Origin of the sequence: Aliidiomarina celeris (genome assembly GCF_003316875.1) — a bacterium.
Classification (GTDB): Bacteria; Pseudomonadota; Gammaproteobacteria; order Enterobacterales; family Alteromonadaceae; genus Aliidiomarina; species Aliidiomarina celeris.
This window is the reverse complement of the sequence record NZ_QMIL01000003.1, coordinates 1-115343: the sequence shown is the minus strand read 5'-3', so window position 1 is coordinate 115343 and position 115343 is coordinate 1. Positions and strand designations below refer to the sequence as shown.

General features: G+C 48.3%; 102 protein-coding genes, 5 tRNA genes and 1 rRNA gene (1 of these 108 running past the window's edge). 32 read left to right on the top strand and 76 right to left on the bottom strand.

Features of this window, described 5'->3' with window-relative positions; genetic code table 11:
- From recN to DQW12_RS08045, 4 genes are all read left to right on the top strand, one after another.
- On the top strand, positions 1–47 hold the end of the coding sequence (gene recN / locus DQW12_RS08060; protein ID WP_113907355.1) for a DNA repair protein RecN. The gene continues 1615 nt to the left of window position 1, outside the view; the window shows 47 of its 1662 coding nt (coding positions 1616–1662); its start codon lies beyond the left edge, outside the window; it ends in the stop codon at positions 45–47.
- Positions 48–163: 116 nt separating this feature from the next.
- Positions 164–511 carry an outer membrane protein assembly factor BamE gene (locus tag DQW12_RS08055; protein WP_113907354.1) on the top strand — a complete coding sequence of 116 codons (348 nt, stop codon included), beginning with the start codon at positions 164–166 and terminating at the stop codon, positions 509–511.
- A 64-nt stretch (positions 512–575) separates the two neighbouring features.
- Positions 576–3341 carry an insulinase family protein gene (locus tag DQW12_RS08050; RefSeq protein WP_198683931.1) on the top strand — a complete coding sequence of 922 codons (2766 nt, stop codon included), beginning with the start codon at positions 576–578 and terminating at the stop codon, positions 3339–3341.
- Positions 3342–3504: 163 nt separating this feature from the next.
- Positions 3505–5685 (top strand): putative bifunctional diguanylate cyclase/phosphodiesterase, encoded by a 2181-nt coding sequence (locus DQW12_RS08045; RefSeq protein ID WP_198683930.1) that lies wholly within the window; start codon positions 3505–3507, stop codon positions 5683–5685.
- Positions 5686–5724: 39 nt separating this feature from the next.
- Here DQW12_RS08045 and DQW12_RS08040 read toward each other — a convergent pair whose 3' ends face one another.
- From DQW12_RS08040 to fadI, 3 genes are all read right to left on the bottom strand, one after another.
- A complete protein-coding gene (locus DQW12_RS08040) occupies positions 5725–5922 on the bottom strand; it encodes a hypothetical protein (RefSeq protein ID WP_113907351.1) in 198 nt (65 codons plus the stop codon).
- A 151-nt stretch (positions 5923–6073) separates the two neighbouring features.
- A complete protein-coding gene (fadJ, locus tag DQW12_RS08035; RefSeq protein ID WP_113907350.1) occupies positions 6074–8215 on the bottom strand; it encodes a fatty acid oxidation complex subunit alpha FadJ in 2142 nt (713 codons plus the stop codon).
- Positions 8215–9528, bottom strand: coding sequence for an acetyl-CoA C-acyltransferase FadI (fadI, locus tag DQW12_RS08030; RefSeq protein WP_113907349.1), 1314 nt, complete (start codon positions 9526–9528; stop codon positions 8215–8217). Before fadI ends, fadJ begins: the two co-directional genes overlap by 1 nt.
- A 282-nt stretch (positions 9529–9810) precedes the next feature.
- On the opposite strand from fadI, the gene DQW12_RS08025 reads away from it, so the two are divergent.
- Genes DQW12_RS08025 through DQW12_RS08000 form a run of 6 tightly spaced genes read left to right on the top strand, consistent with a single transcriptional unit; the run spans position 9811 to position 16756 of the window.
- Entirely contained in the window at positions 9811–10770 is a 960-nt protein-coding gene (locus DQW12_RS08025) for an AAA family ATPase (RefSeq protein ID WP_113907348.1), read from the top strand.
- On the top strand, positions 10771–11727 hold the full coding sequence (locus DQW12_RS08020; protein ID WP_113907347.1) for a DUF58 domain-containing protein: 957 nt from the start codon (positions 10771–10773) through the stop codon (positions 11725–11727). It abuts the gene before it with no gap.
- Complete coding sequence (locus tag DQW12_RS08015; RefSeq protein ID WP_157957880.1) at positions 11724–12182, top strand: DUF4381 domain-containing protein; 459 nt, start codon at positions 11724–11726, stop codon at positions 12180–12182. The genes DQW12_RS08020 and DQW12_RS08015 overlap by 4 nt, the downstream gene beginning before the upstream one ends.
- Positions 12175–13191, top strand: coding sequence for a vWA domain-containing protein (locus DQW12_RS08010; protein ID WP_113907345.1), 1017 nt, complete (start codon positions 12175–12177; stop codon positions 13189–13191). The genes DQW12_RS08015 and DQW12_RS08010 overlap by 8 nt, the downstream gene beginning before the upstream one ends.
- Entirely contained in the window at positions 13188–14996 is a 1809-nt protein-coding gene (locus DQW12_RS08005) for a tetratricopeptide repeat protein (protein ID WP_113907344.1), read from the top strand. The genes DQW12_RS08010 and DQW12_RS08005 overlap by 4 nt, the downstream gene beginning before the upstream one ends.
- 17 nt (positions 14997–15013) lie before the next feature.
- Complete coding sequence (locus DQW12_RS08000; RefSeq protein ID WP_157957879.1) at positions 15014–16756, top strand: BatD family protein; 1743 nt, start codon at positions 15014–15016, stop codon at positions 16754–16756.
- A gap of 150 nt (positions 16757–16906) precedes the next feature.
- Here the strand turns inward: DQW12_RS08000 and DQW12_RS07995 are convergent, their stop codons facing one another.
- The 6 genes from DQW12_RS07995 to tig all read right to left on the bottom strand — a co-directional run bounded on the left by DQW12_RS07995 (position 16907) and on the right by tig (position 25227).
- A complete protein-coding gene (locus tag DQW12_RS07995) occupies positions 16907–18751 on the bottom strand; it encodes a SurA N-terminal domain-containing protein (protein ID WP_113907342.1) in 1845 nt (614 codons plus the stop codon).
- Between the two features lie 137 nt (positions 18752–18888).
- Entirely contained in the window at positions 18889–19161 is a 273-nt protein-coding gene (gene hupB / locus DQW12_RS07990) for a nucleoid-associated protein HU-beta (RefSeq protein ID WP_113907341.1), read from the bottom strand.
- 255 nt (positions 19162–19416) lie between these two features.
- Positions 19417–21777 carry an endopeptidase La gene (gene lon, locus DQW12_RS07985; protein WP_113907340.1) on the bottom strand — a complete coding sequence of 787 codons (2361 nt, stop codon included), beginning with the start codon at positions 21775–21777 and terminating at the stop codon, positions 19417–19419.
- 120 nt (positions 21778–21897) lie between these two features.
- Positions 21898–23175, bottom strand: coding sequence for an ATP-dependent protease ATP-binding subunit ClpX (clpX, locus tag DQW12_RS07980; RefSeq protein ID WP_113907339.1), 1278 nt, complete (start codon positions 23173–23175; stop codon positions 21898–21900).
- A gap of 39 nt (positions 23176–23214) precedes the next feature.
- Positions 23215–23841 (bottom strand): ATP-dependent Clp endopeptidase proteolytic subunit ClpP, encoded by a 627-nt coding sequence (gene clpP, locus DQW12_RS07975; RefSeq protein WP_113907338.1) that lies wholly within the window; start codon positions 23839–23841, stop codon positions 23215–23217.
- Between the two features lie 81 nt (positions 23842–23922).
- On the bottom strand, positions 23923–25227 hold the full coding sequence (tig, locus tag DQW12_RS07970; RefSeq protein ID WP_113907337.1) for a trigger factor: 1305 nt from the start codon (positions 25225–25227) through the stop codon (positions 23923–23925).
- Positions 25228–25577: 350 nt separating this feature from the next.
- Here tig and DQW12_RS07965 point away from each other — a divergent pair, with 350 nt between their 5' ends.
- Both DQW12_RS07965 and DQW12_RS07960 read left to right on the top strand, forming a co-directional pair.
- Positions 25578–27173, top strand: a complete 1596-nt coding sequence (locus DQW12_RS07965) for a GGDEF domain-containing protein (protein ID WP_113907336.1) — start codon at positions 25578–25580, stop codon at positions 27171–27173.
- Positions 27174–27176: 3 nt separating this feature from the next.
- Positions 27177–27905: a hypothetical protein gene (locus tag DQW12_RS07960; protein ID WP_113907335.1), complete on the top strand. Its 729-nt coding sequence runs from the start codon at positions 27177–27179 to the stop codon at positions 27903–27905.
- A 7-nt stretch (positions 27906–27912) separates the two neighbouring features.
- On the opposite strand, the gene DQW12_RS07955 is transcribed toward DQW12_RS07960, so the two are convergent.
- The 3 genes from DQW12_RS07955 to DQW12_RS07945 are packed head-to-tail and all read right to left on the bottom strand — an operon-like array spanning position 27913 to position 31010.
- Positions 27913–28545 (bottom strand): YigZ family protein, encoded by a 633-nt coding sequence (locus DQW12_RS07955; RefSeq protein WP_113907334.1) that lies wholly within the window; start codon positions 28543–28545, stop codon positions 27913–27915.
- A complete protein-coding gene (locus DQW12_RS07950) occupies positions 28508–29704 on the bottom strand; it encodes a trans-sulfuration enzyme family protein (RefSeq protein ID WP_113907333.1) in 1197 nt (398 codons plus the stop codon). Before DQW12_RS07950 ends, DQW12_RS07955 begins: the two co-directional genes overlap by 38 nt.
- Before the next feature lie 25 nt (positions 29705–29729).
- On the bottom strand, positions 29730–31010 hold the full coding sequence (locus DQW12_RS07945) for a flavohemoglobin expression-modulating QEGLA motif protein (RefSeq protein WP_113907500.1): 1281 nt from the start codon (positions 31008–31010) through the stop codon (positions 29730–29732).
- Positions 31011–31070: 60 nt separating this feature from the next.
- Between DQW12_RS07945 and DQW12_RS07940 the strand changes: the two genes are divergently transcribed.
- Positions 31071–31613 (top strand): DUF1415 domain-containing protein, encoded by a 543-nt coding sequence (locus DQW12_RS07940; RefSeq protein ID WP_113907332.1) that lies wholly within the window; start codon positions 31071–31073, stop codon positions 31611–31613.
- A gap of 62 nt (positions 31614–31675) precedes the next feature.
- Here the strand turns inward: DQW12_RS07940 and DQW12_RS07935 are convergent.
- The 4 genes from DQW12_RS07935 to DQW12_RS07920 form a co-directional block, all read right to left on the bottom strand.
- Positions 31676–31752, bottom strand: a tRNA-Pro gene (locus DQW12_RS07935).
- 40 nt (positions 31753–31792) lie between these two features.
- Positions 31793–31868, bottom strand: a tRNA-His gene (locus DQW12_RS07930).
- A gap of 108 nt (positions 31869–31976) precedes the next feature.
- Positions 31977–32053, bottom strand: a tRNA-Arg gene (locus DQW12_RS07925).
- A gap of 61 nt (positions 32054–32114) precedes the next feature.
- Positions 32115–32191 (bottom strand) — tRNA-Pro (locus DQW12_RS07920).
- A gap of 242 nt (positions 32192–32433) precedes the next feature.
- On the opposite strand from DQW12_RS07920, the gene folD reads away from it, so the two are divergent.
- Positions 32434–33300 (top strand): bifunctional methylenetetrahydrofolate dehydrogenase/methenyltetrahydrofolate cyclohydrolase FolD, encoded by an 867-nt coding sequence (folD, locus tag DQW12_RS07915; protein ID WP_113907331.1) that lies wholly within the window; start codon positions 32434–32436, stop codon positions 33298–33300.
- Here folD and DQW12_RS07910 read toward each other — a convergent pair.
- From DQW12_RS07910 to topA, 11 genes are all read right to left on the bottom strand, one after another.
- The gene (locus DQW12_RS07910; protein WP_113907330.1) at positions 33291–33887 is read right to left on the bottom strand and encodes a TadE/TadG family type IV pilus assembly protein; all 597 of its coding nucleotides are present in this window, start codon (positions 33885–33887) and stop codon (positions 33291–33293) included. The two genes, folD and DQW12_RS07910, sit on opposite strands and share 10 nt — an antisense overlap.
- Positions 33887–34816: a shufflon system plasmid conjugative transfer pilus tip adhesin PilV gene (gene pilV, locus DQW12_RS07905; RefSeq protein ID WP_113907499.1), complete on the bottom strand. Its 930-nt coding sequence runs from the start codon at positions 34814–34816 to the stop codon at positions 33887–33889. The genes DQW12_RS07910 and pilV overlap by 1 nt, the downstream gene beginning before the upstream one ends.
- Positions 34803–35027 carry a hypothetical protein gene (locus tag DQW12_RS07900; protein ID WP_113907329.1) on the bottom strand — a complete coding sequence of 75 codons (225 nt, stop codon included), beginning with the start codon at positions 35025–35027 and terminating at the stop codon, positions 34803–34805. The genes pilV and DQW12_RS07900 overlap by 14 nt, the downstream gene beginning before the upstream one ends.
- Before the next feature lie 3 nt (positions 35028–35030).
- Positions 35031–35474 carry a type II secretion system protein gene (locus tag DQW12_RS07895; RefSeq protein WP_113907328.1) on the bottom strand — a complete coding sequence of 148 codons (444 nt, stop codon included), beginning with the start codon at positions 35472–35474 and terminating at the stop codon, positions 35031–35033.
- 72 nt (positions 35475–35546) lie between these two features.
- Positions 35547–36635 (bottom strand): type II secretion system F family protein, encoded by a 1089-nt coding sequence (locus DQW12_RS07890; RefSeq protein WP_157957878.1) that lies wholly within the window; start codon positions 36633–36635, stop codon positions 35547–35549.
- Positions 36628–38094 (bottom strand): GspE/PulE family protein, encoded by a 1467-nt coding sequence (locus DQW12_RS07885; protein ID WP_198683929.1) that lies wholly within the window; start codon positions 38092–38094, stop codon positions 36628–36630. Before DQW12_RS07885 ends, DQW12_RS07890 begins: the two co-directional genes overlap by 8 nt.
- Positions 38095–38141: 47 nt before the next feature.
- Positions 38142–38654: a hypothetical protein gene (locus tag DQW12_RS07880; RefSeq protein WP_113907325.1), complete on the bottom strand. Its 513-nt coding sequence runs from the start codon at positions 38652–38654 to the stop codon at positions 38142–38144.
- Positions 38651–39799 (bottom strand): hypothetical protein, encoded by a 1149-nt coding sequence (locus DQW12_RS07875; protein WP_113907324.1) that lies wholly within the window; start codon positions 39797–39799, stop codon positions 38651–38653. Before DQW12_RS07875 ends, DQW12_RS07880 begins: the two co-directional genes overlap by 4 nt.
- Entirely contained in the window at positions 39796–41301 is a 1506-nt protein-coding gene (locus tag DQW12_RS07870) for a secretin GspD/PilQ domain-containing protein (protein WP_113907323.1), read from the bottom strand. Before DQW12_RS07870 ends, DQW12_RS07875 begins: the two co-directional genes overlap by 4 nt.
- On the bottom strand, positions 41298–41681 hold the full coding sequence (locus DQW12_RS07865) for a hypothetical protein (RefSeq protein WP_113907322.1): 384 nt from the start codon (positions 41679–41681) through the stop codon (positions 41298–41300). Before DQW12_RS07865 ends, DQW12_RS07870 begins: the two co-directional genes overlap by 4 nt.
- Before the next feature lie 15 nt (positions 41682–41696).
- Positions 41697–44372 (bottom strand): type I DNA topoisomerase, encoded by a 2676-nt coding sequence (gene topA, locus DQW12_RS07860; protein WP_113907321.1) that lies wholly within the window; start codon positions 44370–44372, stop codon positions 41697–41699.
- A 329-nt stretch (positions 44373–44701) separates the two neighbouring features.
- On the opposite strand from topA, the gene astB reads away from it, so the two are divergent.
- Entirely contained in the window at positions 44702–46039 is a 1338-nt protein-coding gene (gene astB / locus DQW12_RS07855) for an N-succinylarginine dihydrolase (RefSeq protein WP_113907320.1), read from the top strand.
- Here the strand turns inward: astB and DQW12_RS07850 are convergent.
- The 11 genes from DQW12_RS07850 to fabB all read right to left on the bottom strand — a co-directional run bounded on the left by DQW12_RS07850 (position 46013) and on the right by fabB (position 59016).
- On the bottom strand, positions 46013–46939 hold the full coding sequence (locus DQW12_RS07850; protein ID WP_157957877.1) for a TraB/GumN family protein: 927 nt from the start codon (positions 46937–46939) through the stop codon (positions 46013–46015). The two genes, astB and DQW12_RS07850, sit on opposite strands and share 27 nt — an antisense overlap.
- A gap of 24 nt (positions 46940–46963) precedes the next feature.
- The gene (purF, locus tag DQW12_RS07845; RefSeq protein WP_113907318.1) at positions 46964–48475 is read right to left on the bottom strand and encodes an amidophosphoribosyltransferase; all 1512 of its coding nucleotides are present in this window, start codon (positions 48473–48475) and stop codon (positions 46964–46966) included.
- A 4-nt stretch (positions 48476–48479) separates the two neighbouring features.
- Complete coding sequence (locus tag DQW12_RS07840; protein ID WP_113907317.1) at positions 48480–48980, bottom strand: CvpA family protein; 501 nt, start codon at positions 48978–48980, stop codon at positions 48480–48482.
- A 71-nt stretch (positions 48981–49051) separates the two neighbouring features.
- Positions 49052–49648 (bottom strand): SPOR domain-containing protein, encoded by a 597-nt coding sequence (locus tag DQW12_RS07835; RefSeq protein WP_113907316.1) that lies wholly within the window; start codon positions 49646–49648, stop codon positions 49052–49054.
- Positions 49638–50906: a bifunctional tetrahydrofolate synthase/dihydrofolate synthase gene (gene folC, locus DQW12_RS07830; protein WP_113907315.1), complete on the bottom strand. Its 1269-nt coding sequence runs from the start codon at positions 50904–50906 to the stop codon at positions 49638–49640. Before folC ends, DQW12_RS07835 begins: the two co-directional genes overlap by 11 nt.
- A 26-nt stretch (positions 50907–50932) precedes the next feature.
- Positions 50933–51811, bottom strand: a complete 879-nt coding sequence (accD, locus tag DQW12_RS07825) for an acetyl-CoA carboxylase, carboxyltransferase subunit beta (protein ID WP_113907314.1) — start codon at positions 51809–51811, stop codon at positions 50933–50935.
- A gap of 171 nt (positions 51812–51982) precedes the next feature.
- The gene (gene truA / locus DQW12_RS07820; protein WP_113907313.1) at positions 51983–52765 is read right to left on the bottom strand and encodes a tRNA pseudouridine(38-40) synthase TruA; all 783 of its coding nucleotides are present in this window, start codon (positions 52763–52765) and stop codon (positions 51983–51985) included.
- A 9-nt stretch (positions 52766–52774) separates the two neighbouring features.
- Positions 52775–55336, bottom strand: coding sequence for a FimV/HubP family polar landmark protein (locus DQW12_RS07815; protein WP_113907312.1), 2562 nt, complete (start codon positions 55334–55336; stop codon positions 52775–52777).
- 128 nt (positions 55337–55464) lie between these two features.
- Complete coding sequence (locus DQW12_RS07810; protein WP_113907311.1) at positions 55465–56481, bottom strand: aspartate-semialdehyde dehydrogenase; 1017 nt, start codon at positions 56479–56481, stop codon at positions 55465–55467.
- A 51-nt stretch (positions 56482–56532) separates the two neighbouring features.
- Entirely contained in the window at positions 56533–57738 is a 1206-nt protein-coding gene (locus tag DQW12_RS07805) for a 4-phosphoerythronate dehydrogenase (RefSeq protein ID WP_113907310.1), read from the bottom strand.
- 63 nt (positions 57739–57801) lie between these two features.
- Positions 57802–59016 (bottom strand): beta-ketoacyl-ACP synthase I, encoded by a 1215-nt coding sequence (gene fabB / locus DQW12_RS07800; protein WP_113907309.1) that lies wholly within the window; start codon positions 59014–59016, stop codon positions 57802–57804.
- Between the two features lie 97 nt (positions 59017–59113).
- On the opposite strand from fabB, the gene mnmC1 reads away from it, so the two are divergent.
- Positions 59114–61045, top strand: coding sequence for an FAD-dependent 5-carboxymethylaminomethyl-2-thiouridine(34) oxidoreductase MnmC1 (gene mnmC1 / locus DQW12_RS07795; RefSeq protein ID WP_113907308.1), 1932 nt, complete (start codon positions 59114–59116; stop codon positions 61043–61045).
- Here mnmC1 and DQW12_RS07790 read toward each other — a convergent pair.
- Entirely contained in the window at positions 61042–61329 is a 288-nt protein-coding gene (locus DQW12_RS07790; RefSeq protein ID WP_113907307.1) for a YfcL family protein, read from the bottom strand. The genes mnmC1 and DQW12_RS07790 overlap by 4 nt on opposite strands.
- A 144-nt stretch (positions 61330–61473) precedes the next feature.
- On the opposite strand from DQW12_RS07790, the gene fldB reads away from it, so the two are divergent.
- A complete protein-coding gene (fldB, locus tag DQW12_RS07785; protein WP_113907306.1) occupies positions 61474–61995 on the top strand; it encodes a flavodoxin FldB in 522 nt (173 codons plus the stop codon).
- Here fldB and DQW12_RS07780 read toward each other — a convergent pair.
- Both DQW12_RS07780 and DQW12_RS07775 read right to left on the bottom strand, forming a co-directional pair.
- Positions 61968–62399, bottom strand: coding sequence for an HIT domain-containing protein (locus tag DQW12_RS07780; protein ID WP_113907305.1), 432 nt, complete (start codon positions 62397–62399; stop codon positions 61968–61970). The two genes, fldB and DQW12_RS07780, sit on opposite strands and share 28 nt — an antisense overlap.
- Positions 62399–64078, bottom strand: coding sequence for a M28 family metallopeptidase (locus DQW12_RS07775; RefSeq protein WP_113907304.1), 1680 nt, complete (start codon positions 64076–64078; stop codon positions 62399–62401). Before DQW12_RS07775 ends, DQW12_RS07780 begins: the two co-directional genes overlap by 1 nt.
- A gap of 198 nt (positions 64079–64276) precedes the next feature.
- On the opposite strand from DQW12_RS07775, the gene DQW12_RS07770 reads away from it, so the two are divergent.
- On the top strand, positions 64277–66487 hold the full coding sequence (locus DQW12_RS07770) for a TonB-dependent receptor (RefSeq protein WP_113907303.1): 2211 nt from the start codon (positions 64277–64279) through the stop codon (positions 66485–66487).
- Between the two features lie 43 nt (positions 66488–66530).
- Complete coding sequence (locus DQW12_RS07765) at positions 66531–66929, top strand: acyl-CoA thioesterase (RefSeq protein ID WP_113907302.1); 399 nt, start codon at positions 66531–66533, stop codon at positions 66927–66929.
- Between the two features lie 25 nt (positions 66930–66954).
- On the opposite strand, the gene DQW12_RS07760 is transcribed toward DQW12_RS07765, so the two are convergent.
- Positions 66955–68496, bottom strand: a complete 1542-nt coding sequence (locus DQW12_RS07760) for a M17 family metallopeptidase (RefSeq protein WP_113907301.1) — start codon at positions 68494–68496, stop codon at positions 66955–66957.
- A gap of 80 nt (positions 68497–68576) precedes the next feature.
- A complete protein-coding gene (gene cysS / locus DQW12_RS07755; RefSeq protein ID WP_113907300.1) occupies positions 68577–69959 on the bottom strand; it encodes a cysteine--tRNA ligase in 1383 nt (460 codons plus the stop codon).
- 113 nt (positions 69960–70072) lie between these two features.
- Between cysS and DQW12_RS07750 the strand changes: the two genes are divergently transcribed.
- The 3 genes from DQW12_RS07750 to lpxH are packed head-to-tail and all read left to right on the top strand — an operon-like array spanning position 70073 to position 72119.
- Positions 70073–70834, top strand: coding sequence for an LOG family protein (locus DQW12_RS07750; protein WP_113907299.1), 762 nt, complete (start codon positions 70073–70075; stop codon positions 70832–70834).
- Positions 70835–70872: 38 nt separating this feature from the next.
- Positions 70873–71373 (top strand): peptidylprolyl isomerase, encoded by a 501-nt coding sequence (locus DQW12_RS07745; protein WP_113907298.1) that lies wholly within the window; start codon positions 70873–70875, stop codon positions 71371–71373.
- On the top strand, positions 71370–72119 hold the full coding sequence (gene lpxH / locus DQW12_RS07740; protein ID WP_113907297.1) for a UDP-2,3-diacylglucosamine diphosphatase: 750 nt from the start codon (positions 71370–71372) through the stop codon (positions 72117–72119). The genes DQW12_RS07745 and lpxH overlap by 4 nt, the downstream gene beginning before the upstream one ends.
- Before the next feature lie 19 nt (positions 72120–72138).
- Here the strand turns inward: lpxH and miaE are convergent, their stop codons facing one another.
- Positions 72139–72957, bottom strand: coding sequence for a tRNA isopentenyl-2-thiomethyl-A-37 hydroxylase MiaE (gene miaE / locus DQW12_RS07735; RefSeq protein ID WP_113907296.1), 819 nt, complete (start codon positions 72955–72957; stop codon positions 72139–72141).
- A 170-nt stretch (positions 72958–73127) separates the two neighbouring features.
- Here miaE and DQW12_RS07730 point away from each other — a divergent pair, with 170 nt between their 5' ends.
- Both DQW12_RS07730 and DQW12_RS07725 read left to right on the top strand, forming a co-directional pair.
- Entirely contained in the window at positions 73128–73727 is a 600-nt protein-coding gene (locus DQW12_RS07730; protein ID WP_113907295.1) for a Yip1 family protein, read from the top strand.
- Between the two features lie 117 nt (positions 73728–73844).
- Positions 73845–74501: a cupin domain-containing protein gene (locus DQW12_RS07725; protein ID WP_113907294.1), complete on the top strand. Its 657-nt coding sequence runs from the start codon at positions 73845–73847 to the stop codon at positions 74499–74501.
- A 34-nt stretch (positions 74502–74535) separates the two neighbouring features.
- Here the strand turns inward: DQW12_RS07725 and DQW12_RS07720 are convergent, their stop codons facing one another.
- The 3 genes from DQW12_RS07720 to DQW12_RS07710 form a co-directional block, all read right to left on the bottom strand.
- Positions 74536–76551 (bottom strand): S9 family peptidase, encoded by a 2016-nt coding sequence (locus DQW12_RS07720; RefSeq protein ID WP_113907498.1) that lies wholly within the window; start codon positions 76549–76551, stop codon positions 74536–74538.
- A gap of 148 nt (positions 76552–76699) precedes the next feature.
- Complete coding sequence (locus tag DQW12_RS07715; protein ID WP_113907293.1) at positions 76700–77473, bottom strand: TatD family hydrolase; 774 nt, start codon at positions 77471–77473, stop codon at positions 76700–76702.
- Between the two features lie 4 nt (positions 77474–77477).
- A complete protein-coding gene (locus DQW12_RS07710; protein ID WP_113907292.1) occupies positions 77478–78119 on the bottom strand; it encodes an AhpA/YtjB family protein in 642 nt (213 codons plus the stop codon).
- Between the two features lie 139 nt (positions 78120–78258).
- Here DQW12_RS07710 and serB point away from each other — a divergent pair, with 139 nt between their 5' ends.
- From serB to rimI, 3 genes are read left to right on the top strand one after another with little or no spacing between them, the layout of a single operon-like run.
- A complete protein-coding gene (serB, locus tag DQW12_RS07705) occupies positions 78259–78930 on the top strand; it encodes a phosphoserine phosphatase SerB (protein ID WP_113907291.1) in 672 nt (223 codons plus the stop codon).
- Positions 78930–79286 (top strand): hypothetical protein, encoded by a 357-nt coding sequence (locus DQW12_RS07700; RefSeq protein WP_113907290.1) that lies wholly within the window; start codon positions 78930–78932, stop codon positions 79284–79286. The genes serB and DQW12_RS07700 overlap by 1 nt, the downstream gene beginning before the upstream one ends.
- A 22-nt stretch (positions 79287–79308) precedes the next feature.
- On the top strand, positions 79309–79788 hold the full coding sequence (rimI, locus tag DQW12_RS07695; protein WP_113907289.1) for a ribosomal protein S18-alanine N-acetyltransferase: 480 nt from the start codon (positions 79309–79311) through the stop codon (positions 79786–79788).
- A 26-nt stretch (positions 79789–79814) separates the two neighbouring features.
- Here rimI and DQW12_RS07690 read toward each other — a convergent pair.
- Together DQW12_RS07690 and DQW12_RS07685 are read right to left on the bottom strand one after the other, a co-directional pair.
- Positions 79815–79891: transfer RNA gene (locus tag DQW12_RS07690), tRNA-Trp, on the bottom strand.
- Positions 79892–79987: 96 nt separating this feature from the next.
- Entirely contained in the window at positions 79988–80839 is an 852-nt protein-coding gene (locus tag DQW12_RS07685) for an HDOD domain-containing protein (protein WP_113907288.1), read from the bottom strand.
- 224 nt (positions 80840–81063) lie between these two features.
- On the opposite strand from DQW12_RS07685, the gene DQW12_RS07680 reads away from it, so the two are divergent.
- Positions 81064–81594 (top strand): adenylyl-sulfate kinase, encoded by a 531-nt coding sequence (locus DQW12_RS07680; protein ID WP_113907287.1) that lies wholly within the window; start codon positions 81064–81066, stop codon positions 81592–81594.
- Positions 81595–81702: 108 nt separating this feature from the next.
- The gene (locus tag DQW12_RS07675; RefSeq protein ID WP_113907286.1) at positions 81703–82689 is read left to right on the top strand and encodes a TylF/MycF/NovP-related O-methyltransferase; all 987 of its coding nucleotides are present in this window, start codon (positions 81703–81705) and stop codon (positions 82687–82689) included.
- 55 nt (positions 82690–82744) lie between these two features.
- Here the strand turns inward: DQW12_RS07675 and DQW12_RS07670 are convergent, their stop codons facing one another.
- From DQW12_RS07670 to DQW12_RS07610, 13 genes are all read right to left on the bottom strand, one after another.
- Complete coding sequence (locus tag DQW12_RS07670) at positions 82745–83527, bottom strand: cephalosporin hydroxylase family protein (protein WP_113907497.1); 783 nt, start codon at positions 83525–83527, stop codon at positions 82745–82747.
- 10 nt (positions 83528–83537) lie between these two features.
- Positions 83538–84302, bottom strand: a complete 765-nt coding sequence (locus DQW12_RS07665; protein ID WP_113907285.1) for a TylF/MycF/NovP-related O-methyltransferase — start codon at positions 84300–84302, stop codon at positions 83538–83540.
- Positions 84299–84892 carry a phytanoyl-CoA dioxygenase family protein gene (locus DQW12_RS07660; RefSeq protein ID WP_113907284.1) on the bottom strand — a complete coding sequence of 198 codons (594 nt, stop codon included), beginning with the start codon at positions 84890–84892 and terminating at the stop codon, positions 84299–84301. The genes DQW12_RS07665 and DQW12_RS07660 overlap by 4 nt, the downstream gene beginning before the upstream one ends.
- Positions 84893–84978: 86 nt before the next feature.
- Positions 84979–86109, bottom strand: coding sequence for a biotin/lipoyl-containing protein (locus DQW12_RS07655; protein WP_113907283.1), 1131 nt, complete (start codon positions 86107–86109; stop codon positions 84979–84981).
- On the bottom strand, positions 86106–87098 hold the full coding sequence (locus DQW12_RS07650; protein WP_113907282.1) for an alpha-ketoacid dehydrogenase subunit beta: 993 nt from the start codon (positions 87096–87098) through the stop codon (positions 86106–86108). The genes DQW12_RS07655 and DQW12_RS07650 overlap by 4 nt, the downstream gene beginning before the upstream one ends.
- Positions 87095–87967 carry a thiamine pyrophosphate-dependent dehydrogenase E1 component subunit alpha gene (locus DQW12_RS07645; RefSeq protein ID WP_113907281.1) on the bottom strand — a complete coding sequence of 291 codons (873 nt, stop codon included), beginning with the start codon at positions 87965–87967 and terminating at the stop codon, positions 87095–87097. The genes DQW12_RS07650 and DQW12_RS07645 overlap by 4 nt, the downstream gene beginning before the upstream one ends.
- Positions 87960–89099, bottom strand: a complete 1140-nt coding sequence (locus DQW12_RS07640; RefSeq protein WP_113907280.1) for a DegT/DnrJ/EryC1/StrS family aminotransferase — start codon at positions 89097–89099, stop codon at positions 87960–87962. The genes DQW12_RS07645 and DQW12_RS07640 overlap by 8 nt, the downstream gene beginning before the upstream one ends.
- Entirely contained in the window at positions 89096–90319 is a 1224-nt protein-coding gene (locus DQW12_RS07635; RefSeq protein ID WP_113907279.1) for a class I SAM-dependent methyltransferase, read from the bottom strand. The genes DQW12_RS07640 and DQW12_RS07635 overlap by 4 nt, the downstream gene beginning before the upstream one ends.
- Positions 90316–90876 (bottom strand): dTDP-4-dehydrorhamnose 3,5-epimerase, encoded by a 561-nt coding sequence (gene rfbC / locus DQW12_RS07630; protein WP_113907278.1) that lies wholly within the window; start codon positions 90874–90876, stop codon positions 90316–90318. The genes DQW12_RS07635 and rfbC overlap by 4 nt, the downstream gene beginning before the upstream one ends.
- Positions 90864–91955 (bottom strand): CDP-glucose 4,6-dehydratase, encoded by a 1092-nt coding sequence (rfbG, locus tag DQW12_RS07625; RefSeq protein ID WP_113907277.1) that lies wholly within the window; start codon positions 91953–91955, stop codon positions 90864–90866. Before rfbG ends, rfbC begins: the two co-directional genes overlap by 13 nt.
- On the bottom strand, positions 91940–92710 hold the full coding sequence (rfbF, locus tag DQW12_RS07620; protein WP_113907276.1) for a glucose-1-phosphate cytidylyltransferase: 771 nt from the start codon (positions 92708–92710) through the stop codon (positions 91940–91942). The genes rfbG and rfbF overlap by 16 nt, the downstream gene beginning before the upstream one ends.
- A 103-nt stretch (positions 92711–92813) precedes the next feature.
- The gene (locus DQW12_RS07615) at positions 92814–94613 is read right to left on the bottom strand and encodes a hypothetical protein (protein WP_113907275.1); all 1800 of its coding nucleotides are present in this window, start codon (positions 94611–94613) and stop codon (positions 92814–92816) included.
- On the bottom strand, positions 94606–95922 hold the full coding sequence (locus DQW12_RS07610; RefSeq protein WP_113907274.1) for a glycosyltransferase family 2 protein: 1317 nt from the start codon (positions 95920–95922) through the stop codon (positions 94606–94608). Before DQW12_RS07610 ends, DQW12_RS07615 begins: the two co-directional genes overlap by 8 nt.
- A gap of 156 nt (positions 95923–96078) precedes the next feature.
- Here DQW12_RS07610 and DQW12_RS07605 point away from each other — a divergent pair, with 156 nt between their 5' ends.
- From DQW12_RS07605 to DQW12_RS07595, 3 genes are read left to right on the top strand one after another with little or no spacing between them, the layout of a single operon-like run.
- Positions 96079–96501: an FAD synthase family protein gene (locus tag DQW12_RS07605; protein ID WP_113907273.1), complete on the top strand. Its 423-nt coding sequence runs from the start codon at positions 96079–96081 to the stop codon at positions 96499–96501.
- Positions 96502–96513: 12 nt separating this feature from the next.
- Positions 96514–98466: an asparagine synthase (glutamine-hydrolyzing) gene (gene asnB / locus DQW12_RS07600; protein ID WP_113907272.1), complete on the top strand. Its 1953-nt coding sequence runs from the start codon at positions 96514–96516 to the stop codon at positions 98464–98466.
- Complete coding sequence (locus tag DQW12_RS07595) at positions 98453–99799, top strand: glycosyltransferase family 2 protein (RefSeq protein ID WP_113907271.1); 1347 nt, start codon at positions 98453–98455, stop codon at positions 99797–99799. The genes asnB and DQW12_RS07595 overlap by 14 nt, the downstream gene beginning before the upstream one ends.
- 1 nt (position 99800) lies before the next feature.
- Here the strand turns inward: DQW12_RS07595 and DQW12_RS07590 are convergent, their stop codons facing one another.
- The 14 genes from DQW12_RS07590 to rrf all read right to left on the bottom strand — a co-directional run.
- The gene (locus tag DQW12_RS07590; protein ID WP_113907270.1) at positions 99801–101252 is read right to left on the bottom strand and encodes a CDP-glycerol glycerophosphotransferase family protein; all 1452 of its coding nucleotides are present in this window, start codon (positions 101250–101252) and stop codon (positions 99801–99803) included.
- Positions 101253–101341: 89 nt separating this feature from the next.
- On the bottom strand, positions 101342–102448 hold the full coding sequence (locus tag DQW12_RS07585) for a phosphonoacetaldehyde reductase (RefSeq protein ID WP_113907269.1): 1107 nt from the start codon (positions 102446–102448) through the stop codon (positions 101342–101344).
- Positions 102449–102467: 19 nt separating this feature from the next.
- A complete protein-coding gene (gene aepY / locus DQW12_RS07580; RefSeq protein ID WP_113907268.1) occupies positions 102468–103592 on the bottom strand; it encodes a phosphonopyruvate decarboxylase in 1125 nt (374 codons plus the stop codon).
- Positions 103592–104893 carry a phosphoenolpyruvate mutase gene (gene aepX / locus DQW12_RS07575; RefSeq protein WP_113907267.1) on the bottom strand — a complete coding sequence of 434 codons (1302 nt, stop codon included), beginning with the start codon at positions 104891–104893 and terminating at the stop codon, positions 103592–103594. Before aepX ends, aepY begins: the two co-directional genes overlap by 1 nt.
- Before the next feature lie 10 nt (positions 104894–104903).
- Positions 104904–106070 (bottom strand): acyl-CoA reductase, encoded by a 1167-nt coding sequence (locus tag DQW12_RS07570; protein WP_113907266.1) that lies wholly within the window; start codon positions 106068–106070, stop codon positions 104904–104906.
- Positions 106067–107140, bottom strand: coding sequence for a LuxE/PaaK family acyltransferase (locus DQW12_RS07565; RefSeq protein ID WP_113907265.1), 1074 nt, complete (start codon positions 107138–107140; stop codon positions 106067–106069). Before DQW12_RS07565 ends, DQW12_RS07570 begins: the two co-directional genes overlap by 4 nt.
- Before the next feature lies 1 nt (position 107141).
- Positions 107142–108614, bottom strand: coding sequence for an AMP-binding protein (locus DQW12_RS07560; protein WP_113907264.1), 1473 nt, complete (start codon positions 108612–108614; stop codon positions 107142–107144).
- Positions 108598–108834, bottom strand: a complete 237-nt coding sequence (locus tag DQW12_RS07555; RefSeq protein ID WP_113907263.1) for an acyl carrier protein — start codon at positions 108832–108834, stop codon at positions 108598–108600. The genes DQW12_RS07560 and DQW12_RS07555 overlap by 17 nt, the downstream gene beginning before the upstream one ends.
- A gap of 41 nt (positions 108835–108875) precedes the next feature.
- Positions 108876–109643 carry an SDR family NAD(P)-dependent oxidoreductase gene (locus DQW12_RS07550; protein WP_113907262.1) on the bottom strand — a complete coding sequence of 256 codons (768 nt, stop codon included), beginning with the start codon at positions 109641–109643 and terminating at the stop codon, positions 108876–108878.
- A 36-nt stretch (positions 109644–109679) separates the two neighbouring features.
- Complete coding sequence (gene pseH, locus DQW12_RS07545; RefSeq protein ID WP_113907261.1) at positions 109680–110249, bottom strand: UDP-4-amino-4,6-dideoxy-N-acetyl-beta-L-altrosamine N-acetyltransferase; 570 nt, start codon at positions 110247–110249, stop codon at positions 109680–109682.
- Positions 110246–111286: a pseudaminic acid synthase gene (gene pseI / locus DQW12_RS07540; protein WP_113907260.1), complete on the bottom strand. Its 1041-nt coding sequence runs from the start codon at positions 111284–111286 to the stop codon at positions 110246–110248. The genes pseH and pseI overlap by 4 nt, the downstream gene beginning before the upstream one ends.
- Before the next feature lie 8 nt (positions 111287–111294).
- Positions 111295–112383, bottom strand: coding sequence for a UDP-2,4-diacetamido-2,4,6-trideoxy-beta-L-altropyranose hydrolase (pseG, locus tag DQW12_RS07535; protein WP_113907259.1), 1089 nt, complete (start codon positions 112381–112383; stop codon positions 111295–111297).
- Positions 112380–113078 (bottom strand): pseudaminic acid cytidylyltransferase, encoded by a 699-nt coding sequence (gene pseF, locus DQW12_RS07530; RefSeq protein WP_113907258.1) that lies wholly within the window; start codon positions 113076–113078, stop codon positions 112380–112382. The genes pseG and pseF overlap by 4 nt, the downstream gene beginning before the upstream one ends.
- Before the next feature lie 2161 nt (positions 113079–115239).
- Positions 115240–115343 (bottom strand): 5S ribosomal RNA (gene rrf, locus DQW12_RS07525); the annotation flags it as partial.

Below are 115343 nucleotides of genomic sequence, written 5' to 3'. Positions count from 1 at the left end.
TTACAGCGAATACACTGGCGAATGCGCAAGAGTTGTTAGCGGGTTAACGGAACTTTGTTGGTTTTTGCTGGACAAATTAGGGCAGCTCGCTAGCAGGTGAGCTGCTTTTTACGTTATGATTCTTCTATATTCTACAAATAAGGCGCTAGAACTCGGTTCAACTATGAAAAAAATTGCTATTGCACTGTTTGCTCTTTCACTGTCGGCCTGCTCTGTTGTCGATCCCTTGGTATACAAAATTGACATACCGCAAGGGAACTACATCGAACAAAAAGACGTTGATCAATTACGTGTCGGTATGACCCGAGAACAAGTTGCTTACGTATTAGGTAAGCCAGTGGTTGAAAATGCCTTTCGCGCCGACACATGGCATTATATTTATCGATTAAAGCCGGGCCGAGGTGAAGTGTTTACACGCGAAGCTGTTATTCATTTTGAAAATGAGAAGGTAGTGCGTTTAAGCGGAGATTTTGAAGTTCCAGAAAACTTCAACACCCCCCTCGATCCTTAATTCCATGTAGTACCCGATGGCCGTAAAAGGCGGCCTTCTTACAGTAAACCGGGGAATAAATTGCATGGCAACAGAGCATTCAAACGAGCCATTTTTGTATCGCAAAGCCCCTGAGGCGAGCAGCGATGATACACGTAAGTATGAACTTGCTCAGCTTAGCAATGGCTTGCCGGTGCTTGCTGTGCATATTCCGAATACCCACCAGGCGGCCGCTGCGTTAGCCATTCGCGCGGGGCACTTTCAAGACCCAGAAAACACGCCTGGGCTCGCCCATTTTTTAGAGCACATGGTTTTTTTGGGCAGTGAAGCCTTTCCTGAGGCCGAGTCTTACTCAGACTTTATGAGTTTCGCTGGCGGCCACCATAATGCATGGACAGGTACCGAACATAGCAATTTCTACTTTGAACTCCCAGTTGAGCACTTTGCCGCGGGGTTAAACCGTTTTGCTGCCCTGTTTAGTTCACCAAAGTTTAATCAAGACTGGATAGACAAAGAGCGCCAAGCCGTTGAAGCAGAATATCGTTTAAAAGTAAAAGACGAACTGCGGCGACTCTACGACGTGCATAAAGAAACCTCGAATCCCGCGCACCCCTTTTCCCGATTTTCAGTGGGCAATGCGTCTACTCTTATTGATCAACCCGGCGCAAGCTTACGCCAGCAGTTGTTCGACTTTTTTCATAGTTACTACCATGCCGGTAATATGGCGCTTGTGATGACCGGTCCCCAGTCGACCGAAGCTTTATTAACACTCGCGGCTCAACACTTCACTAATATTCAAGCCGCTGCAGAGGCGACGCCTTCACCTACAGTTCCACTTTACACACCGCAACAACTTGCAGTTAGAATTAACGTAAAGCCTCTCAAAGAAGCGAATCGACTCATTTTAACCTTTGCATTACCGGGTATTAATCACGACTATTTGCATAAAACAACGAGTTTTATCGCCCATTTACTGGGGTACGAAGGGCAACATTCCTTATGTGCTGTGCTGCGCGCAAAAGGTTGGATTACAAATTTATCTGCTGGCGGTGGCGCCAGCGGCAGTAATTTCAAAGACTTCAATATCAACCTGCAACTCACTAAGTTAGGCGGACAGCACGAACAAGAAGTTATTTCTCTCTGCTTCGCTTATATAGAACTTATTCGGCAGCAAGGGCTACAACCAACGCTATACAATGAACGTAAACAAATGGTCGCCCTTGCCTATCAGTTTCCAGAAACTGTTCGTCCGGTTGATCTTGCATCGCAATTGTCGGTCAATTTATTACACTACGAACCTCAACACGTGGTTTCCGGGGATTATCGCATGGACTGCCTTAATACCGATTTCGCACACACATTATTGGCACATTTACAGCCGAAATATGTTCGCATTACCCGTATTCATCGTAGTTTGCCGACCAATAAGAAGTCGAAATGGTACCAAGCCGGCTATCAAGTGGCCCCACTCACTGCAGAAACCTTAGCTGAGTTTAACTCCGAATCGGTAAGGCCCCTTATTGCTAGCGCAAACTTAAGGCTGCCGCCAGTTAATCCTTATATTCCTGAGCGGCGTTCACCGCTCCCACTTGCCTCTGCTTCGGAAGAATACTCTGCTGTTCCTCGCTATTCGCGTATTACGCCAGCTCTCGAGCTTTGGCATTTGCAGGACCAGCAATTTCGAGTGCCTAAAGGCCACCTGTATCTTCAGCTACGCTTGCCCTACGCCAACGCCAGTGCACGTAACTATGCCTGCAGCCGTATTTGGTGCGAATTAGGCTTAGAGCTGTTAAATGAAACGTTTTACGACGCAGAAGTAGCCGGCATTCATTTTAATCTTTATCCACAACATGGCGGTATTACGCTTCATTTGGCAGGGTTTTCATGCAAGCAAGCGCAGTTGTTTAACGACTTGGTGCAAACTTTAGGCAAGTTCAAACCTACTTTAGAGTCGTTCCAGCAAATTCGCGATCAGCTCCGTGACAACTGGCACGCAGTGCATAAGAACAATCCGATCAACCATCTATTTGCCATGCTACACCACCACCTGCAGCAAGGTGCGTACACATCGAAGCAGCTCGCCGAAAGTGTTAACGACTTGGATTACGACCATTTTATCAACTTACTTTCTGGCTTATTTCGCGATGCTCAAGCGCTTATGCTCGTACATGGCGACTGGAACGCAGAACAAGCCGAAGACATGGCAAAACATGCGGCACAGCATCTCCCTCTTGTACTCGAACCCTCAACCAAAATAAGCCGTTATGTTCGTCGTTTACCCTCGGGAACAGAGCAGCACAGTTTCCCAAGCAGTCATCCCGACCATGCTACTGCGTTTTTCATTCAAGGTGAAAGTACACAATTAAAAGATAGAGCCTGTTTCTTACTACTTAACCATTTAGCAAACCCGCATTTTTTCAGTGAATTGAGAACTCGCCAACAATTGGGCTATTTGGTCGGTACGAGCTACACCCCCATGCACGGGCTGCCTGGGTTGCTGTTTTACGTGCAATCGCCAACAACCGAACCCAAAACATTAACCAAAGCAATCGCCGATTTCATTCAGAATTTAGCGGAAGAGCTGCAAAGTATTGATCAAGAGAGTTTTAGCGCTGCGCAACAAGCCGTCGCAAATCATTTTTTCGATCCCGACCCAAGCCTGCGTATTAGTGCCCAGCGGAACTGGCAAACGATTACGCACAACCAAGGCCAATTCGGGCTCGCCAAAGAACTAGGCCAGGCGATCTTGAATCTAGAATTGAACACTTTCCTACACTGCGTAAAGCAACATTTGAGTGAGCATAAAGCCGCTATGGCATTGCACACTTCGGCTTTGACAGTTCCCCAGTAATCCGTTAACTTAACGCTAACAATAAGAGCTGCAGCGGAACGCAGCCTACACTGAGGTTTAAGTGCGCGCTAATTACTTTTTTTTGCGAGGCTTTTATTTTTCTAGCCTCCTTCATTTTGTTTTGCTCTTTTTCGTAACCGCATTGCTTCCTGCAAAGGGAGCTGTGTTTGCCACTGAACTCACCGTTCCTGCTGAATTAATAACACCTCCTTGGTGGCAGTCCGGCTGGACTATCGCTACCCTCGTTTTCATTTTGGTTACTGTGGTTGGCTTTGCCTACGACTCCATTCAAAAACGCCGACTCACCATTGGTAAGTTACGCGCTAGCGAAGAGCGTTTAAAACTTTCGCTGTGGGGGAGTGGCGACCAACTCTGGGACTGGGAAATCGATACCGAAACCCTACACTGTCAGAATGATTGGCAAGTATTTGCCGCTTTTCCTTTCGACGGCCTCAGGCAACTAAAGGGAGGCGCACCCATCCACCCCGACGATTTATTACCGGTGAAAGACGCTTTAATCCAGCATTTGGGTGGTCATAGTGAGCATTTTGAACTTACTTATCGGGTGCAAGCGAAAGACGGCAACTGGCGCTGGGTACTCGACCGCGGGAAAGTCGTGGAACGCAGTTTAGAAGGGACCGCCTTAAGAATGACCGGAACACTAAAAGATGTGAACGAGCTCTTTACAGCACAAGAGCGGGTTCGTTTATTTGCCGCGTCTTTTACCAACATCTCCGATGGTGTGTGTATTTATGACCACGAGCTTAATGCGGTGGAAGTAAACGATGCGTTTGAGCGTATTACCGGTATTGCCCGGGAAGACGCCATAGGTAAGCCGTTTCGTTTGTCGCTGTACTCGGAACAATTTACCGAACACATTAAAGACCAACTACAAACGCACTTAAGTTGGCGTGGTGAAGTAGACGACATTCGCGCCAACGGCGAGCGTTACACCATCGACATTAGCATTGACGCTATTCGGCGTGAAGACGGAGCTGTGACCCATTTTGTTCTGAGTTTCGCCGATATTACGTTGCGCAAGTCTACCGAAACAGAACTTCGTCGGCTCGCGAATACCGATACCCTAACGGGGCTGCCTAACCGCTCTTACTTTCAGGTAAGCCACTCTACTTTAGTGCGAAAACGCATTCATCATGCATTGCTGGTTTTTGATCTCGATAACTTCAAGAAAATCAATGACTCTTTGAGTCACGATATAGGCGACATTCTACTTTGCCAAGTTGCTGAGCGATTAAGCTCTTTATTAACGGCGCAAGACACCCTGTATCGACTTGGCGGTGATGAATTTGCAATTGTGATTGAAGACGTTAACGACTTGAGCGGTGTTGCGAGTATTGCCGAAGAGATTGTAAATATTCTTCATGAGCCCTTTACCATCGACGAACAGGAACTGGTAGTGAACGGTTCCTTGGGCGTGGTGATGTATCCCGTCGACGGCGATTCCTCTCTCGAACTACTGCAAAACGCCGACACTGCCATGTATCACGCAAAATATCGCGGTGGTAACAGCTACCAGTTCTTTAGTGAGTCTATGAACCAAAAAGCCGTTCAACGCCTCAAGCTAGAGAACCAACTCCGCCAAAGTTTAAAAGAAGACGGCTTGCATGTGCATTATCAACCCAAAATGAACCTGCAAAACGGAAGTATAGAAGGAATTGAAGCACTCGCACGAATTCAAGTTCCGCACAGCGGCTCCCTCAGCCCTGCCGACTTTATTCCGCTCGCTGAGGAAACCGGCATGATCGTAGAGCTTGGCGAGCGTGTACTCGAACAAGCCTGTATTGACGCCAAACGCTGGCTGGCAAAAGGATTATTTAAAGGTCGTGTGGCGGTGAATTTGTCTGCTCGGCAGTTTAATCAGCCGGATCTCGCAGAGCGCATTGAAGGTATTCTGCAACGCACCGGTTTGCCACCTCAATCACTCGAATTAGAAATTACCGAAGGCATGGTGATGACGGATCCTGAACGGGCCATTCGAACGATGAGTGCACTGCAGCGGTTAGGAATTAACTTGGCGCTCGACGACTTTGGCACAGGCTATTCCTCTTTGGCTTATTTAAAACGCTTCCCCATTCATTGCCTGAAAATAGACAAAGTGTTTATAGACGACATTCAAAAGAGTGCGCGCGAACGAAACATGGTCGCGTCGATCATTGCAATGGCACATAATTTAGGACTCACAGTGGTTGCTGAAGGCGTTGAAGCTGCCGAACAAGTCACCATTTTAAGTACCTTAAAGTGCGAAACCATTCAAGGTTTCTATTTCTCAAAGCCCTTGAGCGCCGAGCGTTTCGAAACCTTCGCAGAACCTATCCAAGCGTGAGCGGAACACCAAAACAGCACTCACCCCAAACACGACAAACTAGGCGTTAAAGCGAACCCCTTGAGGGCCGAGCGCCTTTAATAAACGAAACTGCTTGTGGGTACGGAACATGGGCAAAATAAAAGGGCCAAAACAAAGTGCGAGCAGCCCCCAGCGACGCGGCCCCATGGCATATTTATGCGCCTGAATGTAGCAGTAAACAGAAGACACAATTGCAATAGGAATAAAAAGTAGCATTTCTAACCCCCAACATGAGCGGTACAACAGGGCTTATTATACAAAAGACCTCAAGCCATCGCATTCTCACTGATGTTATGGCAAAAAAAAGCCACCGAGTAACATCTTCGTTACCTCGGTGGCCTTAACACGAGCTGCCTATTGTTCGCTATTAGTCGTTATAGAAAGACTCGTTTTGCGCCGCCATCTTCACCAGTAGCTCACAAGGCTTGAAGCGCTCACCTTCTTGTTCTGCAAGTGCATTAAGGCGAGCAACAACCTGCTGTACCCCCAATGTGTCCATGTAACGGAACGGGCCACCGCGAAACGGCGGAAAGCCAATACCGAAAATGGCACCAATATCACCGTCACGCGGCGAGCGAATAATCGACTCTTGTAAGCACCATGCGGCTTCATTCAACATAGGCAATACACAACGCTCGGCTATATCGCTAGCCTTGCGTTTTGCACTCGGTTGAATGCCCAGCACTTGGTAAACACTGGTGTCTACCTGCTTACCCTTCACCTTAGCGCCATATTGGTAAAAACCTTTCTCGGTTTTACGCCCTTTGCGGCCGTCGTCGAGTAGCTTGCTAAATGCATCAGGAGCTTCAAAGCGATCGCCAAGCTCATTACGAAGAATTGGGGCCACTTTACTTGCTACATCGATCCCTACTTCGTCAAGCAATGCAACCGGCCCAACTGGGAAACCAAACTTCACCAGCGCTTTATCGAGCGCCTCAATAGGTTCTCCGGCGAGCAATAAGCGTGCGGCCTCGTTCATATATGGCGCAAGAATGCGGTTCACATAAAAACCGGCACCGTCGGCGACTACAATTGGGGTTTTACCTTGCTTCTTGGCAAATTCAACCGTAGTGGCAATGGTTTCCGGCGAGGTTCCGGCATGCGTAATAATTTCTGCCAACGGCATTTTTTCAACCGGAGAGAAATAATGTAAGCCAATAACCTGCTCGGGGCGTTCGGCCTTCGCTGCAATCTGCGTAATCGGCAACGAAGATGTATTGGTCGCAAAAATGGTATGCTCAGCAGCATGCTCTTCAATGTCTGCCACCATTTTCTGCTTCAGTTCCAAGTCTTCAAAAACCGCTTCCACTACAATATCGGCATTTCGAAAGCCAGAGTAGTCGAGGCTACCGGTCAGCATAAGAATTTGCTTCTCAAACTCGGCCTTACTGATATGCCGGCGCTTCAAGCGCGGCGACAACAGCTTATGGTGATACCCCAAAGCATTGCGGATACCGTCTTGATTAATGTCTTTCAAACGCACCGGAATTTTAGCTTTGGTAATAGTAACGTGAGCAATACCACCGCCCATCAAGCCACCACCGAGCACCGCTGCTTTCTTTACTTTTGCAGGCTGCGTACCCTCGGCACCCGTCTCTTTTTTCATTTCTGTAGTGGCAAAGAAAATACCGCGAAGTTGCTTCGACTCTGGGGTCATCGCGAGCTCGCCAAACTGCTTGGCTTCGTATGCTAACCCCGCCTTCATGCCCTTGGTCACGCCCACGCGCACCGTGTCTATAATGCGGTCAATCGCCGGGTAATTATTCAACGCTTTCTTTTGTGCCTGTTCGCGAGCTTTGTTGAATAAAACACTTTTGAGCGGCCCTTCAAGGAGCTTGCCCATTGTATTTAACTTAGGTTTTGGTTGCGCAGGCTTGCCTTTCAGTGCCAATTCCATAGCCGCTTGTAGCAGAATACTTTGCGGAACTACTTCGTTGGCTAAGCCGAGCTTGCGAGCCTGAGAAGGGCGCAACTGCTTCCCTGTTAGCATCATGGTGAGCCCTTGCTGAATTCCGACAGCACGCGGTAAGCGTTGCGTTCCGCCCGAGCCGGGGAGCAGCCCAAGCTGCACCTCGGGCAAACCGATCACGGTTTTCGGTGAATCGCTCAATACGCGGCCATGACATGCGAGTGCAAGCTCTAAGCCACCACCCAACGCTGGACCATGTACTGCGGCAATGACAGGTATGTCGAGATTTTCTATTTGATCAAAAAGCGCTTGCCCTTGTCGTGCAAGGCTCTCGGCGTCTTCGGCAGAGCGGCAATCATTGATCATGCGAATATCAGCACCTGCCACAAAAGAGGACGCCTTACCGCTAATAAACACCAACCCTTTTAAATTGGAATTGCTTTTAATTTCAGCCATCAACTCTGTAACTTCGTCGACAAACGTGGCCTTTAAGGTGTTCATCGACTCACCGGGTACATCAATGGTTACCACCCCGATCCCGTTCGAATGCACCTCTAAAGTAAAGGCGGATTGCTGTTCCGCGCGTTGCTGTTCAGTCATTATTCTGTCTCCAAGATTACGGCAGCGCCAAGGCCACCCGCCGCACACGCTGTTGTTAACGCGGTTCCACCACCACGGCGCTGCAACTCACGTAAAGCTTGCGTCATCATGCGTGCGCCGGTAGCCGCAAACGGATGCCCGTATGCAATTGAGCTCCCCATGACGTTGAATTTTGTCTCGTCAATTTCACCAATTGCATGACTACGACCGAGTTTTTCTTCTGCAAACTTCTTACTGGCAAACATTTTTACGTTCGCTAAGGTTTGTGCGGCAAAGGCTTCATGCATGTCAATTAAATCGAGGTCTTGCAACGTCATACCCGCGCGCTCCAAGGCTATCGGCGTTGCGTAAGACGGCCCCATAAGCATGTCCTCATGCACGTCTATGGCACTGAACGCATAGCTACGAATATAACCCAATGGGGTGTACCCCAAAGCCTTCGCCCGGCTTTCGGTCATCATCAGCACGGCTGAGGCACCGTCGGTTAACGGCGTTGCATTCGCTGCGGTAACAGTACCGTGTTTGCGATCAAACACGGGCCGCAGCTTGGCATAACTCGACAACTCCGAATTGCCCCGAATATTGTTGTCGCGCTCCAAATAAGTCTTGTAAGGCGCATTATGTGCGGTCATCACTTCGTCGGTTAACCAACCGTTTTCCCAGGCTTGGTGGGCTAAAGTGTGCGAGCGGTGCGCCAGTTTGTCTTGATCTTCGCGGCTAATACCATGGCTTTTTGCCATTTGTTCCGCGGTTTGCCCCATGCTCAAACCTGTTGAGTACTCAGCAACCGCTGGCGGTACCGGCAACAAATCTTTCAAGCTTAGGCGTTTGAATATTGCTAAGCGCTGCCCTAAAGTTCGTGCCTTGTTTAGGTCGACCAGTGCCCGGCCAAGTTTCTTCGACACGCCAATAGGAAGCACGGAGGAAGAATCGGCACCACCGGCAATGGCGATATTAATGGTGCCGGCCATCATGGCTTCAGCAACACTAATCGCCGACTGAAAACTGGTGGCACACGCGCGCGTCACACTAAAGGCGTCTGTTTTTACTGGCAACGAGGTGCCCAACACAATTTCACGCGCAATATTAGGCGCTTCAGGCATTTGCACAACTTGACCAAAAACCAGTTGTTCAACCAATTCTGGATCAATGTCGTTCCGCTGAATCAATTCTTGCACAACCATTTTGCCCATATCGAGCGCCGACACACCGTGAAAATACGTCGCCTGCTTGGCGAACGGTGTACGTAATCCCGCGACTATGGCAATACGGTCGCCGCTTGCTGTTTTAACAGGCCGTTGTGGTGATGACATGTTTATCCCCTATCCATTACTGGTCTGACCACGAATGAGTTCTCGATTCTAACGATTTCTTACACAGAAAGAAACCTTGGTTTTATAAACTCTATCCTTATATTAATCAAAGCAGAGAGTTATTTAAAAAGCTGCTAAAGTGGTGTTTTGCTTTGGGAACCTCTGCCTTCCTCTAGGGTCAGAGCAGCCTATGCGGAGTTATAGACTTCTTACAATACCGTTTAGCAGCTTTCTTCACCATACACAGTAGGCGTGCGGCCTGCCATAAAAGGAGCCATTCGAATGAGCGCTGTAGCTCAATTTAGCCAGTTAAAAAATTATTTGGAACAGCAAATTCTAGGGCAACCAGACCTTGTCGAGCACTTACTGATTGCTATTTTAGCCGACGGCCACTTACTCGTTGAAGGCCCACCAGGCCTTGCTAAAACCCGTGCCATTCAAGCTTTAGCGAACGGTATTGAGGGCGATTTTCATCGTATTCAATTTACCCCAGACTTATTGCCCGCGGATTTAACCGGAACTGACATTTATCGCCCCGAAACCGGCGAGTTTAAATTTCAGCGTGGCCCGTTGTTTCACAACTTGGTGCTCGCCGACGAAATTAACCGCGCCCCAGCGAAGGTGCAATCGGCACTGTTAGAAGCCATGGCGGAGCGGCAAATTACTGTGGGCAAGCGTACCTACCCCTTACCGCCTTTGTTTACCGTAATGGCGACGCAAAACCCGTTGGAGCAAGAAGGTACCTACCCACTTCCCGAAGCGCAACTCGACCGGTTTTTAATGCATTTAGTGGTTGATTATCCAAATGCGACAACAGAATTAGAGATTCTCCGTTTGAATCGCGCCGAGTCAGCAAGTCGGCCGACGGCTCCAGTAACGCCTGTGTCACAAAGCGATATCTTCGCTGCCCGTAAGGCCGTGTTGAATATTCATATGGAAGCCTCCGTAGAGCAGTACTTGGTGGCACTCATTATGGCCACACGCCAACCTGGCGAGTACGACAACGAGCTCGCACAGTGGCTACAAGTAGGTGCCAGCCCTCGCGCGACCATTGCACTTGACCGCTGCGCCCGCGCCCGAGCTTGGTTGGCTGGCCGCGACTTTGTTACGCCAGAAGACGTGCAAGGTATGCTGCATCAGGTGTTACGCCATCGGATTATTCTAAGCTACGACGCTGAAGCGGAAGGCATCAGTAAAGATCAAGTAATTGACCGAATTTTAATGAAGGTACCGGTGCTGTAAATGACCGCTCATGTGCAAAATGCAGGCGACTGGTTAGCCCGTTGGCAAAGTAATGGCATTACCGCCAGCATTAAAGAAATGCTCTATTACCAACGTTTCCCCATTATGCCGCCCTACTCTGCAGATCGAGGCCGTAGCGCACAACAAGGCGCAAAGCGCAGCGCATGGCGCGGCCGCGGCATGGAATTCGACGAAGTAAGGCATTATCAAGCTGGCGACGATATTCGCGCTATCGATTGGCGTGTGACCGCTCGGACAGGGAAAACACACACCAAGCTTTTTCGAGAAGAAAAGGAGCGGCCCGTTTTTGTTTGTGTCGACCTGAGTGCCAGTATGCAGTTTGGCAGCCAATTGCTATTTAAATCGGTGTGTGCGGCGCACACGGCGGCCGCCATTGCTTGGGGAACAGTGCAACGTGGTGACCGTATTGGCGGGCTCTTCTTTAGTCAAACACAAGCCCATGACATTAAACTTCAGGCGCGCACTAAAGGCGTTATGCAATTTATTCAATTGCTCCATCGTAGTCATGCCGAAGCGGCGGCTATCGACTCAGTGAAAACTGAGCACTTAAACATGCAACTCCAACGTTTGCTTAAAATTGTGCATCCGGGCTCCGACGTTCTCCTAATCAGTGACTTCACCGACTTAAACGACGACTCAGTTGCCTTATTGAAAGGACTTAAACGCCACAATACCGTTACTGCAGTGCGGATCAGCGATCCACTTGAGCATCAATTGCCACTTCATGCCAACACAAGTCTCGCAGTCCAAGATGGTGATTATCACGGGATCTTGCATGCCCAAGCAGCCCATTTTCGAGAAGCCTATCAAGCCAAAGCGGGCCGTCTACAACAGCAACAGAACAACATTTTTCAAGCCAGTGGCATTCAGGTTATCGATATCTCTGCAGCGCTACCGTTAGAACATCAATGGCCGAGAGGAAAACGCCGATTATGAATGCAAATCCGCTCGAACAGTTGCACGACATTAGCGAATTGCAATCCGTTCACTGGTGGCCGCTTGGCATTGGCTGGTGGCTGCTACTTAGCGTGTTGGTTATTGCAGTAGCGATCGTGTTCGTGCATTTGCGGCGCCGTAAACATAAATTGAAGCTTTTAAAATCCTGCATTGGCACGGTACAAAGCGCAAACGATATCGCCCACATTAGTATTGGCCTGCGCGTTGCCATTAGAGCCTACTCAACGAACCATGAAATAATTTTACTGAGTTCGGGGGTTCAATTTATTACACAACTCAACCAGCAATTGCCGGCAGCACAGCAGCTCTCTGAGCAAAGCTGCAGTGAACTTGGCCAAGCGCTTTATCAGCGCAGTGCGCCTGAACATATTGAGCAGTACCGCAACTTTGCATTGCGTTGGCTACAGGCAACAGGAGCACTGAAGCATGTTTGAGTTTGGCCTGCCGTGGCTTCTTTTGGTCATTCCCGCGCCTCTTGCTTTGCTGTTTTTTAAGCGCAAAGAGCGTGGTACTCAGCGCATTTACTTTCCCGGCATTCAAAAGCGATTACCTGAATTGAAGGTACAACAACCCACCCTATGGTGGCGCTACGTATTGCCATTGTTTATTTGGGCGCTAACGGTGACTGCCGCCGCGCAGCCCCGCTGGCTCGGCTCACCCATTCCCTTAGCCACTGAAGCCCGCGAAGTGATGATTGCGCTCGACATGTCGGGTAGTATGCAAATGGACGACATGACCATGAACGGGCAGCGGGTAAGCCGGCTATATGCCGCGCACCACATTCTTGCCGACTTTATTCGCCGTCGCGAGGGTGACCGTATCGGCTTGGTATTGTACGGAGACTCTGCACATCTCTATGTGCCCGTTACCTCCGACTTAGAAACCGTTGCAACGTTGGCGGAAGAAGCTCAGTTTGGCTTGGTTGGTGAGCGTACCGCGTTAGGCGACGCGGTGGGTCTGGCCATCCGTTATTTTACCGAACGCGAAGCCACTGAACGTGTGGTCATTATGCTCTCCGACGGCATGATTAACGCCGGCTCGCTGTCGGGAGAAGACGCGCTTTTTCTGGCCAAGAACAACAACGTTAAAATTCACACTATAGGTATCGGGGCCGACGAAGTTATAGTTCCAGGTATTTTTGGCGACCGGCGCATTAACCCAAGCCAAGATCTCGACGAAGTGTTCTTGTCACAACTCGCTCAAGCCACCGGCGGCGAATACTTCCGCGCGCGAAACACCAATGAAATGGAGCAAATTTACCGCATTATCGACGAACTTGAACCCATTTTAGACGACAAACAGCACTTTCGCCCACAACTGAGTTTGGCTCATTGGCCACTACTACTCGCCCTTTTACTAATTTCGTTATACAGCATTGCGCGTGTTTTACTGAACAAACGAACCGCTCAAAGGCTCGCACCTGAAACGGAGGGTAAGCCATGATTGAGTTTCACTTTATCCGCCCGCTTTGGCTGCTAAGCGTGTTACCCTTGCTTTTCCTTATTCCGCTCTGGCGTAAGGCAAAACGCGAACAATTCAGCCTGCAACAAATGGTGGCGCCGCATTTACTCACACATCTCCGTATTGAGCGCGTGAAAAGCATCAAGAACCCACTATGGCTTATGCTGGTGTGCTGGCTAATTGCCAGTATCGCCGCGGCGGGGCCAAGTTGGCAAAAACGACAGGCACCGGTTTTTTCAACCGAGCGCGCGCAAGTCATTCTCATGGACATGAACATGGCGACTCGTGCAACCGACGTAGCTCCCGATCGCCACAGCCTGCTCAAATTTAAAGCACAGGATCTTATTAAAGGTCTAACGGAAGGCCAAACCGGTTTAGTGGCCTACGCGGGCGACGCATTTACCATTGCGCCACTCACCCGAGACCCTGACAACCTCACCCATTTACTCACGGCACTGAGCCCTGAAGTGATGCCAATAGCAGGCCACGACCCTGTGGCAGGCTTTCGTGAAGCGCACCAATTACTGTCGCAAGCAGGCATGGAACAAGCCGATATATTTTGGCTGACGGGAAGTATTGATCGTACTCACATGGAAGACATTCGCCAATTTCTGCGTCAACACTCTTATCGTGTCTCTATTATTGCAGCGGGAACCAATGACGGCGCGCCGGTGCGGGCGGAAAACGGCGAACTGCTCAGAACACGGCAAGGCGCACTTATTATTCCTCGGCTCATTCCCTCTTACTTAGAACAAATTAGTAACGACACAGGCGGCATTTTTGCGCGCTTAGACCCCGAGAGTAGAGATATTGAGGCACTCTTAGCATTGCGCCCGCTCACCCTTGATTCTGCAGTTCAAGACAGCCTCCGAAACTACGACGAATGGGTCGACTTTGCTCCCTACCTCGCCTTGCTCCTACTGCCGCTGTTAATACTGCTTGCACGTCAGCTGCAGCTCTTTAGCGTGTTTCTTCCGCTATTCATAGTAGGGTTGGTTTCGGTTAATTTTTATAGCCCCGCGAGTTTTGCACAAGCCCAAGCGAACACGCAAACAGAGCCTTTTTCGGAGCCTGCACTGAGTTTTACCCAACGGCTAACAGATTTCTTTCGCAATCCACAACAACGCGCCCTATCGGCCTACCAACAAGAACGTTTTGCAGCCGCAGCCGAGGCTGCCGAACGCACTGACAATCCAATGCTGCAAGGTATGGCGGCCTATCGCGCCGGCGATTATGAGCGTGCTAGTCGCTACTTTGAGCAGCTCGACACTGCCGAGGCGCATTACAATAAGGGCAATAGTCTCGCTCAAGCCGGAGCACTCGAATCGGCTATTAAGGCGTACGAACAAGCATTGCAACAACGCCCAGACTGGTTACAAGCCGCAGAAAACAAAGCATTGGTTGAGGAGTTACTTCAACAACAGCAAGAACAAGAGCAAGAGCAAGAGCAAGAGCAAAACCAACAATCGCAACAAGAGGATTCAGAGAGCGAGCAGTCGGAGCAAGATAGCGATGCCCAATCCGAGCAATCGCAATCCGACAGTGAAGCCCAAGAAGCCCAACAGGAAGAACAAGAACAGCAAGAACAAAGCGAAAGCGACGCGCACCCAGAGCCACAAGAGCCAGTCGACACGGAAGCACTCGAGGAAGCTTGGGACAATCTATCCGACGAAGAAAAAGCACAACTTGAGCAGCTGTTACGGCGCATTCCCGACGATCCGGCATTCTTGTTAAGAAACCGGCTCAGAATAGAGGCGCAAAAGCGCCGCGGCCAACGATTTAATTGATGAGGATATTAACTGCAATGAAGCGTAGTTTATGGGGTTATTTGTGCTTATGCGGGGTTTTATTCGCCAGCCTAGCCAGTCAAGCGAATACACTTGAAGTGTCTGTTCGTGTCGACCGCAACCCAGTGATCGTTAATGAGTCTTTTAATCTCATTGTTACTGCTAACGAAGACTTACCGCGTTGGGCATTTAGCTCACAGCCACTTATGCAGGATTTTGTGGTGGGCAGTACCTCGATTAACACATCGACGCAAATTATCAATGGTCAAGCGAGCCAAACTACAAGCTGGACCGTGCGATTAACGGCGCGCCGCCCGGGCGCCTATACCATACCGCCGTTTAGTATTGAGGGTTACACAACCCAAGCGATTGACATCGAGGTTATAGAAGCCAATCAATCCGGCGATGGCGAACAACGCCCCTTCTTTTTGCAGGCCACAGTTTCAAGCCAATCTGCCTATGTGCAGCAACAGCTCATTTATAAAGTAGAGCTTTACCTGCAAGCGAATATCCCTCTTGAGGGCGGCAGCATGACTGCGCCTGAAGGTGAACATATCGACATTGAACAAATCACTCAAAACCGCGAGCGACAGGAGATTGTCAATGGCACACGATACCGCGTGATCACCCAAGAATACGCAATTACACCACAACGTAGCGGCGAGTTGAGTATTGTTGGTGCTCGATTCGATGGCGTATACAGAGGAGCGAGCACGCGAAGTCTGACTGGTTTCGCTCGGCCCGAACAAGTTACACTTTATGCCGACGATATTTCGTTGTCGATTCAACCACGGCCACAGAATTTCCCTGGGCCTTGGTTAGTCAGCGAAAACGTAACGATCGAAGAAGACTGGGACCCAGACTCCGTAGTGTTGCAGGTCGGCGAGCCCATTACCAGAACACTAGTGATTACTGCCGAAGGCGTACGGCCCGAGCAACTTCCTGAGCCCAATCCTGTTTGGCCTGAGGAGCTGCGTATATACCCAGAGCGGCCTCAGCATGAAAGTTTTGTCGCCCAAGGCACCCGTATTACTCAGTCGCGCATAAGCACGGTTATTATTCCGGCGAAAGTTGGCACCTATATCCTGCCAGCAACTGAAATTGCTTGGTTTAATGCAAAAACTCAGCAAATTGAATATGCTCGTGTTCCTGCGCGTGAGCTCAGTGTCATCAACCCACCGGGCGGCGTCGCCTCGCCACGGGCAGCGGCACTTTCAGACGTTACCGATGAAGCGCAAAGCACGGAAGAGCAAGTGCAAACCGAAGCTAACGCCCCCCCTACTTCCGATACTGTGACAGTACAAGATTCAAGGCTATTAATCATTATCAGCACGTTGTGGCTTATCACTTCAGCTATTCTCATTGGTTGGGTGCAATATTACCGCAAACGCAGCATGCCGCGAGAGAATCACCGTGCAACATCAGCAAACAACGGTAATAAAGTGCCAGAACACGCGCGAGCGAGCCTGAATGCATTAAAGCAACACTGCGCTAAGAATGATGCTAAGAACGCTGCACAAGCGCTTCTGGCTTGGCAGCAAGCGCGCACTGGACGGCCTGCAACCCTTCGTCAGCTTCGTAGCGCCTTTGCCAGTAATGCAAGCTTTATCGACGCGCTCGATCAGCTTGAGCGTTCTCTATATAGCGCTGACCAACCTATATGGACAGGCGGAAAAGCGCTCTGGCAAGCGATACAGTCATTGCACCAAGGAAAAAGCTCTAACAATTCCGAACAGCCCGTTTCATTGTATCCTGAATGATCTCAATGCAGTCATTTCAAGGCACCGTTAATGAAGGTGTAAAACAGTGCAAGTGACTGTAAGGGCAACAGAGCGTTAGGCAACTCTCAGGAAAGCAAATAAAAAAGGCCTGCAAATTCGCAGGCCTTTTAAATGAGCAAGTTCTTGTTATTAAAGACGGCGTGAAATAGTTGCCTTCGCTTTCAGCTGCTCCACGAGGCTTGCGTAGCTTTGCTCAATTAAGGTGTTCTGTAACTGCATATTCACCCGCTCAGCCTGCTCGGCATTCACTTGGCCTGCAGTGATACCCGTAAGCTCAACAACAGCAGCACTACCGTTGTTTAAAGCTACAGAACGAACATCGCCTTCCGCCATACGGAACAGTTCTTGGCGCAATGCACCAGGCAACTCAGAGCCAAAGCGCGCAGCACCTTCAATATATTCAAACGACAGCCCGCTCGCTTCACCCGCACTCAAGCTCGCGGCAATGCGCTCAGCTTCCGCAACGGCTAATTGTTGCGCTTTATCGCTAGTTAAGCGCTCAACAACTACGTCGCGCACTTCATCTAACGAGCGCGTACGCGCAGGTTCATAAGACTCCGCTCGAACCACTACTGAGCGCTCGTCGAGCTCAACTAACTCACTATTCAACTGACGGTCGGTCACGTCGGCCGAAAACGCTTGCGTTAACAACGCAGGGGCATCGAAACCGGCTGGCGGATTAGCGCGCGAAATCACTGGGCTGGTTTTTACTTCAAGACCGAGTTGCTGCGCAACGTCGTTCAAAGTATCCGGCACCTCAAAACTTAACCGCGAGAGCTCTTGCTGCAAACGGAAATATTCGTTTTCCGCTTCAACACGCAACAAATTAGTGCGTATTTCGTCCGCAACTTCGGTAAATGCTACGGTTTCTTCAGGCGTAAATTCGGTCAATTGAATAATGTGGAAACCAAACTCAGAGCGCACCACGTCTGAAACTTCCCCTTGTTCTGTTAGCGCAAAACCCGCAGCTTCAATATCTGGGTCAATCGCACCACGCTCGAGATAACCAAGGTCGCCGCCTTCACTAAAGGTGTCGTCTGACACATCGGCAACGACGTCGGTAAAGGCTTCACCGTCACGAATACGCGCCAAAGCTGCGTCTGCACGCTCTCTTGCAGCTTCTTCGTTGTCGCCAAACTCAACCAAAATGTGCGCTATGCGGCGACGCTCTGCTTGGCTATACGCTTGAGGGTTGCGGTCGTAGTATTCACGCACCTGCTCGTCAGACACCGAGGTTTGCGCAATGATACTGTCAAGAGACAACTCTACATACTGAAGTTGGACTTGCTCTTCCACTTCAAAACGCTCTACATTGTCGTAATACCAAGCTTCGATTTCTGCTTCTGAAAGTTCAACCTGTTCAACAAACTGATCGCCAGACACCATTACATAACGGCCACTGCGACGCTGATTTTGTAGCGTTTGAAAACGCTCCGCTTCTGAAGGTAAAACGAACTCCGACAGCAATGTTCCTTGCAACAGCGCCATACGGTTGTTTTGCTCACCCATAAACTGCGCGAACTGAGCCGGTGTATAGCCTAAATTCATCAATGCACGATTATAAAGGTCGACGTTAAACTGGCCGGCAATTTGAAAATCTTCCAAACTGCGAATGCTATCGCGAAGCTGCTCAGGTGACTGCTGCATACCCAGTGAAGACGCGAATTGAATCAGAAGTTTATCTTCAATCAACTCTTCTAAAACACTGTTGCGTAACTGACGCACATAGTTTTCGTCTGCCGCTAACATTTCAAACATTTCGCCAAATTGCTCTTCCATTTGGCCACGGCGGCTTTGGTAAGCACGATCGAAGTCGGCGCGAGAAATTTCAACACCGTTCACTTTCGCAACGTATACATCGGTATTGCCACCAAGATAGGCGTTCACACCGGTCAGCGCGAAAGCGAGAATAATGATACCAAGAATAAATTTAACTACAGGGCCTTGGGCACCCTCACGAATCCTCTCGAGCATATGCTGTCTCTTTTATGGCTTAGCAAAAATTAATGAAAATTTGGTTGGCGAGTATACCACAACTTTGTTGAAAACTTTGCACCCTAATAACAACAAAGGCGCCTTTCGGCGCCTTTGTGAAGTCACCCTGTGAATGCTTAGTTCACAGCGTCTTTCAGAGCTTTACCTGCTTTGAAAGCTGGAACTTTCGCGGCAGAGATTTGAATCGTTTGACCGGTTTGCGGATTACGGCCAGTGCGCGCAGAACGCTCACGTACCGCAAAAGTACCGAAACCAACAAGAGCAACTTGATCGCCTTCTTTGAGTGCTTCAGTTACCGCATTGATCATTGAGTCTAGAGCACGACCGGCAGCGGCCTTAGATAGTTCTGCGTCTGCTGCGATTTTGTCAATTAGCTGAGACTTGTTCACAGTATCATCCCCTTAGATTGTTATTATGGAGTTCTATGGTCCATTAAAAAAATGGGCTCGCAAAGTTTATAACAAGCTTATGCCTTTAGTTCAAGCGGTGATTCAGCTTATTAAAAAGTTTATCGAATCCCTTTGCCCCTTGGCCTGTATGGCTTCGAGTAACTTGCTTAAGGCTATCACAGTCGGCGGCGATGAAAAGTAATTTTGGTAAAAATTTAACATCTTTGCATTCAACCGCCGAAAAAACAGCCGGAATTACTTTGTTTTTCTCTTTGCTTTCATTGGTTTAAATGGATCTTCAGCCAATGCTAAGGTGAGCACCTCATCAATCCACTGTACTGCATGAATGTCGAGATCGGCGGTTACATTTTCAGCAATTTCTTTAAGATCGCGTTGGTTTTCCTTGGGAATAATAACCCGTCGAATACCACCACGGTGCGCCGCCAATAATTTTTCCTTCAACCCACCAATGGCTAGCACTTCGCCACGCAGAGTAATTTCGCCGGTCATGGCTACGTCTGCGCGAACCGGCTTGCCGGTTAACGAAGACACCAAAGCTGTCACCATTGCAATACCCGCACTCGGGCCATCTTTCGGTGTTGCACCTTCAGGCACGTGCACGTGAATGTCTTTCTTTTCATAAAAATCGGCGTCTATGCCTAATCTATCAGCACGACTACGCACCACAGTCATGGCCGTACTAATCGACTCTTTCATTACGTCACCAAGCGAGCCGGTAAATATCGTTTTCCCTTTACCCGACACCGTTGTGGCTTCAATGGTAAGTAAATCGCCACCCACCGAGGTCCACGCCAAACCTGTCACTTGACCCACTTGGTCCTTCTCTTCCGCTTTACCGAAGTCGAAGCGTTGTACACCCAAAAAGTCTTCGAGATCAGACGCACTAATACTCACTTTCTTCAGCTTTTTGTCGAGCAAGATTCTGCGCACTGCTTTTCGGCATAAGGTAGACAACTCACGCTCGAGGTTACGCACACCGGCTTCACGCGTGTAATACCGAATAATGCCAAGTATTGCGTCATCTGCAATTTCAACTTCACCCTTGCGTAAACCATTGCGTTCCATCTGTTTGTCTAATAAGTGACGACGCGCAATATTAAGTTTTTCGTCTTCTGTATAGCCCGACAACCGAATCACTTCCATACGGTCCAGTAATGGCGCAGGAATACGCATACTGTTGGAGGTCGCTACAAACATTACGTCAGACAAATCGTAATCAACCTCAAGATAGTGGTCGTTAAACGCGCTATTTTGCTCGGGGTCCAATACTTCTAGCAGCGCTGAAGCAGGGTCACCCCGCATATCCGAGCTCATTTTATCAATTTCGTCGAGCAAAAAGAGTGGATTGCGAACTTTCACTTTTGCCATTTTTTGCATCAGTTTACCCGGCATAGAGCCGATGTAAGTGCGCCGATGCCCGCGAATCTCTGCCTCGTCGCGCACGCCACCAAGCGCCATTCTTACGTATTGGCGGCCGGTTGCTTTGGCAATAGACTGACCAAGCGAGGTTTTACCGACACCTGGTGGCCCAACTAAACACAAAATGGGGCCCCGCACCTTTTTACTGCGTTGTTGTACAGCAAGATAGTCTAAAATGCGTTCCTTAACTTTCTCTAAACCGTAATGGTCTTCATTTAATACTTCTTCGGCTTTTGCTAAGTCTTTTTTAACACGGCTCTTCTTATGCCAAGGTACGCTGGTCATCCAGTCGATATAGCTACGCACTACCGTAGCTTCTGCCGACATTGGCGACATCATCCGCAGCTTCTGCAGTTCTGCGCGTGTTTTGTCTTCGGCTTCCTGTGGCATTTGCGCTTCGTCGATACGTTTCGACAACGCCTCAAATTCATCCACTCCGTCCTCAGTTTCACCAAGCTCCTTTTGAATCGCTTTCATTTGCTCATTCAAATAGTATTCGCGTTGGCTTTTTTCCATTTGCTGCTTAACACGATTTCGAATTTTGCGTTCTACTTGCAAAATATCGATCTCACCTTCCATCAGCGCCATTAAATATTCAATTCGTTCGCGTACTTCGGTGATTTCCAACACATGTTGCTTATCGGCTAGCTTCAATGGCATATGCGCGGCCATGGTATCAGCCAAACGGTCTGCATCGTCGATGCCCGACAAGGAGGTTAATACTTCAGGCGGAATTTTCTTATTCAGCTTCACGTAGCCTTCAAATTGATTCATCGCAGAGCGCGCCATTACCTCTTCTTCTTTTTCAGCAAGAGGCTCGCTTACGAGCGATTCAATTTCCGCACTAAAAAATTCGGTTTCTTCCTGCCATTCACAAATACGGGCTCTTTGTGTGCCTTCCACCAGCACCTTCACCGTGCCGTCCGGCAGTTTTAACATTTGCAAAATGGTTGCAATGGAGCCAATGGAATAAATATCTTTTTGTACCGGCTCGTCGACGGCAGGATCCTTTTGCGCCACCAAAAATATCTGTTTGCCGTTGTCCATTGCTGCGTCGAGACAACGAATTGATTTTTCACGCCCAACGAACAATGGAATGACCATGTGTGGGTAAACCACTACATCGCGTAAAGGTAATACGGGCATTGTAAAGCGTTCAACGCTCTGTTCTGTCATTAGATTCCCCATTTCGGAGCAGTCCGGAAATTAACTATAGATGCTATATATATGCGGCTGATACGGCAAAGTTCAATTGTAAATGCAGAAAAAGGGGCCAAAAGGCCCCTAACTGTTCATTTATTCGCCGGAAGCTTGTGCTTCTTTGTGATTTGCATAAATAACAATGGGGTCAGATTCCCCACTGATCACGGTTTCATCGATCACCACTTTACTCACATTTTCCATGGAAGGGAGTTCATACATGGTTCCGAGCAATACATCTTCCACGATAGATCGCAAACCGCGTGCGCCGGTTTTACGGGTCATCGCTTTACGCGCAATGGCCCGTAATGCATCTTCTCTGAACTCTAGTTCAACATCTTCCATATCAAACAGCGCTGCGTATTGCTTGGTAAGCGCATTCTTCGGCTCTTGTAGAATTTGAATAAGCGCGTCTTCATCAAGCTCAGTAAGGCTCGCTACCACCGGCAAACGGCCAATGAACTCAGGAATTAAGCCATAGCGTACTAAATCCTCTGGCTCGACTTTCGTGAGCACATTCACCGACGTTTTCTCTTTCTCCGACTTTACCTCGGCCGAAAAACCAATGCCAGTGCCGGTTGCTAAGCGCTGCTGAATTACTTTTTCTAAGCCCGCAAAGGCACCACCACAAATAAACAAAATCTTAGAGGTGTCTACTTGCACAAACTCTTGTTGTGGGTGCTTTCGGCCACCTTGCGGCGGTACCGACGCAACAGTGCCTTCAATCAGCTTCAATAACGCTTGCTGAACACCTTCACCCGACACATCTCGAGTAATTGAAGGATTATCCGATTTGCGCGAAATCTTATCGATCTCGTCAATGTAAACAATACCACGCTCGGCTTTCTTCGGGTCATAATCGCATTTTTGCAGCAATTTCTGAATGATGTTCTCTACATCTTCACCGACATAGCCGGCTTCCGTAAGCGTTGTCGCATCAGCCATAGTAAAGGGCACATCGAGATAACGCGCCAAGGTTTCGGCCAACAAGGTTTTGCCGCTACCGGTTGGGCCAATCAACAAAATATTACTTTTGCCCAGCTCAATTTCATCGTGTACGCCTGCATTTCGCAATCGTTTATAATGGTTATAAACAGCAACGGCAAGCACACGTTTGGCCCTATCTTGGCCAATCACATACTCGTCTAAATGCCCGCGAATTTCTTTCGGAGTTGGTACACGTGAGCCATCGCCCTGCGCGGCTAGTTCTTTAATTTCTTCTTTTAAAATATCATTACAAAGGTCGACGCACTCGTCACAAATAAATACAGAAGGACCTGCAATGAGTTTTTTCACTTCGTGCTGGCTTTTGCCACAGAACGTGCAATAAAGAGATTTGCTGCCCTGTTGGTTGCCACCTGTTTTTTCTGTCATCTACTTCTCCAGCACATTTATTTAATACGTATCACTATATTAAGATTTAGCTTTGAGGTCACGCTTACTTAATATGGAGTCGATCAAGCCATATTCAACGGCTCGCTCTGCACTCATAAAGTTGTCACGATCCGTATCGCGCGCAATCACCTCAATATCTTGCCCAGTGTGGTCCGCCAACATTTGGTTTAAACGCTCTTTAATATAGAGAATTTCTTTGGCGTGAATCTCAATGTCCGACGCTTGCCCACGGAAACCACCTAAGGGCTGATGAATCATAACCCGCGAATTAGGCAAACAGAAACGCTTACCTTTGGCACCACCAGCTAATAAAAACGCGCCCATACTGGCTGCTTGACCAATACATACCGTCGACACGTCGTTACGAATGAATTGCATGGTATCGTAAATAGCAAGCCCAGCGGTTACTGAACCGCCTGGAGAGTTGATATACAAATGAATGTCCTTTTCCGGATTTTCCGACTCCAAAAACAACATTTGCGCCACAATAAGGTTGGCCATTTGCTCTTCAACGGGCCCAACGAGGAAAATTACGCCTTCTTTCAGCAAGCGAGAATAAATATCAAAAGAACGCTCGCCCTTCGACGTTTGCTCAATCACCATCGGCACAAGAGCGGCCATTGGATCTGTAAACGAATCTTGCATTGTCCAATTACTCCTAAAAAAAATGGCTCGGATGCTACCACCCGAGCCATTAAACCAATTCCTGACTAATTCAGCAAACGCTTATTTTGCCGGAGGATTCATCACGTCGTCGAAGCTTACCGCATTTTCGCTTACTTGCGCTTTTTCAAGAATAAGCTCAATGGCTTGCTCTTCTAAAGCAACATTTCGAACTTGCTGCATAAGCTCTTGGTTTTGCTTGTAATACTCAACTACTTGCTGCGGATCTTCGTAGGCAGAAGCGGTTGTTTCAATCAAGCTTTCCACGCGAGCATCGTCTACTTTAATATCATTTGTACGAATCACTTCGCCCAACAACAAGCCAACCTTAACCCGCTCAATTGCTTGTTCTTCAAACAATTCTGCTGGTAACTCAGGCATGTTCTTAGCGTCACCACCGAAGCGTTGCAACGCTTGCTGACGCAACACGTCTACTTCTTGCTGCTTCATGGCGTTTGGCACAGGCACTTCGCCATTTGCCGCTAACAAGCCTTTAATGACCTGTTGTTTCACTTTATTTTTGATAGCTGTTGCAAGTTCGCGTTCCATATTCTTACGAACTTCAACTTTCAAGCCCTCAAGACCACCGTCTGCAATACCAAATTGGTTGGCGAACTCGTCGTCAAGCTTCGGCAAATCAGGACCTTCTACCGACTTAATGGTAAGGTCAAATTCAGCTTTTTTACCTTTCAGGTTTTCAGCGTGATAGTCTTCCGGGAACGTCACTTCAATGGTTTTTTCTTCGCCGGTTTTTGCGCCTTTAACACCGTCTTCAAAACCAGGAATCATGCGGCCTTGGCCCATTTCAAGCGCGAAATCTTCGGCTTTGCCACCTTCAAACTCTTCACCGTCTACGCGACCCACAAAGTCCATGGTAACGCGGTCGCCGTCTTTCGCACCACGTTTTACCGCTTTCCAACCGGCATTTTGCTTCCGCAAAGTTTCCAACATTTTATCGAGGTCAGCGTCGGTAACTTCAGCTACTGGTTTATCTACGGCAACTTTGTCTAAGTCTTTGAGCTCGATTTCTGGATACACTTCAGTAATCGCAACGAATTCGAAATCTTTACCTGGTTCGTCAGCCTTGGCTTCAAAACGCGGTGCGCCTGCAGGGTTAATTTTTTCCTGCATAATCGCTTCTACATAATGGCGCTGCATTTGCTCCATTACCACGTCTTGGCGAATAGCCGGACCAAAACGCTTTTCAACCAAGCTTAAAGGCACTTTACCCGGACGGAAACCGTCCATACGAACTGTACGTGCACGTTGGCCGACTTGTTTTTTTACTTCAGCATCAATTTTGTCTGCTGGGATAGCGATCGTGATGCGACGCTCTAGCCCTTGAGTTGTTTCTACAGAAACCTGCATTGCGTTGTTACCTCAGTATCACTTGAAGGTATAAAAAATAAACACGGTGCTGCCTTTCGCTTGGCGCCCTTAAAGAACGCCTTTGATTTACGATTCGCCAGCCACCCACAGCACGTTTACCTTGCACGCACTGCTGCTACGGAAAAAATGACGCAGCATTATAGCGAGGCTTTCTCACAGAGTCGACCCACTCGCCTAAACTTTCGGCGAAATTAACCGCGGTAGAGCGTTAGTGTGTACAGAAGGTACACATAAAGCATTGACAACCATCGTTACAGTGCTGCAATCTTAACCAATATTGACCATAACTATAACTACAGTCTATATGAACCAAAGGGCAACGGCAGCAAATGGTTAGCGATTCTCAAGGCAGAGCGCAATTCTTGGCATTCAGCTTTAATTTGCTGGAACAAATGCACGTGGGTGTGATTACACAGCGGCCGCCGCTACCTTTACAAAACGGCACGCCCCCAGCTCAAGCTACTTTCTATGCCAATTACGCTGCACAACGATTACTGAATCTTTCGAGTTCAGAACCTACCCGGGCAGAGCTCGAATCTATTCACTTTGGCATTGACAGCGAACTTATTGGCGCACCCGAGCAAAAATCTCCAGTGGAAAGCCCCTTGCTCAGTGCTCTAGCAGGTGAACGCATTGAAAGGCGCGACCTTGTCGTGAACGGCAAACCTATTGCACTACACAGTGAACAAGTACATCGCAATAGTGAGGACAACCTCTTGGCAGCAAACCCGTCGGCTACCCATAATGCTGTGTTACTCTTCGAACGCGATCATCGCCTATTCGTCCATCACCGTTCACTCTCCGACCTTTTGAATAGTGAAATTTCGTTAAAAGACATGATTAGTTTTGACAAACTTATGTCACAGCTTTCAACCAACTTAATTAATGCTCAAGGCGCCGCGGCAAAGCCTCATATTCAACAAGCACTGCAGGCTCTAGGCGACTTCTGTCAAGCAGACCGAACCTATATTTTTGAATTCGACGACACAATAAGCACCATGAGTAATACCTTTGAGTGGGTGCGCGAGGGCATTACCAGCCATATCGACGACTTACAGGATATTGCAGCCGCAACCTTGCCATGGTTTTTTGAATGTATTCAAACTGAAGGCTTATTTTTAGTTCACCAAGTTGAGGATATTCCCGCTAGGGGTGTCGCCGAAAAAAGTGAGTTTGAGAATGAAGACATTCGCTCGGTCCTCTGCATTGGCATGTACGCCCAGCAAAAGCTTATTGGTGTTGTGGGCTGCGACATGGTGGCGCGCACCCGCTATTGGACCGAAGCCGATATACGCCGATTAAAACTTGTTGGTGAGATTATTGCCAATGCCATTCAAAATGAACGTTTCATTCGGGATCTTCAGGTCACTCAGCAAGAGCTAATTAGCGCTAATCAACAGCTGAATGATCTCGCATATTTAGACGCCCTCACAGGTATTGCTAACCGTCGTCAGTTTGACCAGGCGCTCAGTAATGAGGTCGGCCGAGCTTTACGCAATAAAACCCAACTGAGTTTGTGTTTGATCGATATTGACGCGTTCAAACGCTACAACGACGCCTACGGGCATGTTGCCGGCGACCAAGTATTAAAGAACGTAGCACAACTCTTTCAAAATCATTTTCGCCGCAGTGGGGAGCTCGTTGCACGCTTCGGCGGAGAAGAATTTGCTATTCTTGTTCCCAACAAATCCGTTGCGGAAATTGAACAACGAATCGAACAACTTTTCTGCGCACTGGTCGAACAAGATATCGAGCACCGCGCGAGTGAAATAAGCCCCCTGCTCACTATAAGTGCAGGCTTAGCAGACCTTTCCATGCTAACAGAGCCTTCTCCTGAGCAGTTGGTAGAAAGCGCCGATATAGCGCTTTATAACGCCAAGCACGCTGGCCGAAATCAATTTGTTATTTTTGCAGTAGAGGCATAAACCATGCAGTTTTTGAAGCTCTTGAAAAGCGTTTCCGCCATTCTCATTGTCGGCAGTACGCTGGCGGGTTGCTCTAACCAGCAAGCTTTAGAAGCCGAAAGCAGCACTTACGTTGCGCTTGAACAAGATCACTTTGTCATTCGCGGACCAATCGACATGGATGCAACACGAAAGCTAACAGCGCTATTCGAGTCAAACTCAAGCATTCGTACACTCGCAATTAGCAGTGATGGCGGTGACCCTATGGCAGCCATGCAGCTCGGTTACTTGTTGCATCGCAATCAATTTACTCTGGAAGTTGAAGACTACTGCCTCAACAGCTGCGCGAATTATGTATTTACCGCTGCCTATGAGCGAAAATTAACTGCCGACGCTATTGTTGCTTGGTCGGGCGGCGCCACAGAAGAAAGTTGGGTGCAACAATGGAGTTTCTATATTTTACCGGGCATTCGCCACGTTGTTGAGCAATATCTCGACGCTTTTTTAAGACGTGAAACACGTTACTTCGACCGCATTAACGTTGACCAACAAATTACCGCCTATGGTTTCGACGCAAACGTTGGTTGTATGCAAGGCGGCAGTTACCGCGGGTTTTATTACGACTCGGCAGACTTATTAGTGATGGGCGTTGGCCGCACGTCTCGTGAAGGTTCCAGTTGGGTGAGTACGTTCGATCACTACCCCAGTGATTTTTGTAAAGTTGAACTCGATCCTGTCGAACTTTTGCGCTAAACGCGGCTCAATCATTTTTAGTCCATTGAGCCCCCAAGCGAGCGAGAAACTCAACGAAAGCCGCTGTTTTTGTGGTGGGTAACCGAACCGTTAAGGCAACTTCCTGGCCGTATTCCACAGCGGCAATTTCCCCTTGCTGTTCAAGCAGCCATTGTCGCACGAGCTGTTCGTGGGCAAAGTCACAGTAAATACAGTGTTCGCTTAAAGGTTCATAGGTGGTTAGCGGCAAAGTGGCAATGGCTTGTTCTGCGGCTGCAGAATATGCTCGCACTAAGCCACCCGCACCAAGCTTTACGCCACCGAAATAGCGCGACACCACCACCATCAGATTGCCTATCGATTTGTGCTGTATCACATTCAAGATTGGCTTGCCGGCCGTTCCCGAAGGCTCACCATCGTCGTTCATAGCCGCACTAAAAGGCGAGCTTGGCGCACCGAGCTGATAAGCCCAACAATGATGGCGTGCGTCCGGAAAACGAGCACGCATGTGCTGTAAAACAGCCAAGGCTTGTTCACGAGAGGAAGCCGCGTCTGCTCGGGCAATAAAGCGGCTTTTCTTGATCTCAAGCTCGATTTCCGCCGGTCCAGCCGGTATCTCAAAACTAGTCACCGGCGCGTTGCATTGCTTGCTCAAGGTCATTCAATAAATCCTGCGGAGCTTCAATACCCACCGACAAACGCAACAAGTCGTGTGGAACTGGCGTGCCCGGCCCCTCAATACTCGCCCTATGTTCAATCAAGCTCTCTACTGCGCCTAACGACGTGGCTCGTTTCCAAAGCTTGGTGTGCGCGGCTACCTTTATTGCGAAATCAGCTGCAAAATCAGCTGCAGAATCAGAGCTATCTTTAAAGCGCACCGAAAGCATGCCACCAAACCCGCCTTGCCATTGTGCCTTGGCAATTTCATGCCCAGCACAGCTTGGCAAGCCCGGATACAAGACTGCGGCGACTCGCGGGTGTTGTTGCAGTTGCTCTGCCAACCATAACGCCGAGGCCGCTGAATATCGGACGCGCAGTGCTAAAGTGCGCATACCACGCAATAGCTGTGAGGCGTCGAAAGGGGACAAAATAGCTCCGGCTTGCCGCCGCTGCTGACGAACGCGTAACCAAAAATCGGTTTTGTGGCGGGTAACGAGCGCACCAGCCACAACATCTGAATGTCCATTTAAATACTTTGTTGCCGAGTGCATTACAATATCCGCACCGAGCGAAAGTGGCTGGCAAAATATCGGCGTCGCTACCGTTGAATCTACGGCAACCAAGCTGCCCACGCCTTTTGCCGCTGCGGCAATTGTCGCTATATCCGTTACTTGCCACAACGGATTTGCCGGTGACTCAAGCCAAATTAAGGCAGGCTTTTGCTCGTGCAAGGCTTGCACCACTTGCCCTGTATCGGTCATATCCAGAAATTGAACCTTTAACCCCCACTCGGTCGCCGTACCCGCTAGCCAGTTGCGTAGCGCCCAATACATCACCTTTGGAGCAAATACTGTAGAACCCGGTGTTAGGGCGTAAAAAACAGCAACCGCTGCGGCCATGCCCGAGCTAAAAAGCAAGGATTCTTCACCCTGCTCTAAATTCGCCAACAACTGTTCAGCAGGCAAAAACGTTGGATTATCGTCGCGGCCATACACGCGGCCACTACGATACTCATTGTCGGCATCTCGATAATAAGTAGTCGACATATGAATAGCCGGCACTACGCCGCCAACAGCATGATCTTCAGCGGCTTTATTGTCAGCATTCAAAGCTTGCGCAATCTTCGTTTCTATTTCATAGCCATTGTGTTTAAGCGTCATAAAAAACCCTTGTTACCACACCCTATTAAGGAATCAATGGTCGGTAGTCATTCTCTAGTTGCGTAAAGGAAAAATCACCTAAGAACCGTCCAACGCTGAGCCATGTTGCAAGACCGCGTAAGTCTTTAAAGTGAGGAGGCACGTACTTCGGCGCTTCAATAACACCCGAGTCGTGTAATTCACAAATTTGCCGGAAGTCGTCGACCGCTACTTTACCCGTTAACAACAACGGCAAACGGTCAATACGCCCCAACTGAATAGCAACACGAATGAGGTTGTACACTAAAACAAAACCGCGAATATAGGCGAGATCTTTCGTGAACGGGGCGCCGTTTGGCGTGCTGCCACGGAATACGCGTTGCGTTAACGTATACGCTTCCTCTTTACTCATGCCTTTGCTTAAACAATCGCGAAACACCTCAATAAAGTCTGCGCCGTCGGCGGCTTGCTTTACCGCCTCAATACGGCCAACCAGTTTCGCCAAGCGGCGTGGGGTTGAGCGCAGTGTAATGACCTCGGTTAACACCGCAAGGCCTTCTTGTGTAATGGTCGCACTCGGCGTGCCCTTGCTCAAGCAGGTAAGATAAGGCTGCGCAAGTCCGTTCTGGGTAGTCCCCACATGAATCCAGCCTTCGTGAACCTCTAAAATATCAAGTTCCCGCTGAGAAAATTTCACGTCTTGATTCATTTTAATTCGGTCCGCGCCCGCTGCCGCGTCGCTCACGATCCCGTCCGAAAGCATTACATTCACATTCAGCCCGGGCATACTGGCATTCAACTGAGCTTGCAGTTTGTCTACCGCCACTGCCGCTTCAATATTCTTCTTTTCCTCAGGCAACGCGTCACTGTCAAGTAAACTCGCCAATGGACTTCGCAACATGGCAGCAAGCTCTGCTAAAGTCGGTTCCCCCGCATGAAATACATCGTCTGGGTGGCCATAAAGTTCGACCGATAACTCATGAAATTCTTCGCTGCCGCGAGCTTCGATCATGCGAATAACGTCACGATACTCGCGGCACGCGCGTTTCATCAGCTGAGAAATGGGGCTCAGCTGCCCCAAATTACGCACAATGTCACGCTGTAGGTCCGCAAGCGCATGGCGCAATTCCGCGGTGTCAAAGCCCGGCGGGCGGCTGGCATAAAATGATTTGTCGATATTTGGTAATTTTTCGCCTTTAGCCGCAAAGAACGATTCTCGAATATCCCGCGGCCAATTCACCGCGTCGAGAATCCGAATCGGCGTTTGTAGTTGCACTAAACGGTCTGAAAGCTCACGAGCGCGCTCCAGTAAATGCGGTTCCATAATCATTACCCTGTCTTTTCAATTGCCGTATAATAGAACGTGAATAGCCTAGAGGGATAGTAGATGAGCGCAGAAAGTTCAATGATTTCACAAACACAGCTGTGGCTCGAACGGCTCGTTATTGGCCTTAACCTCTGCCCTTTCGCACATCGTGAGTTTGCGCAACAACGTATTCGCTTTACCGTCGACAACAGTGCCGACGACAACGCCGTTTATGATCGCTTCTGTACTGAAATTGGATACCTGATGGCACATCCTGACACCAGCACAACGTTAATAATATGGCCAACTGTGGCTACTTTTGAATCGTTTTTAAATCGCGTTGGACTCGCCGAGCAAATTCTCAATACGCACGGCTGGGCTACGGAGTTTCAACTCGCTCACTTTCATCCCAACTACTGTTTTGCCGACAGTGAAGAACAGGATCCAGCAAATTACACTAACCGCTCTCCATGGCCGCTTTTGCATATATTAAGAAGTGAGCAAATGGAAAAAGTGTTGGCGCGTTACCCTAAGCCCGAGCAAATTCCGCTCAACAATATCGAGTTAATGCGAAAATTAGGGAACGCGGAATTGGCAGCACAGTTGAAGGCCTGCCGCTCATAACGCTTGAAAAAGACATTACGCTATATTGAGCGTATTACGAATGAGTTGAGATATTGGGAAAATGGTCGGCGAGACTGGATTCGAACCAGCGACCCCTTGGACCCAAACCAAGTGCGCTACCAAGCTGCGCTACTCGCCGACATTCACCTTGATTAAACAAAGCTAGAGTGCTTTAAAGATGGGGTGGATGATGGGACTCGAACCCACGACAACCGGAATCACAATCCGGGGCTCTACCAACTGAGCTACACCCACCACTGATAGGTATTTGTTGCCTTATTCGCCTTCTCAAGGCTTATAAAACCTAAACATTACACGCCAGTACTTAGGCCGTTACAAAGAAATAATTAACCTTTGCAAGACTGGCACGCCCGGCAGGATTCGAACCTGCGACCGACGGCTTAGAAGGCCGTTGCTCTATCCAGCTGAGCTACGGGCGCGCGGCTTGGAACTAATTCCTGCTGTTCTTTTGCATTAAACAATCTTCTGCAACCAAGTAAATGGTCGGCGAGACTGGATTCGAACCAGCGACCCCTTGGACCCAAACCAAGTGCGCTACCAAGCTGCGCTACTCGCCGAACTTATTACTTTTATGCTTCCGAAGCGTTTTCATGCGCCGGGTGACAACGGGGGCGAATATTACCGCCCCGCTGTCATATCGTCAAACCTTTTTTAAACGCAACAGCTCGTTCGCTCATTTTTACAACAATACTACCGTACTTCTCTGCTTTGTTGTTCGCAATACTAGGCATATATAGGCTTTTTTGCGACAATAGAGCACCATTGATGTTAACCCATTTCAACGTGGATACCTCGCTTCATGACACAGGCAAACGCAGCACAACTAATTGACGGTAAAGCACTTGCAGCTACTATTCGCACTTCGGTAAAAGCGGGTGTTCAGCAACGATTAGCGCAAGGCTTACGCGCGCCCTGCTTAGCCGTTGTATTGGTAGGGGAAGACGCAGCATCGAAAGTTTACGTGGGCAGCAAACGGAAAGCCTGTGAAGAAGTCGGCTTTGAATCTCGCGCCTATGACTTACCGGTTACTGTGTCGCAAGAAACCTTAGAGAAGTTAGTTGATCAATTAAATGCAGACCCAGCAGTTGATGGCATCTTAGTACAACTTCCCCTACCTGCTGGCATCGACACGACGCGCATTCTTGAACGTATTTCGCCAAGCAAAGACGTAGACGGTTTTCACCCCTACAACATTGGTCGCCTCGCGCAACGTATACCCCTACTGCGCCCTTGCACGCCATGGGGTGTTATGAAGCTATTAGCCTCTACTGGAACAGACATTCATGGTTTGCATGCGGTAGTGGTCGGCGCCTCTAATATTGTTGGTCGGCCCATGAGCTTAGAACTCTTACTCGGCGGCGCTACCACAACCGTGTGCCATCGTTTTACCCAAAACCTTGAACATCATGTAAGGCAAGCCGACATTGTTATTGCGGCGGTGGGTAAAGCTGCCTTTATTCCGGGCGACTGGATTAAACCCGGAGCAATTGTCATTGACGTGGGAATCAATCGAAAAGCAGACGGCTCCCTGTGCGGCGACATCGAGTTTGACGTTGCTCAGTATCGTGCCAGCTTTATAACCCCTGTACCCGGTGGGGTTGGCCCCATGACCGTGGCCTGCTTAATGGAAAACACCTTATTTGCTTGTAATCAGTTTCACAGTTGAGGCTGCCACTCACGCGTAGCTTTTAAGGGTACTTTGCTCACACTTCGCAGTGGAAAATGCGGAGTACCCATTTGCCCGTAGCCAGCACAATAAGCCTGATGAGCTTGATCGGCAAACCAGTCAACAACGTTAACCACTTCACTGACCCAGGGTACACGAAGCGGAAAACACCACTTCACTTCCACATTAACCACAGCTAACTTGAGCCACGCTTCTGCTTGTTGATCGGTTCTTTCTTGCAATTGTATATGCACATAATCCATATCGTGAAGGTATTGCCCCGCATCGGTTTCGGTTAAATCGGCGTTCTGCACGAGCGCTAGTTCAGGCTCCAAAACGCTGATAAGCGGGACCACGTACCCGCGCCCCGGCAGCGGTTTCATCCGCGACAGGAAAACAGCCTGCTGTTCTAAACTACTTCCGGGTTTTACACTCTCTTGTAAGGCGACATACCGAGTAGCGGAGTTCAATAAATGTTGAGCGAGCAAGAGCCAAACAAGCTGCACAAGCGCGGCACAAAACAACAAAAAAATGGGTAAAGCAATGAGCCCTTCTACTAAGCTTTGACCCTTTGCTCTACGTAACATTAGCGACACCCACCGCTATTTTTGCAGTCAAGCCATTGCACCTCTAACACCTGTAATCGCTGGTGCAACTCATTAAACGAAATCCCCCCAGCAATCACATCGGTGGCATAGAGCTGCCCTACCTTTAATTCTTTGGTGGTCATGGTGCGAAAATTTGCCATCTCCACAACCAGCGCTTCACTTTGAATTGACTCTGCCGTTATGGTGTCTATAACCGCTTCTGTGCCACTAAAGAGTTCACTCTCAAGAACCTCTAAACTCAATGTATCCACTTGCGCCGTGCGCGCTAACACATGATCCGCCGATAACTCGGCAATATTAGCCGATTCGGTCACCGTCAAAGTTTCACTCAGCAAGTGATCAAGCCTTAAGGTTTCACTTTGCAGGTGACTGAAACTCCCGCTGGTCGCACTAATATCGCGCACATTAAGAAGACTGTTGCCATGCATATCAAGATCAGTATGCATTTGGTTTAACTCAGGCTGGTTGGTTACCGCAAAGCGATGGAGAAATTGCTCTGAATCAACCTCTAATTCAGACCTATGCAGTTTCGGTACGCGTACCCATAAGGCATTATCTTGCACGCGTGTGTTCATGAGCCGTTGTTCAACTTGAAGCGCTTGCCATTCGGTATTGAACAACAACTTCAGCTCGATATCCTCTTCTACCTGGAGTTGAATAGAATTCACAGTCGCTATAGCTGGGACATTCTGCCCCCAAACTTCTATCAAACTCTGCGGCACTCGCTCATGTTCACGCTGAAAACGAATTAAATCAGATTGCAGGCTCTCAATGCCATAAACTACTTGATGAAGGTTCTGTTTTTTCCCCAAAAGGCTTTGAATTTGGGTAATCGACAACAGTAACCCGGCACTGAGTGCCAGCACAGCCACCAATTCGAGCAAGGTAAAACCTTTAGTGTGATGCATCACAACCCTCCATAGCGGTTTGCTGAAAAAAGGTTAGCTCCTGCTGATATTGAATGCTTTGTCGGAATCGACTTTTACATAGCACCGGCTGAGCTAACGCATTTTCAACTTCCTCTCGATAGTGCTCGTGGCTTCGCTCGCTGAACGCAAGGTAGCTCGTACCTATCACCAGCATGAACCCAATCGCTGCCGAGCACTCGAGTAAGTTCATCGCTTATCCTTGGAATTGAACTTCGAAGGTACTGCTCGTGAAGCTCACACTGGTGGCGATTTCTTCATAATCACGGAGTAGCCGCTGGCCTTCCTCCGGAACGCGAATATTGGTAAAGCGAATGACATACCGAGTTGGGTCGCTATTGTCCGCTGTTACCGTAATATCCCCACCCCATGGATTAATTTCGCGCCCGTCGCCCCATTCAACGGGAACTGCGGCAACGTCAGACAAGTTCTCCACCGAAATGCCCGTAAACACGCCGTTGCGCGGGCGCCATTGCTGAACCCCTGACTGAATAGTGGCAATTTGCGCTTTGGTATCGGCAACACGAGCATTGCTCGCAGCCCAATCGCGTAGCGCCAACACACCTATTGTTGCCAGCGCAATAATACTAAGCACCGCCAACACTTCAATAAAGGTAAATCCATTTTGTTGTTTCTTCATTTCACACTCCTTTGCTGTTAAAGCAGGTTGTTTTAGTTACGAACTACTTAAATGTAACGCGACAGTAACCCGTTACTGCCACTGCGATACAATTTTGAAAATCATTTGTCCTATCCCGAGTACAACCACCGACAAAATCAAAAAAGCGAAACTATAGGTACCCACAACAAGCCGCTGCAACCGTGACTTGATAATGCGACTCGTGCGTTTTTCGATACCTTGGGCGATCATTTCTAGTTGCTCTGCGCGACTCACGCCCCGCCCCACACTCATACGTAGGCGCAGCACCGAGGTTTGATCTAGCAATCCCGAGTTCATGATGTCACAAAGGTCAGTCTCTCCTTGCGCCATTTTGGAGCGCATAAACATAAAGTGAAACTGTGCAAGTCCAGAGCTATTTCGCTGCAAACGTTCAGCGACATGCCCCAAACTAAAGCCTCTCGACAGTAATAAACGCAAACGATTCAATACACTAACGGCGTACCAACCGCGATAAATTTGATAGATCCCAGAATTTCGCAGACCTACAGCAAAAATGCCGAAGATTCCATTACGCTGCTGGTTGGGGAGCACTTTGTTTACTGCAACAGCAAAAACCAAGAGCCCAGCAACCAGTACAATCAGAACATAGGGAAACAAGGCGGTTAAATCGAGCAGCAATGAGCTCCACCAAGGCCATTGCGCACTGGTGTTCGAGCCGCTATTGAGCAGGCTTGAAAGGCGCGGCATAACAAAGTGCCCAACCCCAAACAAGCTGAGTAGTGCAACGATACAAAGCACGAGTGGATAACTCATTTTGCTCACCAGCGTTTGCCTCAACGCTTGCTGTTGTATGAGCATTTGTTGGTAACGTTCTATAGACGACAAAATAGTGGGTATCGGGGCTCCACTCGCTAGCATTAAATAAAGCTCTTCACTCACCCAGGGTTGTAACGCGTCAGCAAGGGTTTTCCCTTCACTCAGCCTTGACTGAACATTTTCTAAGGCGCGGCTTAAATCCTTGTCGCGTAGCTCAAGCGCCATGCTATGCATCAGTTGTATGGTTTGCCGTGGCGTACACCCTTGATCAAGCCAATTCAAGAAATCTACCACTAGCGTGACTTGTGTTCGTGCAGGCAGTGCCTTGCGCCGCTCGTTGAATACTTTTATAGATTCAAACATGAGCAGGCTCCTGTTGCAGCTCAGCTCCAGCATGTTGCGCATAACCAGGAATTAATTCCGCCGCATAGCTTGGATCTAGCACCCCTCTTTGCACCCACATGAACGCCTCACACGCCATACTATCCCAGCCCTGTTGCGCTAGCGAAGCGCACCACTGGCTAAGTTTTTGCTCACGAATAAAGGTTGTCGCCTCTTCATTCGGTACTATTAATTCCGAGATAGCAATACGCCCATTTGAGCCCGTGAAATTACACTGCTCGCAGCCACTTTTAGATTGTCGATAAACAGTCCCCCAGCGGTTATCTTGCACACGCTCTTTGCATGAGGAACAAAGCTTTGGCAAGAGCCGTTGCGCCAATAGGCCAGCAAAGAGATGAGGCTGGCTCAATTGCAACGAAGAAACACCGAGATCATAAAGACGGGATAAAATTCCGACGGCATCTGTTGCATGCACCGTAGACACTACTAAATGCCCCGTAGTCGCCGCCGTTACAGCTGCTTTTGCGGTTGCAAGATCGCGTATTTCACTCACTTCGATCACGTCGGGATCTTCACGGAGTACGGACCGAATCATGTGCGCAAACGCTTCCGGATTGTTATCCGTAGACACATATTTTTGTTCTATTCGTGGCTGAATAATCTCAATGGGGTCTTCTAACGAAACAACTTTTCGGGTGGCTGGAACTTCCCGATTAAGCGCCGCTAAAGTCGTTGTTTTGCCGTGTCCTGTTGGCCCAGATATTAGTAAAAGCCCCGTTGCTTGCCCCATAATATGTTGCAATCGTTTCGCCCTTTCACTGGCAAAACCGAGTTCACTAAGCGTAAGTGCACGTGCAGTTGAGTCTGCCTGTAATCGCAGTGTTACGGAAAAGCCATCACGACAGGGCGACTTCTGCGAGCGTATTCGAATAGGTAAGCCCGAGTCCGGAAGTGTTAGCGTAATACTTGCACCCGTTACCTGAGACTCATCGAACACGTCATGAAAATCGTCCGACTGGGTGTTTAGTGCAGCAGCAATAGCTTCGGTTACCGACGTTCGGCTGCGGGCAGTTTGGTGCCGTAACTGGCCATGAATGCGATAAGCAATGCGCGCTTCAGAGCCTGTCATACGAAAGTGAATGTCGCTGGCACCTTGGCTATAGGCATCGCTCACAATATCGAGCAACGACTGTTTGGCTAAGGTTTCCGCGTCGAGCGCTAAAGCAGCTCGCCGTGCAAGTTCGCGCCGGCTCGCATCGCCGTCTGCAAGACATTGACGAACAAAAGCACTATCCGCAAGGGCCCACTGGAGCGACGGATAGACTAACTTTCCTTCATTCGCTAAGTTGCACAACATTTGTGGGTAACGTTGCCACGCAGCTTCTGTTGCCAGCAAAGTTCCATTATCGAGAATAACGACGCCTTCGGCGGCACTATTCCACTTTTCTTGAACGCGCATACAGAGTGGTAATAACCGCATACACACCTGTGCAGCACCGAGGCTTTTAAGAACAGGAAGCAACGCCATTAGTAGATACCCAAGGAAAGCGTATGCCGACTATTATGGCTAGCCAAAACCACCCGCGTCGGCTCGACAACAACCTCTACGTCACCGAGAATAATGTCTCCTGATCGCGCAGCAACAATATGATCGCCATACCCTAGCCGGGCTATCCAACGCCCTTCTCGAAAGAACAGTGCTAACAACCGGAAGCGATGCAAGTCCACTTGCACCGTCATTTCACCGGGTGCGTTATTCTCTTCTTCCGAATTTAAGTCTGTCGTTGCAACCACCACCGACATTTGCCGCATTGCATGCAAGGCCTGCGCAGCGAGCAACTGATGCTGCAACTGACGAGCGCGACTCTCAGCTTGCTGTTCTAACAATCGCTGGTTGCGCAGCGACAAAGCAAGCTGTTGATGCTGTTTTCCCTCTGCGGGAAAAACTGCGTGCTCGGCTAAAATGTCTACCTGTTCACTGGGTGTTGCCAAATAACTGTCACCCAACAACAAAAGCGCAAGTGTTAATGTAGATGTCATTCAGGTTCCCTCCCAAACGCGGTTAACCGCAATAAGCCCGTTATTTGCTCCCCTTGCCGGCGATAATCCAAGCCCTCAAGCGCTACCGGTAACTCACTTAAAATACCCGCCAATGTTAATAAATCGGAGCTGTATACATTCTGAAATTCAATCATTAGGGGTTGCGACTGCCAACCTTGTTCACTTTGTCGTGCCCCTACCTGCACACGAAAATTCGGCAACCATAGTCGTAATCGTTCATCAAGCCAGTCGCTCAACTCGGTTACACTATGCCAACTGAGTTGGTCTGGGTTATTAACACTGTCCGGCAGTTGAATAGAGCGACTTAACACAGCTCGGTTGTTCTGGAAACTGAGCAGAAATCCATGCGCATTGGCAAAATTCCGTAATTCGCCGTTCAGTCCACCGTCTTGTTGCAAGCGATATTGCACCCTATTTGGCGAAAATTCGACCTGATCAACTTCCCAGCCGTAAACCCGTTGCAGCAAACTCTGAACTTGATAGTCCAATTTAAATAACGGCGTGGGCTGTGCTCTGCTGGAAGCGATCTGCTGGTAAATTTGCGACACTTCTGGGGTAATTGCTGCAGCATTTTTTGCCGCGCTATAGCTGCTATAGCCGTACCACAGCACACCGAGTAAGCCTAAAAGAACCAATACAAGCAGCGGTCCCCGCGCATTCAAGCGACGCACGGGCATCAGCGTAGCCACTCGCTTTTTATTGGTAGAATTCGGCCAAGCAGAAATTCCGGTAGACCAAAGTTTACGAACGTCTTGCGCTAATCCTCCGCTTACGTTTTCTGTCAAATAAAGTGCGGGTTTAAAATTAGGATTCGCTGCCAACTGATGCAGTAGAAACTGGCACTCGTGCTCTTCCCCCCAGAAGTAAAGGCGCAGCTTATTGTCCTGCCATGCACACAAGTTATAGCGTGTTCCCACTAAGGTTAATGCAATACCCTGGCGCTCAGGTGAGTTTTCAAAGCAATGCGCCGCTCGCAATGAAACTTGCTCCGCAGAGTAAAGCAACCAGCGTTGCTTCGCGCGCCTCAATACCGCTGCAAATCCGTTTGGGAAACGCTTTGCAGCGGTTTGTATGCTGCGCTGCAACGATCGCCCTTGAACGGCGTCTACAAACACAAGGCTCATAGCATGTTCCCTGAGTTGAGAATGCGCGGCGTAAGTAACACTATGGTTTCTACATGTTGTCGTTGCACACTGCGCTGGCCACCGAATAACCACGGCAATATACCTTGCTGCGATTTCCACTGGTTTCGAGTATTTTGCAGCCCCGTAATGAGTAAGGTTTCTTGGTTCTGTACAATCGCCTTCATAAAGAATTTTTTGCGTGAGGTTTGCGGCGTTTGAATTGTGGTTTCGCCAGAACTAACTTCATCAATTCCCTTTAAGTCACTCAAGCTAGTGGAAAGCTGCAATAGCACCTGCTGGTTGGAAATTTTTGGAAGTAAATACAGTTCAAAGCCAGTACGAACCACACCTGGAATAAGAAGATCATTACTGCCTACATTCGCTGTTGAACTGCTTCCAGCAGACGCTAAGTAGGTTACATTTTCCTCAAGAACCACCTTCGAAATTTGGTTATTCAAGCTCACCATTCGAGGATGATTACTCACTTCAACCACGCCTTGTTCCTGCAATGCAGCAATGAGCAGTTCTGAACCGGCAAACTTCCCTGAACCACGTTGATAGAGCGCTCCTTGAGCACGCTGAAGAAACTGATTGGCGCCAGCCGGATTAAAAAGATTCAATACACCGGAGCCATTGGTGGCCTCATGCACAAGGTTCCAGTCGATACCGGTTTGTTTATTGTCCAAGAATGTGACATCGATAACCTGAATATCGACCGACACTTGCCGAGTGAGGCGCTCATTTTGCTGCAAAATATACTCGCGTACTAATTGCACATGCTGCGGGTAATCGCGAACTAAAATGGAAGTAGAGCTCTGATTAATGGCTAAGGAACCCTCCGTCGACAACAGCAAAGTAAGCGCATTTTCAAGGTCTTGCCAAACGGACAGTTGCTCACTGACAAAATTCAAATATTGACTCGAATCGTCGTTTACACCTGCACCACTAACAACCATTTGGTTATTCGTGTTCGGTGTCGAGGTTGTACTACCTGCTTCTTGTCCTAAAAAGAAATTTGTTTCGCCAGCCAAAAACGCCACGTCGAACTCCGCCACTTCAAACTGTCGCCATACCACAAGCTGATCCGTAGCTTCAAACGAGAGTCCGGTCATCATGGCAAGTTGCGTTAATGCATCGCCCAACGTTCCTTGTAGGCGCAAGGTAACACGCTGCTCCCGATCAATATCATCCAATACACGAACGCTAATCCCTTCGGGAGCGAGCAAATCTTGTAATGCGCGACCTAGTGGGTAGTCTTCGAACGCAAAATGCACCGGCAATTGCATCCAAGCCGGCCCACTTTGGCTAGGTAAGTTAAGTGGCGGAACGAAATAGCCTTGCTCACGTACAATGTGTGGACTCGTGTTTGGCGTTGACTCGAGCGCGCGATGTGCAGCAAGTCGCGCTTGAGCCTCAGCCTCCGCCTGTTCATAGACAAGTGGGGTTTGGCAACCAACAAGCAACATCATGAGGCATGCAAATAGCAGTTTTAAACCTTTCATAATTGTTTCGCCTCCGGCAGATAGTCGATAACGGCCATTGCATTCGGGTGCAACACAACACGAAGTTGATATGGAGCGAGTAAGCTCTCTAATAGAGCATCCCAATGGGGAGCATTAAGCTCAAAGTCGGTGGGCCAGATATGGTGTTGATCAGCATACCAAACCACGCGCTGTACACCCCACTGTTGGGCCAGTAAAGATTCAAGCTGAGGTTTAAGAAGTGCGGCATTCATGGAGAAGCGCACAGGTTCTTCGCTGTCGACTGCAACCGCGACACTGGGCTGCATAAAAGGTTGGCATTGCTGGTCAATAGACCCATAGCTAGCTACGCTCAGCGTAGCTGCTAGAGTACCGATGACGCTCCGTGTCATCACATGCATAACATCACTCCATGATTATTTTTTCTTGCGGGTTACTTTCCCTTTTCTCTTCGCAGGTGACGCTTTCGGTTTACCTTCTACGTCTACCCACTTGCCGTTCTGATAATATGACTGCCAACCGGTAGGTTTGCCATCCAATTCAGACATAACGTACTGAATTTTTTCCTTGCGGCTATACCGGACTATCGCTTCATTACCATTGGGATCAGCACTAGGTGCTTGAGCTAAATACTTAAATTTCTCTGGTAACCGTTCTTCAAAGCGCTTTAATTCAGCAACTTTAACCGCACGTGTTTCGCGCGAGCGTGGAAAGGTACTGGCCGACATAAATATGCCTGACGCACCGTCACGTAACACAAAATAGGCGTCTGAGTTTTCACACGGAAGTTCAGGCAAGTGCACCGGGTCTTCCTTCGGTGGCGCCGCTTCACCATTGCGTAATAATTTACGCGTGTTTTTACACTCTTCATTGGTGCAGCCGAAGTACTTACCAAAACGGCCCGCTTTTAACTGCATGTCTGAGCCACATTTATCACATTCAATTAGCGGGCCTTCGTAACCCTTAATACGATAGGTTCCCTGCTCAATTAGATTACCGTCACAAATTGGATTACGCCCACAAACATGCAACTTTCGGTTTTCATCAAGCAGGTAACTGTCCATTGCAGTGCTGCACTTTGGACAACGCTTACGAGCCATTAACGCTACCGCTTCAGCTTCGCTATCTTCGTCACCTTCGGCAATTTTTACCGCTTCGTCGCCCGGCAGTAAATTCATTGTTTTGGTGCAGCGATCTTTCGGGTCAAGGTTGTAACCACTACAGCCCAGAAATACGCCGGTAGACGCCGTGCGAATACCCATTTTTCGGCCGCAGCTCGGACAGTCTATATCGGTCATTACCGGCGCATTGGCGCGCATCCCGCCCTCTTCTTCAGCGGCTTCAGCACGTTCTAGTGTATTTTTGAAGTCGGCATAGAATTGATCTAACGCCACTTTCCAGTCTTCTTTTCCTTCAGCGATATCGTCGAGTCGCTGCTCCATTTCGGCGGTAAAGTTGTAACTCATCAAGGTAGCAAAGTTTTCAGCGAGACGATCGGTCACAATTTCGCCCATTTTCTCTGCATAAAAACGCCGCTGGTCAACACGCACATAACCACGATCTTGAATGGTCGAAATAATAGACGCGTAGGTTGAGGGGCGACCAATACCGCGTTTTTCAAGTTCTTTCACCAGCGACGCTTCACTGTAACGCGCCGGGGGCTTGGTAAAATGCTGCTGCGGGTCTAAAGCTAACAGATTCAGCGTTTCGCCTTGTTGAATATCCGGCAGCGCGGCATCATCGCCCTTACGGTTGACTTGCGGTTGAACTTTAGTCCACCCATCAAAACGCATCACCCGACCACGTGCTTTTAATTCGTAGTCACCCGCAGTAACGGTTAAACTGGTTGAATCGTATCGAGCCGGAACCATTTGGCAAGCAACAAACTGGCGCCAAATTAGCTCATAGAGCCGTTCAGCGTCACGATCGACACCATTGAGCTGATGCGAACGAATGCTCACGTTAGAAGGCCGAATTGCTTCGTGGGCTTCCTGTGCATTGGCCTTCGCACCATAAAAATTCGGTTTTTCTGGCAAATACTCTTTACCAAACTCTTTTTCAATAAATCCACGCGCGCTTTGTAATGCGTCTTGGCTCAAATGAGTCGAGTCCGTTCGCATGTACGTAATATAACCGGCCTCATAAAGCCGCTGCGCCATGGTCATGGTTTTCTTCACGCCGAAACCAAGCCGCGTGCTCGCTGCCTGCTGTAAAGTAGACGTAATAAAAGGCGCACCTGGCCGACTTTGCGTTGGCTTGTCTTCACGCGACGTAACGCTGTAGTTCGCGTTTTCTAATGCCTTAACCGCCGTGTCGGCTTGGGTTTTATTCGACGCTTTAAACCCCTTACCCTGAAACTTTGCTACTTGAAAGCGTGCTTCGCCTTGCTGGGCTTTTAAATCGGCATATAAATCCCAGTATTCTTCTGGATTAAACGCCTTAATTTCGCGCTCACGCTCCACTACTAAGCGCACTGCCACCGACTGCACTCGACCGGCAGAAAGCCCTCGCGCTATTTTTTTCCACAGCAGCGGCGACAACATAAAGCCAACCACACGATCAAGAAAACGACGGGTTTGCTGCGCATTCACTCGCGCTACATTAAGTTCTGAAGGCGCAGAAAACGCGCTTTGAATCGCTTTTTGGGTTATTTCGTTGAACACCACCCGCTGATAATTCGCATCGTCGCCGCCAATCAGCTCCTTCAAGTGCCATGCAATCGCCTCTCCTTCGCGGTCCAAATCCGTCGCAAGATAAATACGGTCTGCTTTTTTTGCCAGCGATTGGAGTTCTTTCACTACTTTTTCTTTGCCTGGTAACACTTCATAGTGCGGTTCCCAGCCGTGCTCAGGGTCAATGCCCATACGCATGACTAAGTTTTTATATTCGCGCTGTTGTTTGTAGGCTTCTTTTTCTTCTGGCGACATTTTTCGCACTTCAGCCGCCGGCTTGGCCGGTGCTTTTTTCAATGCTTTGGTGGGTAAGTCGCGCACATGCCCAACACTCGACTTCACAATAAAGTCGTTACCCAAGTATTTATTTATGGTTTTTGCTTTCGCGGGTGATTCTACAATTACGAGCGATTTAGCCATGAAATCCGTTATCTCTACTTATTCAATGCATGAGTTTCTCAACAGCACTACAATGCTTCTTGGCTGGAGAAACGCCTATTTATTAACGCCTAGTGTCTTGGCTTCTATTTACACATATATAGTTTATCTGCCGAGCTGACAACCCGAACAGGCTGATCGCATACAAATAAAGGCAAAGTGAATAGCTAGTCAGTTACCGCTTATTAACGCCAGAAGCCGCGCCACGAAAGGCTTTTCATCGCCTCTAGTGTGCGTATAATGGCTGTTCAATTTATTCTGCTTATTTTTAGAGCTTAATTCGTTTTAACCATACGGAGCGCCTTTCTCACATGAAGCACTTTGAAGTGAATTTCGACGGACTCGTTGGCCCCACCCACAACTATGCGGGATTATCATTCGGTAATGTTGCCTCATTAAGTAACGCGCGCAGTGTATCGAGCCCAAGGTCTGCTGCCAAGCAAGGATTAGAAAAAATGAAGGCTTTGCATGACATGGGGCTCGTGCAAGGTGTGCTTGCGCCACAAGAGCGCCCTGACATTTATGCACTACGCAGAATAGGCTTTCATGGTTCAGACGCTGAGGTGCTCGCCAAAGCAGCCAAACAAGCGCCCGCAATATTTCAGGCCTGCTGTTCAGCATCGAGCATGTGGACCGCTAACGCTGCCACAGTATCGCCAAGCGCAGACACGGCTGACGGTCGTGTGCACTTTACTCCGGCCAACTTAACCAACAAGTTTCATCGTTCTCTCGAGCCCACAACCACTGGCCGTATTTTAAAAGCGATGTTTAATAACAACCGCTATTTTACGCACCATCATCACCTTCCTGATAATGAGCATTTTGGCGACGAAGGTGCGGCTAACCATACTCGTTTTTGCAAAGAGTACGGCTATGCTGGGGTCGAAATGTTTGTTTATGGTCGCTATGCCTTCGATGGCAGCAAACCGGCGCCCACTCAATACCCTGCGCGGCAAACCTACGAAGCCTCCGAAGCGGTTGCGCGTTTGCATGGTTTAAGTGACGAAAGCACGGTATTTATTCAGCAGAATCCAGCGGTTATTGATCAGGGTGTGTTTCATAACGACGTAATAGCGGTCGGCAACAAAAACGTGCTGTTCTATCACCAAGAGGCATTTTTACATACCGAACAAAAGCTTGCAGAACTACAAGAAAAGTTCGACGCGCCCATGTACTTTATTGAAGTGCCGACAGCGCAAGTTCCTGTTGCTGAAGCGGTGAAAACTTATTTATTTAACACCCAGCTTATTTCTTTGCCGAACGGCGAAATGACCATTATTGCGCCCACCGAGTGTCGCGACAGCGATATCGTATCGCGTTATCTCGAAGAGCTCGTAAGCAAAAACACCCCTATTCAGAGTGTGCAGTATTTCGACGTAAAACAAAGCATGCGCAATGGCGGAGGCCCTGCATGTTTGCGCTTACGTGTTGCGTTAAACGACCAAGAGCTGGACGCGGTAAACCCTGCTTGCATTATGAACGATGCACTCTTTGCGCGCCTTAACCAGTGGGTCGACAAACATTATCGTGAAGAACTGAGCAGTGACGATCTTGCCGATCCTCAGCTCCTCATTGAGTCGCGTTCTGCGCTCGACGAGCTTACCCAAATTATGAAGCTTGGTTCAGTGTATCCCTTCCAGCAAGACTAAAGAGTCGGATTCAAGCGACTGCGGCAATAGATTGCTGCGGTCGCTCACCTCTGCGCCAGCCCGTTCAAAAAGTTTCAACAAACCCTGTTCACCCGGTAAGTGAGCCGCCCCAACTGCAATATAATGGGTTTCGCCCTCGGCTATTTCGGCTATAAGTGTGCGAAACCAAGACTGATTGCGCTCTGTCAATAATACATGCTCGGCGTAGTCACTCATTGGCTCCACAATTTGCTGGAAGATGGTTTCTAGATCGCCAGCTTGCCAGAGCCGCTCTAGCTCCAGTAAATCCTCTGCTACAGTATCAACTTCAGTAAGAATTCGCCCAACATGAGCCTTTGCCGCGGTGCGTTCTGCACTCGCCTCCAATATTTCTACTTGTTGTTCTGCATTTTCAAAGCCGAGTATTGTTTTCTTCAAAGCCTCTGCATAGCCAAATACTTGATGATCAATTCCTTGCCTCGTGTCAAAGCCCTCTGCACGTAACACCATGACCATCAATACATATTCAATAAGCCAAGGCTCCATGCGTTCTAGAATCGAAGGGGCTAAGCCAACGCGCGCGCTCAGAGCAGCGAGCTGCTGCCACAACTCCGGCTCTAGCTCCTCTTGTAAGAAAGGTTCCGCTCGCATGCCGGCCGCAAACAGTAAATCGGCACTTCGTGCGAGCTCATTGGGAGTCATTTCAGTCCACACATAATCGCTTTCTGCAATTGCAGCGATAGCGTGTTCAGACAAGGTCGACTTACTGTGAGAAACTAAGTGGATAGTCCCGACCAACCATACTTTCCGATCCGGCCAAGTTACTTCATAAAAAATATCTGCCGATACCTTTGGCACCAGCAAAAAGAACACTAACAAAAACGCACCTCGAAAGGTGCGTTGTTTAAATTTATTGTTCACAATCCTTGTTCCTATTTAGCCGCACTAATCAGCTTCATTATAGAGCGCTAAATTGGATTCGTCTTGTTCTTCGTTATCACGACTCGCGTCGTTGCGTGAGGCATGCAATTGATCTAAATAGTTTTGGTTAATGTCACCGGTTACGTAACTACCACTAAATACCGAGGCTTCGAACTGTTTAAGCGCTGGATTTTCTTCTTCTACGCATGCAGTTAAATCTGCTAAGTCTTGATAAATAAGTGCATCGGCTTTAATTAGCTGACAAATTTCGTCAACTTCGCGGCCATAGCCAATCAACTCATTTGCACTAGGCATATCAATACCATACACATTGGGGAATCTAATTTCCGGGGCCGCCGAAGCAAAATAAACTTTCTTCGCACCCGCGTCTCGCGCCATTTCAATAATTTGTTCTGAGGTAGTACCACGAACGATCGAGTCGTCGACCAAGAGCACATTTTTGCCTTTAAACTCAGCGCTAATCGCATTCAACTTGCGGCGCACCGATTTACGTCGTTGAGTTTGCCCCGGCATAATAAAGGTTCGGCCTATATAACGATTTTTCACAAACCCTTGGCGATACGGCAAATTCAATAAACGAGAAATTTCTAACGCGATATCGCAAGCAGTTTCTGGAATCGGAATAACCACGTCTATGTCCAGGTGAGCGAAGTCGTTTTTAATCTTCTCGCCTAATTTACGCCCCATATTAATACGGCTGGCATACACCGAAACACCGTCAATAAAGGAGTCGGGCCGGGCAAAATAAACATATTCGAAAATACATGGATTATGAACAGGGTTTTCAGCACACTGGCGGCTATAAAGCTCCCCTTGCTCGGTAATGTACAACGCCTCTCCGGGCTCTACATCTCGCACAAACTCAAACCCCGTACCGTCAATGGCGACACTTTCTGAGGCCACAATATATTCCGTGCCTTGTAAGGTTTCACGTTTACCTAGCGCTAGCGGACGAATGCCGTGAGGGTCGCGAAATGCCACCATTCCGTGCCCAATAATCATGGCCACAACTGCATAAGCACCTTTAACTTGCTGATGAACGCGGCCAACAGCAGCGAAAATATCGTCTTCGGTAAGATGCATTTGGTTTTTACTCAACAATTCATGAGCAAAAATGTTTAACAGAACTTCCGAGTCGGAGGAGGTATTAATGTGCCGTTTTGCAGTTTCAAAAAGAGAGTTCTGTAAAACATCAGCATTCGTTAAATTGCCATTGTGTGCCATGGCAATGCCGTAAGGAGAATTCACATAAAACGGCTGTGCTTCAGCAGAGCTAGAACTTCCTGCCGTAGGATAGCGCACATGACCAATGCCAATATTACCACTCAACCGACGCATATGGCGGGTGTGGAAAACATCACGAACCAAGCCATTACCTTTACGTAAACGAAGGCTGTGACCGTCTATGGTCATTATTCCCGCCGCGTCTTGCCCTCGATGCTGCAACATCGTCAAGCCGTCGTACAACGCTTGGTTCACTGGTTGATTACCTACAATACCTACCACACCACACATAGTATTAACCTCTAGAATCGGTTGTTTGCAAGAAACTAGAAGTTTCCTGCAAATAGCCAAAGAACCATTCGATATAAACGTCAAAATGAGGAATTAACATCGAGCGCTGCCACCAGTCTTCTTCCGAAAGTGGGCTAAATACGTCGAGTAAGAAGAGAATAGCGCTAACAATGAGAACACCGCGCAGCGCGCCAAAAATAACGCCCAATACACGGTCGGTCCCGGATAAGCCGGTTTTTTGCACCAACTGCCCCACCAGATAAGTCACCATAGCTCCAACCACTAAGGTTGCAACAAACAAAATGGTAACCGCAGTACCGTTGCGAATCAGGTCGTTTTCAATGCCGGGGAAGTAAGCCGCCAGTTCCACATAGAATAAACTTGCGATAAAGAAGGCTGCAATCCACACTGCCAACGACATGGCTTCACGTACGAACCCGCGTATAAGACTAATGACCGCAGAGAGCGCTATCACTCCAATAATTGTGTAGTCAATCCATTCCATAAGCTATCAGCCGCCAATGAGAAAAAGTCGGGCGAAATTCTATCAGAAAGAGGTGCGAAATAGTGAACAATTTACTCATTCGCGGGGCGATACGGAACAACTTTTCCGTCCAGCCCAGTAAGCGCCTTAAGTGGCTCTATTTGCGCAGTAAGTGCCTGCTCACTCAAGTCTGGTCCTACCAAAACCAGTTGTAGCTCACCGCTCTCTCTACGCAGAACCCGGGTATATGCCGTATAGCCTTCACGCCGCAACTGCCCTAGTAATCTTTCAACAGCCTCGGCATTACTGAAAGCACCTAATTGGATTACAAATGCGTCGTTGTTCAGTTCGCTATGGTTTGCTTGGTTAGGCTCGGCGGTGGGGTTATCTGTCACCGAATCTGCAGAAGCGTCGCTTAAATCAACGGTGGCGGCTACCTCTTGGCGTTCAAAGTTGTCGATAATCGGAACCACCACAACAGAGTCCACTTGCTCTTGATGAACCGAGAAGTCTTCTGGAAAGCTTGGGCTTTGCAAGTTCGTTGTCGCTACCGGCCGCAGCGGGGTTACTTGAAATTCATCATTTTGTGGGCGCCCAGCATTACTAAAAAGCTCGGGTAAAATAATAACGGCCAACCCTACAACCACAAGGCTGCCTACAATTCGATTTTGTAACGGGCTACTCGACACCGACTATTCTCCCTTCTGCTTCATACACCGCTGCTACGGTATAAAACGAACCAAAACATACTATCACATCAGCGCGATGTGCTTGTGCTGTTGCCGCCGCCAATGCCTCTTTTACGCTTTCGTAACACTTTTGTTCAGCGCCATTCGTAAGCTCCGCTAATTGCCCTGCTTGCGCACCCCGTGGGCCACTTAGGCTGGCGAAATACCAAGCCGACACTACGGGCTTCATTTCATTTAATGTTGCTCGAATGTCTTTATCGTTAAGCATACCACATACAGCCAAAACACGACCGGCGCCGCCCTTTTCCCGCAACCTTTGCGCCAAATAACGCGCCGCGTGAGGATTATGCGCCACATCTAAAATGCGTAACGGCTCGCCTGGCCAAATTTCAAAGCGGCCCGGCACAGTTGCGGTTTGCAGGCCCGTAATAACATGCTCGCGCGACACCACTAAGCCACTATGGTGCAATGCTGCTAATGCCGAAATTGCATTCGGAAACGGTAGGTGTGGGTACACCAATTCGCGCCATGGCGAATTCGCACATTCAAAGTCCCAGTGTGACGCGCTTTGGTTCGCGGCGAAATCCACATTCACGCAATAGAGCCTCGCTGCAATTTGTTGAGCGTGTTCCAAAAGTAGTTTCGGAACATCTGGGTCACCACAAATAGCAACGCAGTTCGGACGAAAAATACCAGCCTTTTCGAAACCGATACGCTCACGGTCATTACCGAGAAATTGAATGTGATCAATATCAACACTCGTAACAATACTGACATTGGGCTCAACAACATTTACGGCGTCCAATCGCCCACCAAGCCCTACCTCCAGAATAGCAACGTCGACTTCATGCTGTTGAATGAGCTGCAGAGCTGCCAAGGTGCCAAATTCAAAATAAGTAAGCGAAGTGCCTTGTCGCGCGGCTTCAACTTTAGCAAATGCGCCACAATGCGCCTCTTCGCTCAAATAGTGACCGTTTATGCGCACGCGTTCGCGGTAATCCACAATATGTGGCGAGGTGTAAGTTGCTACCGAATAACCGGCAGCGAGTAGAATATGCTCAAGCATACTTACCGTAGAGCCTTTGCCATTGGTGCCGCCAACAACAAACACAAAAGGTGCAGGCTTTTGCACCGCTAAGGCTTGGGCAACACGTTGCGTGCGCTCAAGGCCCATGTCGATGGTAGTTGAATGGAGTTGCTCTAAATAAGACAGCCACGCATTAAGTGTGCGTGGCTGTTCTAAATTCGTTTCCTTCACTTTGGTGTCCTAACTGTTAGTACTCGTTAGCTGTCTGAACTCATAATTTCCTGTTCAGGTGCCGGAAGGTGTTGAAACTTTGCCAACAGTGAAGCAATTTTGTTTCGCATTTCGCGACGATCAACAATCATGTCAATGGCACCATGCTCGAGCAGGAATTCACTGCGCTGAAACCCTTTGGGTAAAGTTTCGCGTACCGTTTGTTCAATCACACGCGGGCCAGCAAAACCAATCAATGCCTTAGGCTCACCAATATTAATGTCACCTAACATTGCCAAACTGGCACTCACACCACCCATGGTTGGATCGGTTAACACCGAAATATAGGGAATCCCCTTTTCGGTCATTTTCGCCAGTGCAGCCGAGGTTTTTGCCATTTGCATAAGCGACAATAACGCTTCTTGCATGCGGGCCCCGCCAGACGCCGAAAAACAAACCAATGGAATGTTCTCTTTCAAACACATTTCCGCAGCGCGAACAAAACGAGAACCCACTACTGTGGCCATTGAGCCACCCATAAAATTAAATTCAAAGGCAACCGCAACAATACCTTGGCCTTTGAGTTTCCCTTTCATGGCAACCAAAGCATCTTTTTCGCCCGTAGCTTTTTGTGCCGCACTAATACGGTCTTTGTATTTTTTCGAATCTTTGAATTTTAGTAAATCTTGCGGCTCCAGCTCTTCGCCCAACTCTTCCCGACCGTCACTATCAAGAAAGGCGTCTAAACGCTCTCGCGCCGTCAAACGCATGTGGTGACTGCATTTCGGACAGACATGTAGGTTACGCTCTAAGTCGGCACGATAAAGAATTGCTTCACAGCCATCACACTTACTCCAAACGCCTTCAGGAATATTGCGGCGTTTGCTCGACTGAGGTTTCGCGAGAATTTTTTCAATCCAGCTCATAAATACCCATCACTGTGAGGCACATGCCTCGGTTAACTCTTATGACCGTGCATTAAAGCACAAAACCCGTAACGATTGCAGCGCTAAGTGGTCTTAGCACTTCCCCTGCCGTTTTTTCTGAACAACGACTCGATACAACCATTCTCGCGAAAAGGTAAAGGCGAAAACGGTTTAAGGCAAAAACAGTGGACCTAATGGTACTTGCGGAAGTTCAATCGCACTCGGATAAATAACCTGAACCAAGTAGAGCCCATTCGGCTTTGCGGTGGCAGCGGCTAGCTTTCTATCTTTGGCGGCGAGAATTTGCTCCATCCATTGCGGCGACTGTTCGCCTTGCCCCACCACCAACAACGAACCCACAATATTGCGCACCATGTGGTGCACAAAAGCGTTGGCTTGAATGTCCACTACAAGGTAATCACCATAGCGCGTTACACTCACTTGGTGCACGTTGCGATAAGGTGAATTCGACTGGCACTGGGCAGCACGGAACGAAGAAAAATCATTCTCGCCCAACAAGCATTGTGCAGCTTCATGCATGAGATCGGCGTTTAAAGGGTGATAAATATGGGTAATGCCACCACTCAAAATAGCCGGCTTGCAGGGCGCGTTATAAATTAAATATCGGTAACGCCGCGCAACTGCACTAAAGCGAGCACTAAAGTCGTTCGCTACTGGAGCCACCCAACGAACAGCTATATCGTCGGGTAGGTTGGCATTTACACCCAGCGTCCATGCTCGATCCGGGCGAGTCACATCGGTATCGAAATGCACAACTTGTTGGGTGGCATGCACGCCCGCGTCTGTTCTGCCTGCACACACCACCTGAATTTCATGCTGGGCTATCTTCGACAATGCTTTCTCAAGTTCACCTTGGATACTGCGTACTTCTCGTTGCTTTTGCCAGCCGAAGTAATGCTGGCCGTTATATTCAACGCCTAAAGCTAACCTCATGAACCTTCACTATTCTTTATCAATACGAGCCAACAGCGCTTGTGCTTCGCTGCGTAAATTCTCATCGTCAGACGCCATTACTTTTTTGATTGACTCGCGAGCATTATCCAGCTCATCCATTTCAATATAAGCGCGCGCTAAGTCAAGTTCGGCAGCAAGCTGATCTTCTGCCCTATAAGTGTCATCTTCGTCGTCTTCTAACTCGGGCTCTTCATCGCCGGCTTCCGCCAAAATATCATCAATATCGCGAAAATCGTCCGCCAGCTCACTCTCTGATTCTGCACTGTCGTCGTTAAACCCGAACAAATTGTCCAGCTCATCTTCGGCCTCCGCCGCAACTTGCTGAAGCTCCTCGTCGTCTAGGTCAAACAAAGTTTCGTCCAGCTCTTCGTCTTCGGCCAGTGCCTTACGCGCGTCGGCTTCGGCTTTGCTTTCTTGATCGCGTTTCGTTTCTTCGCCTTCGTCGTGCTCGTCGTATTCTTCGTCTTCTTCGTCATCCAGCACATCAGAGATATCATCGAATCCGGCGCCTGCGTCGTCCTCGTCTAGGTCACTCCAATCGGTTTCGCTCGACGCTTCTGTTATCGCTTCTGGCTCAGGCTGCTCGTTTTCGTCATCAAAGTCATCGGCATTAAGATTCTCGTCGCCTTCTTCTTCGTCTGACTGCTCGGGCGTTTGTGTCTCATCGGAATCGTCTTCTGGATCATCTGCCTCAAAACTGAGTTCATCCTCTTCGGTGTCTTCAAGCAGTGACTCAATAGCCTCGGGTTCAAGTTCACCCGCGTCGTCTTCTACACCCAGTTCGTCAAACAACGCGTCCATGTCCACGTCGTCTAAATCGTCCTCAGGCTCTTCCTGCTGCACATCTTCGTTTCGCGAGGTTTCTTCCGGCTCAGATTCATCTTCATCTTCAGGCTGAGCGCTCCCGTCGGACTCATCCGCTTCAGGCTCGTCACCACCAAAGTCACGCAACAGATCATCAATGTCATCGTCTGCCACATCGTCAAGCGCTTCCTCATCCGCTTCGGCTTCGGCCTCGTCCGCTTCAGGCTCGTCACCGCCAAAATCACGCAACAGATCGTCAATGTCATCATCTGCCACATCGTCAAGCCCTTGCGCCTCAGCTTCAGGCACGTCATCGTCAAGCGCGTTCGCAGCGTCTTCCGTACTATTGCCCGCTAACAGTCGATCCAGTTCATCTTGCCCAAGCTGGTCGCTCGCTTCGTCATCGTCATTGGTTTCATTGTCTGCTTCATCGTCGAGCGCAAAGTCATCGCTGGGCACAAGATCCTCGGCCTGTTCACTCTCTGCATTTTCAGGCTCGTCAAGATCATCGTCGAGCTCGCCAAAGTCGAAGGCTGTGTCGGAGTCTTCCTCTAACTTACTAAACTCGTCATCATCTTTATCGTCAAGCTGAACACCGACCGATTCTTTCTCACTGGGAACCAGCATTTCGTCAGACAAGCTATCGAGATCGGCCCCCTCCTCGTCGTCATCAAGCCCGGCAAAAGGATCGTCAGCAAGTAAGTCTTCGTCATCGGCGGCGAGGTCACCCATTAGCTCGCGGTCGAGCGCCGCGCGCGCCTCTTCGTCACTCAATTCAGACTCGTCAGTGAAGGCTGCTTGTTGCTGCTCAGTAACCGCCTGCTGGCCTTCTGCTCCACCACGGCGACGCAATAAAAAGGTTGTCAGCAAGATCATGAACAGAGCCGGTACCGAGGCCAGTATCGCAAACGCTGCAGGATGCTCTAATAAGGTTTCTAAATTTGTTTTTTGTGTTGTTTGTGCACGTACGAGCTCTGTTGCACGGCGTAATTCCGCTTGTTCGTTGCGCAGGTTTTCTATCGTCGCTTCATACTCTGAGCTGTCGATTAGGCCGTCTTGAATGCCTGCAAGCAATGTTTCTAAGCGCTCTAAACGCTCCTGCAAAGCAGCATTATCTCTGAACACGGCTTCAGTATTTTGAATAGAACGCGCAAGCTGCTCACGGAGCGCAAGAAACTCTGTTTCATACTCAGCCTGCACCTGGTTAATGGCTTGCTCTGCACGAGTTTGGGTTTGCTCTACAATGCGTTGCTGTTCTTGTTGGCGCTGTTCGGTAGCGCGCTGTTGTTCTTCTAATTGCTGGGTTTGGCGTTGAATTCGGTCGTCGAGCTCAATTTGTCGGCGCGCCGCTTCCGGATTCAACATTTGAATTTCTTGCAGACTTGGAATACGCAAGTAAAAGCCGTTTAACATTTCGTTCGCATTGCCATTACGAAATGCATCGGGGTTTGCTTGCACGATCGCCGCCATCATTTGCTGCACTGTTACATCAGGATGCGGCCGAAAACGGCTCGCTATGGTCCACAAGGTGTCGGTTGGCTGAATAGGCCCATAGCGCTCAGAACCCACGCGAACGTCTTCGGCTTCAGACCCCGCGGGACCACGAACGACTAACGGACGCCGCTCTTGTGCGAAGGCTTCTGCTGCAAATAAACCCACCATAAAAAGCACAAAGAAAAGCACAACAGGCGAAACACTGCGCTTTGGAACAGCAAAAAATAGGTTTGCTTGAGTTGAGTCCGTCATTTTATAGGTCCTGATAAATACTTATTTTTATGACACTACCATAGCACTTATTTCGTTTACGGCTATCTCGTTAACGGCGTTTCCAACGGAATCTTTACACCCTTTACCGACACCTTGTTTTCTCCTATTTACCAGTAGTTTGCAAGTAAATACTCGGCTATTTGTACACTGTTGGTGGCAGCACCTTTGCGTACGTTGTCGGCAACGACCCACAAATTAATGCCTTGCGGATGCGAAATGTCTTCACGAACACGACCAACAAAAACAGAGTCGTGGCCCGCTGCATGGCTCACTTGAGTGGGATAATCTGCGCGATCATCAAGCAAGGTAACGCCCGGAGCTTGGCTCAATAAATCCTTCACCGATTGCGCGTCTACCGGTTGCCGCAGCTCCAAGTGAATGGCTTCAGCATGGCCAAAAAATACCGGTACTCGAACTGCGGTAGCATTCACCCGCACCGTGTCGTCGCCCAATATTTTTTGTGTTTCCCACACCATTTTCATTTCTTCTTTGGTGTAGTCGTTGTCTAAAAACACATCTATTTGTGGAATACAGTTAAAAGCAATTTGCCGTGCAAAGGTTTCCGGCTCTACAGGCCGACCGTTTAGTAAATTCGCCGTTTGTTTGGCTAGTTCGTCAACGCCCGAAGCGCCAGCACCGGAAACCGACTGATAGGTTGCCACGTTTATTCGGTCAATACCGTAAGCGTCGTGAATAGGCTTTAAGGCCACCAGCATTTGAATGGTAGAGCAATTCGGGTTGGCAATAATATTGCGATTGCGAAAATCTGCAAGGGCATAGCCATTTACTTCAGGTACTACCAGCGGAATGTCCGGCTCGTAACGGAACTGCGAGGTATTGTCGATGACAACACAGCCAGCTTCTGCAGCACGCGGCGCATACAAAGCTGAAATGCTGCCACCGGCAGAAAAAAAGGCGATATCAACTTGGCTCCAGTCGAAGGTTTCGGCGTCGAGCACTTCCAGCTCTTCCCCTCGAAACTGAATGTCTTTACCCGCTGAACGGCTGCTCGCCAAAGGAAACAGGGTTTTCACCGGAAACTTACGCTCTTCCAAGCATTCGATCATTTGCTTACCAACGAGCCCGGTAGCACCGAGTACCGCAACATTCACTTCTAAACTCATTATTTACCCTCACTCTCTTCACGTTTGGCCATTCTACGTTTGTTTTGTGTCTTACTCCACCGCTTCAGGGGCTGGCGAGGAAACATTGAAGCCTAATTGCTCTAATTGTAGGCGCCAAACCGAATTTCCAACGCCTGACACTGTAAGTGTTTGGCTAGAAAGTTCTCGCCGCTGGGTGTAGCGCTTGCGCATGTTTTCAAACCCTTCTGGCGACAATGCGACTTCGCGAAATTGCTGATCATCTTCTTTTACCCGATATACAGAGCGCACTAAATGGGCAATTTCCTCTTGGGTTGGACACGCGTTTATCGCTACCGTCGCGCTTTTCGGCTCGTCGGCCATTAATTCCGCCAGTTTCTGCTCCACGTGCAGTGCGGGCAAGGCCTTAGCAAAAAAGCACCGCACCGCCTCGGCAAGTAGAATACTGCCACGTAGCTTACCTTCTGCACTATGGCCTGCAATATGGGGCGTCGCAATTTGAACCTGTGGCAAAAGTTCGCTCATAATGGCCGGTTCGCCTTCCCACACATCGAGCGCAACCTGCAAAGCCGCGGGCTCTCTTAATAAACGTTGGTAGAGCGCCTGATTATCCACCACCGCACCTCGGCTGGCGTTGATCAAAATTGCACCAGGCTTAAGCTCTGCCAGTCGCTGAGCATTGAACAGATGAAAGGTCGGCCAGTTGCCATTTTTGGTCAGTGGTACATGACAGGTCACTAAGTCCGCTTGCGCTAATGCACTCCAGTCTACGAACTGTTTGCCCACACGCGTCACTACCGGTTCTGGATCCATGTATTGAACCACCATACCCAAGGCAGCCAACCGTTGCCCGGCTTCGGTTCCCGTATGCCCGGCCCCAATCACTAGCGCACGTTTTCCTGCCAGTTCGACTTTGCTTTGGGTCGCCAATTCTAAAGCGGCGGCAAGCACATACTCACCTACCGATATTGCATTCGAGCCAGGGGCGCTGGCAAAGCCGATACCCCGCTCATTTAATGCGCCCACGTCGATATGCTCAGTGCCAATAGTGCCGGTACCGACAAATTTCAACGCCGGGGCTTTCGCCAGCAGCGTTTTATCAACCCGAGTTACCGAACGAACAAGGAGTACCTCGGTATCGAGAAGTTGTTCTGGTGGGGGTATGCGGCCGCTGAAAATTTCAATAGTGGGTGTAATTGGCGAACCATGCGCAACAGAAAAAATCGACTCGATGAGTTCACCGAGTCGAGGCAGGTTTTCGTGAATAAGAAATTTCATGGCGCTATCACTTGGTTATGATCTGAGTTCCGGTTGTTCAAGCGCCAGTGTAGCCTTTTTGCGTTATTTTTCGAAGCGACGGAACACTAAAGAAGCATTCGTACCGCCAAAACCAAAGCTATTAGACATCACAGTGTTCAATGTATGGTTTTGCGGCTCACGAACAATGTGCATACCTTCGGCTTTCTCATCGAGGGTATCGATGTTAATTGAAGGAGCCACGAAGCCGTCACGCATCATCAGTAGTGAGTAAATAGCTTCGTGCACGCCTGCAGCACCTAACGAGTGCCCAGTCATGGCTTTTGTTGCGCTGAGTAACGGCGTGTTGTCACCAAACACTTCTCGAATGGCTTCTAGCTCTTTCACATCTCCCACAGGGGTGCTAGTGCCGTGCGTATTTAAATAGTCGATGTTACTGTGGGAATCGCCCATGGCCATTTTCATACAACGAACAGCGCCTTCACCTGAAGGAGCCACCATGTCGTAGCCGTCCGACGTAGCGCCATAACCTACTATTTCCGCATAAATAGTAGCACCACGCGCTAAAGCTGTTTCCAACTCTTCCACCACCACAATACCGCCACCGCCAGAAGGCACAAAGCCGTCGCGGTCTGCGTCGTACGTGCGTGAAGCACGTTCTGGTGTGTCATTGTATTTACTACTCAGCGCGCCCATAGCGTCAAATTCCATGCCTAGCGTCCAGTGTAATTCTTCACCACCGCCGGCAAATACACGGTCTTGCTTGCCCAATTGAATAAGCTCTAGCGCATGGCCAATACAATGCGCACTGGTAGCACAAGCGGAGCTAATGGAGTAATTCACACCTTTAATTTTTTTCGGGGTGGCAAGGCAAGCTGAGGTAGTAGAAGCCATGCAACGCGGAACCATGTATGGGCCGACCCGCTTTACGCCTTTCTCGCGCAGAATATCGGCGGCCGCAACTTGGTGTTCACCAGAAGCACCACCAGAGCCCACCACAATGCCTGTGCGCTCATTCGACACTTCTTCGTCGGTGAGGCCGGCGTCGGCAATAGCCTGTTCCAGCGCAATATACGCATAAGCAGCCGCATCGCCCATAAAGCGCAGCGCTTTACGATCAATATGCTCCGCTACATTAATTTTCAGGTCGCCCCAAACTTGGCAACGTAGCCCCATTTCAGCAAAACTTTCTGAACGGGTAATACCTGAGCGCCCTTCGCGTAACGCTTGAGCAACTTCTTGCTGGTTATTGCCGATACTCGACACAATGCCGATTCCGGTGATCACAGCTCGCTTCATCTTGTCTGTCCTATGTTAATATTTGTGCGTATCATAACGCGTACCAACGCAAACGAAAAACTGAATCCTAAGTGGTCTGCTCAGCGAGTGCTTTTTCATGTCTGAACCCATTTCCTATGCTCGGCTTAAATTTGACGCCTCCGGCACTCCCGAGTCTGAACTCCATGGCGATGTGTACTTTACTCGTGGCCAAGGAATAGCAGAAAGTACCTACGTATTTTTGCAACAAAATGATTTTCCAACACGTTGGCAACGAGCACAAGCACAGGGCCACTGGGTTATTGCGGAAACTGGGTTCGGTACGAGCTTAAATTTTTTGCTGACGGCCAAAGCATTTTTACAACATGCAGGCGCCAATTCCAGCCTCCAGTTTATTTCCTTTGAGAAATTCCCCCTTTCTCCTCAGGATTTTGCCGCCACAGTTGCGCAATGGCCTGAATTACAGTGCGGCGACGACGCCAGTGCTATAACGGGCATAATCACGGCTCTGATTGAAAAATACCCTATGCCATTACCGGGCTTTCATCGCTTACAATTGCACCCACGTATTACCCTCGACCTCTACTTAGGCGACGTTTTAGAGGGCCTGCCCGAATGGGCTCAAAGACAGGGTGCGAAGGTCGATGCTTGGTATCTCGACGGCTTTGCCCCCAGCAAAAACCCAGATATGTGGCAACCCGAGCTCTACCGGGCTATCGCACATACCTTGAAGGCAAATGGTACCATGGCAACCTTTACAGCAACCGGTGCCGTGCGCCGTGGGTTAACGGCGGCTGGGCTGCGGGTTAAAAAAGTTGCAGGCTTTGCAAGCAAACGTGAAATGTTGGTGGCGAGGCGCCAGCACACGGAAGCGCCAGCTAATTTATTACACCATCACGGCAGCACCCAAAGCATTCACATTATCGGCGGCGGCATAGCGGCAGCCTGCTTATTAACCGAGCTTCGCGACTTCCCGGGAACAGTTGTGCTGCACAATGCGGGTGACGATTTTGCCAACGGCGCCTCGGGGAACCCTCAAGCAGCGGTTTACCCGCCATTACAGGCGCAGTGGAATCGTTTCAGTGCCTTTTATGGGCACGCCTTTCTATACGCGAATAGCTTTTACCAGCAACACACCGAGCTCGGACTTCAAAGCTGTGGCGTTGAACTGCAAGCCGCTACAACAACTGATCGCGAGCGACTGCAAAAAGTAGCCGCTGTGCCGCACTATCCACATGAACTAGTGCAATGGCATGAAAATGGCTTGCATATTCCGCAGGCTGGTTGGGTTGCCCCTGCTACTACCGTAAAACAAATTGTTGCCAGTGCGCTTAGCTACCGCAACAAGAAAGGGTTAACAACGGAAATTCATCACCAACAAAGCATTACGGGCCTGCAAAAAAAAGGAACACAATGGCTACTCTATAGCGCTAATGGTGCTTACACAGCGAGCCAAGTAGTGTTGTGCAGCGGTTATCAAGGCGTTGCCGTTTATGAGCAGGAGCATGAGAATAACAGCACCCGCCAAGACAGCCACAACCTCGCGCGCGTGCGGCCAGTGCGCGGGCAAATAACCGTAGTACGGGCAAAACCCGATCACAACATCACCCATGTACGTTGCCAGAAAGGTTATGTACTACCTCCATTGCAGGGGCGTTTGTGCACCGGAGCCACGTTCGACAAAACAAGCTGCAGTGAAGCTACAACCGAAGCCGACAATCGCGCGAACCTAGAGCAACTTGAGGCCTTATTGCATATTCATTATCAACAAGATGACATTGTAACGGCTCGGGCGTCGGTGCGGGCGACAACACCCGACCACCTGCCCCTGGTAGGCCCAGCACTGAGAACAGCCACGGGCGCTCACTGGCAAGGTTTGTGGTTATTGTCTGGACTTGGCTCGCGCGGTTTTACGAGCGCCCCCATTTGCGCGGCCACACTAGCCGCACAAATACTCGGCAAACCCATGGCGCTTAGTAGTGATCTCATAAAAGCATTACAGCCCAGCCGCTTTGCACGCCGTGAGCAGAAGCGCGGCGGTAAGCGCTAAGCCGGATGCTGCGCTGTGCGCTCTAAACGCGCCAGCATTTTTTCCACCAGTTCACGGTCAATGGTATTCAATTCGTCGTTACTTGCCGCAACATTCTCTTTCAAAGCAGGCCAAAATTCATTTTGGTCTTCAATGCCTTCCAGCAAGAGCTTGGCTACCACCAAATCAAAATGCCCGCGCAAATACCCACTTGCGAATAATTCGTCGTCGTTGCCGTTCGCCACTATCTGATCGAACACGGCATCAAGCTGGTCCGACATTTCGCTAATTGATTTTAAAGCCATACATCCTCTTCATTGTTGTGTGTAACCCGTATTTTGGTTACGCGCGCAGCAGAGTATACAAATTTGAGCCATAGATTTCGAGCCACGCTCGTGTTTCTGGTAGAATTGCAGCAACGTTGGAGCAACCGAGGAAGTAGTAAGCCCATGAGTGATTTTCGGATTGGTTTGTTTTATGGTTCGTCGACTTGTTATACCGAAATGGCGGCTGAGAAAATTCGTGATTTTATTGGCGCAGACATTGTTGAACTCCACAACATAAAAGATGTGCCCTTGGCAGAAGCAGAAAAATACACTTACCTTATTTTTGGTATTTCAACGTGGGATTTTGGTGAGCTGCAAGACGACTGGGAAAGCCATTGGCAAGAAGCAAGCACGCTCAATTTAGCGGGTAAAACTTTGGCACTTTACGGCATGGGCGACCAAGCAGGCTATGCCGAATGGTTTCAAGACGCCCTCGGCATGCTTCACGACGCGGTTGCTCAACCTAGCCTCAAGCGTATTGGCTTTTGGCCAAACCAAGGCTACGACTTTATCGCCTCCAAAGCGCTTACGCCCGATCAGTCCCATTTTGTCGGTTTAGCGCTCGACGAAGACAGCCAATATGAGCTCTCCGACGAGCGCATTGCAACTTGGTGTACTCAAATACTCGAAGAAATTGCCGGCTGAAGTTTTAATCCTGTTGCTAACTGACTGCAGAAGTCACTCAGCTCACTCTCAGGGTAGGCTTCTGCCGGGGCTTTGCCCCACACCGGCTGTGGCCAAGCTAGATCGTTTTTAAAACGAACAATATGATGAACATGAAGCTGCGGCACCATATTGCCAAGTGCTGCCACGTTCATTTTATCGCCCTGAAACCGCTCCATCAGGAACATACTCAAACGTGAGGACTCCTGTAGTAGTTGTTGCTGTTCCATAGCGCCCAGCTCATAAATTTCTCGAATGTCTGCGACCCTAGGCACCAAAATAACCCACGGGTAGTGCCTGTCATTCATTACCAACACTCGGCTTAGCGGCAAGTCGCCCGCTATCCGAGTGTCGTTTGCTAGTTGAGCATGCAGTTGCCAACTCATTAGTGCCGAATACTCCCTTCTCCGCCCGCAAAAACGCGCCCAAAATAGCTTTCTGGGTGCCAGCTTGGACGCTCTCGGTCATTGGCAATCACGCGGCCAATGTCGTAGTTAATCTGAGTAAACGCGGCACCGGCTTCATAACGAATGCCACCAAACTTCTCGTTTAGCGTTGCTAAATCGTCACCAGGACGATGATAATGTTCCGCAAAGAATTGCCCCCAAATTTCTCCGCCGTCTTCATTTTCGTTCTTAGACTCAAACCCCGTCATTAAGAAAACCGCGGGAATGCCCTGTTTCACTAAGGCGTAGTGATCTGAACGTGTAAACAAGGCTTGCTCCGGCATTGGATCTTCACTGAGCTTAATCCCGTTAAGCTCCGCTGCATCGGCCACAATATGCCCCAACGACGAATGGTTTGAACCAAATGCCACCACGTCGGCAAAGTCGTACAGCAAAACTGGCATATCCAGATTCACGTTCGCTACAATATTTTCAACAGGAACTGTTGGGTTGTTAGCAAAATAATCAGCACCTAACAAGCCGCGTTCTTCGGCCGTTACAGCAGCAAACATAATGGAACGCCCTAACGGTTGCCCTTGTTTGCCGGCTTCAACGAACATTCGTGCCGTTTCTAGCATCACCGCAACGCCCGAGGCATTATCCATGGCGCCATTATTAATTTGCTTTTCTTCGCTAAAGCTCTCCAGCACACCAATATGGTCTGCATGGGCAGTGTACAGAATCACTTCGTTGTTTACGTCTGGGTTCGATCCCTCAAGCATGGCAATAACGTTCGGGCTGTCGATTTCCTCAAAGGTAGAGCGCACACTCAACGACGCAGAAAGATTAAGCGGAGCGCCGGTTGGCATTTCGTCTGCAGCCATTTGCTCCCATACACGCTCAAGTGAAATATCACTGCGGGCAAATAAAGCGTCTGCTTCTTCGTAATGAACCAAAGCACTGCCCTTAATTTGCTCATATTCACCATGAGGAACGCCGTCGCTATTTAACCAGCGTACACGAGGTGAACGCGCATACATGCGGCGTACGTCGAAGGGAACCACTTCCTCTGCTTTTGGCGTATGCACGGAAATAATGCCCACTGCACCGCGCTCTACCGCAAGCTCTGTTTTAATACTGTTAATATGCGCCGCTTCTTCGCTCGGTAAAAAGTCTGGGCGGCCTGCAAGCATCACAACAATGCTACCTTCAACATCAAGGCCGGCATAATCGTCAATGTCAAATTCATCAGAAACAATACCATAACCGACAAAAACTAGCGGTGCGGTTACTTCTCGATGTTCAGACAATGTGCTGGGGCTCGATAGAAAAGCCCGTGGAAATGGCATTTCAATGTTGTTATCACCGTCGTGCAAAGTGAATTTTGCACTGTCAGGCACCAAGCGCGCAGTGCGCAGTGGCACCCGCTGATAATAACCATCGGTTCCCGCAGGTTTAAGACCGAGTGCTTTAAATTGCGCTTCTATGTAGGCTGCTGCAATTTCGTGGCCGCGTTTTCCAGAATCTCGGCCTTCAAGTAGGTCATTGGCAAGAAACTCCAAATGCGCCTGAATACGATTCGCTTCTGCTTTTATTGGTGTAATGTCTTCTTTTGCGGGGCTACAGGCCACAGCCGTAACGGCTACAACCACAGCCGTAATCAACAGCTTTAACTTCATGGATAGACTTCCTAGTTTTGAATTTTTATTGTTCTTAGCATAATCAATAGGCTTAGCGATGAATACAGTAAGCCGACAAACTTGTCGCAGTCTAACGGCAACTGACCGCTGATACCACAGTTACACTTGCCAAACCTCCGAACAATGATGTAATGTTATATTATTACAAATCATCATGACTTAAGACGAGGACTCACCATGCTGCATAAGACGCCCATCGCGCTTGCCGTTGCTGCACTGCTCAGCCCAAGTACTCTGCTCGCCGAAGAGGCTGCACAAAACCCAGATCAAGAGCACGAACATGATCACAGGTACGAGCGTATTATTGTTACCGCCTCTCCACTCGACAAAGCGGCAATTGAAAGTGCACAGCCTATTTACGTTATGAGTGATGACGAATTACGCCAGTTCCAAGCCGCCACTATTGGCGAAACACTGCGTAATATCGCTGGATTACAAGCCACTTATTTTAGCCCTACAGCAAGCAGCCCAGTAATTCGAGGGCTCGACGGTCCACGCGTGAAGATTTTGCAAAACGGGCTCGACGTTGCCGACATTTCGCGCGGAGGCCCCGACCATGCGGTAACCTCTGAAACCTCAACCGCCCAACAAATCGAAATTTTTCGTGGTCCCTCAACATTGTTATTTGGCAGCGGTGCCAGCGGTGGCGTTGTGAACGTGGTCGACAATCGGGTTCCGCGCAATCCAACCGACGGTACTGAAGGGTATTACGGTGCGTCGTTAAGTAGCGTTGCCAATGAGCGCACCGTAAATGCAGGCGTTACTACCGGTAACGATAAATTCGCTTTTAATATTGACGGATTTAAACGTGACGCCGACGACTATGAAGTTCCTCCTTTCCTTGATGAAGACGGTCATACAGCACAGCACATCGAAAACAGTTTTACCGACGACCTGGGCTTTAACGTAGGCGCTAGCTATTTCCTCAACAATGGTTTTGTCGGTTTCTCCTACGGCCGTCTTGAACGCGACTACGGCATTCCAGGGCACAGCCATGGTGACGACGAGCATGCCCACGAAGATGAGCACGCCCATGAAGACGAACATGCGCACGAAGACGAGCATGACCAGCACGAGGCTCACGCTGGCGTTTTTGCCCGCTTTAAACAAGATCGGTATCAGGTCATTAGCGCTCTTCTCAATCCAATCAATGGAATTGAGCGACTTGAGCTGAACTTCGGTTACACCGAGCTCACTCATAATGAGATTGAAGAAGGTTATGTTGAGTCTGGCTTTTCGCTGGAACAAACCGAGTTTCGTGCTACCGCTAAACACAGCGCCATAGCAGGCTGGGACGGAGCTGTCGGCATACAATTGAAAGAGCAAGACTATGTTGCCGAAGGCGTAGAAGCCTACACACCTGCTTCAACCACAACCTTAGCGGGTATTTTCTGGCTACTTGAGCGCAACTTCGGAGCCGTTACCATTGAAGCCGGCGCGCGGGTAGAGCAAGTTGAACTTAAAACTGACCGTTTCGCCACACTCGACTATTCCCCAGTAAGCGCATCTTTTGGTGCCGTTTATCGCGCTAACGACGCGCTGAAATATAGCCTCAGCCTGAGTTACAGCGAACGTGCGCCACAAGCCAATGAGTTGTTTGCCAATGGCTCACACTTTGCAACCCGTACCTACGAAATTGGGGGTGTGTTTGAACTGCACGACGAACATCATCATGCACCCGAACACGAACACGAACACGCAGAGGAAGACCATGGCAGCTACCATATTGCTACCCGCTCAAACGCATTAGCGTTAGAAAAGGCAAATAACATTGATCTTGGCGTGCATTATGAAGGTGACAAATTCCATTTCGACGCCAACGTGTTTTATAACCGTATTAATGATTTTGTCTACCAACACAACACCGGAATTTTTAGCGACGCCCTAGAGCAAGCTCACCATGATCACGACCATGGTCATGCTCATGACGCTTCTTTGCCTGTTTATGTGTATCAGCAACAAGACGCAGAATTATTCGGTTACGAAATTTCAACTCACTATGAGTTGAATGCGAACTGGCACCTCGGCGCCTTTACCGATTATACGCGCGCGAAGTTTGTTAACGGTGGTAATGTTCCGCGTATTCCAGCCCAGCGGGTCGGCTTAAACCTCAAGTTCTTCGAACAAAACTGGGACGCACAACTCGGTTACACCTATTACATGAAGCAAGACAAAATAGGTGAAAACGAGCACGTTACCGAGGGCTATGGTTTACTGAATGCCTATGTGAACTATTATCCGGGCATGTTAAAAGGCCAAGACGTTGCTATTTATGTAAAAGCGGAGAACATTTCTGATCGCTTAGGCTACGCGCATAATTCCTTTATTAAAGACTACGCTCCCATGCCGGGCCGTAACATTGGTATAGGAGTTCGTGCGCGCTTTTAAAACTAACGTATAATGATAGGGTGCGTATTTTTAAGGAGAGTGTATGCGTTTTCTATCTCGACGTTTAGTAATGCCGAATGATCTTAACTTTGCCGGCTCCCTGTTTGGGGGCCGTATTTTAGAATGGATCGACGAAGAGGCCTATATTTTTGCCTCTTGCCAACTCGGCGAAAAAAGCTTGGTGACCAAACACATTGGCGCCATTACCTTTGAAGCTTCGGCTTTTCAGGGCGACGTTGTTGAGTTTGGTTTGGAAATTAAAAGTGTCGGCCGAACTTCTTTAGCGGTTACCTGCGTGGTCCGTAACAAGGGCACCAAACAAAATATATGCGTTGCCGACGACATTGTATTTGTTCACATTGACGCCGACAGCCGACGCCCACTACCGCACGGCAAAACGAAAGCGGAACTCGACGCGTTAAAATTAGAGGCGCCGCATTAAAGGCGCCTACTAATTCCTGCTGTACCTATAAGAATGCACCTGCTAAGGCTAGCACCGGCGTTGCCGTTGGCTTGCCATGTTGCCAATTGCCACCTTCCACGCCACTGCCCGCTATATCAATGTGCGTATAGGGCAATGCGGTTTCACCGTTCGCACCATGTTGATCTAATCCCGCCGCGATCACTAAAAACGCCATTGGGAACTGATGCCCGCGTGGCGTAGTAGCTGACGGCCCATTGTTAGACGAAAGCACATCGTCGGCTTTGGTGTGCGGCCGCACAAAGTCAAAGTCTTCACGACGACTCGGCGACAACTCTGCAGGGTCGCCATAACGCTCTCCGGCTTCTAGCAGCCGCGCTACAATACCTTTCTGCATCGCTGGTTTGTTTGGTACTAATGCCGTATACGGCCCTTTCGCTAAGGCCGCGTGACCGGTTAACGTTGCCACTGTATACAAAGAGGGATTTACCGCTTTGAGTGCTTCGTCTTTTAACTTTGCCAGTGGGTCCGCCATCACCAACCGCCCTTCTGCGTCGGTGTTGCCAATTCGCACACGAACGCCTGAACGGCCTTGAATAATTTCGTCGGACACAAAGGCATTGTTGCCAATGTTGTTGCGCACAAACGCGAGTTCCGCAACCACTTTCACGCCCTTCGGCTTCAACGCTGCAACCGCCCGCATAAAGCCAGCAACACCCGCAGCGCCGCCTTTGTCGCGGCTCATGCCAGCCATGTGGCCACCGGTTTTCAAGTCGGCACCACCGGTGTCGTAGGTAATACCTTTACCCACTAAAAATAGCGTTTGTTCAACCTCACCTTCTGGTGTGTATTCTAACCGCACCACGCAAGGCCGTTGCCGCTCAACTTCAAACGACGCGCGGCCGACCGCGCTTAACAAGGGGTATTCATGTTCGAGTTGCATACGGTCGTCGAACACTTGCACCTGCACCGAAGTACCGGCAAAGGCTTGCTGGCAGTATTCCGCCGCGCGCGGTGGTGCCATTCGCTCGGGCTCCGTACCGCAAATATCGCGCGCAACTCTGCGCCCACTTTCCACAGCATAGAGCCATTGTGTGTCAACTTCACCAAGCACGCCTAAAGCAGTAAAAGGTTCCAAGTCGTCGCCATGAAACTCGCGCGCTTCAAGCGGCTCATACGCACCTTGCGCTACACCCAAATAACAGTGAGCTAAGGCCATTTGCCATTCTTCGCCAGCAGGAACACCCGTCGCCAAAAGCACAGGAGCTTTCGCACCCGACGCTGCAATACGAGCTACTGCACCGCGCGCTGCGTCATAAAATCGGCGAACATCGTCGTAATCACGGTTAAGTGCTCCTGTTGGCGCTAACACTAAACGCCCCCCTGGAGCGGCCTCACAAAGCACTACCGCTAATTGTTCACCAACCGCTTGGTCTGCCTTTTTAGCGTGCTCAATTGCAACCTGGTAGGCCTCGGGGAGCTGCTCGAAATTTGGCCCTACCACAACCAGTGCGTCCCATGGTTGCGCTGAAATAGAGTCCCAGCTTACTTGCTGCGGTTGAACTTCTTTTGCATGTAACCATGCCATATTCATCACCTTTTTAAATTCTTAACTAAATGTTGCTGCCGTAGTGCTCGCAGTGCTCACACTTTCGGAGCACTGGTGTTTTAGAGGCGGCGCCAGCGCGTACCTTCCGCGGAGTCTTCCAACACCACGCCCATCGCCTGCAAAGCGTCTCGTGCCGCATCAGCTCGCGCCCAGTCTTTACTTGTGCGCGCGTCGTTACGCTCTTGAATGAGCGCTTCAATTTTTGCCACCTCTTCGTCGTTAGCCGAACCCTTCAAAAACAGCTCTGGATCTTGCTCTAAAATGCCGAGCACACGGCCGTAATCAAGCATAAGCCCAGCAAGTTTTGCCGCTCGCGTTGGCTCGTCTAGTTTTATACGATTCACCTCTCGCGCGAGTTCAAAAATAATCGACATAGCTTCGGGTACATTAAAGTCATCGTCGAGCGCTGCTCGGAACCGAGGCTCATACACTTTGCGCGTCTCTTCATTTGCTTCGCTCGGCGACAGGTCGCGCAACGTTGTGTAAAGCCGCTCTAAACTGGCTCGCGCCTGCTCTAAGTGCGACTCGGAGTAATTCAATTGGCTGCGATAATGCCCGCTGAGCAAGAAGAATCGAACCGTTTCCGCGTCGTAGCTTTTCAACACCTCGCGAATGGTGAAAAAGTTACCCAACGACTTCGACATCTTTTCCTCGTTCACTTGCACCATACCCGTATGCATCCAGTAGTTCACATAGGGTGTGCTATGGGCACAGCACGATTGGGCAATCTCGTTTTCATGGTGGGGGAATTGCAAATCTGAACCGCCACCATGTATGTCGAAATGAGTGCCTAAATGCTTACCGTTCATGGCCGAACATTCAATGTGCCAGCCAGGCCGACCTTCGCCCCACGGCGACGCCCAACTCGGCTCTCCGGCTTTCGCACGCTTCCACAGCACAAAGTCCAGTGGATCTTGCTTGTCTTGCGCCACCGCTACCCGCGCACCCGCCTGCAATTGCTCTAGGTTCTGGCCACTGAGTTTGCCGTATTCTGGAAAGCTACTCACGTCGAACAGCACATCGCCAGAGTCGGCAATGTAGGCATGCTTTTTCGCCACCAAGGTTTCAATCAAATCAATAATTTCTTGCATGTGGGTGGTAACCCGCGGCTCTATATCGGGGCGGGTTAAATTCAACGCGTCAAAATCTTCGTGCATGTACGCCAAAAAGCGCTCGGTAACGGCGTCAATGTTGTCGTTGGTTTCATGCGCACGTTTTATTATTTTGTCATCTACGTCGGTTACATTGCGCACAAAGGTCACCTCGTAACCAATGTAGCGTAAATAGCGCACGACCACATCGAAGGCAACGTACGTGCGAGCATGACCAATATGGCAGTAGTCGTAAATGGTAACACCACACACATAAAGACCCACCTTGCCGGGTTGCAACGGTTTAAATTCTTCTTTTCGCTGAGTCAATGAGTTATATATTTGCAGCATGATCTGCTCTGGTCTCCACATACGGCCTATGGTACAAGGCGTGTCATTATTTTTTGTTAGCATTTTTTGTAAGCGTTAAAGCTTAACATTTTTCCCGAAAACGAGGAACCAAGATGTCGAATGACCGATTAAAATCCCCGCTTAATGAATTGCAGCTGTCGGAAGAAACTACAAGTAAAAACCGCGACCACGCATTAAGGCTAGCCGACGAATGGCAACTGGCTGAAGACACCTTCAATAACGAGAGTGTGCAAAATACCATTTCTATTTTTGGTAGCGCTCGTATTCCCGCTCCAGAAGACCAAGGGGCAACCGAATGCTTAAACATGTCGAACTATTACCGTGACGCGCAAGAACTCGCCTTTCAACTTGGTCAGTACATTGAAGCCAATGGGCTTTCCGGCACACGGCTCATTACTGGCGGCGGGCCGGGCATTATGGAAGCGGCGAGCCGCGGTGCCTACGACGCGGGACATCACAGTATTGGTTTGAATATTTCTATTCCGCGGGAACAGCGCCTTAACCCTTTTATTGCGGCCAAACACAGTATTGAGTTTCAGTACTTTGCCCTGCGTAAAATGCACTTTTTAAAACGCGCTTGCGCACTCGTTGTATTTCCGGGTGGCTTCGGCACGCTCGACGAGCTTTTTGAAACACTCACCCTTATCCAAACAGGAAAAATGCCGCGCATACCGGTTTTTCTCTATGGCCGCGACTTCTGGACCCGCTTTATGAATGTTGGCGTGCTTGCAGAATGTGGGTTAATCGATACCGCCGACGTTACCCTCTACCACGTTGTTGACACGGTACAAGAAACCTTCGAGCAAATGCAGAAGGTGCTCGAAGCGCTCGAAAACAACACCAACCTAAGCTAAACTTGCGCCACATTGATTACTATTCAAGGATTTAAAGTATGTTTGTAACACTTCACACCAATCACGGCGACATTCGCATTCAACTTTTCGCCGACAAAGCACCAGAAACCGTAGCGAACTTCGTGCGTTACGCCGAAAGTGGCTTTTATGAAAATACTCTTTTTCACCGCGTTATTAGCAACTTTATGATTCAAGGCGGCGGTTTTGAAGCGGGCCTACAACAGAAAAAAACCGAAGCACCCATTCGTAACGAAGCCAATAACGGTCTTTCTAACAAGCGCGGCACCATTGCCATGGCGCGCACCAATGACCCGCATTCAGCCACCTCACAGTTTTTTATTAACGTGCAAGACAACGGCCCACTCGACTTTACCGGCGAAAATAGCTTTGGCTGGGGCTACTGCGTATTTGGCGAAGTGGTTGACGGAATGGACACCGTAGACAGTATTCGCGACGTGAAAACTGGCCGCTCGGGCTACCACGCCGACGTGCCATTAGAAGACGTTGTCATTGAGCGTGCGACTGTCGAAAAAGAATGATCACACGCTTTATATCCGATCTTCACTTAAGCGAGAACAGGCCCGACATTACGGGCCTGTTCGTTCAGTTTCTGCGTTCTGAAGCCCGCGAGAGCGACGCTCTTTACATTCTTGGCGACCTGTTTGACTACTGGATTGGCGACGACGATAACACACCGTTTCATCGTCATATAATGCACGAACTCAAACAGCTTACGAGCAATGGAGTGCCCTGCTATTTCATTGCAGGCAATCGCGACTTTTTAATTGGCGAACGCTTTGCCGAAGAAACCGGCGTAACCCTGCTCACAGAGCCCTTTATTGCCGACCTTTACGGCGTGCCCACCTTGCTTATGCATGGTGACAGTTTGTGCACCGAAGACACCGGCTACCAGCGCTTTCGACGCCTCATACGCAACCCAAAACTGTTACGCTTTTTAACCAAACTGCCGTTGCCATGGCGGCGCAAAATTGCCCATAAACTGCGGTCTAATAGCAAAAGTTCTAAGCCTTTAACGCAGGCACAGTTAGCACGCATGGACGCAACCGATGAAGCCGTGCGAGAAGCTTTCGAAACCGCACAAGTTGACCGCATGATTCACGGCCATACCCACAAACCTAACGTTCATGAGCATAGCCTTGCAAATGGCGCTATAGCTACGCGCATTGTGTTGGGTGACTGGTATGAACAAGGTTCTATTTTAGAGCTCTCGGCAGACACCTTTATGCTGCGCAGTGAGCCCTTCGGCAACGACGACTTTATTTAATCTTGGCTTATGCCGCAGGTTACACAACCTGCGGCACGCCGCTATGAAACCGCAACTCGGCGTCCTGTTGCTGAATTAGGTTCGCTTCAATCGTTGCGAGCCGCGCAATTTCGTTGGTAATCGCTTCGCCTTTCACCATTTCTGCCAAGGTTAAATAATCTTCGAAATGGCGCGCCTCCGAACGAAGCAACGACACATAAAAACGGTTCAGTTCTTGGTCGAGAAACGGCGCAAGTGCCGCAAACCGCTCGCACGAACGCGCTTCGATAAGCGCACCAATAATCAGTTTATCAATCAGCGTTTTAGGTTCATGAGTGTGCGCGTGCCGAATTAAACCCGCGGCATAACGCGACGCACTCACCGCTCGAATGTCAATGCCGCGCGCTTGTAAAATTTCATACACCTGAGTGAAATGGTGCAACTCTTCTTTCATCAGCAACACCATGCGGTCGACTAACCGCGCCTGCCATGCATGTTGGGTCACTACTTTAATGCGCGGAATATGGCGACCCAGCTCACGCAAGTTCACCGCTTTCCCTCGGTATACGCAGTCCTCATAGGGTAATAACCACTGCAAAACCTGCTCAGCCCCTTCTTGATCAAGCACATAACGGCGTAACAGCAAAGCAGCACTTTGCGCGGCCTTGAGCTCGCAGTGCAAGTGGTCAATCAGCAACACATCTTGCCACTGCGCTTTTTGCGCTTCATTTAGCCAAGCCTGCGGCGTACGACAAAGCAAAAAATCATGAATGGGCTCAAGCAAGGTTTCAATCTCCGCCGAGTGGCGTACTCTTTCTTTAGCACCGAATTCCTCAGCACCAAAACTTGCTGTACTCATTGCCGATATACTCCTCACTGGGCTAACTTCTTTATAACAAAATCGTCTGAACAAAAATTGTTCAGAACCTTTCATTCTTGATTTGTGAAGCGCTTCGCCTCCTATAATGGAGCAACAACAAAGTGTTGTCTGTTGATGGTCAACGAGGCGATGCGCTTCAAGGAGTAGCAATGATACTAAATCATATCTGGGGTCTCTACGCCCATCCGTTAAGAGAGTGGAAAACAATAGATGAGCGTCATGAAAGCTTGCCCTATTCACTCACCCACATTTTATTAATCGCACTTATTCCTGCTGTGTGTGCATATTATTCTGCCGCACACTTAGGTTGGAGCATTGGCGCGCGAGAAAGCATTTTTCTTACGCAAGAAAGTGCGCTAGCCATGGCGGTTGTGATGTATGTGGGTTTAATTGGCGGCGTTTTAGCGCTTTCTTATATTGTGCATTGGATGGCGAAAACTTTCGGGGCTGCGCCAACCTTTACACAGTCGATTGAGCTTGCCGCGTACACAGCTACGCCCGTGCTTATGGCTGGCGTAGGTGCGCTTTATCCAGAACTTTGGTTTATGAGCATGGTGTTTTTAGCTGGGGTTGCGTACTCCGTTTATTTACTCTACGTGGGCGTGCCCATTTTAATGCACATTCCTGAAGAGCGTGGTTTCATTTACGCAAGTTCAGTGGTTACCGCAGGGCTCATTCTTATGGTGTGCTTAATGGTAACAACAGCCATGGCTTGGACAAACGGCTTCATGCCCGTGTTCGCAAGCTAAGGTTTTTCAAATTTAAAAGGGCAGGACCGATCGGTTCTGCCCTTTTTTTTGTATTCTGTTATATCCGTTGTGTTTATAAACGCTTCCTTAAAGCTTACCTAAAGAGAGCCACGTTTGATGTTAAACATGAACTTTGAACAGCGCGTTGTTATTCCAACCCACGAGCAAGAGTGGGAGCCAAGCCCAATGGCTGGCGTGGAGCGCAAAAAACTAGAGCGCGAATCTGCAGAAAGCGGCCGCGCTACCAGCATTGTTCGCTATGCACCCAACTCTACGTTTTCCGCCCACCAGCACCCAGCCGGCGAAGAAATATTTGTACTGGACGGTGTATTCTCCGACGAGCACGGCGACTATCCCGCCGGCACTTATTTCCGTAACCCGCCCGGCACCTCGCATAGTCCACATTCAGTTCCCGGCTGCACCTTGTTGGTCAAGCTCTGCCAGTTCGCTCCGGGCGACACCGCGCAATTCCAAATCAACACCAACACGGCACAATGGCTGCCCGGACACGGTGGTTTGCACGTTATGCCGTTGCATAACTTTGAACATGAGCATGTTGCTTTAGTAAAGTGGCCAGCAGGGGAAGTTTTCAAACCCCACCGGCATTTCGGTGGCGAAGAAATATTTGTGCTCTCAGGCTGTTTTTGTGACGAGTTTGGCCGTTACCCAGCGGGTACTTGGCTGCGCAGCCCACACATGAGCCAGCACACGCCATTTGTTGAGGAAGAGACCGTTATTTGGGTAAAAACCGGTCATCTTCCTGTTGGTTATTAAAGCGATAGCAAGTTAAGGGAGCACACAGCGCTCCCTATTCTTCAGAGCCTGAGCCCTTGCTCGCGCGGAACTTCTCGAACCAGTGAATCACATACGCCGGCTTCGCCATATGGTTACTTGGGCGAGTATGCAAGGCATGGGAAGCGCCCGGCACCCGCACCATCGCACTTTCAATACCACGTAATTGCAGGGCCTGATAATACTGCTCGGTTTCCGAAATTGGCGTTCGGTGATCAGACTCACCAGTAAACAGCATGGTCGGAGTGCTCACATTACCCACGTACGATATTGGCGAGTACTTTAAATAGTGCTCTGGCATGTCCCACGGCAAACCAGGGAACCAGTACTGGGAAAAGTAGTTGTACATGTCGGCATTGAGCACAAAGCTATACCAATTAATCACCGGATTCACAGCAACCGCTGCGGCGAACCGATCTGTATGCCCGATAGTCCATGTGGTTAATACTCCACCACCGCTGCCGCCGGTAATAAACAACTCATCTTCATTGATAAAACCACGCGCCAGCACCGCATCTACGCCGTCCATCAGGTCGTTGTAGTCGTGGCTTGGGTAGTTGTGGTGAATCAAATTCGCAAAGTCTTCACCATAGCTGGTGCTCCCCCGCGGGTTGGTGTACAGCACCACATATCCCTGCGCGGCCATCAGCTGAAGTTCCATCGCAAAATAAGGTCCGTACGCCGTGTGAGGGCCGCCATGAATTTCGAGAATTAACGGATATTGCTGGCTTGCATCGAAACCTGGTGGATACATAATCCAGCCTTGAATCGGCTTTTCATCAACCGATGAGCGGTACCAAAACTCTTCTACTTCGCCTACCGTACGCTTCATTAACAAATCTGCATTGAGCGCGGTTAATGTAGTACTGCTCGGCCGACGCGTGACACGCACCGTAGCCAATTCAGCAGGGTGCGCCGTACTACTCTGCGTGTAGGCTACATAACCTGAGCTGGAAAGTGAGAACTGCCCACCTGAATACGGGCGACTATAGGAAAGCCCACCCCAGTCGTTCGCCAATACTCGACGCTCACCTCGAAGCGGCTGTTCAGCAATAATACCCGCACCGTTTTCCACATAGCCCACCACTAAACCACGGCTATTCGGCTGCCATTGAAACTGACTAATTCCCTGATCTAAATCAGCAGTTAACGCGCGCACATTACTGCCGTCGGCATTCATTACATACAAACGATTATGTTGGTGCGCTAAACGGCGATCATCAAATCCTACATACGCAATCAATTCGCCATTTGGCGACACTTGTGGGTTAGCGTCTGGGCCAAACCGATCGGTTAATTGGGTTAATTCACGAGAATCGAGATCGAGCTTGAAAATTTCCGAATTCAACGGCTGCGACTGCCAATCACTGTAACGATTCGCCGAGAAGAACAGTGCCTTGCCGTCGTGTTGCCAGCTCAGTGCACCACCATGATTAAAGTCGCCCTCGGTAAGCTGAATTGCCGAGCCACCCTGCGCCGACACCAAATAAATCTGGCTGTAACCCGACGCTAAAAACCCACGTCCGTCGGCGCGGTAGTTCATATCGTCAATGTAAATGGGGGGCGCCGCCCACTCGGCTTGCGCCGGTTTACCCGGCAAACTCACCGGTGCAGGCTTCGCTTTCGGAGTAAACATACTAAAGGCCAACCAGTTTCCGTCGGGCGACCACTCAATACTACCTGCGCCTTGTTGCAACGTCGTCACCTGCGCAGTGCGGCCCGAGTCGAGCCACAGCATTTGAATTTGCCCATTGGCCAAAAATGCTATGCGATCACCCGTGGGTGACCAACGCGGCGAACTTGCGTTTATATTCCGGTCGGTGAGCGCTTGCAGGTTCGAGCCGTCGCTGTTCATCATCCACAACGAGGAACGACGCCGATCCTGCTCGCGGTCCATCCATGTGCGTACAAACACAATATGCTCTCCCGAGGGGCTCGGCTGCGGGTCGGCAGCAAACTCAAGTTCAAACACATCGTCAAGCTGTAACGGGCGAACTGTTGTGTTCGCGTCACTTACAAACGAGGCAAACATTAACGTTATGGCTATGAAACCAAGCGAAGTCAGGCGCACGAGGCTCTCCTTATGGGCGAAAGGGTGAGTATAAATTTCACTCACATTATAGTAATGAACGAATACTAGACAGATTTTGCTGCGCTAACCACATGAAACGCGACGAACCTTAACAAAATAGCGATTGCGAGTTACGAAACAACGCCTCCGCAATTTCGCGTTCTGTTTCATGTGGAAAAGCCGCTTGGCGCAGTTCTACAAAACAACGAAACACCTCCGCCACCCGCATCGGTTCATTGCGTTGCCCTTGATACCCCGCAAGCGGCATGTCTGGGCTGTCGGTTTCCAGTACAAACGCCTCGAGCGGTAAAGCCGTTACCACGGCGCGTGTTTTCTTCGCGCGCGGATAAGTAACTACACCGCCCATACCCAACTTAAAGCCTTGGTTAAACCACGCCTGAGCTTGCTCGCGGCTACCACTAAATGCATGCACCAGCCCACCGCGCAATCCTTTCGTGTTTTTCACTACAGCCAACATGGTGTCGAGCGACTTTCGATGGTGCAACACCACGGGGCGTTGATATTGCGCCGCAATATTCAGCTGAGCGGAGAAGAGTTGCTGTTGGAGTACAGGAAAGGCACAAGTGGTGTCGAGCCCAATTTCCCCTACAAAAGCGGCAGGGTTTGCTTTAAGTGTTTGGCAAAGGTGCATTAAGTCGGCCGGTACGTGCTCGGCAATAAAGTACGGGTGTAAACCGAAACCAAGCGTAACCTGCGGCATTGAACGAAATATCTGGCTGCAAGTAAGCCATTGCGCCCGCGTTACCCCTGGCACTGCAAAGTGCTTCACACCCACGCCTTCAGCGCGAGCAATTACGTTTGCACGGTCAATATCAAATACCGAGAAGTCTAAATGGCAATGGCTGTCGAATAGCGCCAGCATCGGCTTAGAGGTCCGGTGATTGTTCTTTTAAACCGCGAATAACCGCCGGTTTGCGGCGCCGAATAAACGCAGCAGCCACCATAATGCCTGCGAAAAATGCGAGCAGCATTACATAGGCGTTTTCACTCATAATCGAACGGTTGAACGAACGCGACTCCGCCATAATGCGGTCGTAGTCGAAGGTGATACGAACAAAACCCAACAGCTGGGCACCCGGGCCGTCGCGGTCCAGCACCGGCTCCACCATAGGTTTTGCCCAAATAACTTGAGGCAGAGACTGTAAATATTCATACACCGGCAAATCGTGGCCTATACGCACCAAGGTTTGGCCATACTGGTCTTGAATAGCCACTTCCAAAATTTCAGTTTGCTGCTGCAAATGGCGCGCTAAACTTTCAAGCCCCGTCAAGTTGTCCTGTAAAAACCAAATTTGCGCCTCGTGCTGGGCTTGCGCCAATATAAGCCGAGCCAAGCGTTCCGTGTGCACAACAGCAACCTCGCGCCCTCGTTCACTCAGTTGCATATAAACGTTGGCTACAGCAGAAAGTAAAAATAAAGCTATAGCTAGCGCCAAGCCGCGCCTTAACCAGCGGTCTTCATGAAAATACCAGCGAAAGATACGCCGTGGGGAAAATTCTTTTTGCATGCGAATACTTTAGCCGAACACCACTGGAGTGACAACGAGATTCTGGTACTATACCTACCTGTTTCTTTACCCAAGTGCCGTTCGCTTTAGCCCCATTGAGCTGGCAATGTAAACCACGTTCGAACGAGGAAAAGATCGCATGAGTCATCAACTGCCGCGCATGCAGTCGCCAGGCCTTGCTATTTTCGATATGGACTCCACCCTTATTGCCATGGAAAGCATAGACGCCATCGCCAGTGTAGCCGGCTGCGAGGCAGAAGTGGCGGCAATCACTGAAGCGGCAATGCAAGGCGAACTCGACTTTACTGAAGCCTTGCATGCGCGTGTGGCCAAACTTGCCGGCATTCCCGAACAAACCATTTTAAGCATGTGCAACCACCTGCCCTTTATGCCGGGTGCCGATGAACTTATGCGTTGGTTAAAGCACCATCGTTGGCGTATTGTCATTGTGTCGGGTGGCTTCACCTGGTTTGCTGACGAAGCGGCGCGTCGTTTTCACGCCGACCATGTGGTGTGCAACACCTTGGAAGTACAGAACGACACACTTACCGGCAAATTGATTGGGCCTATTGTAGACGCGAAAGCAAAGCAACAAACCTTACTGTCGTTAATGCGAACCTATCACCTCGAGCCACAACAGGTTATAGCCGTAGGCGACGGTGCTAACGATATTGATATGATTCAGTCTGCGGGCACAGGTATTGCTTTTATGGCAAAGCCTGCGCTACAGAAAGTCGCCGACTTTTGTATACAGGAACCCAACTTAGCCTTAATTATTCCGTTGCTAAGCGGCGAAAGGAGCACCAACTAATGTGGAGCGCCGAACAACTCGCAGCATTAGACGCATTGAAAATTCCGCGTTATGACCTGTGCGAACGCCCAGGCTCTCCGGCAGTTCAAGCCGCACAGGCAGACGTTACAGAAACCCCGACACAAGTGGCACTTTATCAACTTGGCCCATGGCTGTTGCAGTTCCCTACCCCATTGCCCGTTGGAAACTTCCCTTGGTTAATGGACTTAAGCCAGTATATTGAGTCTCGCCCAACCTTAGTGAGCAGCGCCGGACAAAAACCCGTAATCGACTGCAGCCCTTATGCCAAAAGTAGACTCACACCCGAGGAAAAAAGAGCCCTATGGAACCTACTCAAGCCTTTTATAACGCAGTGATTTATAAAAAAGTAATGCAACTATGATTATTGCCGAGTTGTCTGTATTTACACCCGACTTAATGCTCATAGAACAGGCGGCACACATTGCGCCCTGGAGCGAAAAAACCATGCGTGGCTGCTTTGGAACTGGCTACAGCGTTGTTTCCTTAGTGGTTCAGCAAGAAATGGTGGGGTTTTATGTGAGCCATGAAGTGGCCGACGAAATTACCTTAATGAATATAGCCGTACACCCCAAGCACCAAGGGAAAGGCTACGGCAGCGTATTGCTCAATGAGCTACTTTTGCGCTTAAGCCAATTTGAACCGAACGACGAACCCACCGACACCATGCCCTTTCTTGCCACGTCTGTGTTTTTAGAAGTACGAGAAAGCAACCACGCCGCCATTCGACTGTACGAGCGCTATGGTTTTAATGCGTTAGGTAAGCGTTTAGGGTATTACCCACCGAAAAACCCAGCAGATCCATACGAAACGGCTATTGTGTACGGGCGTTCAGCGTAAACAGCCTCGAGCGAGGCTAAAAGAAATGGCAGGGGTGGAGGGATTCGAACCCCCAACCGTCGGTTTTGGAGACCGCTGTTCTACCAATTGGAACTACACCCCTGCAGAACAAAGTGCTTGAAAGCACGGGCTGCATTATACCGAGGAGCGGAGTGCTGGCAAGGGATTTTTAGCCGCCCGCTTTCTAACTGCGCGTTATTTATTCGTTTTCCTCGTCATCGGCGTCGAGCAAGGCCACAATATCGTTAAACTGCATGTCGTCGAGCTGAAAGTGTTCAATCACTTCGTCGCGAATAGCGGCCCATTCTTCCTCACCCGGCTCAGGCCTGAACATTCGGTCTGTTAAATACCGTGCAATTTTTAAAATACCGAGTAAATCAGCGCCCTGCTGCCCTAATTCACCCGACGAAAAAATTCCCTCGTACTCATGCGAATAGTAAATCACCTCTACCATTACTTTCGGCAGCGCCCACTTCTGCGCCAGCAAAGCACCTACAGTTGTGTGCGACGTGCGATATCGCTGCAATTCGTCCGCCTGCAATACCTGCCAACTGGTAGAGCTCTGCTTCGCCAAAATATCCGAATAATCGGGGTAAAAGTCGAGCAACACCGGAATACCGCTGCCCTGGAACAAGCCCAACATATACGCATGATCCGTTAAATGCCCGCGCTCTAACGCCCGCGCAATACGCGCGGAATACTCCGCAACCTTCTCCGCGTAAAGCCAAAAGTTCGACAGCTCCGCATGCTCGCCCATCGCCGCCTTCAACGCCACCGCCCGCACAATCGGGTACACCCGCTTTAAGCCAAGGGTCATTACCGCTTGCTGCACCGACTCAATCCGCCGCGCACGCCGAAACGCCGCCGAATTCACCACCTGCAGCACCGCCGCAGAAATCGACAAGTCCGCCGAAATAGCCGCCGCTATAGCCGCAATATTCGGCTCTTCTTTTTTATTCTCCGCACTCACCTTCAATAAGGTTTCCGGCCGCGGCGGAATATTTACTTGCTGCAAAATCTCCCGCTCAGCCGCCGTAATCGCAATGGCCATACAAACCGACTCCCAAACCAACCAATTTCAGTAGTCTAACCATAGCCTTAGACAAATGCCACAACCACATAAACGCTTGTTTGCCCACGGGGGTTGGGCTAGGATGAGGGGGCTTAAAAACAGCTCACTTTTTAATGAATAGCTAGCAGTAGCCTTATATTTAATCACTGCTTGTGACGGCTCCATTTAATCTATGAGCAATAGTTCTATCAGGATACAGCATTATGGATATAGCGATACAAGTTGGGAAATGTTTTTGGATCACAGGTCTTTCAGCCGCTGGAAAAACTACCACTTCGACCTTGCTTGCAAATAAAATAAGAAACTCTGGTGAAAAAGTTGTTTTGTTAGACGGCGATAAGATGCGTGCGGTACTAGAAGCAAATGCTTATACAAAAGCAGAAAGACTTGCGCTAGGTTATACATATTCTCGAATGTGTAAAATGCTTGTAGACCAAGGAATTGTAGTTATCATTGCGGTGATAGGGTTATTCCATGAGCTACATGTTTGGAATCGTAATAATATCAACAATTATATTGAAGTCTTTTTAGATGTGCCGATTAAAGAGCTTGAGCGTCGAGATCCTAAGGGTATTTATAAACGAGCAAGACTAGGAGAACTAAAGAATGTAGCAGGAGTTGATCTTGAGGCTGAATTTCCTCTGAACCCTGACTTTCATTTTAAATGGACAGTTGGTGATTCAGCGGAAGAATTTTCCAAGGTCTTGTTCGCTCATTTTATAAATAACACTTGATTAAGGCCAACGCTTTTAATAGCTACCCAGATAACTCAGATGGCGAAGTATACTAGCATACAGCTTTTGAATAGAACCCAAAAATTTTAAAAAGATTAAGGAGCAACAATGGATTCTGTGTATATTTATGGTACCGGCAGTGGCGCTCGTAAGTATTTCAACCACCAGCAGCAGTTTCTCGTTCTGGGCTTTATTGATTCAAATGCCACGGCAAACAGCACGACATTTTGCAATTTACCGGTACTGGCTCCTACTCAGCTCACAGAACTAGCATTTGATTATATTATATTAGCGAACGAGTATGCGGCCACATTTTATACGCTACGCGACCTATCCATTCCATTGGAAAAAATTAAATTTATCTATTACAAGGGATTAATGGAGGTGGTAAGCAAAGAATCTCAGTACTATTTTGAGCAATATCACAACCCCGAGCAGCCACTGGCAGCCTATTATTCTCTGGCAATGTCCTATCAGCACGCAGCCAACCTAGAATCTCTGTACAGTTCTGAATTCGACTATGTCCGCTTCAAATTACTGGAGCTGCTGGCAGAACAAATCCAAAAACAAAACATCAATGGCAACCTAGCCGAGGTGGGTGTATTCAGAGGTACTTTTGCCCGGGTCATTAACTCACTATTTGCCGACAGAACCTTGTATCTATTTGATACCTTTGCCGGCTTTAATCCAACCGAGCGTGAAACAGATATTCAACAGGGATACGCTGAGCCAGCATTTTTTACCCGAAGCAACAACTTCGCCGATACCAGTGTCGAACTGGTGATGCAGCGCATGCCCCACCCGACTCGTTGCATTCCTAAAGTAGGCTATTTCCCAGACTCCCTTGAAGGGTTGGAAGATCAATTTGCCTTGGTGTCGATAGACGTAGATTTATATACACCTATGTTGAATGCCATCGAATACTTTTATCCACGTCTGGCTGCTGGCGGCTACCTGATGCTACATGATTACAACCATGCTGAGTTTCGCGGTGTAAAGCAGGCTGTAGCAGATTATGAAGCAAAACACGGAAAACTGGCAAAAGTACCAGTGCCTGACCAGGGCGGCAGTATTATTATTACCAAGCTTGGTTAAGCGGAGCCAAGGCATTTAACCCCAGCTGCACTTGTAAATGTTGGTGCAAGCACTGTTACAATCGTTTCAAAAAACCATCTGGCGCTACACTTATCAGTAGTTTTGCATCCATTTGCTTATCGATAGCAAACTCAGGGTGGTGCTGAATAAACTGATGCACTGCAGTTTTAGGGTTATCACCAGGCCCCCAAGGGCGGTCTGGAAACATATCACCGGGCATATCATCCACCACAGTGTCATAAACAATGCAATAACTACCTGAGGTGACTAAAGGACTGTATGCTTCAAGCTCAGCCAACACATGGTCATGAGTATGATTTGAATCAAGACACACCAACACCCGCTGATAACCGGCTGCTGCCTCTTTAACTTGCTGGATAATAGCCTCATCCGTGCTGGAGCCTTCAAACATCTCTATCATATGCGACATTGGATGTGCTTCAATGGCCTGGCGATTATGCAAGCGAATATCAATGTCAATGCCTATAACTTTGCGTTTACTGGCAGAGGGATCCAGCGAGCAACCAGACTCTACGGCATCCGTATAGTCTAACAACGCCAGTAAAGATGCACTTAAAATCAATGAGCCGCCATGAGCTATACCCGTTTCAATAATTAAATCCGGTCGAGTTTGCCATACCAGTTCTTGCAAGGCAGCCATGTCTTGCGGTACTTGAATAATAGGCCTACCTAACCAACTAAAGTTATAGCTATATTTGTATTTTGCTGAATCAATAAGGAACTGATTGGCTAATTGCTTTAAGTGATCACTCTGACCTAACTTAGCGATGTTATCTGTTACCTCTTTTTGGAACTCAATATTCAGATGCTTTGTCATAACAATGGCCTCACAATATGGCATAGGATAAAGATGGTGTGTAAGGTACACGCTGTATACGTATATTATTAATACCCAACTCTTCCAGCACGGCCAGCGTTTCACCTGGCCATTGTTTTTGGTTCAATTCATCAAAGGCAATAACCGCACCTTTAGGCATCCGTGGCAGGAAATGTTTTAACGCAGCTTTCGTGGGTTCATATAAATCGAAATCCAAATAAAGCAATGCAACAACCAGATGCTGATTTTCTGCCATATATTGGGGTATGGTCTTCAACGCATCACCCTTAACTAACTCAACTTTATCAATGTGCCCAAGATTACGGTTTAAATCGAATAGCTCAATATTTTTTTTCAGTTCGGTAATATGTTCAAATTTATAGGCTCCTTTTATTTTATGCTCAGACGTGGCACCATCACCAACATCTTTATCACCAAGCTCCGGAAAGCCTTTAAATGAATCAAAACCTATAACTTTACGGCCATGGTTGATGGGCTCATAAATAGCACTAAGTTGTGCCCAGGTAAATAAGCCCCCCCCCATGAAAACACCACATTCTATTATATGTCCGTGGATTGGTAAGATGTGGTGAAAAATTTCATTTTTAGCCAAAAATATACTTAAGCTTTGACGTGAAGTGAAGCGAGAGAAATTATTTAACTTATCGATGTTACTGCCACAAGCTTCATTAAAAAACATTTCCATCTGCTGTTTATACAACAAATCATTTTGTGTTTGGGTGCCACTATTATTTAACGCAAATTTTTCTGTCATAATGTGTCCTTATTATCTTGCACCACATACTCAGAATAAACATTTTCAAACCAACACCCTTCTATCATACCGCCAAGCCAGCCTTTCATAACCGCAGATGGATTATTGAAGTTGGCATAACGCAATTGGGTTGTCCACCGAATCGGTTGATTCCGCAGCATCATGCTTTTATGCAACAACAAAGTGCTGAATACCAACACATCAGTGGCATAAACATCTATCGTGAATGCTTGTTCGTCTTCTAATACTTCTGCGTTTGGTATGCGTACGGTGTGTGCTCCATTTTCTTTTGTGTTCTGCTTGTCGGCAATAATAACAGGCACAACTCCATCATGATGGCTACCTGGAATAAACTTAATTCCTCCTTCGTGGTTTAGAACATCAAACAATGGAGCCCAAACGACAATGCCATCTTCAGAGCCCGGTGTATAAGGAAAATCCTGATGCCAATCAAACAGGTACTTTTCTTCCCCTTTAATATCTATTCGCAAGGGAACATAGGGCAAAACATTAACGTGATCGGTAGACATCAACATACGAGCCAAACGCAAGTTACGGTCTTTCACCAGCAACTGTTGTGTACTACCCAAATGTCGGTAGCTGACCACCCTTCGACCGATCCCATTACATGAGTGTTGCGGTTATTATCTGAATTCAGGTTTTATTTTCCTGCCACTTAATTATTGGATAAATCTCTGACTTTAATCTGCTGGGTATAGCTCAGCTTTACCACATGATTTTCTGCCACATTACTAACTATAACGGCACCAGATGAAATAACTGTATCATTGCCGATTTCAATCCCAGGTTCCACCACTATACCGGCCGCGAAACGAACCCGATCGCCAATAGATACATTACCGGATGTAGAAACTGACGGCCCAAAAGCACAATGGCTGCCCAGCTTATTGCCATGCTCAAGATGAGTACCTGCGGTAATGAAGTTATTGTCACCAACCTCTGAACAAGGGCCAATATATACATTCGACAACACGACGTTACCCGTTCCAAGTTTAACCTGGTTTCTTATCTCAACCGTTGGATCAATAATGTTGCAAAAGGGCACCCCCTGCTCTGATAGCCGCGTAAAGGTTTGCTCCCGCTGTTCCAGATTACGATTAAAACCGATGATAACTTTGTCAATTTTATTGTCTGCCAGATACTGCTGAAGATGGTCATCAGCAGAACCGACAACTGGCACTCCGAGAATTTCCTGGCCAACAAAGGCCGGATTTTGATCAAACACAGCAACCGCCTGTAACTTGGGTTGCCTTAAGATGGCATCAATAATGATCAGTGCCCCGCCACCTGAAACACCACCAATAATGCCTATACGCTCACGCTGCACAAAACCCATTCGAAGCGGTTGCATTGTTGTGCGGGCCAGATAATCTTTAACATCCTGCGCCTGCACTTTTCTACCTAACTCTCTGGCCAGAGCCCCAATATCCAACTTGTTACGATTGGCTAAAATTTCAGCTTTTTGGGTGAACAGCTGTTGCCCTTCGGCCTCATCAGACTTGCTTTCTGCTTTGACCGTCTGCTGTATTACATTGTGATAATCTGCTAAAGGCGCATCACTGATAATAGCTAAAACTTCTTGCTCAGCTACCTCGCTTTGATTACTCAGCTCAGTGTAAAAATAGCCTGCGGTTACAGCATCAATATCAAACAGTGTTTTAGTGGTTTCAAGCTGACATAACACTTCACCGGCACACACCTGTTCTCCAGGTTCTTTTAACCAACTAACAAGACGGGCAGATTTATCATTCGCGCCCAAAAAAGGTACCTTGATGACCGTAATCATGAAATTATCTCAATAATTGACTGTTCCAGTTTTTGTGGTGTAACCAATACAGCATCCTCCAAAACCTGAGCTGCTGGTACTACAGTGTCCTGTGCAGTTAAAGTATGAACCTTAGCATTATGAATATCGCTATGCTGATACAACCAGTTTACTGTCTCACTGACCCATCCAAAACCAGGTGTATTGTTATCAGTTACCAGTACCTTGGTGCAACTATTGATATATTTAGTGATAATGCTAGCGTCCATCGTGGTACTGAGTAAACTTGGCAAAATAAGACGAATATGAATTTCCTCTTCCGTCATCCGTTGCATCACCTGAAGCACGGCCTCTGATAATCCTCCATAAGACAGAATAACTATATCTGGAACTGCATCACTATTATCGGCAATGACAACAGGAAAACCAGAGCCTGAAGTTTTCATACGGATTGTATCTGGCCGCTGCAAAGTTAAACCATACAAATTTTTATACTCTACAAACAATACTGGTCCCGCTTCCTGCAAAATACTGTGGGTGAGCAAAGCGCCGGGATCATGGAATACAGATGGGCAAACTACTTTCAGCCCAGGAATACCAAGAAACATTTTTTCTAAACACTGACTATGGGTCGGGCCATAGCCACGCCCTCCCCCCATAGGCGTGCGCACAACCAAGGGCACGCTAACTTTGTCTTGGTACATCAAGGCAAACTTACAAGCACTGTTAAGTAGCTGATCTGCAACCAAGGCCATGAAATCGCCAAACATAATTTCTGCTACAGGTTTAAAACCACGCACCGCTAACCCTGTTGATATACCAACAATAGCACTTTCACTGATGGGTGTAGCCAGGACCCGCTGCGGATAGTGTGTCGACAACCCTTTGGTTACTTTAAAAGCACCGCCATAGGGATCGATTATGTCTTCACCCAATACGATGACATTGGGATCCTGCTTCATTACATGATGAAGCGCTTGTTGTAGTGACTCCAGATAGCTGAGACTCATGCCAGCAACTCCTTTATCACGCTCGAAACCTGACTGGCTGCATCCTTTTCTATGCGCTCAAACACTGCTTGAGACATCAGCTGCCGGCATACAACCAAAGGGTCACGCAACCGATAACGGTCTATCTCTGATTGCAGACGATCATCATCACCTTTGCTATGCGGACCAAGCCGGTATGTCTCAAGAAACAACATGGCCGGACCTTTTCCTGCCCGAACATATTCTGCAACAATGGCTGCAGCTGCTTTCACTTTGCATACATCCATACCATCAATCACTGTAACAGGGATACCGTAAGTATCTACACGGGTGCGCAAATCACCAGCATGCTGCATTAAACTTGGCGTCGATTGAGCATAGTGATTAAACTCGACCACAAACATTACCGGAGCCTGCCAAAGAGCAGCAATATTGAAGGCTTCGTATATAGCTCCTTCGCCAAAGGTACCATCACCAATAAAAGGCACGGCAATGGCTGAGCTGCCCTTGAGTTTTTCGGCCAACGCCATCCCAACAGTGATAGGAACACCTGCACCTTGGATCCCATTTGTATAAAAGTTGTTGAACTGAAGATGCTGGCTGCCCCCTACTCCATGACATATACCAGCAGGCAGACCAAGGATTTCAGCGATAAGACCATAAACATCCTGACTATATGCTAAATAATGACCATGACCACGGTGGTTAGAATAAATGATATCAGTTTCTTTATTTAGAGCCGAGACAACACCCACAGCACAAGCTTCCTGTCCAAGACAAGTATGTACGGTTCCACGCACTTTGCCTTGAGAAAACAACTCCAGTAATGCAGTTTCTGTGTGGCGAATCAGGCACATCTGCTGCACCAGTTGCTCAATCTGCTCAGACATGGCCAGCTCCTTGCCTTTGCAATAGTCTGATGACCACATCACAAACCCTATCTATTTCATTCTGAGTTATGTCAACATAGCTAGGTAAATTAATAGCACGTTGACACAAATCATAAGCATTTGGCGACATACCTTCGGCATTGTACTGACCAGAAAACACAGGAAGGCTGCTTAAAGGCCAGAAAAAAACCCGAGCGTCAATTAGCTGTTGAGAAAAAGCTGCAAGCAGCTGTCGCTGTGTAATCTTGCTCTCTGAGGAAAATACCACAGTTGGCATCCATACAGAATTAACGACTCCTTCTGGTTCAGGATTAAATGTAAGTTCAGGATACTTCGCCAGAGCTTCAAGGTATTTGGCAAAAAGTGCACGTTTAGCCAATACCAGCTCATCAATTCGCTCTAACTGCGCACAACCAAGAGCAGCCTGAATATTTGACATTTTGTATTTATAACCGAGCTCATCCGGCCAAAATTGCTTCTGCTGACCGCGCTTACGACCATGATTACTCAGTGTCAGCACTTTTTCAAACAACTCGGTATTGTTGGTAACAAAGATCCCTCCTTCTCCGGTTGTCATGGTCTTAGTGCCATGAAACGAAAACACACCAAAATCGGCGATACTTCCGGCTTTCTTTCCGTGATATTCAGATCCTAACGCTTCTGCAGCATCCTCAATTAAGACCAGGCCGTGCTTTGACGCCAATTCCTGTAGCCTTGTCATGTCACACAAGTTGCCGTACAAATGCACCGCAATAATCGCTTTAGTATTTGCTGTTATGGCCTGCTCAACAGCAGCAGTATCAAGACACCAGCTGTCTGGCAGAATATCAACAAATACTGGCTTTGCGCCTAAATAAACGACAGGTGAAACACTGGCTATCCAATTAGTATCGGCCAGAATAACTTCATCACCTGGCCCAATACCCAAAGCTGCCAACCCCATGTGTAATGCACCGGTACAACTTGAAGTCGCAATGGCATGTTTTGTGCCAATATAACGTGCAAAACCCTGTTCCAGCCGCTCGATATATTGATAACACTGCTCTCCCCAGCCATTTGTTACAGCATCAGTAACATAGCGAATCTCAAGTTCTGTAATGGAAGGCTTGGTGTAAGCTATTTTATGGCTCATTGTAGTTTCAACTCCGGAATGGCTGTAATAAATCGCACCGAATCAACCAGGACAGGCTTGAGTTGCGCAATAATCTCGGTGCTGATGTTCCAGGGCAGGATTACCACATAATCTGGCTTCAGATCCGCCAGATGTGCCGGAGGCACGATAGGTACATGGCTACCTGGTAAAAACTTACCCTGTTTAGATGGTGCTGCATCAGCGACTACAGCCAACTGGTCCTTCTTGATACCCGCATAATTTAACAACGTATTACCTTTAGCGGCGGCACCATAGGCCAACACAGTCTTACCACTGAGCTCGCTTTCACTGAAGAAACATTTTAGCTGTTTAACAACATTATCTACACGGGCCTGAAAACCACTATAGGCATCAGCACTTTGCAAACCCGCTTTTTTTTCCTCTTCCAATACGCGGCTAACCGAGGTCTGAGTCATATGCTGACTAGGTTCATGACACAGCCATACTCTTAAGCTGCCACCATGTGTTGATAATTGCTCAACGTGAAACACACGCAACCCTACCCTGGCAAAAATACGCTGTACTGTGTACAAGGATAAATAAGAGTAATGCTCATGATAAATGGTATCAAACTGACACAACTGCAGTAGATTTAACAGATGAGGAAACTCGACACTAACACAGCCCTCAGGCGCAAGTAGGTGGGCGATTCCTTTTACAAAATCATTAATATCAGGCACATGTGCCAACACGTTATTTGCTACTATTAAACCAGCCTGCTGGTACTGTTTTGCTAATTCGATTGCTTTTTGCTCACCAAAAAACTCAGAAACAACGTTTATACCAAGCTTCCTGGCGGCGGCTGCCGTCGCAGCTGTCGGCTCGACACCGAGACAAGGAATGCCCGCTTCAACATAGTTTTTCAGCAAATAACCATCGTTAGAGGCCAGTTCAACCACAAAACTATGCTTATTTAATGACAGTTTATTTATGGTGGCATCAGCAAATCTTCTGGCATGTTCCAACCAGCTGGCAGAAGTTGAAGAAAAATAAGCATAATCCTCAGTAAACAGCTGATCAGCTCTGGTGAAATCCTCAGTTTGCACCAACCAACAATGCTGACAAACCGAAACTTTAAGTGGGTAACAAGCCTCTCTGGTCGTCAGATCTGCTTGACTAAGATAAGCATTTGATGGAGGCATAACACCGAGATCAACCAATGGTAGCGTTAACTCGTTCTGGCAATGCCGACATTTCATAATTTAAGTCCGGAAACATATTGGTTTAGCATGGGTAACTGTGCATCACGGTCAGATACACAGCTTATCGGCAAGGGCCAGTCAATCTTAAGAGCTGGATCGTTAAAACGCAGCCCACCTTCAGAGTCTGGTTGATAAAAGGCTGTATGCAGGTAAAGCAATTCTGCATTGTCTGTCAGAGTTTGAAAGCCATGGGCACAACCAGGCGGAATTAATAACATAGTGTCATTCTCAGCAGATAACTCCACGCTCACATGCTGCATAAAGCTTGCAGAATCAGCGCGGAGATCCAGTGCCACGTCATATACCCGGCCGGCAATACAACGCACCAGTTTAAACTCTGCAAAAGGTGGGTACTGAAAATGCATACCTCGCACAGTCCCTTGCTGAGTACTTACAGAATGGTTAATTTGCACAATCTGTTGTCCCGGCAGGGACTCTGCCAGTTCATTTTGACAAAACCAGCGGCTGAAACTGCCACGGTTATCCGTATGCCGCATCGAGCTAATCAGCTCAACCCCTGTAATGCCGGTGCTGCTTCGCTTTAGCTTGTCCATACTGCACCCTGTTGCCGGGCATCAGTGATGTACCGCTGCAATTGTTGTAATGTCAGCAATGGACGCTGCTGATAATAGGCCTGATACCACAGCGCCGTCTGTTGTGCTGCCTGAGTCACGTCCCACACCGGTTGCCACTGAAGTAACTGCCTGGCTTTGGTAGTATCCAGCCGAAGTAAGCCGGCTTCATGCCACTCTGTAGATGTACTATCAATTTGCCAGTGCAACTGAGGCCAATGCTGCTGCATCAATGTCAACACATCAAGTACAGTAATACTATCGGTTTGCGCCGGACCAAAATTCCAGGCACTAGCCAGCTCTTGCCGCTCTTGCAACAGACCCGCGGCCAGCAACAAATAACCAGATAATGAATCCAACACGTGCTGCCATGGCCGGATAGCATGTGGCGAACGAATAACCAAATCAGAGTCAGCCTGACAGGCTCTGACAACATCAGGGATCAGCCGATCTGCAGCCCAGTCACCACCACCAATCACATTGCCAGCACGGGCACTCGCCAGCAGTGGACCATCTGCTGAGAAAAAGCTGCGCTGATAACTTTGTACCACAAGTTCACAGGCGGCTTTTGATGCACTGTATGGATCATGCCCTCCTAGTGGCAGTTGCTCAGTAAAAGCAATACCGGTTTCAGGGTTGTCGTAAACTTTATCGGTGGTAACCACAATAATAGCTTGCACCGAGCCTTGCATACGGCAGGCCTCTAGTACATTCACAGTCCCGATAACATTGCTTTGCCAGGTCGATAACGGATCGGCGTACGATTTGCGAACCAGTGGCTGGGCGGCAAGATGCAATACCAGTTCCGGTCTCACAGCATCGACAATTTGTCTGACAGCCCCGGCATCGCAAATATCCTGTACAAAATGTTTGCCGCTAAGGTTAAGCAATGGCCAGTGTGCAGGCTCGGTATCTGGTGCCAGACTAACTCCAGTCACATCAGCACCCAGTTGTTGCAACCATAATGCCAACCAACTCCCTTTAAATCCGGTATGGCCGGTTAACAGCACGCGTTTTCCAGCAAAGACACCATTAAAGCAAGATGCTACCAAATCTTCCATGGTGCCTCACCGGATTGCCACTGCGCCTCGAGTTGATTTTTATCACGCAATGTATCCATCGCCTGCCAGAACCCATTGTGATGATAGGCATTCAGTTGACCTTGTTTGGCTAGCTGCATTAGTGGCTGGTTTTCAAAACTATCGCTATCCTGATGCAGATACTCAAAAACTGCAGGTTCCAACACAAAAAAGCCACCGTTGATCCAGGCACCATCACCAGCCGGTTTTTCTTGAAATTGTTGTACTAAACCATTATTGATATTCAATGCACCGTAGCGCCCGGGAGGCTGAATTGCCGTGATAGTTGCCATTTTTCCTACTGTTTTGTGATGCTGTAAGGCCTTTTGAATATTGATATCAGCGACGCCATCACCATAAGTGAAACAAAAGGTTTCATCGCCTACATAATCTTTGATGCGTCTCAACCGGCCACCCGTCATACTACTCTCACCTGTATCAACCAGCGTAACCCGCCAAGGCTCTACATGCTTTTCATGAACTTCCATCTGGTTTGAGCGCATATCAAAAGTGACATCAGACATATGCAAAAAGTAATTGGCAAAGTACTCTTTAATAATATATCCCTTGTACCCCAAGCAGATAACAAAGTCGTTTATGCCATGAGCGGAGTATATTTTCATGATATGCCAGAGGATGGGTTTGCCACCAATTTCAATCATGGGCTTAGGCCGCAAATGCGACTCTTCGCTAATGCGGGTGCCTAAACCACCTGCCAATATGACCGCTTTTGTCATTAGATATCCCTCACACTGTGTCCATCTCCGGTCAAGCTACATACATGGAGCTAATTTTTGACGCCAGATTAATTATCTGCAGTAACAGCATATACCATGCCAGTTATTCTACGAAATAGATGTCCTGTTGCAGCCCTAATTGCTGTTTAAGATAGCAATATATTTCTTCAGCATAAGCAACTGAGCAAACAAGCACGGGGGCATTAAACTGGATCAGGGTACAAGGTGCCGAAATCGTGATTCCCTCTACTGTTTTACCCTGCATATTCTCACTTTGATCTACCCAGTTAACAATTTCAAAGTCTTTCTTGAATCTGGTATTCAGACCATATCGCCGTCCCAACTCTCCGGCACCATAAAGTTGCACAACCCCACCTGACAACGTCTTTGTTTCATCCTGAGCATGACGAAAAGTACTTGAAATCACAGTCACAGCTTGCGGTTTAACCGTTTTCAGCACAATCGCCAACCTCAGACTAAATGCCCGATAAGCCTCGCTACATTGCTCCGGAAAACACAAATAATGTTGGCAAGCCTTATTTGCATGCCCCAGATAGCCTGCTAACAAGGTCAACTGTTGCTCATCAATTGGACGAACTTCCAACCAGTTGGCAACAATCTCAACTGCTTTTTTCCAATAAAGCTGTGCCAACCGCTGATTGGCCAGTAAAGGCGCACGGCTTAACGAGACGACTGCAGCTAACACGTAACTAAACTGTTCTGGGAATTTTACCAGCGCTGCCAGCGCCAGTTTATGAAAGGGAGAGCGTCCTCTCAGATGACGCTGAATCAATGAAGCGACTTCAGTCTCGCTATCCGTCATGCTCAGTTGAAAATACTGCCAGTCTGGGTGTGTCTTTGCTGAAAGCATATAATCAAGCTGACTTAAGAGGTAGTTGACTGCGTTTCCGGGGTTAAAAACATGCGGCCCAGTACGGCTTGTTCCCTTATTTGATAAGGTATGCTCAATTTTAGCCAACAACCGCTCCGGCTCCTCGTTCAAATTCAGCACTGGCCGGCCAGTCGCTTGCGCAAACAAATGCTCCGAGTAATCTCGAAAACACAACATGACTGCGCCACGAGCGTAGTCGTTGATATAAGACGGACTGTCGCTAACCTTGAAGTTACTAAAGCCTTGCCCTATCTTAATCAATGCTTCGATATCCGGGTGCGTTAAGTCTGCAGGGTATGGCCTTAAAATAACATTATAGTGTGGAAAAGCCTGAAGTATCAGTGGGATCAGCTGTGAACTAAGCGAAATAACATCCGGACTTTCGATGCGTAGGTTAGATAAATGAAAAATAATACTATCGGGTTCACCCACTAGCCTGCACTGACGCAAAAACCGGTCAAACTTTGGCATACCAAAGGGGATAACACAACAGAATGGTCGTTGGTGGTTTCGCAGTGGTAGTGGATAGTCGTGATAAAATGCCTGATCATCCATCGCTGGATAAGCCGACGTCGCCAGTACATAATCAAATTCCAACAGGCCACCATAGGTGGTTAGCGTTTTCTTAATCGGAATGTCAGTGCCGTGCGGCAACCCCACCTTAAGTAAACTTTTTGGTAATTTTAACTCTGGAGCAAAATAGCTTTCCTGAATAAACAGCATATCCAGTCCACAGCATTGGTGAACTGCACTATGTTGCTGCAGAAGTGACAAAGACACAATTGTCACCGGTATATCTGCCAGTTGCGTTAATACCTCAGCCAAATCCATATTTGCATAAACAACACAGCTACTAACATGGCCAGCAGCATAGGTGTAACAGTCAGCGACAAAGTCAGTTAACTGATTGGATACTGCAGATGGAAAAAGTAAAAACCCCAGCTTTGGTATCGCTGGCTGTTGTTTCATCCACTGCGCGAGTTGTTCAACGTCCTGTAATACGTCAGGCATGTTCAATGCTGGATGGTTGAATGTTCAATAACTTACAACTATACGCATTGTAGCGATAGCAATATTCGACGGCGGCCATGATACCCTCATCCTGATTAAGTACATTTTTTCTGGCTGGCGCAACACCATCGCACCAGTGCATCTGAGCCAATGCTTCTGCTGTCAAATTAGGTGGCATATCTTGTAACTTAGTTAAACCAGAGTGATAAATTTCCCTTAAACATGGCTTATTATACTCAGGTTCATTAGCCCTGCGTAGTATCTCTATCTGAATTGATGGTTCAAACTGTGAAAGATGATAATCAATGGCGGCTCTAAGCTTTAACTCATCATAGCCCCCCCAGTCAGATACATCATCGATATCGGTCAACAACCAACTTAATAAGTTGGTCCGGTTAACAGTCAATGTAGTCAGTGGACCATACTGAGCTTTCACACCCATGGAGTAATAGTCGTAAGCTATAAAACTGTTGTGACCAACCCAAGCCCCCGGGAATAAAGTACACCGGGTAAAGTCAGCAATCACATTATTGTATTCTAAACAATAACTTGCAGTAACCTGCAACGACACTTTAGACGCCTCTCCCAGTGAGATTTGGCTAGCAAAGACGACGATCATAAGACTTTGACCGACGTCTATTGCTTGTTCACTTTCATTGAGCAAGGCAATCATAGAAGTATAGTCAGGGCTATAAGGCTGGAACACACTGCCAAAATGGGCTTGCGCTCTAAGTAAAATACTTCGTTTTACACAACCTGAATACATTTTGCCATAGCTGGTTTTGTGGCGAAGTTGACGACAAAAAGTCGGAGTATCAAAACTCAGTCTCCGTTTTAATTCATCAACCGGACTGTAATATGTTGGCGCAACAGGCTTCATTAGTGGATGATAGTGGCCGTGAGAAATATCATTCCCCTCAGCCTCAAACCGCTCAAACTGCCAACTAAAGATATCAGCTCCATACTGTTTTGCCATCTGAAACAGAAGCGCTAAGGCATCAGGCCGCAGCATAAATTTTTCACTTAGTATCGTGACATACTCACCTTTTGCGAAAGAAACAGCAAACTGCCAATGATCACACATATTCATTTCAGCCGGAGGGCGAACATACGTAAACCGAACATCATTCTGGTACGGGGTAAACTGCGCATCACAGCGCTGAGTAGTACCGTTGTCAGACAGAATAACTTCATAATCCGTATGGGTTTGCGCCGCAATGCAAGCAAGGCAATATGCCACCAAGTCGGGGCGATTCCTCGTTGGAATTACCAGAGAAATAAAAGGTTCATATGGCTTAGCCACAGGCATAATCGCACCACCTTAAAGTTTAAGTCTATTTAGCGTTATCGGCTAAACAACGCAAATATACAATTATTTATGAATAAAGTAACTTAATCATAGAGTAGGCTCAAGAATGAGGCTAAGCTACCGATATTACGTAATAAATCGTCTAAAGGTGAAAATATGATCATTGGTTACACCACAGGAGTATTTGATTTATTCCACATTGGCCATTTGAACCTGCTACGTAACGCAAAGGCAATGTGCGATAAACTCATTGTAGGCATCACTACGGACGAACTGGTTGCTTATAAAAATAAAAAATCCGTTATTTGCTTTGAAGAGCGTATGGAAATTGTTCGCTCGATTAAATACGTCGATGCAGTTGTTCCGCAGGAGCATATGGATAAACTCGATGCATGGAGTAAACTCAAATTCGACGTCATGTTTGTTGGAGATGACTGGTACCAGAGCGATAAATGGCAAGATTTGGAAGAGCAGTTCAAAGTCGTTGGGGTACGAATTGTTTATTTCCCATACACCAAAGGCACATCTTCAACGCTTATCAATGATGTTTTACGTAAAATCAGAAATGACAAAATTTAGAGGCTATTGCTAATGTGCGGTATTCTGGGCTGGTACGGTAATGCAACAAAAAATGCTTTTATAGCAGCCCTGCATTTACAACAGCATCGCGGCCCTGATGACTGGGGTTATCAACGGATAGGCCAGCATCTTCAGTTAGGCCATCGTCGCTTAAGTATCATCGATTTAGCCTCTCACTCCAGACAACCGATGACATCGGTAAATGGTCGCTTTACGGCTGTGTTTAACGGTGAAATCTATAATTATGCAGATTTAAAAAAACAATTGCTAACAGCTGGCTATGATTTTCGTACCGATAGTGACACCGAAGTATTAATCAATGGCTGGGACTACTGGGGAGCCGAGTCTGTTCATCGGTTCATTGGAATGTTTGCCTTTGCCATTTTTTGCCATGAAACGGGGAGCCTGACCCTGGTGAGAGATCGTTTTGGCATAAAACCGCTCTATGTTTATCACCAAAACAATGAGTTTGGATTTGCATCAGAAGCTAAATCTTTATTGGCTCTTATGCCAACTGCACCAACATTAAACCTTACAGCCGTAGCAAGCTACTTTTCGTTTCGTTACCCGTTAACCACACAAAGTTTTTTTGAAGAGATCAGACCCTTGCCTCCCGGCCATATGTTGCATCGACGCGCAAATGGTGAATGGCAGGAAACCCGATACTATTGTCTGGCACAAAACATCCCTGCTGAAACCTCAGCTCAGGATCCTATCGCTGCCAGCAACGACGTTAGGGCCCTGTTTCAATCATCGGTTGAATACCGCATGATTTCCGATGTGCCTATTGGCGCTTATTTATCTGGTGGAGTCGACTCTAGTGCTGTTGTAGCAGCCATGAGTAAAGCAAGCCGCTCCCCCATCAAAACCTTTACGGTGGGCTTTGAAGAAGCAGGCTTCAATGAATTTGATTATGCAGCTATCGTGGCTAAAAAATTTCAGACCGAACATCATGAAATCGTATTGAGCAATGCTGACTATTTAGACAACCTGCGTGATCTTATTTGCTATAAAGACGCTCCCTTAGGGGTCCCTAATGAAGTGCCTCTCTACCTGATGTCAAAGGTGCTCAAACAACAGATTACCGTTGTTTTATCAGGAGAAGGAGCAGATGAGATTTTTGCCGGTTACGGCCGTTTGTTTCGCAGTGCGGACGACTACAATAATTTAAAACTAATGCATGACGGCAAGTTATCTGCCAATAGTGAACTGACAAAAAACTTAAAAGCACGCTATGGAACTAAGCAATTTATTACAGAACTGGACCATTTTTTACACCTATATCGATACATAGATTTCAAAAACTATCCCGATTTATTCAGTGATGAACTAGTAGCACCCGAGATGGAAAAAAGAGTATCTCTTCCGCTTCAGGTATTTTTTGAAGAATGTCCTCAAAAGGATTATGCCAGCAAAATGTTGTATAGTTTTGAACATCTGCATCTACCTGGTTTGCTGCAAAGAGTCGACAGCACAACGATGGCTGCTGGGGTCGAAGCACGGGTTCCTTTCGTCGATCACCGACTGGTTGAGCTCGCCTTCTCCTTACCCATGTCAATAAAAATGGCTTGGAAAAATGACGAAGCCGCACGAGCAGCCGCATTTCAATGTGGGCAGGCAAATTCAGAGCTTTACGATATCCCTAAAGCTGTTCTGAAACATGCATTTGAAGGAGAGCTTCCCCACGACGTACTACACCGCAGAAAAGTGGGATTTCCAGTCCCATTAGCGGGACAATTAAAAGCGCCTCTGCAACGAGAAGCCTTGAAATTATTACCTGATGGTCAGCTTGTTCAACGAGGTCTACTCAAAAAACGAGCTCTCATGCAATTGCTGCTCAGAGATAGTAACAGCCAGCCAACTGACGCCATGCTGGTGTGGATGTTATTGAATCTTGAGTTATTTTTGCAACAATATTTTAGGCATGTAAAGCAGAAAGCCGGGAGTCATTATGATATCGCCTAAAGACGTCTGTGTAAGTATTATTATTCCTTGTTTCAATCAACAAACATTACTGTGCAGAGCTCTCGCCAGTTGCCTGCAGCAAAGCCATAATAACCTTGATATTATTGTCATTGATGATGGCTCTGAACAAGAAATCCATTATCCCTCAGAGCTTCGCAAAGACAAGCGGGTAACAATAGTACGCCAAAATAATCAAGGTGTAGCCCGTGCTAGAAACCGGGGCATCGCAGCAGCTATCGGCAGCTTTATTAAGTTTCTTGATGCGGATGATGAATTGTTACCTGACTGTGTAGAGCGACAAGTTCGCTTGCTGATACATACGCCAAATCATATCTGTTTTAGTGGTTACCAATTAGTCAAAGGCGAACAAGCCATTGATGGTATTCCTAAATTTGATCACCTTTTACAAGCCTTAATGATCGGTAACATCGCGCCACTTCATGCCGGATTATATCCTATTGAGGCCGTACGAAAGCAGGGGGGCTTCAGCTACAACGCTATCACTAAAAATGCATTGGAGGATTACGATTTTCACTGGAAATTAGCTTTATCAGGTATGCAAGCAGTTACCTTGCACCAAACGGGGGTTATCTATCATAAATTACCCAATAGCCGTTCTGCTGATATGGCTCACCATTTTGATGCGTATATCCGTATTTTAACTTATTATCTTTCCCAACTGATATTACAGAAAAAGCTAACAGAGCCTTTAAAAATCAGTGCCCTGCATGGACTGGCAGAGCTTTCAATGCAGTCTGATCAGTACTTGCTTTGTCATAATCTATTTTCCCCCTTAGCCTCACAATTTGCATTATCAAAATCATCAAGACGTGCTCAAAGACTATACCTTGCACTACAACAAAGGCGCGATACGGCTGCTTCGGAAGACGCAGAAGCCTGGTGGTCTTTACTGGCAAAGTTATGCTCAAGTCCAACCAATCGGACTAATTTAGAATTGACATCACCAGCCTATGCTTTGCGTTCTGATGCGGTCCCTTTCGCTGTACAGCAATTCGATGGCCCTATCTTAGCTAAGGCGCTTAAAGCTGCCACTGGGTTTAACTCAGTCTGGTTATGGGGTAAAGGTATCTGGTGTCGTAACTGGTTGCACATGTTGCGCACATTCGACATCCCGATAGCAGGCATACTCGATTCATCAGCAATAGAAGGTGATAACTATCTGGGTTATCCATGTGTTAATCCGGAACAAACAATGATCAAGTCAAATGATGGCATTCTGATATGCTCCAGAGACAGCTATGAATTCCTTCGAACACGTAGCTTAGAATTAGGCTGGGGGGAACAAATTATCGATTACCTTGCAGGTCACTAACTCACTCCTTTTTTGCAAGTGCAGAAATGTACTGGGCTATTGTCGTAGTAGCTGGCTTCTCAGTTAACTGCAACCTACCTTTTAATCTTTCTCGCTCCGCTCTCCAACTATCGTGTTGTTCATCCAGTTGACGCAACACACCACACAATTCAGTGAAATCATAAGCCACCGGACCACATATAAAATGCGCTTCATCGACTACTGACTGACCTCTTATTTTAGAGTAATCTGATGAATCGTACTGATAAAATATTATAGGATGATCATGAAGCAGATAATCTGATACCACTGAAGAATAGTCTGTAATCAACGCTTTGCTCTTTGCTAACCAAGGGTATACGTTCATCCCACTTGGAAACAAATAAATATGTTCGAAACCTGACAAAGGTAATACTTCATTATCACTCTCATTGAGACTAGTCATAGACTCTAATTGTCTAGAGATAAATGGGTGTAATTTCAAAACAAAGCTCTTTCCCAGTTGTATACATAGAGCATTTAATCTCTCAAGATCTAATTGCTCTAAAGTAATTTGTCCCTCACGATAAGTAGGCATATAGAACCACAAAGGACCTGTTTTTGAGATGACTTTTTCTAAATCTGCTCGTGAGGGGCAATTACACCAATCAATATCGCTATCGATTTGAAGGAATGCATCATTTCTAGAATAGCCCATAGAAAAAAATTGCTTAGCAGAAAAACATGATGAAAAAAATTCACGATTATACCATTCTGAACTAGAAATGAAGCTGTCATCAGGTTTTTTAAGATAGTGCTTGTTTCCTGAAATATGCTTATAGGGCAAGCCATGCCAAAGCTGCACAACCTTACAATGGGAGCGAATTAAGGAAAAAAAAGTCCCAGTGTATTCATGATCAATTACAATAACCCTAGCTCTGCTAAGGAACCACCAAGTGCCCCATAAGGATTTTATCACATCATTACTTTCAAGTAAGACTGACTGCCGTTGTAACCGTCTACATACTAATACTGGTTGCTTTGGTTCTAGTTTTAAATGACGCCGATAAGTTAAAAGAATATTGCAGTCAACAAAATTCTCGGAATAATAAACAACACCACCCTTTGGCGTTATCAATCTTGATATTGTGATAAAGTAACGCAACAAACAATCTCTAAAACGTCTCAATAAAATTGACTTTTTTTTCATCGGCACGATGAAAAGATCGGATTGCTGCAGATAAATCTGATTTCTTGGAAAGCCGCGAGCAATCAAACCATCACAAACTCTCTCTTGAGCATCTCCGCGTGCGACGATAATTATATCACTTGGAGGTAATCGCTTAGGAGGTTCAACAATGTCTTCAGCTTGTTTTAAATTATCTATCAATCCTAGAACAGTGACTCCATTTAACTTAATATCAGCTAAAAGTTTGCGACCAGCCGGATTTGCAGGCGCGACATAACAACCACCGTTTAACTCTGTCACATGCATAAAAATATTCCAAAATTTTCAAAGTTGAGCCTGTTAGACTCTCCACAAAAATAAAGTTTTATAGGCTCATCTATTTTGAAAAATTAATCTCATCTCAATAAAGGCTTCTCCTCAATAAGATTTTCTAACTTGATTAATTTTAAAGTTGAGTTTCCTGTTCGTTCTGAGTGAACCATTTCACTTTTCAGGGCAGCTATCTGCTCTCGGTTGACGTATTTATATATCTTCCCAAATAGATCTAGATCATCAAGCATCGTTTTTACACGCCCAAGCAAAACCACTAAATCATAGTCATCACACTGTGGTGTAAATTCAGTAATGATATTCGAAAGGGTAAAGCTACACGCCAGTCCATGAGGCACATCGAAGTGACTGGTGAGCGGATACGAAATCGCATGCGCAATCGCTGTTCTCGTTTGACTAATCGCAAGTCCAGCGAGCACACTCGCTTGCTGCATCGCCGCGCGAGCAGCTGCATCATCTGGTGTCGCAAGTACTGTTGGCAAGGCCGTCTTCGCCAAGGTTAACGCTAGGCGTGCATACGCTTCACTGACCGGGGTTTTATTCACGTTCCAAAGCGACTCACAAGCATGGGAAATCGCGTCTAACCCCGTATTCAGCGTTTCAGTTTCTGGCAGGCTATGCGTTAACGTAGGGTCAAGCAAGGCAATATCCGGCAACACCAGCGTGCCGGTGACTGAATATTTCTTATGCTCGGTTTGGTCCCACACCGTGGCAAACGGCGTTACTTCCGCGCCAGTTCCTGAGGTGGTGGGAATAGCTATCAACGGCAGTTTCGTTTGCCATTGCTGCCCCTTACCTTCACGCAAGCTTGCCTTCAGTGAATTCAATTCAGCATACGGTAACGTCACCGCCAGAACTTTTGCTGCATCGAGCACGCTGCCGCCACCAAGAGCGACGACCCCAACAATGTTGTCGGGCAGCAAACGAGCCGTAACTGCATCTAAGTCATCCAGCTCCGGGTTTGGCGTGACCGCATCATGTACGAGCCAGTCGATATCCAGCGTTGAAGTTAACGCCTTCACTCGCTCGGTGACACCGCGGAGAGTCATTCCTGCTGAAGTGACCAGAAGCCACTTGCCCGTTGCAGCACCTAGCGTTTGCATCAGCTTCGGCAAGCTCTCAAGCGCCGTAGCCTCAAGTCGTACTGGATTGTGATAACGCCATTCATTCATTGCTAAATCCCTTCTCGTATCAACGAATGGTTCCAGCAAACGCCATAAAGGCCAGCTTGTTTTCTTCTGCCGTCGAGGTCGGACGACCCAAGTCGTCGCGTGAACCAGTGGTGATTTTAACTTCCAGCATCACAGGTCCTTCGCCCCGCGGTAAGCTCTGCCATGCACTTAGTATCTCATCCTCAGTAGAGGCGAATGCATAATGAAGATAACCGCTAGCCTTAGCCAGTGCAGCAAAGTCGAAGCGTCCGCCCACTGTAGGCTGACCACCAACTGATTCATGCGCCGCGTTATTTAATAATACATGTACTAAGTTCTTTGGCTTCACATCGCCAATAATCGGCATCGCACCTAAGTGCATCAAGGCCGAGCCATCACCGTCAATACAGACCACGCGCTTATCTGGGTTACCCAGCGCTGCACCAAGAGCAATAGACGAGGTATGGCCCATGCCACCCACGGTTAAAAAGTCGCGTTGCGCTTCACCGCGTTTGACCCGAAGCTCAAACACTTCACGTGAGGTTTTACCGGTGGTTGATACTAGTAAATCATCACCCGTCACATCTAACAGTGCTGCAAGCGCATCTTCGCGCTTTAATGCAGACGGGCTATCCGGCTTACGCTGGCTCTTATAACTAGCAAATGCGTTCTTTTTAACCAGTAAAGCCACAGGCGCTTGCGTGCTATTCGCCGTTGCCATCAAACGCTTCACAATTGCCTCATAGTCACTATCGGCACTCAGCACTTCATAAGACACACCCAATAAATCGAGCTGCTCGGCAGTAATACGCCCTTGCTTCACATGCTGTGGCTCGTCTTTGACACCCGGCTCGCCACGCCACCCGATGATCATCAGCAGTGGGATTTTATACACTTCTGGGTCGGTCAACGAGGTTAACGGATTAACCGTGTTTCCAAGCCCTGAGTTTTGCATATACACCGCCGCCACTTTACCCGTGGTCATGTGGTAGCCCGCAGCCAATGCCACTGCATTACCTTCATTCGCGGTAATAATATGCTCGCCTTCAGCGGCATTGTCATCGACATAGGCACAGAAGTTCTTGAGCAGTGAATCCGGCACGCCAGCAAAGAGCTCAACGCCCTCGTGTTTTAATGCTTCAAACATTAATTTGGGTTCAATCATTATTTCGTACCTGGAATCAGCTCTAAGATATCCTTAATCGGCAACATCTTTGCGTCACACTCTTTGGAGCGCTGATGAGTCAAAATCGACTTAGCGGTGTCGACCATAGCCGGGTAGGCACTGCGCAGCAATTGATTCGCATAAATGACAATATTTACACCCGCAGCCTGCAGTTCATCTTCGGTAATGCTGTTATAGCTTGAAGGCACGGCAACCAATGGTTTGCGGTTTGGAATCTCGTTGTAACGACGGCAGAACTCTAAAATCTCATCCGGCGTCTTCTCACGCGAGTGAATCATGATGGCGTCCGCGCCAGCGTTTAAAAAGGCTTCTGCACGCTCAATCGCATCATCAATGCCCCGTCCCAATATCAAACTTTCAATACGCGCAACAATCATAAAGTCATCGGTCGCCTGCGCTGCTTTACCCACTTTGATCTTATGACAGAAATTCTCAATCGAATCTTGCGTTTGTGGCACATCGGCACCAAACAATGAATTTTTCTTAAGACCTGTTTTGTCTTCAATAATCGCCGCTGATACACCCAACCGCTCAAGTGTCTTTACCGTAAAAGCAAAATGTTCAGGCTGCCCACCGGTATCTGCATCATAAATAATCGGTTTTGTGGTCACCTCAAGTACTTCATTTAGGGTGGTCATACGTGCCGACACATCCACCGCTTCAATATCCGGTTTACCCTTTGCTGTGGAATCGGTCAGCGAGCTCCCCCACATCCCGTCAAACTCGCGACGTTTACCATTCTCATCCACGACATAAGTATTCTCTATAATCAGGCCTGACAACGCGTTATGAATGTCTAAAAAGCGAACTAAAGGTTTTACCTTGAGCATTCTTCGTAATGATTTCAGACGAATTTCAGGAGTCGTACCGATTTCCTTGAGGGCTCGGTTGAGCTGAGTAGAGGAAATACCTTTCGTGTAGGGCACTTCAATCAATTCCCCACCCCACTCGGCTAATGCATCAATCACCGCTTGTCGAGTGCGCTGCTGAACACCTTCTCTCCAATCATCACCATGCACCACATAATCAGGTCTTATTTCTCTTAAATTTGGAACATAGTCCAATGTAGTTTGCGGAACAACCCGAGAAACAACTTTCAAGCTCTCGATTACTTGTCGACGCATTTCGAACTCCATAAACGGAATTCTTTTGTATGAAGCTATCGCCTCATCAGTCAGTAAACCCACGACCACTTCACCGTATTTTTGGGCCTCTTTGAGAACGTTCAAATGCCCTGGATGAACTAAGTCAGCGCTCATTCCTACATATACTATTTTCATAATCCCTCGTTTAGGAGATAACCCGCCCCAAAACCCTCACTAAATCCATCCCATCCCAAACCGTGTCGAAGTTCAACGCTTGGCCTACGGGTACTATTCTATCGACACCCACAAGGCAGTGCTTTAGCCATTCTTCAACGTTGTCCACGCCCCAATAACTCATAGTTTGGTACGCTGGGGTGAGGAAGCGGTTCAGTTCTCGTAATTCGCTTACTTGGCTTTCAACGAAAAGCCCTGCGCCACCGTGCGCTTCTTCAAATTGAGGCGATACCTTTTCTGCCCAAACGCGTAAAACGCCTGAGTGCTGGACGTTTCCGTCAACTAACCCCGCCATTGCCATGTCTTGCGCATTATTAAGCGCTTGATAACGCTCACTATCTGTAAACTGATATTTTTGCCGTGCAGCTTCTGTGCCAAGGTAAGCTTCAAACGCCTGCCAGAACCTTTCTTGCGCGGCAATCAATTTTTCTCTATTCCCTTTCCAAATCAACAGCTTGGAAGAGGAACACGCCTGCTGCGCGAAGGTCAAATTATCTCGACAAAAATCAGAAACTAATTGCTCAAGTGTCGGTTTATCGACGCGCAAAAGTGCATCCATGCCGAGTACTGAGAACGAAATCTTGTGGGCAAATACAATATCTCGACAGTGTGCGGAAGTTTCAACGCGTTTAAGCGCGCGAATACCTTCATTTGAGCCCCACAACACACGCGCATCTGCACTCGCTTGCAGTGCCGTCAGCTTAGGGTCATCTCTCTCACAGCGAATCAATTGAAATCTAGCCGATGCGCCTGGGTGGTCAGGCGAAATACGCGCAATGTGCTCACAGAGTAAATCTGCACTGCCGCCAGTTTTTGACGAGAGGCGGATAATATTCGCGTTTCCGCACAGTAAACTCAGTATCCCGGAGTACACAAACAAGCTGTCGACATTACCGGGCGCGGCGTGAAATACGTTCCCCACAGGTCTAATCGCCAAATGCTCATAACCCTCTGCTAAGGCCAACATATTCGATTTGCGCAGCCAATATCCAAGCGCCACTAAATCGGGAAATAGCCTCACTTCAGGCGCCTGCATTAAGCTTCGTGAGAGGCTTTCGGTAAAAGCAAAAAAAGACGCATGTGCAAATGGAGCAAGTTTAGGTGCTATGCCAACTGGGTTGATTACTTGCCACGTCATGTCGTACTTCCTTCAAACGTATCACTACACCCCCGAGCTTCAACCTTCGCCATACGTCCTAGCACCTCAAAATATTTTCCTTTGCGACCGCATGGGCAGTCATCTTCGCCCAGAACTCGTCCTCGGTCTTCAGTCAACAAACTATGACCGGGATAACTTTCAGGAATGGCTGAAAGCACTTGAATTACGCCCGCTTCTCCGTGCTCTACAACGTGCCAATTCCCGGGCTGGCGTATTAAAACATCCGCGGTATTCGGGCAGTGCAAATGCCCTTCCTCACACTCAACAAATACAGAACCGACCTGCTCCACCATGCCATAAAAATTGTGCACATTAATTGAGCCTAGGTGCTCCGCAACCGTATGGTTAAAAGTTTGCGCACTGACGGCCTCGTCTTGGAGCTTCTTCCAGCCGCCACTATGTAGTAGCACGGCGTCTTCAAAGTTTAACTGCACACCCGCGTGTGCAAGCGCTTGTACCCCATATTTCCAAACCATAAAAGTAAAGCCAAACATCAGTACCGGCTTACTTCCAAAACGCTCGTAAAAGTCCCGAATTGCATCGATATTCAGCGTCATGTCGTCATTGAGCGCATAAGTATGATCACGCCCAAGAAATGAAAGCCCTTGAATTCCAGCACCTCGCGCGGAAAACGACGCTCTGTCCTTAATCACATTCGGGTGATCCCAAATGAGCATATGCCGACGCCCTTTGCCCAGCCACTCCTGCATAATTTTCACTAGTACTTTGCTTTGCAGCTTCGCGGTTTCTGCGTCGAGAATAATCTGTGAGGGTGTTTGCCCGGTGGTACCAGACGACTGCAGTACTTTGAACACCTGCTCCTGCGGGATACTTTGCAAGCGTCGTTGCTTGAACAAGGGTACGGTCAAAAAGGGAACGTGCTCAACACGTTCAATACTCTGCGGCTCGACATGTCCAAAAAGGGCTTGGTAATGCGGGCAGTAGCGTTGATGATGCAGCGTTAAGCGTTGCAGTTCACCAACTAAGATCGCCTGCTTTTCAGCTTTCGGTAATCCATAAGGTGGGCTTTCTAACAATATATCGTTCATTTTATTCGCCCGCCTCTTTATTGGCCGCTAAATTCGACTGTTGGCATATCGCGAGTAGCTTCACGTAATCTACTTTACCGCTAGAGAGTGTCGGCAAAGTCTCGAGCTGAACCACATTGAATAATGTCGGATGTAAAAGCAACTCAGCACGCAAAACGCTGCTTATCTGCTCCGATAATCCATGCTCTTCGTTAACATGGGCAACAAAAAGTACATCGTCGTTCCCGCAGCAGTATACTTTACTGCCCAAAGCCGACAATTGCTGCTCAAGATGATCAAGTTGCACACGCTTGCCTCGAACTTTGATAAAACGTGACAAACGCCCGGTAATTTTCACCATACCTTGCTCGGTGTAACAGGCAATATCTCCTGTTGCCAAAGACTTCCGAGGAAAATGCCCTTGCTGCCAGTCACTTGGCTGCTCCGCATAGCCGAGCATTACATTGTCACCAAAATACCAAAGCTCGCCTTCTCGCAAAGGCTCTGTAATAACGCTTTCCGAATTCACATCTGCCAACTCAAAGTCATGTATTTCAAACCGCCCACCTGGAATGGCTTGGCCGATGATATCGGGATAATGTTGAATTTGATCGTGTGGAACGTAAGCCATGCGCGCGGTCGCTTCCGTTTGCCCGTACATGACATAGAACTGCCAATCCTGCTGCTCTGCCACATTTGCGAAATGTGAGACCAGTTTCGGGTCTAAGCGCCCCCCTGCTTGCGTCAAATAACGAATCGCCGGTAGTTCCATGCGCTCTAACCGGAGCATTTTTAGCATTTCAAAATGGAACGGTACTCCTGAAAGCGAACTCACTTGATGCTCTCGTACCTGTTGCCAGAACTCCCGCGACATCATGGGGTGCGTAGTGAGCACCATACGCGCTCCAACGGCAAGATGGGTATTCAAAACGGAAAGCCCAAAACTGTAATGGAGTGGCAAGGTAGTAATGGCGCAATCGTCGGAACGAATGGGCAAATATCTGAGGATAGAATCCGTGTTAGCGAGCAAATTTTGCCGACTCAACATCACTGATTTAGGGCTACCGCTTGAACCGCTAGTGCTCAATAACACTGCCGCATAATGCAGCTTTTCGGAGCTTTTTTGCAGCTTGTGTTTAAAGGGCCAACGGGCAACAGGCACAATTGCGAGCCCGGCAAGGGCAACGCTAACGCCAAGCTTTGCGTACAAAGCCTCCTGCTGGGCCACGGGTAAATCAGGATCAATAACCAGCAGCGGGGTTTCACTTCGAAGGGCGGCAAGGTAATTCACAACAGCATCGATACTGGTTTCAAAACATAAAGCCGCCAAGCAGTCCTCGCAGGCGTCTTGCAATTCCATAGCTTGCACTGAAACGCGTTTTTCGAGCTCGGCATATGTTATTGACCCACAGTCAGAATAAAAAGCAACGCCCTCGAACCGATCTAAGTTGAGGTAAAAGGCTTCATTTCGACGCAAATCAGCACTCAATGTCATATTTTTTCAGAATTTCTCTCGCCTTGGCGACTGAGCTCATATCGATGATGTCATCGGTATCTAGCATAACGTCGAAAGTGTCTTCCAGTGCCGCCACCAATATCATGTGCGCGGTGGAGTCCCACTCTTTAATGCTGTTGTAGGCTAAGTCGTCGGTTATCTTTTCTGCCGGTAAGCCAAGCGCTTCCGCGAATACTACTTTTAAACGTTCTGTTGTCATTATTCTTCTCTGCTCTCTAAATCAGCGTCTTAAAAAATTCTTTAAATCAGCATACCACCATCAACACCAATAACCTGCCCAGTCACGTAACTGGCAAGATCACTGGCCAAAAACAAGGCGGTATTAGCAATATCTTCCGGTGTCCCGATGCGTTTCATGGCAATAGAGCTCATACGCTCTTTGTATTTATCTTCAGGAATGGTTCGTGTCATATCCGTATCAATAAAACCGGGCGCAATGGCGTTCACCCGAATGCCCGAGCCGGCGAGCTCCTTTGCTAACGACTGCGTGATTCCAATTACCGCAGCCTTACTACCGGCATACACGGCTTGCCCATGATTCCCTACGCGGCCAATAATGGATGATACATTAATAATGCTACCGCCTTTGGCGTTACCACTGCTGTCGCGCGAGCTACGTTGCATCAGGCGGGATCCATATTGGCTAGTGTAAAGTACACTGAAAGTGTTGGTAGCAAAGGTTCGTTCTACTTGGGCTTCAGTGACCATACCAATCAGCGCATCGTCTAATATACCTGCGTTATTCACTAAGATATCGAGCTGTTTAGTTTGCTTGAAAAGCTTTTGAAAGGCTTCTTTTATTGCCTTTGGATCGCACACGTCGAAAGCCAGTGGTTCTGCGTTACCACCGAGCTCGCTGCATAGTTCCTGTAAGGTTTGCTCGTTACGGCCATTTACAAACACATGGGCACCCGCGCGCGCAAATACACGCGCAATCTCGGCACCAATACCTCTACTGGCACCGGTAACAAGGGCTACTTTTCCAGTTAAATCGATCTGTATCGTCATTCCATGTCTCTTTTATTCTGACCAGCCACTCTTTCTTCAATCATAACGAATAAAGCGGGCAATGGGTGCTTTGGCTGCTTCGTAGGCATTTTGCGTGAGGATGTAATATCTTAACCCCTGCTCTTCAACCTTTGGAACCTCTAACGCAGCGTCTTGCGGCATCTCCACATAACCCGATTTCTCATGAAACCGCACCGATGCCTCGTTGCTCTGATAAATCTTACCCACCAAGGTTTGTAGCTGAAGCTGCTCAAAAGCAAAGTCATTGAGAGCGAAGGCAGCACAAAAGGGCACAATGTTGTTCCGATACTGCTCTGGGTAAATATACATGCCAGGCTCTGCCCAGCTCGCGTCACCTTGAATAGACACCAAAGACGCGACACCAATAGGCTGCTCCTTAAACCATATCACCCAATACCTGCGGCTGTCGTCATGCTCTAGTTTTTCAAACCAACTTCGCTGCATGTCTGAAGTAATGTAGGTTTGGTCGAGCATGTGCTTTGCTATCTCAGGGTCATTGCGCCATTGTCGAACCGTTTCTAGCATATCTGCCGTTAAAGGTTTTAAGGTGATTCCATAACGACGAAAATGTGCGTTGCAGGTCATACCAAATCCCAGCGCATAGCCGTGCCTTTAGCGACATCTTTTTTTACCGCCCTGCCAAGTAACACCGGAAGATACTTCGTCGGCAACCCAAGCCCTGGACGAACAGAACGTAAATTCGTTTCGGTCAGTACATCACCTGCTTTTAAGTCTTCTGCAATATAGAGCGAACGGCGGTGCTTGCGTGAGGCAACTTCCTGCTCGGTACATCCGTAGTGAACCTTACCCAAAGCATCGTGAGCACGTTGACATTCTTGTACCAAGGCCTTGAACTCATGGGGCTCCATAGAAAACTCGGCGTCTACGCCACCCTCGCCACGATCCAGAACAAAATGCTTTTCAATAACCGTTGCGCCAAGCGCAACAGCAGCCACCGAAACGCCAATTCCCGCCGTATGGTCAGACAGCCCCACTTCGCAATTAAAGAGTGAACGTAGATGCGGGATAGTGAGTAAGTTGGCATCTTTTGGTCGTGCTGGATAGTGGCTTGTACATTTGAGCAGAACGAAGTTTTCACAACCATTATCTCGAAGCACCTCAACGGCTTCTGCTAGCTCTGCCTGGGTCGCCATTCCGGTAGACACAATAACTGGCTTTCCTGTTTTGGCGACAGCGGCGATAAGGCCATGGTCGGTATTCTCAAAGGACGCAATTTTATAGCAAGGCACGTCCAACGATTCGAGATAATCAACAGCAGTTAAGTCGAAGGGTGAGCTAAAAGCAATCAAACCGAGCTGGTGCGCACGGTCAAAAATAGGTTTATGCCACTCCCACGGCGTGTAGGCTTTTTGATAAAGCTGATACAGTGAACTTCCATGCCACAAGCTCTCTGGGTTATCGATAAAAAACTCACGTTCATGCACATCCAGCGTAATGGTGTCTGCCGTGTAGGTTTGCAATTTAATGGCATGAGCACCGGCTGCTGCAGCGGCTTCAACCATGGTCAGAGCTTTGTCTAACGATTGGTCATGATTCCCAGACAGCTCCGCAATAATAAATGGGCTGTGCGCTTCGCCTATCGAATAGTTACCGATCTTCATGCTTTACCTCAATTTACAGAAAGCGACATCATACTTTCAATAACGCGCTCCACACCTTTGGCGTCAACCAGTGCAAATGCTTTGTTTGACATTCTACGCAATTTATCGGGCGATGTAAGGAATTGCTTGAGGACTTGCGGTAGCGATTGCTCGATCTCCGCGCAATCCAATTGAACTGCAGCGCCTGTTGCAGAGAGCGCACCGGCGGCTAGGCCTTGGTTCGCCGCGAGCTTTACCACTATTGTTGGTAATCCAAGAGCACAACGCTCCCAAGACGTACCTCCAGCAGCGCCAATTGCAAGATCGGCTTGTAAGAATTCCTCGGCCATGGTGTTGATGCCCTGTTGAACCTTAACCTTGGTTTTTACAAAGCGACTTGCTGTAGCTATTACACTGGTAAAGTGAGGATTGCTTGCACCCAAAATAACACTAATTTGCGCTACAACACCATCCAAGGTGAGTAAGCGCTCTAGGATTTTCTGGGTTACATTTTGAACGTCTGCGCCCCCTAAAGTAATCACTATATTGTTTAACTGTTGGCGCTCTTTCGCTTGGTTTTTTGCGTTTCGAAACTCAGGTCGTAATAGAGAATAATCTAAGCCGGCAAGTACACAAGCCTGCGTTAAGCCCGTATAATCCTCAACCGTTCTACCAAGATTTTGATCCAATAGAATATCTGCAAAATAATGACGATCCGCTAAATCGTCGATAACCAGAATACGGTTACTTTGTGGCCCTACAATCTCATGCCAAACTGCACTAATCCCATAATGATCCACTATAAGCCAATCCACGGTTGTAAATGGCATCGACGCGATAATATCAAGCGTGTGCTGAGCATCAATTCTTTGCGGCACACCTAACCAACGGGAATGCTCTGTGCCCTCGGGGTCCGAAAACTCGCCTAAACTTGCTGGTAATCGATGGACACAAAACCCTTGTCGTTCTATCCAAGTTTCTAAGCTACCAGGCTGTTCACGGCAAATAAAATGTACATTTTCTCTGGAAATGGGTAATGCTGAGCACAATGTGACACAGCGCACAACATGGCCGGTACCAATATTAACGCCTGAGTCGGCACGAACCACTACGTTCATCTGTCACCGCTTTCCATCAACACCTTTTTCATATATTCGGCTCTTACCCAGTCTTCCTCTGTGTCTATGTCTTGCACGCGATGCCGCGGCAAAACATAGGGCATGGCACTTCCCGAAAACATCCCTATCTTACTGAGCCAAGAATGTGAGCTGCCTAAATAGAACTGGCCAGCGTCGTGGTAGGCCTCTTCTAAATCTTGCGACCGTGTCCCGGCATACTGAGGACTAATCATTTCTGCACGCGAATCCGCTTTAATTCGAAGAGCGCGTTGAATTGGAGCGGCAAAACTAGCGGCAGAGAATACAAAACTCGGTTTTTCTGCAGTAAACAAATTGAACGCCTTTTTAAGATCTTGAGCCATCAAAAAAGGTGACGTTGCGTATATACAACAAACCACATCATATTCTTCACCGCTATCGGCCAGCGTATTTATAGCATGGCGAACAACTGGCGACGTTCCCGTATGATCATCGCTTAGTTCGGAGGGCCGAATAAATGGCACATCAGCTCCAAACTTCGTTGCGACAGCCGCTATTTCTGGGTCATCCGTAGACACAATAATTTTGTCGAACAATCCAGATTCTTGCGCCGCCTTTATCGACCAAGCTAACATCGGCAAACCATAGAAAGGTTTAATGTTTTTCCGCGGAATACGCTTACTTCCACCCCGAGCAGGAATAATGGCTAAATTCACACGCGCTCCTCATATTCAACTCTCAACATATATCGACAGATTATGAATTACCTTAACTGAATGAGAGACTTAACTAAAGCGACTACATCTTGACCTCGGTAGTATGAACACCTACATACAGACCCAGAATTTAGGCAAACCAAAGCAGCCAAGCTCATTCATAACTCACTTTTAAGCCCAGCATGACTCAGGATGAATTCAATCTAGAGCGCCAATAAGCGACAAAATGAGTCATTACTAAGTCGTTGCAAAATTGTGTGGAAATTCAAAACGAGCCACTCACGATGCAAATTTAGATTTATCAGAGTGAAATTTGTAATCTATGGATTAATTTTTGATTTTTTATTGAAATCTGAAAAATATCTTTTACACTAAATTTTCCTCTTAGAGGATAGCACTATCAGCAAGGATGCTGAACATCGAATTTCTTTGTTGGGGCTCTGAGGCAAGGAAGTCGCGGAGAAGCTGCCAAGGAAAGCTTAGCGCAGTACCCCAGCAAAGAAATCCGATAGCTACCTACAGTTACAGGTACGGCAGCAAACTAAGTTTAAATTCATTCCTACATGCGCTCCACCTACGATATAAAGCAACTCCGCATACCGTAACAGCGAACCACCAGCTCATCGTACGCACGCGACATTCCGTGCTAAAGGTCGCGCGTTAAACTGCGTTGCTTCCGTGACTTGTGTTCATCAAAACATCGATATCGTATCCGTAAGCGTGTGCCATTCCGCGTTAAAGGCCGCGCGTTAACCTATGCTTGAATACAATGCAAACAGACGAATGGTGAAACCGCTCCCAGGGGGCACGCCAACAATTTTCTCTAAAATTTGTTCCCGCGCTGGTCGGTCGCTTGGCGGGATCTGCGCTGCGTCGGCAACGTTACAAGGTTCACGCAATTGATCTCGGGATCGTGGGCGCGGACCATTCCGTGTTAAAGGCCACGCATTAACCTATGCTTGAATTCAACACAAGCCCGCGGATGGTCAAACGCTCCCAGGGGGCACGCCAACAATTTTCGCTGAAAATTGTTCCCGCGCTGGTCGGTCGCTTGGCGGGATCTGCGCTGTATCATGAATACAGGAATCGTAGACGCGGGCCATTCCGTGTTAAAGGCCCGCGTTAACCTATGTTTGAATTCAACACAAGCCCGCGGATGGTGCAAACGCTCCTAGCGGCACACCAACAATTTTCTCTGAAAATTGTTCCCGCGCTAGTCGGTCGCTTAGCGGGATCTGCGCTGTATCATGAATACAGGATCGTAGACGCGGGCCATTCCGTGTTAAAGGCCCGCGTTAACCTATGTTTGAATTCAACACAAGCCCGCGGATGGTGCAAACGCTCCCTAGCGGCACACCAACAATTTTCTCTGAAAATTATTCCCGCGCTGGCAGGTCGCATGGCGGGATCTGCATCTGCGACGGCAACGGCAACGTTATAAGGTTGACGCAATGCATGTCGGGATCGTGCGCGCGGGCTATTCCATGCCAAAGACCGCGCATTAACCTATGCTTGAATTCAACACAAGCCCGCGGATGGTGCAAACGCTCCCGAGCGGCACGCCAACAATTTTCTCTGAAAATTGTTCCCGCGCTGGTAGGTCGCTTGGAGGGATCTGCGATGCGTCGGCAACGTATCATGAATACGACAATCGTAGGCCCGTAATTTAAATGACATTGAGCGCCTACGCGTAGGACACTTTTGCGGAGCCCATAAGCGAAAAGGCCACCCGCTTTCGAGAAGGGCTGCTTTATTGGATGTCTGGGCGCGCATCGAGCTCTAACACGTCCATGTGACATAGTCCGGCTCGGCAGTACATGCCTCGCGTTCGCACCTGAAGTTGCCGTGCAACTTCTGGGCGGTCACAAGCATGAGAAGGCGCCAAGGTGGACGCACCATCGTACGCGCGGCCGTGCCGAGCCTACACGTTGGACACTGCCTTCTAAACGAAAAAAACCCAGCCTTTCGGTCTGGGGTTTCTTTCGTTTGGATGCCTGGCGGTTTGCCAGGGACTCGCAGAGCTCGTCCCGCTCCGCAGGGTGAAGCCAAACTGTTGGCTTCACCGGGTACCTGCTCCGCCCTACTCGAGAGTAGGACACTTTTCCGGAGCCCATAAGCAAAAAGGCCACCCGCATGGGTGGCCTTTTTGACTTATTTGGATGCCTGGCGGTGTCCTACTCTCACATGGGGAGGCCCCACACTACCATCGGCGCTGACATGTTTCACTTCTGAGTTCGGAATGGATTCAGGTGGTTCCACGTCGCT

Excerpts from the sequence above, each read along its gene's own strand:
- DQW12_RS08055 (WP_113907354.1), top strand. The coding sequence starts at position 164 with ATGAAAAAAATTGCTATTGCACTGTTTGCTCTTTCACTGTCGGCCTGC.
- DQW12_RS08050 (WP_198683931.1), top strand. The coding sequence starts at position 576 with ATGGCAACAGAGCATTCAAACGAGCCATTTTTGTATCGCAAAGCCCCT.
- DQW12_RS08040 (WP_113907351.1), bottom strand. The coding sequence starts at position 5,922 with ATGCTACTTTTTATTCCTATTGCAATTGTGTCTTCTGTTTACTGCTAC.
- fadJ (WP_113907350.1), bottom strand. The coding sequence starts at position 8,215 with ATGACTGAACAGCAACGCGCGGAACAGCAATCCGCCTTTACTTTAGAG.
- fadI (WP_113907349.1), bottom strand. The coding sequence starts at position 9,528 with ATGTCATCACCACAACGGCCTGTTAAAACAGCAAGCGGCGACCGTATT.
- DQW12_RS08025 (WP_113907348.1), top strand. The coding sequence starts at position 9,811 with ATGAGCGCTGTAGCTCAATTTAGCCAGTTAAAAAATTATTTGGAACAG.
- DQW12_RS08020 (WP_113907347.1), top strand. The coding sequence starts at position 10,771 with ATGACCGCTCATGTGCAAAATGCAGGCGACTGGTTAGCCCGTTGGCAA.
- DQW12_RS08015 (WP_157957880.1), top strand. The coding sequence starts at position 11,724 with ATGAATGCAAATCCGCTCGAACAGTTGCACGACATTAGCGAATTGCAA.
- DQW12_RS08010 (WP_113907345.1), top strand. The coding sequence starts at position 12,175 with ATGTTTGAGTTTGGCCTGCCGTGGCTTCTTTTGGTCATTCCCGCGCCT.
- DQW12_RS08005 (WP_113907344.1), top strand. The coding sequence starts at position 13,188 with ATGATTGAGTTTCACTTTATCCGCCCGCTTTGGCTGCTAAGCGTGTTA.
- DQW12_RS08000 (WP_157957879.1), top strand. The coding sequence starts at position 15,014 with ATGAAGCGTAGTTTATGGGGTTATTTGTGCTTATGCGGGGTTTTATTC.
- DQW12_RS07995 (WP_113907342.1), bottom strand. The coding sequence starts at position 18,751 with ATGCTCGAGAGGATTCGTGAGGGTGCCCAAGGCCCTGTAGTTAAATTT.
- lon (WP_113907340.1), bottom strand. The coding sequence starts at position 21,777 with ATGACAGAACAGAGCGTTGAACGCTTTACAATGCCCGTATTACCTTTA.
- clpX (WP_113907339.1), bottom strand. The coding sequence starts at position 23,175 with ATGACAGAAAAAACAGGTGGCAACCAACAGGGCAGCAAATCTCTTTAT.
- clpP (WP_113907338.1), bottom strand. The coding sequence starts at position 23,841 with ATGCAAGATTCGTTTACAGATCCAATGGCCGCTCTTGTGCCGATGGTG.
- tig (WP_113907337.1), bottom strand. The coding sequence starts at position 25,227 with ATGCAGGTTTCTGTAGAAACAACTCAAGGGCTAGAGCGTCGCATCACG.
- DQW12_RS07965 (WP_113907336.1), top strand. The coding sequence starts at position 25,578 with ATGGTTAGCGATTCTCAAGGCAGAGCGCAATTCTTGGCATTCAGCTTT.
- DQW12_RS07960 (WP_113907335.1), top strand. The coding sequence starts at position 27,177 with ATGCAGTTTTTGAAGCTCTTGAAAAGCGTTTCCGCCATTCTCATTGTC.
- DQW12_RS07955 (WP_113907334.1), bottom strand. The coding sequence starts at position 28,545 with ATGACCTTGAGCAAGCAATGCAACGCGCCGGTGACTAGTTTTGAGATA.
- DQW12_RS07950 (WP_113907333.1), bottom strand. The coding sequence starts at position 29,704 with ATGACGCTTAAACACAATGGCTATGAAATAGAAACGAAGATTGCGCAA.
- DQW12_RS07940 (WP_113907332.1), top strand. The coding sequence starts at position 31,071 with ATGAGCGCAGAAAGTTCAATGATTTCACAAACACAGCTGTGGCTCGAA.
- folD (WP_113907331.1), top strand. The coding sequence starts at position 32,434 with ATGACACAGGCAAACGCAGCACAACTAATTGACGGTAAAGCACTTGCA.
- DQW12_RS07910 (WP_113907330.1), bottom strand. The coding sequence starts at position 33,887 with ATGTTACGTAGAGCAAAGGGTCAAAGCTTAGTAGAAGGGCTCATTGCT.
- pilV (WP_113907499.1), bottom strand. The coding sequence starts at position 34,816 with ATGCATCACACTAAAGGTTTTACCTTGCTCGAATTGGTGGCTGTGCTG.
- DQW12_RS07900 (WP_113907329.1), bottom strand. The coding sequence starts at position 35,027 with ATGAACTTACTCGAGTGCTCGGCAGCGATTGGGTTCATGCTGGTGATA.
- DQW12_RS07895 (WP_113907328.1), bottom strand. The coding sequence starts at position 35,474 with ATGAAGAAACAACAAAATGGATTTACCTTTATTGAAGTGTTGGCGGTG.
- DQW12_RS07890 (WP_157957878.1), bottom strand. The coding sequence starts at position 36,635 with ATGTTTGAATCTATAAAAGTATTCAACGAGCGGCGCAAGGCACTGCCT.
- DQW12_RS07885 (WP_198683929.1), bottom strand. The coding sequence starts at position 38,094 with ATGCGGTTATTACCACTCTGTATGCGCGTTCAAGAAAAGTGGAATAGT.
- DQW12_RS07880 (WP_113907325.1), bottom strand. The coding sequence starts at position 38,654 with ATGACATCTACATTAACACTTGCGCTTTTGTTGTTGGGTGACAGTTAT.
- DQW12_RS07875 (WP_113907324.1), bottom strand. The coding sequence starts at position 39,799 with ATGAGCCTTGTGTTTGTAGACGCCGTTCAAGGGCGATCGTTGCAGCGC.
- DQW12_RS07870 (WP_113907323.1), bottom strand. The coding sequence starts at position 41,301 with ATGAAAGGTTTAAAACTGCTATTTGCATGCCTCATGATGTTGCTTGTT.
- DQW12_RS07865 (WP_113907322.1), bottom strand. The coding sequence starts at position 41,681 with ATGCATGTGATGACACGGAGCGTCATCGGTACTCTAGCAGCTACGCTG.
- topA (WP_113907321.1), bottom strand. The coding sequence starts at position 44,372 with ATGGCTAAATCGCTCGTAATTGTAGAATCACCCGCGAAAGCAAAAACC.
- astB (WP_113907320.1), top strand. The coding sequence starts at position 44,702 with ATGAAGCACTTTGAAGTGAATTTCGACGGACTCGTTGGCCCCACCCAC.
- purF (WP_113907318.1), bottom strand. The coding sequence starts at position 48,475 with ATGTGTGGTGTGGTAGGTATTGTAGGTAATCAACCAGTGAACCAAGCG.
- DQW12_RS07840 (WP_113907317.1), bottom strand. The coding sequence starts at position 48,980 with ATGGAATGGATTGACTACACAATTATTGGAGTGATAGCGCTCTCTGCG.
- accD (WP_113907314.1), bottom strand. The coding sequence starts at position 51,811 with ATGAGCTGGATTGAAAAAATTCTCGCGAAACCTCAGTCGAGCAAACGC.
- truA (WP_113907313.1), bottom strand. The coding sequence starts at position 52,765 with ATGAGGTTAGCTTTAGGCGTTGAATATAACGGCCAGCATTACTTCGGC.
- DQW12_RS07815 (WP_113907312.1), bottom strand. The coding sequence starts at position 55,336 with ATGACGGACTCAACTCAAGCAAACCTATTTTTTGCTGTTCCAAAGCGC.
- DQW12_RS07810 (WP_113907311.1), bottom strand. The coding sequence starts at position 56,481 with ATGAGTTTAGAAGTGAATGTTGCGGTACTCGGTGCTACCGGGCTCGTT.
- DQW12_RS07805 (WP_113907310.1), bottom strand. The coding sequence starts at position 57,738 with ATGAAATTTCTTATTCACGAAAACCTGCCTCGACTCGGTGAACTCATC.
- fabB (WP_113907309.1), bottom strand. The coding sequence starts at position 59,016 with ATGAAGCGAGCTGTGATCACCGGAATCGGCATTGTGTCGAGTATCGGC.
- mnmC1 (WP_113907308.1), top strand. The coding sequence starts at position 59,114 with ATGTCTGAACCCATTTCCTATGCTCGGCTTAAATTTGACGCCTCCGGC.
- DQW12_RS07790 (WP_113907307.1), bottom strand. The coding sequence starts at position 61,329 with ATGGCTTTAAAATCAATTAGCGAAATGTCGGACCAGCTTGATGCCGTG.
- fldB (WP_113907306.1), top strand. The coding sequence starts at position 61,474 with ATGAGTGATTTTCGGATTGGTTTGTTTTATGGTTCGTCGACTTGTTAT.
- DQW12_RS07780 (WP_113907305.1), bottom strand. The coding sequence starts at position 62,399 with ATGAGTTGGCAACTGCATGCTCAACTAGCAAACGACACTCGGATAGCG.
- DQW12_RS07775 (WP_113907304.1), bottom strand. The coding sequence starts at position 64,078 with ATGAAGTTAAAGCTGTTGATTACGGCTGTGGTTGTAGCCGTTACGGCT.
- DQW12_RS07770 (WP_113907303.1), top strand. The coding sequence starts at position 64,277 with ATGCTGCATAAGACGCCCATCGCGCTTGCCGTTGCTGCACTGCTCAGC.
- DQW12_RS07765 (WP_113907302.1), top strand. The coding sequence starts at position 66,531 with ATGCGTTTTCTATCTCGACGTTTAGTAATGCCGAATGATCTTAACTTT.
- DQW12_RS07760 (WP_113907301.1), bottom strand. The coding sequence starts at position 68,496 with ATGGCATGGTTACATGCAAAAGAAGTTCAACCGCAGCAAGTAAGCTGG.
- cysS (WP_113907300.1), bottom strand. The coding sequence starts at position 69,959 with ATGCTGCAAATATATAACTCATTGACTCAGCGAAAAGAAGAATTTAAA.
- DQW12_RS07750 (WP_113907299.1), top strand. The coding sequence starts at position 70,073 with ATGTCGAATGACCGATTAAAATCCCCGCTTAATGAATTGCAGCTGTCG.
- DQW12_RS07745 (WP_113907298.1), top strand. The coding sequence starts at position 70,873 with ATGTTTGTAACACTTCACACCAATCACGGCGACATTCGCATTCAACTT.
- lpxH (WP_113907297.1), top strand. The coding sequence starts at position 71,370 with ATGATCACACGCTTTATATCCGATCTTCACTTAAGCGAGAACAGGCCC.
- miaE (WP_113907296.1), bottom strand. The coding sequence starts at position 72,957 with ATGAGTACAGCAAGTTTTGGTGCTGAGGAATTCGGTGCTAAAGAAAGA.
- DQW12_RS07730 (WP_113907295.1), top strand. The coding sequence starts at position 73,128 with ATGATACTAAATCATATCTGGGGTCTCTACGCCCATCCGTTAAGAGAG.
- DQW12_RS07725 (WP_113907294.1), top strand. The coding sequence starts at position 73,845 with ATGTTAAACATGAACTTTGAACAGCGCGTTGTTATTCCAACCCACGAG.
- DQW12_RS07720 (WP_113907498.1), bottom strand. The coding sequence starts at position 76,551 with ATGTTTGCCTCGTTTGTAAGTGACGCGAACACAACAGTTCGCCCGTTA.
- DQW12_RS07715 (WP_113907293.1), bottom strand. The coding sequence starts at position 77,473 with ATGCTGGCGCTATTCGACAGCCATTGCCATTTAGACTTCTCGGTATTT.
- DQW12_RS07710 (WP_113907292.1), bottom strand. The coding sequence starts at position 78,119 with ATGCAAAAAGAATTTTCCCCACGGCGTATCTTTCGCTGGTATTTTCAT.
- serB (WP_113907291.1), top strand. The coding sequence starts at position 78,259 with ATGAGTCATCAACTGCCGCGCATGCAGTCGCCAGGCCTTGCTATTTTC.
- DQW12_RS07700 (WP_113907290.1), top strand. The coding sequence starts at position 78,930 with ATGTGGAGCGCCGAACAACTCGCAGCATTAGACGCATTGAAAATTCCG.
- rimI (WP_113907289.1), top strand. The coding sequence starts at position 79,309 with ATGATTATTGCCGAGTTGTCTGTATTTACACCCGACTTAATGCTCATA.
- DQW12_RS07685 (WP_113907288.1), bottom strand. The coding sequence starts at position 80,839 with ATGGCCATTGCGATTACGGCGGCTGAGCGGGAGATTTTGCAGCAAGTA.
- DQW12_RS07680 (WP_113907287.1), top strand. The coding sequence starts at position 81,064 with ATGGATATAGCGATACAAGTTGGGAAATGTTTTTGGATCACAGGTCTT.
- DQW12_RS07675 (WP_113907286.1), top strand. The coding sequence starts at position 81,703 with ATGGATTCTGTGTATATTTATGGTACCGGCAGTGGCGCTCGTAAGTAT.
- DQW12_RS07670 (WP_113907497.1), bottom strand. The coding sequence starts at position 83,527 with ATGACAAAGCATCTGAATATTGAGTTCCAAAAAGAGGTAACAGATAAC.
- DQW12_RS07665 (WP_113907285.1), bottom strand. The coding sequence starts at position 84,302 with ATGACAGAAAAATTTGCGTTAAATAATAGTGGCACCCAAACACAAAAT.
- DQW12_RS07655 (WP_113907283.1), bottom strand. The coding sequence starts at position 86,109 with ATGATTACGGTCATCAAGGTACCTTTTTTGGGCGCGAATGATAAATCT.
- DQW12_RS07650 (WP_113907282.1), bottom strand. The coding sequence starts at position 87,098 with ATGAGTCTCAGCTATCTGGAGTCACTACAACAAGCGCTTCATCATGTA.
- DQW12_RS07645 (WP_113907281.1), bottom strand. The coding sequence starts at position 87,967 with ATGTCTGAGCAGATTGAGCAACTGGTGCAGCAGATGTGCCTGATTCGC.
- DQW12_RS07640 (WP_113907280.1), bottom strand. The coding sequence starts at position 89,099 with ATGAGCCATAAAATAGCTTACACCAAGCCTTCCATTACAGAACTTGAG.
- DQW12_RS07635 (WP_113907279.1), bottom strand. The coding sequence starts at position 90,319 with ATGAAATGTCGGCATTGCCAGAACGAGTTAACGCTACCATTGGTTGAT.
- rfbC (WP_113907278.1), bottom strand. The coding sequence starts at position 90,876 with ATGGACAAGCTAAAGCGAAGCAGCACCGGCATTACAGGGGTTGAGCTG.
- rfbG (WP_113907277.1), bottom strand. The coding sequence starts at position 91,955 with ATGGAAGATTTGGTAGCATCTTGCTTTAATGGTGTCTTTGCTGGAAAA.
- rfbF (WP_113907276.1), bottom strand. The coding sequence starts at position 92,710 with ATGACAAAAGCGGTCATATTGGCAGGTGGTTTAGGCACCCGCATTAGC.
- DQW12_RS07615 (WP_113907275.1), bottom strand. The coding sequence starts at position 94,613 with ATGCCTGACGTATTACAGGACGTTGAACAACTCGCGCAGTGGATGAAA.
- DQW12_RS07610 (WP_113907274.1), bottom strand. The coding sequence starts at position 95,922 with ATGCCTGTGGCTAAGCCATATGAACCTTTTATTTCTCTGGTAATTCCA.
- DQW12_RS07605 (WP_113907273.1), top strand. The coding sequence starts at position 96,079 with ATGATCATTGGTTACACCACAGGAGTATTTGATTTATTCCACATTGGC.
- asnB (WP_113907272.1), top strand. The coding sequence starts at position 96,514 with ATGTGCGGTATTCTGGGCTGGTACGGTAATGCAACAAAAAATGCTTTT.
- DQW12_RS07595 (WP_113907271.1), top strand. The coding sequence starts at position 98,453 with ATGATATCGCCTAAAGACGTCTGTGTAAGTATTATTATTCCTTGTTTC.
- DQW12_RS07590 (WP_113907270.1), bottom strand. The coding sequence starts at position 101,252 with ATGCATGTGACAGAGTTAAACGGTGGTTGTTATGTCGCGCCTGCAAAT.
- DQW12_RS07585 (WP_113907269.1), bottom strand. The coding sequence starts at position 102,448 with ATGAATGAATGGCGTTATCACAATCCAGTACGACTTGAGGCTACGGCG.
- aepY (WP_113907268.1), bottom strand. The coding sequence starts at position 103,592 with ATGATTGAACCCAAATTAATGTTTGAAGCATTAAAACACGAGGGCGTT.
- aepX (WP_113907267.1), bottom strand. The coding sequence starts at position 104,893 with ATGAAAATAGTATATGTAGGAATGAGCGCTGACTTAGTTCATCCAGGG.
- DQW12_RS07570 (WP_113907266.1), bottom strand. The coding sequence starts at position 106,070 with ATGACGTGGCAAGTAATCAACCCAGTTGGCATAGCACCTAAACTTGCT.
- DQW12_RS07565 (WP_113907265.1), bottom strand. The coding sequence starts at position 107,140 with ATGAACGATATATTGTTAGAAAGCCCACCTTATGGATTACCGAAAGCT.
- DQW12_RS07560 (WP_113907264.1), bottom strand. The coding sequence starts at position 108,614 with ATGACATTGAGTGCTGATTTGCGTCGAAATGAAGCCTTTTACCTCAAC.
- DQW12_RS07555 (WP_113907263.1), bottom strand. The coding sequence starts at position 108,834 with ATGACAACAGAACGTTTAAAAGTAGTATTCGCGGAAGCGCTTGGCTTA.
- DQW12_RS07550 (WP_113907262.1), bottom strand. The coding sequence starts at position 109,643 with ATGACGATACAGATCGATTTAACTGGAAAAGTAGCCCTTGTTACCGGT.
- pseH (WP_113907261.1), bottom strand. The coding sequence starts at position 110,249 with ATGACCTGCAACGCACATTTTCGTCGTTATGGAATCACCTTAAAACCT.
- pseI (WP_113907260.1), bottom strand. The coding sequence starts at position 111,286 with ATGAAGATCGGTAACTATTCGATAGGCGAAGCGCACAGCCCATTTATT.
- pseG (WP_113907259.1), bottom strand. The coding sequence starts at position 112,383 with ATGAACGTAGTGGTTCGTGCCGACTCAGGCGTTAATATTGGTACCGGC.